Origin of the sequence: Arthrobacter oryzae (genome assembly GCF_037911235.1) — a bacterium.
Lineage (GTDB): Bacteria > Actinomycetota > Actinomycetes > Actinomycetales > Micrococcaceae > Arthrobacter > Arthrobacter oryzae_E.
Map to the genome: position 1 here is coordinate 1 of NZ_JBBLYW010000004.1, position 98,521 is coordinate 98,521.

Annotated in this window: 90 protein-coding genes, 1 tRNA gene and 1 other RNA gene; 57 read left to right on the plus strand and 35 right to left on the minus strand. The window is 66.4% G+C overall.

Translation table 11 applies throughout. The features are described from left to right. Positions 1-1,504, plus strand: a 1,504-nt coding sequence (locus WMN78_RS01240; protein ID WP_425341098.1) for an Lhr family ATP-dependent helicase, incomplete at its 5' end; no start/stop codon positions are given. After that, entirely contained in the window at positions 1,497-2,348 is an 852-nt protein-coding gene (locus tag WMN78_RS01245; RefSeq protein ID WP_340531559.1) for an Fpg/Nei family DNA glycosylase, read from the plus strand. The genes WMN78_RS01240 and WMN78_RS01245, both read left to right, overlap by 8 nt. Here WMN78_RS01245 and WMN78_RS01250 read toward each other — a convergent pair. Next, a complete protein-coding gene (locus tag WMN78_RS01250; protein ID WP_340531560.1) occupies positions 2,303-2,959 on the minus strand; it encodes a hypothetical protein in 657 nt (218 codons plus the stop codon). The two genes, WMN78_RS01245 and WMN78_RS01250, sit on opposite strands and share 46 nt — an antisense overlap. A gap of 61 nt (positions 2,960-3,020) precedes the next feature. On the opposite strand from WMN78_RS01250, the gene WMN78_RS01255 reads away from it, so the two are divergent. Next, on the plus strand, positions 3,021-4,511 hold the full coding sequence (locus WMN78_RS01255) for a PLP-dependent aminotransferase family protein (RefSeq protein ID WP_340531562.1): 1,491 nt from the start codon (positions 3,021-3,023) through the stop codon (positions 4,509-4,511). A 115-nt stretch (positions 4,512-4,626) separates the two neighbouring features. Here the strand turns inward: WMN78_RS01255 and WMN78_RS01260 are convergent, their stop codons facing one another. Beyond that, positions 4,627-5,319: an SRPBCC domain-containing protein gene (locus WMN78_RS01260; protein WP_340531563.1), complete on the minus strand. Its 693-nt coding sequence runs from the start codon at positions 5,317-5,319 to the stop codon at positions 4,627-4,629. Continuing rightward, positions 5,312-5,944, minus strand: coding sequence for a helix-turn-helix domain-containing protein (locus WMN78_RS01265; protein ID WP_340531564.1), 633 nt, complete (start codon positions 5,942-5,944; stop codon positions 5,312-5,314). The genes WMN78_RS01260 and WMN78_RS01265 overlap by 8 nt, the downstream gene beginning before the upstream one ends. Positions 5,945-6,031: 87 nt before the next feature. Here WMN78_RS01265 and WMN78_RS01270 point away from each other — a divergent pair, with 87 nt between their 5' ends. Together WMN78_RS01270 and WMN78_RS01275 are read left to right on the plus strand one after the other, a co-directional pair. Further along, the gene (locus WMN78_RS01270) at positions 6,032-6,976 is read left to right on the plus strand and encodes an RluA family pseudouridine synthase (protein WP_340531651.1); all 945 of its coding nucleotides are present in this window, start codon (positions 6,032-6,034) and stop codon (positions 6,974-6,976) included. Positions 6,977-7,029: 53 nt separating this feature from the next. Next, complete coding sequence (locus WMN78_RS01275) at positions 7,030-7,647, plus strand: DedA family protein (RefSeq protein ID WP_317780938.1); 618 nt, start codon at positions 7,030-7,032, stop codon at positions 7,645-7,647. Here WMN78_RS01275 and WMN78_RS01280 read toward each other — a convergent pair. The 4 genes from WMN78_RS01280 to WMN78_RS01295 form a co-directional block, all read right to left on the minus strand. Further along, positions 7,644-7,949 (minus strand): hypothetical protein, encoded by a 306-nt coding sequence (locus WMN78_RS01280; RefSeq protein ID WP_340531566.1) that lies wholly within the window; start codon positions 7,947-7,949, stop codon positions 7,644-7,646. The two genes, WMN78_RS01275 and WMN78_RS01280, sit on opposite strands and share 4 nt — an antisense overlap. A 144-nt stretch (positions 7,950-8,093) precedes the next feature. Further along, on the minus strand, positions 8,094-10,943 hold the full coding sequence (gene ppc, locus WMN78_RS01285; protein WP_340531568.1) for a phosphoenolpyruvate carboxylase: 2,850 nt from the start codon (positions 10,941-10,943) through the stop codon (positions 8,094-8,096). 115 nt (positions 10,944-11,058) lie between these two features. Next, positions 11,059-11,403: a hypothetical protein gene (locus WMN78_RS01290; protein ID WP_340531569.1), complete on the minus strand. Its 345-nt coding sequence runs from the start codon at positions 11,401-11,403 to the stop codon at positions 11,059-11,061. Between the two features lie 15 nt (positions 11,404-11,418). Next, entirely contained in the window at positions 11,419-12,099 is a 681-nt protein-coding gene (locus tag WMN78_RS01295; RefSeq protein WP_340531570.1) for an NADPH-dependent F420 reductase, read from the minus strand. A gap of 186 nt (positions 12,100-12,285) precedes the next feature. Here WMN78_RS01295 and WMN78_RS01300 point away from each other — a divergent pair, with 186 nt between their 5' ends. After that, positions 12,286-12,897 carry a TetR/AcrR family transcriptional regulator gene (locus WMN78_RS01300; RefSeq protein WP_340531571.1) on the plus strand — a complete coding sequence of 204 codons (612 nt, stop codon included), beginning with the start codon at positions 12,286-12,288 and terminating at the stop codon, positions 12,895-12,897. Positions 12,898-12,934: 37 nt separating this feature from the next. Further along, a complete protein-coding gene (locus tag WMN78_RS01305) occupies positions 12,935-13,759 on the plus strand; it encodes a DUF1684 domain-containing protein (protein WP_340531572.1) in 825 nt (274 codons plus the stop codon). A 125-nt stretch (positions 13,760-13,884) separates the two neighbouring features. Here the strand turns inward: WMN78_RS01305 and WMN78_RS01310 are convergent, their stop codons facing one another. Both WMN78_RS01310 and WMN78_RS01315 read right to left on the minus strand, forming a co-directional pair. After that, a complete protein-coding gene (locus tag WMN78_RS01310; RefSeq protein WP_340531573.1) occupies positions 13,885-15,108 on the minus strand; it encodes an acyl-CoA dehydrogenase family protein in 1,224 nt (407 codons plus the stop codon). Next, positions 15,108-15,974 (minus strand): SDR family NAD(P)-dependent oxidoreductase, encoded by an 867-nt coding sequence (locus tag WMN78_RS01315; protein WP_340531574.1) that lies wholly within the window; start codon positions 15,972-15,974, stop codon positions 15,108-15,110. Before WMN78_RS01315 ends, WMN78_RS01310 begins: the two co-directional genes overlap by 1 nt. 129 nt (positions 15,975-16,103) lie before the next feature. On the opposite strand from WMN78_RS01315, the gene WMN78_RS01320 reads away from it, so the two are divergent. From WMN78_RS01320 to WMN78_RS01335, 4 genes are all read left to right on the plus strand, one after another. Continuing rightward, on the plus strand, positions 16,104-17,282 hold the full coding sequence (locus WMN78_RS01320; protein WP_340531575.1) for a glycoside hydrolase family 76 protein: 1,179 nt from the start codon (positions 16,104-16,106) through the stop codon (positions 17,280-17,282). 164 nt (positions 17,283-17,446) lie between these two features. Further along, positions 17,447-18,502, plus strand: coding sequence for an iron ABC transporter substrate-binding protein (locus tag WMN78_RS01325; protein WP_340531576.1), 1,056 nt, complete (start codon positions 17,447-17,449; stop codon positions 18,500-18,502). Positions 18,503-18,542: 40 nt separating this feature from the next. Then, entirely contained in the window at positions 18,543-20,135 is a 1,593-nt protein-coding gene (locus WMN78_RS01330; protein ID WP_317780946.1) for an iron ABC transporter permease, read from the plus strand. Further along, positions 20,132-21,322: an ABC transporter ATP-binding protein gene (locus WMN78_RS01335; protein WP_340531577.1), complete on the plus strand. Its 1,191-nt coding sequence runs from the start codon at positions 20,132-20,134 to the stop codon at positions 21,320-21,322. Before WMN78_RS01330 ends, WMN78_RS01335 begins: the two co-directional genes overlap by 4 nt. Before the next feature lie 44 nt (positions 21,323-21,366). On the opposite strand, the gene WMN78_RS01340 is transcribed toward WMN78_RS01335, so the two are convergent. After that, positions 21,367-21,963, minus strand: coding sequence for a YdeI/OmpD-associated family protein (locus WMN78_RS01340; RefSeq protein ID WP_340531578.1), 597 nt, complete (start codon positions 21,961-21,963; stop codon positions 21,367-21,369). A gap of 94 nt (positions 21,964-22,057) precedes the next feature. Here WMN78_RS01340 and WMN78_RS01345 point away from each other — a divergent pair, with 94 nt between their 5' ends. The 6 genes from WMN78_RS01345 (at position 22,058) to WMN78_RS01370 (ending at position 27,508) form a co-directional block, all read left to right on the plus strand. Next, a complete protein-coding gene (locus WMN78_RS01345; protein ID WP_340531579.1) occupies positions 22,058-22,774 on the plus strand; it encodes a VOC family protein in 717 nt (238 codons plus the stop codon). A gap of 70 nt (positions 22,775-22,844) precedes the next feature. Next, complete coding sequence (locus tag WMN78_RS01350; RefSeq protein ID WP_340531580.1) at positions 22,845-23,384, plus strand: NUDIX hydrolase family protein; 540 nt, start codon at positions 22,845-22,847, stop codon at positions 23,382-23,384. Positions 23,385-23,494: 110 nt separating this feature from the next. Continuing rightward, positions 23,495-24,547 (plus strand): DUF6707 family protein, encoded by a 1,053-nt coding sequence (locus WMN78_RS01355; RefSeq protein WP_340531581.1) that lies wholly within the window; start codon positions 23,495-23,497, stop codon positions 24,545-24,547. 60 nt (positions 24,548-24,607) lie between these two features. Next, positions 24,608-25,333: an SRPBCC domain-containing protein gene (locus WMN78_RS01360; RefSeq protein ID WP_340531582.1), complete on the plus strand. Its 726-nt coding sequence runs from the start codon at positions 24,608-24,610 to the stop codon at positions 25,331-25,333. A gap of 43 nt (positions 25,334-25,376) precedes the next feature. Further along, a complete protein-coding gene (tgt, locus tag WMN78_RS01365; protein WP_340531584.1) occupies positions 25,377-26,693 on the plus strand; it encodes a tRNA guanosine(34) transglycosylase Tgt in 1,317 nt (438 codons plus the stop codon). Positions 26,694-26,758: 65 nt separating this feature from the next. Then, positions 26,759-27,508, plus strand: coding sequence for a dienelactone hydrolase family protein (locus WMN78_RS01370; protein ID WP_340531585.1), 750 nt, complete (start codon positions 26,759-26,761; stop codon positions 27,506-27,508). A 36-nt stretch (positions 27,509-27,544) separates the two neighbouring features. Here the strand turns inward: WMN78_RS01370 and WMN78_RS01375 are convergent, their stop codons facing one another. Further along, complete coding sequence (locus tag WMN78_RS01375) at positions 27,545-28,240, minus strand: queuosine precursor transporter (RefSeq protein ID WP_340531586.1); 696 nt, start codon at positions 28,238-28,240, stop codon at positions 27,545-27,547. A 251-nt stretch (positions 28,241-28,491) separates the two neighbouring features. Here WMN78_RS01375 and WMN78_RS01380 point away from each other — a divergent pair, with 251 nt between their 5' ends. Then, positions 28,492-29,334: a hydroxymethylpyrimidine/phosphomethylpyrimidine kinase gene (locus WMN78_RS01380; RefSeq protein ID WP_340531587.1), complete on the plus strand. Its 843-nt coding sequence runs from the start codon at positions 28,492-28,494 to the stop codon at positions 29,332-29,334. Positions 29,335-29,503: 169 nt separating this feature from the next. On the opposite strand, the gene WMN78_RS01385 is transcribed toward WMN78_RS01380, so the two are convergent. The 3 genes from WMN78_RS01385 to WMN78_RS01395 form a co-directional block, all read right to left on the minus strand. Beyond that, the gene (locus WMN78_RS01385) at positions 29,504-30,796 is read right to left on the minus strand and encodes a serpin family protein (protein ID WP_340531588.1); all 1,293 of its coding nucleotides are present in this window, start codon (positions 30,794-30,796) and stop codon (positions 29,504-29,506) included. Between the two features lie 365 nt (positions 30,797-31,161). Continuing rightward, a complete protein-coding gene (locus WMN78_RS01390; protein WP_340531589.1) occupies positions 31,162-32,910 on the minus strand; it encodes a pyruvate dehydrogenase in 1,749 nt (582 codons plus the stop codon). Between the two features lie 334 nt (positions 32,911-33,244). Continuing rightward, on the minus strand, positions 33,245-34,639 hold the full coding sequence (locus WMN78_RS01395) for an MFS transporter (protein ID WP_340531590.1): 1,395 nt from the start codon (positions 34,637-34,639) through the stop codon (positions 33,245-33,247). 254 nt (positions 34,640-34,893) lie between these two features. Between WMN78_RS01395 and WMN78_RS01400 the strand changes: the two genes are divergently transcribed. From WMN78_RS01400 to WMN78_RS01410, 3 genes are read left to right on the plus strand one after another with little or no spacing between them, the layout of a single operon-like run. After that, a complete protein-coding gene (locus WMN78_RS01400) occupies positions 34,894-35,562 on the plus strand; it encodes a response regulator transcription factor (protein WP_340531591.1) in 669 nt (222 codons plus the stop codon). Beyond that, positions 35,559-36,992 carry a HAMP domain-containing sensor histidine kinase gene (locus WMN78_RS01405; protein ID WP_340531592.1) on the plus strand — a complete coding sequence of 478 codons (1,434 nt, stop codon included), beginning with the start codon at positions 35,559-35,561 and terminating at the stop codon, positions 36,990-36,992. Before WMN78_RS01400 ends, WMN78_RS01405 begins: the two co-directional genes overlap by 4 nt. Next, positions 36,989-38,005: a TAXI family TRAP transporter solute-binding subunit gene (locus WMN78_RS01410; protein ID WP_340531594.1), complete on the plus strand. Its 1,017-nt coding sequence runs from the start codon at positions 36,989-36,991 to the stop codon at positions 38,003-38,005. The genes WMN78_RS01405 and WMN78_RS01410 overlap by 4 nt, the downstream gene beginning before the upstream one ends. A 106-nt stretch (positions 38,006-38,111) precedes the next feature. Here WMN78_RS01410 and WMN78_RS01415 read toward each other — a convergent pair whose 3' ends face one another. Next, positions 38,112-39,599: a helix-turn-helix domain-containing protein gene (locus WMN78_RS01415; RefSeq protein WP_340531595.1), complete on the minus strand. Its 1,488-nt coding sequence runs from the start codon at positions 39,597-39,599 to the stop codon at positions 38,112-38,114. A 181-nt stretch (positions 39,600-39,780) separates the two neighbouring features. Here WMN78_RS01415 and aceA point away from each other — a divergent pair, with 181 nt between their 5' ends. Together aceA and aceB are read left to right on the plus strand one after the other, a co-directional pair. After that, complete coding sequence (gene aceA / locus WMN78_RS01420; protein ID WP_340531596.1) at positions 39,781-41,124, plus strand: isocitrate lyase; 1,344 nt, start codon at positions 39,781-39,783, stop codon at positions 41,122-41,124. A 252-nt stretch (positions 41,125-41,376) separates the two neighbouring features. Further along, positions 41,377-43,041: a malate synthase A gene (gene aceB, locus WMN78_RS01425; protein WP_340531597.1), complete on the plus strand. Its 1,665-nt coding sequence runs from the start codon at positions 41,377-41,379 to the stop codon at positions 43,039-43,041. A gap of 233 nt (positions 43,042-43,274) precedes the next feature. Here the strand turns inward: aceB and WMN78_RS01430 are convergent, their stop codons facing one another. Together WMN78_RS01430 and WMN78_RS01435 are read right to left on the minus strand one after the other, a co-directional pair. Further along, positions 43,275-44,468, minus strand: a complete 1,194-nt coding sequence (locus WMN78_RS01430) for a CynX/NimT family MFS transporter (protein WP_340531598.1) — start codon at positions 44,466-44,468, stop codon at positions 43,275-43,277. Positions 44,469-44,551: 83 nt separating this feature from the next. Continuing rightward, a complete protein-coding gene (locus WMN78_RS01435; protein ID WP_340531599.1) occupies positions 44,552-45,784 on the minus strand; it encodes an ROK family transcriptional regulator in 1,233 nt (410 codons plus the stop codon). Positions 45,785-45,991: 207 nt separating this feature from the next. On the opposite strand from WMN78_RS01435, the gene WMN78_RS01440 reads away from it, so the two are divergent. The 14 genes from WMN78_RS01440 (at position 45,992) to WMN78_RS01505 (ending at position 59,579) form a co-directional block, all read left to right on the plus strand. Next, positions 45,992-47,140: a Gfo/Idh/MocA family oxidoreductase gene (locus WMN78_RS01440; RefSeq protein ID WP_340531600.1), complete on the plus strand. Its 1,149-nt coding sequence runs from the start codon at positions 45,992-45,994 to the stop codon at positions 47,138-47,140. Further along, complete coding sequence (locus WMN78_RS01445) at positions 47,137-47,961, plus strand: hypothetical protein (protein WP_340531601.1); 825 nt, start codon at positions 47,137-47,139, stop codon at positions 47,959-47,961. The genes WMN78_RS01440 and WMN78_RS01445 overlap by 4 nt, the downstream gene beginning before the upstream one ends. Positions 47,962-48,068: 107 nt before the next feature. Further along, positions 48,069-49,391, plus strand: a complete 1,323-nt coding sequence (locus tag WMN78_RS01450) for a carbohydrate ABC transporter substrate-binding protein (protein ID WP_340531602.1) — start codon at positions 48,069-48,071, stop codon at positions 49,389-49,391. A 13-nt stretch (positions 49,392-49,404) separates the two neighbouring features. Then, a complete protein-coding gene (locus tag WMN78_RS01455; RefSeq protein WP_340531603.1) occupies positions 49,405-50,382 on the plus strand; it encodes a sugar ABC transporter permease in 978 nt (325 codons plus the stop codon). Further along, positions 50,382-51,275, plus strand: coding sequence for a carbohydrate ABC transporter permease (locus tag WMN78_RS01460; protein WP_340531605.1), 894 nt, complete (start codon positions 50,382-50,384; stop codon positions 51,273-51,275). The genes WMN78_RS01455 and WMN78_RS01460 overlap by 1 nt, the downstream gene beginning before the upstream one ends. A gap of 47 nt (positions 51,276-51,322) precedes the next feature. Further along, positions 51,323-52,072, plus strand: coding sequence for a sugar phosphate isomerase/epimerase (locus tag WMN78_RS01465; RefSeq protein WP_340531606.1), 750 nt, complete (start codon positions 51,323-51,325; stop codon positions 52,070-52,072). Then, complete coding sequence (locus tag WMN78_RS01470; protein ID WP_340531607.1) at positions 52,069-53,187, plus strand: Gfo/Idh/MocA family oxidoreductase; 1,119 nt, start codon at positions 52,069-52,071, stop codon at positions 53,185-53,187. Before WMN78_RS01465 ends, WMN78_RS01470 begins: the two co-directional genes overlap by 4 nt. A gap of 10 nt (positions 53,188-53,197) precedes the next feature. Then, complete coding sequence (locus tag WMN78_RS01475) at positions 53,198-54,406, plus strand: Gfo/Idh/MocA family oxidoreductase (protein ID WP_340531608.1); 1,209 nt, start codon at positions 53,198-53,200, stop codon at positions 54,404-54,406. 1 nt (position 54,407) lies between these two features. Then, positions 54,408-55,409: a sugar phosphate isomerase/epimerase family protein gene (locus WMN78_RS01480; protein WP_340531609.1), complete on the plus strand. Its 1,002-nt coding sequence runs from the start codon at positions 54,408-54,410 to the stop codon at positions 55,407-55,409. Positions 55,410-55,470: 61 nt separating this feature from the next. After that, a complete protein-coding gene (locus tag WMN78_RS01485) occupies positions 55,471-56,373 on the plus strand; it encodes a biopolymer transporter Tol (protein ID WP_340531610.1) in 903 nt (300 codons plus the stop codon). Beyond that, positions 56,366-57,412, plus strand: a complete 1,047-nt coding sequence (locus WMN78_RS01490; protein ID WP_340531611.1) for a Gfo/Idh/MocA family oxidoreductase — start codon at positions 56,366-56,368, stop codon at positions 57,410-57,412. Before WMN78_RS01485 ends, WMN78_RS01490 begins: the two co-directional genes overlap by 8 nt. A gap of 44 nt (positions 57,413-57,456) precedes the next feature. Beyond that, positions 57,457-58,014, plus strand: coding sequence for a GNAT family N-acetyltransferase (locus tag WMN78_RS01495; protein WP_340531612.1), 558 nt, complete (start codon positions 57,457-57,459; stop codon positions 58,012-58,014). Between the two features lie 94 nt (positions 58,015-58,108). Further along, complete coding sequence (locus WMN78_RS01500; protein ID WP_340531613.1) at positions 58,109-58,840, plus strand: DsbA family oxidoreductase; 732 nt, start codon at positions 58,109-58,111, stop codon at positions 58,838-58,840. Positions 58,841-58,955: 115 nt separating this feature from the next. Continuing rightward, entirely contained in the window at positions 58,956-59,579 is a 624-nt protein-coding gene (locus WMN78_RS01505) for a TetR/AcrR family transcriptional regulator (RefSeq protein WP_340531614.1), read from the plus strand. Positions 59,580-59,631: 52 nt separating this feature from the next. Here the strand turns inward: WMN78_RS01505 and WMN78_RS01510 are convergent, their stop codons facing one another. Both WMN78_RS01510 and WMN78_RS01515 read right to left on the minus strand, forming a co-directional pair. Next, positions 59,632-60,297, minus strand: coding sequence for a LytR C-terminal domain-containing protein (locus WMN78_RS01510; protein ID WP_340531615.1), 666 nt, complete (start codon positions 60,295-60,297; stop codon positions 59,632-59,634). Continuing rightward, the gene (locus WMN78_RS01515) at positions 60,290-60,589 is read right to left on the minus strand and encodes a type II toxin-antitoxin system VapB family antitoxin (protein WP_028272925.1); all 300 of its coding nucleotides are present in this window, start codon (positions 60,587-60,589) and stop codon (positions 60,290-60,292) included. Before WMN78_RS01515 ends, WMN78_RS01510 begins: the two co-directional genes overlap by 8 nt. 143 nt (positions 60,590-60,732) lie before the next feature. Between WMN78_RS01515 and WMN78_RS01520 the strand changes: the two genes are divergently transcribed. Next, entirely contained in the window at positions 60,733-61,647 is a 915-nt protein-coding gene (locus WMN78_RS01520) for a hypothetical protein (RefSeq protein ID WP_340531616.1), read from the plus strand. A gap of 199 nt (positions 61,648-61,846) precedes the next feature. Then, on the plus strand, positions 61,847-63,322 hold the full coding sequence (locus WMN78_RS01525; RefSeq protein WP_340531617.1) for a stealth family protein: 1,476 nt from the start codon (positions 61,847-61,849) through the stop codon (positions 63,320-63,322). A gap of 4 nt (positions 63,323-63,326) precedes the next feature. Here the strand turns inward: WMN78_RS01525 and WMN78_RS01530 are convergent, their stop codons facing one another. The 4 genes from WMN78_RS01530 to WMN78_RS01545 form a co-directional block, all read right to left on the minus strand. Then, positions 63,327-64,274, minus strand: a complete 948-nt coding sequence (locus tag WMN78_RS01530; protein WP_340531618.1) for a phosphodiesterase — start codon at positions 64,272-64,274, stop codon at positions 63,327-63,329. A gap of 195 nt (positions 64,275-64,469) precedes the next feature. Further along, positions 64,470-65,687, minus strand: a complete 1,218-nt coding sequence (gene fdhA / locus WMN78_RS01535; RefSeq protein WP_317780992.1) for a formaldehyde dehydrogenase, glutathione-independent — start codon at positions 65,685-65,687, stop codon at positions 64,470-64,472. 238 nt (positions 65,688-65,925) lie between these two features. After that, on the minus strand, positions 65,926-66,411 hold the full coding sequence (locus WMN78_RS01540; protein WP_340531619.1) for a glutathione peroxidase: 486 nt from the start codon (positions 66,409-66,411) through the stop codon (positions 65,926-65,928). 141 nt (positions 66,412-66,552) lie between these two features. Then, positions 66,553-67,989: a peptidoglycan DD-metalloendopeptidase family protein gene (locus tag WMN78_RS01545; protein WP_340531620.1), complete on the minus strand. Its 1,437-nt coding sequence runs from the start codon at positions 67,987-67,989 to the stop codon at positions 66,553-66,555. Positions 67,990-68,372: 383 nt separating this feature from the next. On the opposite strand from WMN78_RS01545, the gene WMN78_RS01550 reads away from it, so the two are divergent. Then, complete coding sequence (locus WMN78_RS01550; protein ID WP_340531621.1) at positions 68,373-69,302, plus strand: oxygenase MpaB family protein; 930 nt, start codon at positions 68,373-68,375, stop codon at positions 69,300-69,302. 46 nt (positions 69,303-69,348) lie between these two features. On the opposite strand, the gene WMN78_RS01555 is transcribed toward WMN78_RS01550, so the two are convergent. Then, a tRNA-Ser gene (locus WMN78_RS01555) sits at positions 69,349-69,433 on the minus strand. Between the two features lie 383 nt (positions 69,434-69,816). Here WMN78_RS01555 and cutA point away from each other — a divergent pair. The 6 genes from cutA (at position 69,817) to WMN78_RS01585 (ending at position 76,268) form a co-directional block, all read left to right on the plus strand. Further along, positions 69,817-70,170 carry a divalent cation tolerance protein CutA gene (cutA, locus tag WMN78_RS01560; protein ID WP_340531623.1) on the plus strand — a complete coding sequence of 118 codons (354 nt, stop codon included), beginning with the start codon at positions 69,817-69,819 and terminating at the stop codon, positions 70,168-70,170. Positions 70,171-70,238: 68 nt separating this feature from the next. Next, an RNA gene (ffs, locus tag WMN78_RS01565) (signal recognition particle sRNA small type) lies at positions 70,239-70,335 on the plus strand. 66 nt (positions 70,336-70,401) lie between these two features. Continuing rightward, a complete protein-coding gene (locus WMN78_RS01570) occupies positions 70,402-73,506 on the plus strand; it encodes a DNA polymerase III subunit gamma and tau (RefSeq protein WP_340531624.1) in 3,105 nt (1,034 codons plus the stop codon). A gap of 61 nt (positions 73,507-73,567) precedes the next feature. Next, entirely contained in the window at positions 73,568-74,167 is a 600-nt protein-coding gene (recR, locus tag WMN78_RS01575; RefSeq protein WP_340531625.1) for a recombination mediator RecR, read from the plus strand. A gap of 21 nt (positions 74,168-74,188) precedes the next feature. Beyond that, positions 74,189-74,776, plus strand: a complete 588-nt coding sequence (locus WMN78_RS01580; RefSeq protein WP_340531626.1) for a GNAT family N-acetyltransferase — start codon at positions 74,189-74,191, stop codon at positions 74,774-74,776. A 133-nt stretch (positions 74,777-74,909) separates the two neighbouring features. Next, complete coding sequence (locus tag WMN78_RS01585) at positions 74,910-76,268, plus strand: aspartate kinase (protein WP_340531627.1); 1,359 nt, start codon at positions 74,910-74,912, stop codon at positions 76,266-76,268. Positions 76,269-76,361: 93 nt separating this feature from the next. Here the strand turns inward: WMN78_RS01585 and WMN78_RS01590 are convergent, their stop codons facing one another. Together WMN78_RS01590 and WMN78_RS01595 are read right to left on the minus strand one after the other, a co-directional pair. After that, on the minus strand, positions 76,362-76,544 hold the full coding sequence (locus tag WMN78_RS01590) for a hypothetical protein (protein ID WP_340531628.1): 183 nt from the start codon (positions 76,542-76,544) through the stop codon (positions 76,362-76,364). 144 nt (positions 76,545-76,688) lie between these two features. Further along, entirely contained in the window at positions 76,689-76,916 is a 228-nt protein-coding gene (locus WMN78_RS01595) for a hypothetical protein (protein ID WP_340531629.1), read from the minus strand. Between the two features lie 79 nt (positions 76,917-76,995). Between WMN78_RS01595 and WMN78_RS01600 the strand changes: the two genes are divergently transcribed. Beyond that, complete coding sequence (locus WMN78_RS01600) at positions 76,996-77,493, plus strand: MarR family transcriptional regulator (protein ID WP_340531630.1); 498 nt, start codon at positions 76,996-76,998, stop codon at positions 77,491-77,493. Here WMN78_RS01600 and WMN78_RS01605 read toward each other — a convergent pair. Next, positions 77,487-80,534 carry a S8 family serine peptidase gene (locus WMN78_RS01605; protein WP_340531632.1) on the minus strand — a complete coding sequence of 1,016 codons (3,048 nt, stop codon included), beginning with the start codon at positions 80,532-80,534 and terminating at the stop codon, positions 77,487-77,489. The genes WMN78_RS01600 and WMN78_RS01605 overlap by 7 nt on opposite strands. Positions 80,535-80,805: 271 nt before the next feature. On the opposite strand from WMN78_RS01605, the gene WMN78_RS01610 reads away from it, so the two are divergent. From WMN78_RS01610 to WMN78_RS01620, 3 genes are read left to right on the plus strand one after another with little or no spacing between them, the layout of a single operon-like run. Next, positions 80,806-81,357, plus strand: coding sequence for an SSI family serine proteinase inhibitor (locus WMN78_RS01610; protein WP_340531633.1), 552 nt, complete (start codon positions 80,806-80,808; stop codon positions 81,355-81,357). A 4-nt stretch (positions 81,358-81,361) separates the two neighbouring features. After that, complete coding sequence (locus tag WMN78_RS01615; RefSeq protein WP_340531634.1) at positions 81,362-82,306, plus strand: 3-methyladenine DNA glycosylase; 945 nt, start codon at positions 81,362-81,364, stop codon at positions 82,304-82,306. After that, a complete protein-coding gene (locus WMN78_RS01620) occupies positions 82,303-82,680 on the plus strand; it encodes a serine protease inhibitor (protein WP_340531635.1) in 378 nt (125 codons plus the stop codon). Before WMN78_RS01615 ends, WMN78_RS01620 begins: the two co-directional genes overlap by 4 nt. Positions 82,681-82,834: 154 nt before the next feature. On the opposite strand, the gene WMN78_RS01625 is transcribed toward WMN78_RS01620, so the two are convergent. Both WMN78_RS01625 and WMN78_RS01630 read right to left on the minus strand, forming a co-directional pair. Further along, positions 82,835-85,969: a S8 family serine peptidase gene (locus tag WMN78_RS01625; RefSeq protein WP_340531636.1), complete on the minus strand. Its 3,135-nt coding sequence runs from the start codon at positions 85,967-85,969 to the stop codon at positions 82,835-82,837. A gap of 297 nt (positions 85,970-86,266) precedes the next feature. After that, entirely contained in the window at positions 86,267-86,452 is a 186-nt protein-coding gene (locus tag WMN78_RS01630) for a hypothetical protein (protein ID WP_340531637.1), read from the minus strand. A gap of 276 nt (positions 86,453-86,728) precedes the next feature. Between WMN78_RS01630 and purS the strand changes: the two genes are divergently transcribed. Genes purS through purL form a run of 3 tightly spaced genes read left to right on the plus strand, consistent with a single transcriptional unit; the run spans position 86,729 to position 90,070 of the window. After that, positions 86,729-86,980 (plus strand): phosphoribosylformylglycinamidine synthase subunit PurS, encoded by a 252-nt coding sequence (purS, locus tag WMN78_RS01635; RefSeq protein ID WP_011690410.1) that lies wholly within the window; start codon positions 86,729-86,731, stop codon positions 86,978-86,980. Between the two features lies 1 nt (position 86,981). Then, positions 86,982-87,755, plus strand: a complete 774-nt coding sequence (purQ, locus tag WMN78_RS01640) for a phosphoribosylformylglycinamidine synthase subunit PurQ (RefSeq protein ID WP_340531638.1) — start codon at positions 86,982-86,984, stop codon at positions 87,753-87,755. Continuing rightward, a complete protein-coding gene (gene purL, locus WMN78_RS01645; RefSeq protein WP_340531639.1) occupies positions 87,752-90,070 on the plus strand; it encodes a phosphoribosylformylglycinamidine synthase subunit PurL in 2,319 nt (772 codons plus the stop codon). The genes purQ and purL overlap by 4 nt, the downstream gene beginning before the upstream one ends. Before the next feature lie 93 nt (positions 90,071-90,163). On the opposite strand, the gene WMN78_RS01650 is transcribed toward purL, so the two are convergent. The 6 genes from WMN78_RS01650 to WMN78_RS01675 are packed head-to-tail and all read right to left on the minus strand — an operon-like array spanning position 90,164 to position 92,906. Further along, positions 90,164-90,457, minus strand: coding sequence for a DUF503 domain-containing protein (locus tag WMN78_RS01650; RefSeq protein WP_340531640.1), 294 nt, complete (start codon positions 90,455-90,457; stop codon positions 90,164-90,166). A 36-nt stretch (positions 90,458-90,493) separates the two neighbouring features. Further along, positions 90,494-90,811, minus strand: a complete 318-nt coding sequence (locus WMN78_RS01655; protein ID WP_340531641.1) for a putative quinol monooxygenase — start codon at positions 90,809-90,811, stop codon at positions 90,494-90,496. A gap of 5 nt (positions 90,812-90,816) precedes the next feature. Further along, positions 90,817-91,467 carry a hypothetical protein gene (locus WMN78_RS01660; protein ID WP_340531642.1) on the minus strand — a complete coding sequence of 217 codons (651 nt, stop codon included), beginning with the start codon at positions 91,465-91,467 and terminating at the stop codon, positions 90,817-90,819. A 14-nt stretch (positions 91,468-91,481) separates the two neighbouring features. Continuing rightward, positions 91,482-92,033, minus strand: coding sequence for a DUF1990 domain-containing protein (locus tag WMN78_RS01665; protein ID WP_340531644.1), 552 nt, complete (start codon positions 92,031-92,033; stop codon positions 91,482-91,484). Then, on the minus strand, positions 92,030-92,440 hold the full coding sequence (locus WMN78_RS01670) for an MmcQ/YjbR family DNA-binding protein (RefSeq protein ID WP_340531645.1): 411 nt from the start codon (positions 92,438-92,440) through the stop codon (positions 92,030-92,032). Before WMN78_RS01670 ends, WMN78_RS01665 begins: the two co-directional genes overlap by 4 nt. A 40-nt stretch (positions 92,441-92,480) precedes the next feature. Continuing rightward, positions 92,481-92,906, minus strand: coding sequence for a CoA-binding protein (locus tag WMN78_RS01675; RefSeq protein ID WP_340531646.1), 426 nt, complete (start codon positions 92,904-92,906; stop codon positions 92,481-92,483). Between the two features lie 294 nt (positions 92,907-93,200). Here WMN78_RS01675 and acs point away from each other — a divergent pair, with 294 nt between their 5' ends. Genes acs through WMN78_RS01695 form a run of 4 tightly spaced genes read left to right on the plus strand, consistent with a single transcriptional unit; the run spans position 93,201 to position 98,434 of the window. Next, the gene (acs, locus tag WMN78_RS01680; RefSeq protein ID WP_340531647.1) at positions 93,201-95,381 is read left to right on the plus strand and encodes an acetate--CoA ligase; all 2,181 of its coding nucleotides are present in this window, start codon (positions 93,201-93,203) and stop codon (positions 95,379-95,381) included. A gap of 10 nt (positions 95,382-95,391) precedes the next feature. Further along, entirely contained in the window at positions 95,392-96,597 is a 1,206-nt protein-coding gene (sfnG, locus tag WMN78_RS01685) for a dimethylsulfone monooxygenase SfnG (protein WP_340531648.1), read from the plus strand. Next, a complete protein-coding gene (locus WMN78_RS01690; RefSeq protein WP_340531649.1) occupies positions 96,597-97,943 on the plus strand; it encodes an O-acetylhomoserine aminocarboxypropyltransferase/cysteine synthase family protein in 1,347 nt (448 codons plus the stop codon). The genes sfnG and WMN78_RS01690 overlap by 1 nt, the downstream gene beginning before the upstream one ends. Beyond that, entirely contained in the window at positions 97,940-98,434 is a 495-nt protein-coding gene (locus tag WMN78_RS01695; RefSeq protein ID WP_340531650.1) for a CoA-binding protein, read from the plus strand. The genes WMN78_RS01690 and WMN78_RS01695 overlap by 4 nt, the downstream gene beginning before the upstream one ends. Positions 98,435-98,521: the final 87 nt, after the last annotated feature.

A 98,521-nucleotide genomic window follows, 5' to 3' on the forward strand; every position in this document is an offset into this window, starting at 1 on the left:
ACCGGGCGCCGCAGAGCCCCACGCACTGCCTGCGGTTTCGGTCACGGCCCTCGCCGGCACCAGTGAATGGTGCGACGCCGAGGTCCTGCGGAAGCTCCGCCGCCGGTCGCTGGCGGCGCTGCGGGCCGAAGTGGAGCCGGTGGATGGGGCCGCCTACGGACGGTTCCTCCCGGCCTGGCAGAATGTCCGGCTGCCCGGACGCGGCCGGGGCCAGTCCGCCCTGCGCGGGCTGGACGGCATCATCACGGCCGTCGACCAGCTCTCCGGCGTGCCTGTTCCCGCGTCAGCGTGGGAGCCCCTCGTCCTCGCCAGCCGCGTCAGCGACTACCAGCCCGCCATGCTGGATGAGCTGATGGCTGCCGGCGAGGTTCTCTGGTCCGGCGCCGGCGCCCTCCCGGGCAATGACGGCTGGGTGAGCCTGCATCTCGCGGACTCGGCCGACCTCACGCTGAACCCTGCAGCGGACTACCAGCCGGGGGACGCGCAGCAACGGCTCCTGGAGCACCTGCAGAACAACGGCGGCGGCTACTTCTTCCGCCAGTTGACGGACATTGCGGGCGGCATGGACTCCGTCCTGAGCGACCAGGATGTGGTGTCGGCGCTCTGGGACCTGGCGTGGGCGGGCCGCATCACCGGAGATACTTTCGCTCCGGTCCGGGCCATGATCGCCGGCGGACACACAGCGCACCGGCAAGTTGCCCGGGCGCCGCGGGCACGCGCACCCCGCATGAGCAGACTGGGACGCGCCCACGGAACAGGCCTGCTGGGATCTGCCGGGCTGACCGGCGGACGCTACGGCTCGGCCACCGGCGCTGCTCCCACCCCGCCGCTGGCGGCCGGCCGGTGGTCTGCACTGCCGTCGCCGGAACTGGACCCGACCATCCACGCCCGCGCCACGGCAGAGCTGCTGCTGGACCGGTACGGGGTGGTCACCCGCGGCTCGGTCATGGCGGAGAACATCCTGGGCGGCTTCGGCCTGATGTACAAGGTCCTGGCCAGGCTGGAAGAGGCCGGGCGCTGCCGCCGGGGTTACTTCATTGAACATCTCGGTGCCGCCCAGTTTGCCGTTCCGGCCACGGTGGACCGGCTGCGGTCCTATTCGGAGGACTCCCAGCTGGCGAAGCCTGAGCCCTTGGCCCTGGCGCTTGCCGCCACCGACCCCGCCAACCCTTACGGCGCCGCGCTGCCCTGGCCCGCGCTCAGCGTCGAAGCCGGCAGCGGCCACCGGCCCGGCAGGAAGGCCGGAGCCCTGGTGGTGATGGTCGACGGCGCCTTGACCCTCTACGTCGAACGCGGCGGCAAGACACTGCTCGCCTTTGACGACGACCCGGAGGTGCTGGCCGCCGCCGCAGCAGCCCTGGTGGGGGTGGTCAAACGCGGCGCCGTGGACAAGCTCATCATGGAGAAGGTCAACGGCCACGGCATCCTGGACACTCCCGCAGCCGCCGCCCTGACCCACGCCGGCGCATACTCGACTCCGAAAGGACTGAGAATCCGTGCCTGAAGGCGATTCCGTCTGGCGGGCGGCCGCGCAACTGCACGCCGCCCTGGCCGGGCACCAGCTCACCGCCTCCGACTTCCGGGTGCCCCGGTTCGCCACCCTCAAGCTGGAGGGCTGGACCGTGGACGAAGTGGTCCCGCGCGGCAAGCACCTCCTCATGCGGCTCCGAGGCCCGGCGGACGAACAGCTGACCATCCACTCCCACCTGAAGATGGAAGGGACCTGGCAGGTCTACCCGCCCGGCGGCCGCTGGCGGAAACCGGGTTTCACTGCCCGGTGCGTCCTGCGCACGGCCACGGCCGACGCCGTCGGGTTCTCCCTCGGCATCCTCGAAGTGGTCCGCACCGCTAACGAGGATTCCATCGTCGGCCGTCTGGGGCCGGATCTCCTGGGGCCGGACTGGGACATGGCGGAGGCGGAGCGGCGGCTGCGTGCGGCGCCGGACGTCCCCATCGGCGTGGCCCTGCTGGACCAGCGCAACCTCGCCGGCATCGGCAACATCTACCGCTGCGAGGCCTGTTTCCTGTCCGGCATCCATCCCGCGGCGCCCGTCTCCGCCGTGACAGACCTGCCCGCCATGTTGGCCACTGCCAAGCAGTTGCTGGAGGCCAACCTGGGGCCGGGCCGGCGGACCACCGTGCTCAACCCCCGCGGAATGCCCGTCGGCCGGATGGCCGGCAGGCCTGGATACTGGGTATACAGGCGCGAGCACCAGCCATGCCTCAAATGCGGTACGCCCATCCGCCGGGGCGTCCTGGCCAAAGGCGCCCGGACAGGGACCGGCACAGAGGAACGGGACATCTACTTCTGCCCCACCTGCCAGCCACTGCCGGCCGGAACCGCCTGATCCGCCCCTGATGCGGGTGTCGGCGGGCGGCCGGACTCCGGCACGGTGAACCACGGCAACAGCAGCTGCACCAGCGGTCCGATGGCCAGGGCATAGACCACGGTGCCCACGCCCACCGATCCACCGAGCAGCCAGCCCGCGGCCAGGACCACGATCTCGATTCCGGTCCGGGACGTCCGCACCGACCACCCGGTCCGGCGAGCCAGCCCGGTCATCAGTCCGTCGCGGGCGCCAGGGCCGAACCTCGCGCCGATGTAGCAGGCCGACGCAATCCCGTTCAGCAGCACCGCCCCGGCCAGCATGCCGATCTGGCCCCCCAGATGGGAGAACTCCGGGATTAGCGCCAGCCCGACGTCGGCGAAAACACCTACCAGAACGGCGTTGCACAAGGTGCCGAACCCGGGCCACTGCCGCAGCGGAATCCACAGGAGCAGGACAAGGAAGCTAACGATGACGACCACTGCTCCGATGGAGAGTCCGGTCTTCCCCGCCACGCCCTGGTGGAAGACGTCCCAGGGGTCAAGGCCGAGGCCGGCACGGATGAACATGGCCAGCGAGATGCCGTACATGGCGAGGCCGGTGAACAGTTGAAGGAGTCTGCGGGTCATCATGGGAACCATCCTCCGTGACAACTGGCCTTGTAATCCATATCCAGTTTGAGATACTGGCTACATGTCCGGCTCCCTGAATCCCACTGCACTGGCACGCCTCCTCGGCGGGTGGAACGTCGGTGCGGCGCCTGCGTACCGCGAGCTGGCCGACGTCGTACGCCTCCTGGTCCTGGACGGGCGCGTCCCGCTGGACACGGCCCTGCCCAGCGAGCGGGCCCTGGCTGCCACGCTTGGCGTCAGCCGGACCACGGTGACGGCTGCCTATGCCGAGCTTCGGGAGCAGGGGTTCCTCAGCAGCCGCCAGGGCAGCCGCGGCCGGACCTGCATTCCCCGACGCATGCCCGCGGGCGCTGCCGGGCCGGGAGCCACCGAGCTGATCAGTCCGAACTCCCTGGCCGGCGCCCCGGGGCTAGCGGCGCCGCCGGGCCTGCTTGATCTGGCCTACGCGTCCCTGCCGGCCAGCGGCGAGGTGGTGCACCGCGCGTTCGCCGCAGCACTGACCGAGCTCCCGGCGCTGCTTCCGGGCTTTGGTTACGACGCCATCGGCATTGCGCCCCTCCGCGAGGCAATCGCTGCGCGGTACACGGCCGCCGGCGCCCCCACCACGGCGGACCAGATCCTGGTGACATCCGGCGCGCAGCACGCCCTGAACATCGTGCTCCGCACCCTGGCCGGCCGGCAGGACAAGGTGCTCGTGGACCACCCCACCTACCCGCACGCCCTGGACGCCATCCGGGCCAGCGGGTGCAGGCCCGTGCCTGTTGCACTCCCGCACGGACCAGGCTGGGACGTGCCCGGCATGGAAGCCGCCATGATCCAGCAGCGCCCCAAGATGGCTTACGTCGTGCCCGACTTCCACAACCCCACGGGCCGGCTGATGTCCGACCCCCAGCGCCGCCGGCTGGTCCAGGCCGCATCCGCCGCGGGGACGGTACTGGTGGTGGACGAAACCCTGCGCGAGTTGAACCTCGACGAATCGGAAACTGCCCCGCTGGCCGCCTTCAGTCCTGCGGTGGTCACCATCGGCTCACTGAGCAAGTCGCACTGGGCAGGCCTGCGCACGGGGTGGATCCGGGCAGGCAGCGCACTGATTCAGCGCTTCTCCGCAGCCCGCACCACCATGGACCTCGGCGGGGCCGTGGTGGAACAGCTGGCGGCGGCACACCTGGTCCGGTCGCTCGACGAGCCGCTTCCCGCCCGGCTGGCGGCCCTTCGCGAAAACCGGGCTGCGCTGCTTGACCTGATCGGCGGCGTCCTCCCGGGCTGGCAGCCGGAGCGGCCCGACGGCGGCCTGAGCGTGTGGTGCCGGCTCCCCGCACCGATCAGCACCGCACTGACGGTTATCGGACCCGACTTCGGAGTGAGGCTGGCGGCCGGCCCCCGGTTCGGCGTGGGCGGGGCCTTCGAACACTACCTGCGCATTCCCTTCACGCTTCCGCCCGGGCAACTGGAGACAGCGGTGCTCGCCCTTCGCTCGGCCCAGGAAAAGCTCGACGCCGCGCCCCAGCTCCGGCGCAGCCTCCGGCACACGCCCGCCGTCGCCATCGCCTGAACCGGCCCCTGACACGCGGGGACCTCCCATGACGCGCAAATTACCTGGCGCCCCTGGTATTCCAGGTGCGCCAGGTAATTTGCGCGTCGCCAGCCGCTTTGCGCGTCGCCGGGTCCTACGCGTAGACCTTCCCGAGGTACTCGCCCCAGGCCCTGGCCGTGGCTTCGGAATCCCCGTTGCCGCTGAAGTCGTGGACGGTCATGCCCACCGGGGCGCCAAAGACGTTGCGCCCGAAGAAGCGGTACATGGCGTCGGCGGTCCGCAGGCCCAGGAAGTTCTCGTTGGAGAAGTCCACCTGCCCGCTCAGCCGCCCCACGCCGTCGAGCTCCACATCAAAGGTGTCCCCCTGCGACGCGGCGTCCACGCCGAGTGCCTTCTTCAGCCGCACGAAGCCATCGGGCACCTGCGAAGCCGCGGGACCCTGGATGTCCGTAAACACCACGGGCCGGCCGTCGAAGTACTGCAGGTACTGGCCCAGGGTGTGGAGGTAGAACTCCGTGTGCTTGCTGGCGCCGTCATACTGCTCGTCCCAGTTGTCGGCGAAGATGCCGCTGTGCACGTAGTGCAGCCTGGCACGCCCGCCCTCGAGCGGCTCCAGGACATGCTCCAACTGGTTGAACCAGCCGTCCGGCCCCTCCATCAGCGACACGAGGTGCTGCGGGTACTCCTCGACGGTTTTCACATCCGGCCACTGGTCCGTGGGGAACATCCAGCCGGGCGTGCCCTTGGTGACGGCCTCCCAGACCCGCTCCGGAGTACCGGGCAGCTCGGTGTCGTAAACAATCTCGAATTTCCGGTTGTCAGTCATTGTCCTGTTCCTGTTCCTTGTCCCCGCGCGGGGTGGTTTCGTGTGGTTCCTTGAGTGCCGGGTGAAGCGCGACGACGAGCCGGTGCTTCCGCCCGGCCGTCCCGCCGCCGTCGTGGTACTTGTCCACGAGCCGGGTGACCGCAACGCCGAGCTCTTCGGCGAAGGCAGCGCGGTCCGCGGCCGTGCGGAAGGTGATTTCGCCGTCGATCGCGAAGGTGGCGAGTTTCTGCCGCGCGGCGGCCGCCCCGGCGATGAGCTTCCCCACTTCCTGGACCATGCGTCCGGCGAGCGCGAGCAGCCAGAAAGCCGAGAACCGGTCGGCAAACCGGTGCGGATCGGGTGCCACGGACGCCAGGGCAACGGGCGAAATGAGGTAGGACGCCGCGGTGGCCTGCAGCACGCGCTCCGTGACGTTTCCTTTGCGGCGCTCCTCGACTAGCTCCACCAGGCCGTGCCGCTCCAGCGCCTTGAGGTGGTAGTTCACCTTCTGCCGCGGCAGCCCCACTTTCGCGGCGAGCTGCGTGGCCGAGCCCGGCTCCGCCAGCTCCCGGAGGATGCGGGTCCGAATGGGATCCAGGGAAGCTTCCGCCGCCGCCGGGTCCTCGATCACTTCGATGTCCAACATGGTTTAAGTATCGCCACCGACAATTTTATTTGTCAAGAACTTTTTTACCGTCGGCTCGTAGTCCCGGCAAAGTAGAATGGACCGGTGATGCAATCCCCCCTCCCCGTGCGCGACGGCGTGAACGCGACCCGCCTGCGTCTCCCGGACGAGGGTCCGTGGGACACCGCCATGGACTACATGATGCACCGCTGGGGCCACATCGACCCGCAGGGCATCGAGGACCGGTTCGACGCCGGCGAGATCGTGGGCGAGGGCGGCGTCCCCCTGGACCGGCGCACCAGGCTCGAGGACCACACGTTCATCTGGTATTACCGCACGCTCCCGCCGGAGACGCGGCTGCCCGTTGAGCTCAGCATCCTGCACCAGGACCACCACATCCTGGTGGTGGACAAGCCCCACTTCCTCCCCACCACCCCGGGCGGCACCTACATCCAGGAGTCGGCCCTGGTCCGGCTCCGGAACCAGCTGAACCTCCCGGACCTGATCCCCATGCACCGGCTGGACCGGATGACGGCCGGCATCCTCCTGCTCTCCACCAATCCGGAGACCCGGGGGAAGTACCAGGTGCTGTTTGAGAAGCGCCAGGTCCAGAAGGAGTACGAGTGCGTGTCCGCCGCGGAACCGGCAGCGGGACATCCCGCCGTCGACTTCCCCGTGGTGGTCCGGAACCGGATGACCAAGTCCCGCAGCTACCTGCTGGCGGAGGTCGTCGACGGCGAACCCAATGCGGAAACCCGCATCGAACGGCTGAAAACGTTCGACGTCGGCACTTCAGCGGGTGCCCAGGAACGGCGCGCGCTGTACCGGCTTGAGCCGCACTCGGGAAAGACCCACCAGCTAAGGGTGCACATGGCGTCGCTGGGGCTGGGGATTGTGAACGATGCCTTCTACCCCGACCTGCTGGACAAGGCGCCGGACGATTACACCAGGCCGCTCCAGCTCCTGGCCCGCGGGATCCGATTTGTGGACCCCATCACCAAACAGCCGGTGGAGTACCGCAGCCGGCTCCAGCTCAGCGAGGCCCCGGCCTAGCCCTGCCTCACGGCCGGCAATCCGCGGGCACGAAAATGCGGTACCTTGTGCCCATGGACCTCGCCAATGCCGACACCTGGGGCGCCGCGATCTATTTCTGGATCATCCCCATCGTCCTTGGCGACGCCATTTTCCCGCCCGTCCCGTCCGAAATGGTGGTGATCACGGGCGGAGCACTCTCCGCGGAAGGCCGCGCGAACTACCTGCTGGTGGGGCTCCTGGCCGCGTTGGCTTCGTGGATCGGCGACGTTGTGGTGTTCCAGCTCTTCAAGCGCCGGCTTAGCCACGTCCTGGACCGCTGGAGGTGGGGCCGCAAATTCCACAGCGGCATCCATGCGGCTATCGCCAAGGCGGGCCGCTCCACCACCTACGGAGCCATCATCGGCGTGCGGTTTATCCCAGGCGGACGGCTGGCGACGTCGGCAGCCGCCGGCATCGCCGACGTCACCACCCGGGCGTTCAGCTTCTGCGCCGCACTCGGCGCCGTTCTCTGGGCCACCTATCTCACGGGGCTCGGCTATTTCACCGGTTCCGCGACCAAGCTGCCGTTCTGGGCCAGCTCGCTGATCGGTGTCGCCGTCGGGCTGGTGATCGGCGGGGTGATAGGCATGGTTGTCACCCGCCGCCGCGGCAGCCGGTCGCCCGTGGACGAGCCCGGCGACCCAGCCTAGACGGGAGCCCAGCGGCCGCGGCTGCGACGGAGCACCAAAAGTGCGCCGGTCACCGCAACGCGTTCGACGGCGTCGCGCATCATCGCGGCCGACTCCCGCGCCTGGCTGTTCTCCCCCGTGTACTCCGTTGGCTCCACCAGGAAACGGAGGTTCAGCTCGGGCACGCCGCCTGCAATCTGCAGCTGGTTCGATTCCACGTGGTGCCTTGTTCCGAGGGCTTCGACTGCAGCGGCCATCACGGCTTCGGGAGCATTGCCAGGCTTCAGCCCGGTGATCTTGAGTCTGGTCTGGAACGAGGGCATGGGATCAACCCTAACGTCCGCGCGAACAGTCAGCCCCAGCCCGAACCCGACGCTCTCTCACCTTTCGTCGGTTTTTCCCTGACGCTCTCTCACAGGTGAGAGAGCGTTAGGGATTTTCCCGCAGGAAGTGAGAGAGCGTTGGGCTTATCCGGTGTTGCGCAGGCCCGCCGCTACGCCGTTGACGGTGATGAGCATGGCCCGCTGGAGTCGCTCGTCAATCTCCGCCCCGGAGATGCCCTCACCCTCGGAACCCTCGGCCCGGATGCGGCGCATCAGTTCCACCTGCAGGTAGCTGATGGGGTCCAGGTACTGGTCGCGGATCTCCAGGGAGCGCTTGAGGGTGGGCTGCGCGTCGAGGAGCACGTGCTCGCCCGTGAGGTTCTGGACTTCCGTAACGGTGAGCTCGTATTCCTCCCGGATGGCCCGGAACAGGTGGTGCAGCTCTTCCGGGACCAGAGTGGAGACGTAGTAACCGGCAATATCCATGTCTGTCTTGGCCAGCGTCATTTCCACGTTGGATAGCACCGAGCGGAAGAAGTGCCACCGGTCCATCATTTCCGTGAGCTGTTCCGTGTTGCCGGCTTCGCGGGCCGCCTTGAGCCCGGAGCCGACGCCGAACCAGCCCGGCACGATCTGCCGCGACTGGGTCCAGCCGAACACCCACGGGATGGCGCGCAGCCCGCCCAGCCCGGCGCCGGAGTCCGGGCGCTTGGACGGACGCGAGCCGATGTTGAGGGAGCCGAGCTGTTCCACCGGGGTGGAGGCCATGAAGTACGCCGGCAGGTCCGGATCGTCAATGAGCGAGCGGTACCGTGCGAAGGCGGCATCGGAGATGGTCTCCATGACGTGGCCGTAGCGCTCGCGCTGGTCCTCGGACGTGCGGGGGGTGCGGTGCAGGGCGGAACCCTGCATCACGGCGGCGAGGGAAAGCTCCAGGTTCTCGCGTGCCAGTTCCGGCAGCGAGTACTTGTCCGAGATGACTTCACCCTGCTCGGTGAACTTGATTTCACCTTCGAGGACGCCGTTCGGCTGGGCCATGATCGCGTCATAGGTGGGTCCGCCGCCGCGGCCCACGGATCCGCCGCGGCCGTGGAAGAGGCGCACCCGGACGCCGTGCTTGGCCGCGACGTCGCGCAGCTTCCGCTGGGTCTTGTGAATTTCCCACTGGCTGGTCATTACGCCGGATTCCTTGTTCGAGTCCGAGTAGCCAAGCATGATTTCCTGCACGTCGCCGCGCAGCCGGACCAGTTCCCGGTAGGACGGATCGGACAGCAGCTGGTCCACGATCTCCGCCGAGGCCCGCAGCTCCTCCACCGTTTCCAGCAGGGGCGCAAAGCCGATCTTGGCGTACGGCGCATCGCCGAAGAGGCTGACGAGCCCTGCCTCGCGGGCCAGCACGGCCGCAGCCAGGACGTCGTCGGCGCCGCGCGTCATCGAAATGATGTACGTCTCGATGACGTCCGGGCCGTACGTCTTCAGGGCACGGCGGATCTCACGGAAGACGTCGTACGTTCCGTCAGCCACGCCGTCGAGCTTAATCGGATGGCCGGACAACGGGCGGCGGGACCCGAGTTCCGCCCCCAGCACTTCCAGGCGCTCGGCCCGGCTGAGTTCGGAGTACCGCAAGCCGGGGCCGCCCAGTCGGTCCATAAGCTGCCCGACGGCGTCATGGTGGTGGTCGGCGTGCTCACGGATGTCCAGCGTGGCGAGGTGCAGCCCGAAGGAGGCGATGGCGCGGCGTACCCGCGCGAGCGCACCGTCTGCGGCCAGGCCGGCGTGGTGGTGCCGCAGCGATTTCTCCAGCAGCCCGAGCTCGGCGAGGACATCTGCGGTGGATGTGTAGTCCCGGCCGGGCTCGTGGGAGGAGCCGGACGCCACGCGCTTGGCCGTGTTGAGGAGCTTCGCCTTGATGCAGGTGAGCTTGAGCCGGTAGGGCTCCTGGGCATTGAGTTCCAGGACCCGGCGGTCGAGTCCCGGCAGGTTCTTGAGGTCCGTGTCGATCGAGTCCAGCAGCTCCTGGTCCGCCCCGGCCAGCGCCGTGGAGTTGGACAGGATGGCGATGAGCTCATCGATCATGGCGATGCTGATGCGGACGGCGTGCTGGTTCTGGATCTGCAGGATTTCGCGGGTGACGGCGGCGGTGACGTTCGGGTTGCCGTCGCGGTCGCCGCCGATCCAGGAGCCGAAGCGGATGGGGGCCTTCTGTGACGGCAGCGTGACCTGGTGCTCCTCCAGCAGCTCGGACAGGTCCGAGAGCATTTCCGGCATGGCATCGGTGAGGATGCTGTTCAGGTAGTAGATGGCATTGCGGGCCTCATCCACCGGGGTGGGGCGGACCTGGCGGAGTTCGTCCGTCTGCCACATCTGGTCGATCACTTCGGCGAGCTGGCGGTCTTGGCGGCGGCGGGCGGAGGTGCCTTCCTCCGTGGAAACAGCGAGGACGTCCGAAAGCCGGCGGATCTTATCCAGGACGGAGCGGCGGGAGGCCTCCGTGGGGTGGGCCGTGAAGATGGGGCGGACATCCAGCTCGTTGACCACTTCCTGCAGCACGGAGGGACCCGCCTGGCTGGAAATCTCCGCCACGGCTTTGGCCAGCCAGCCGTCCTTTTCCTGGCGCGTCCGCAGTCCGCGGACCCGGTGGACCTGCTCGGCGGCGTTGGCCAGGTGGAAGTAGAACGCAAAGGCACGGACCAGGTCGGTGGCCTGGTCAATGGGCAGGGAACCGAGCAGTTCGCGGACCTGGGCAACGACGTCGTGCGAGCTCCAGGGGCCGGTGGCGTCGGCGCCGCCGCGGGCGGCTTCCTTGGATTCCTTGGTCAGGAGGCGGACCTGTTCCACGAGATCGAGGAGTTCGGGGCCGTGCTGGCGGACCAGCGATTCGCCCAGCAGCGTGGAGACGCGCCGGACATCCGCCCGGAGTTCGGATGCCAGATCGGCGCTGGCAAGGTCAGTGCCTGCGAGATGGGAGCCTGGATTTACAGCAGTGTCAGCCATGGAAACTATCTTTCGAGGGTTCGGACTTGGCTCGTACACTGCGCTGGATACTGTGAGCCGGGTTACGTGTTCCTATGGGATGTTACCCGGCCCGGTTCCGGCGTGGGAATTTGTCTCAGATAGTGTTCGGGCCCTTGACGTCCGCAGCGGCGCCTGTTTCAGTGTGCCCCGCCGGCGGGTGCGCAGCCCGGATAACGATCTTCCCGGCGTAGGCATCAGTGTGGTCCGCCCCTTTCCCGGACTGGGTCGATTCGTGCCGCTGTTGCTTCAGTTCTTCCCGGGCGGCGGCAGCTTCCTGCTTCGTGGGTGCACCGGTGGCGGGGTCGATCATGCTCAGCACACTGCCCAGCGTGCCGGTCGCTCCTTTCGGGTTGCCGCCCCGTTTCAGTGCCGCCATCCCCGCCAGGGTGAACCCGGTGATAATCGCCAGGCAGGCCAGCACCGTCAGCACTAACTCCACATCCGTCGCCCCTGCTTAGCGTGCAATCTTGAAGTTGAAGTTTGCCGTCCCCAGCGCGCCCCAGAGCCGGATCCAGACGGGAAGGAGCATCTCTGCGCCGCGTGCCGTGGTGATATCCCCCAGGTCAATCACGTCCTGGTGCCCAAGGCTCTTGAGCAACGTGGCCACCTCGCGCTTGGCCTCGGAATCGTTGCCCGAGACGAACACGGAGTGGTCGCCTCCGGCCGCACGTCCGGGGTCAACCATGAGGCTTGCGTTCATCGTATTAAGGGTCTTGACCACCTTGGCTTCGGGGAACGTCCGCTGGATCTGCTCACCCAGGCTGTCCGTGTTCACCGGGTTGAGAGTGGGCGGCATGCCGTGCGAGAAGTCCAGCGGATTCGCGATATCCACCAGGATCTTGCCCGCGAGATTTTCCGTACCGGCAGCGGAGAGCGCAGCGACGGAACCTGCACCCTCGGTGGCGTTGATTACCAACTCGGCGTCGGCCGCGACATCGGCATACGCAGCCAGATGGACATGCGGGTGGTCCTTGAGCCACTGACCGAAGGGAGGAGCTCCCATGGCATCCGGTTCCGTCCGGGCCAGCGTGGATTGTGGATCGCGGGTGCCGATGACGATTTCATGGCCGAGGCCTGCCAGCGCCCCGGCCATGGTCCGGCCAACGGTGCCGGTTCCCAGTACAGCAATTTTCATGGCGTCCTCGTTCTCAATGGCTTTGGTTAAGATCGCGGGGTAGACAGGTTCGTCTACTGGTGGGCTTGACGCTATCAGGCACCTCTGGCTACCGCAAGCAGTTCCTGGGAAAAAAGCATTACCGGTTGACCCGCACAAGCCGAAGCGGGCGGGACGCAGACAGACTTGTCTGTGTACCATGGACTCATGACGACGCCAGCCGCCTCCGCCGAGCGGGCTGTCCGAACTCCCGCCGGGCCCGCCAAGGAAAAGATCCTGGCGACGGCCTTCAGGCTGTTCTATGCGCAGGGACTCCGTGCCGCAGGCATTGACACCATCATCGCCGAATCCGGGATCTCCAAGGCCACGTTCTACAAGTACTTTCCTGCCAAGGACGAATTGATCCTCGCCTATTTGGACAGGGTCGACGCCATCTGGACCGGCCAGCTCCATGCTGCCGCGGAGGCGGCGGGTCCGGACCCCGCGGCGCAGCTCGTAGGGCTGTTCGATGCCCTCGCTTCCGCCTGCCGCCGTGACGGCTACCGGGGCTGCGCATTCATCAATGCGGCGGCAGAATCGGCATCGGGAACCCGGGTGCATGGGCGCACTGTTGCCCACAAGCGGGCAGTGCGCGCGTGGATGCAAGGGTTGGCTACCGAGGCCGGCGCCGCGCATCCGGACCGGCTCGCCCGTAGCCTCTCGCTGATCCTCGACGGCGGCCTGGCCAGCGGCGTGCTGGACGGTGACCCGGAAGCCGCAAAGACCGCCCGCGACGCTGCAGCCCAGCTTATTGCTGCAAGCGTAGGGACTCCGGAGTAGGGTTGCCGCGACGCCAGCTACTGCTTTGGAGGACCCCGTGAACACTGCCCCTGATGCCCAGCTGGAACGCTGGAACCGTTTCCGCGCCAACCGCAACAAGGCGCTGGCAGGCGAATACGGCTGGTTGACGCTCACGTCGTTCCAGTGGCTGGAAAGCCGGCCCGCCGCCGTCGACCTCATCCCTGGCCTTTGGTCCACGGACGGCACGACGGCGTTCCTCACCGCGTCGGCATCCGATGGACTGACGCTGGTGGAAACGGGCGAGGCCGTGGACGGCACCGTATCGGCCGTGCTGGCCGACGAGGAATCGCTGATGTGGGTGCAGTTTGGGGGCGACGACGGAAAGCAGGTGGTGGTGGAACTCGCCATGCGGGCGGACAGGTACGCCATCCGCACCCGCGATTCCCGGTCGCCGGTGTTTACGGAGTTCGACGGCGTGCCCACCTTTGACTACCGCCCGGACCTGGTGGTCGATGCCGAGTTCCGTCCCTATCCGGAGCCGGTGGACGTTCCGATCGGCACGGCCAACCCGCTGGTGGACGGCGTGCACCGGACCGTGGGCGAGCTGGTGTTCCGCCTGCCCGGCAAAGACCACGAGTTCCACCTGCAGGCCGAAGAGGAGAAGCTCGGCGCCCTGACTGTCACGTTCCACGACGAAACCAACGGCGACTCCACCGATGACTGGCGCAAGGTGTCAACAGCCCGGCCCAGGCCGGACGGCTCAGTTGTCCTGGACTTCAACCGCGCCATCAACTACCCGAGCGCGTTCACCCCGTACGGAACCTGCCCCATGCCGGTGAAGAACAACAGCCTGGATTACCGGATCGAGGCTGGCGAGAAGGACCCGATGATCGCCGATTGAGCGCGAACGGACAGTTAAGCCCCGCCACCATGCGCGAACGGACAGTTAAGCCCCGCGACCATGCGCGAACGGACAGTTAAGCCCCGCTGGCAGGGGCCGCAAGTGTCCGTTCGCGCCCGAGGGTCCTACACGATCGCGGATACCCCGGTGACGGCGCGGCCCACGATCAGCGTGTTGATCTCGAATGAACCCTCGTAGGTGTAAATGGCCTCCGCATCAGCGAAGATCTTGGCCATGCGGAAGTCGGACACGATCCCGTTCCCGCCCAGGATGGACCGCCCCATGGCCACGGTTTCGCGCATCCGGGCGCTGGTGTAAGACTTTGCCAGCGCCACCTGCGCCATGTCCGCACTGCCTTCCTGCTGCAGCTGGGCGATCCGGACCATCATGCCCATGCTGGCCACGGCGTTGCCCAGCATTGTGACCAGCTGCTGCTGGATGAGCTGGAATTTGGCCAGCGGACGGCCGAACTGCTGGCGTTCGACGGCGTGCTGCCGGGCGACGTCGAACGCCGCCAGCTGCTGGCCCACCGCCTGCCACGCCACCATGATCCGCGATCCCCGCAGCAGTTCGTTGGTGTCCTCGAAGCTTTCGATGCCGGCGAAGCGGTCCGCCTCCGCCACCCGCACGTCCCGGAAAACGATGTCCGCATTCTGCACCGTGCGCAGGGCGATCTTGTGTTCGATCCGGCTCCGGCTGACGCCCTGGAGGTTCGCGTCCACGATGAATCCCCGGATGGCACCGTCGGCCTCGTCCCGGGCCCACACGAGCATGTAGTCGCAGAACGTTCCGTTGCCGATCCAGCGTTTGGCTCCGTTAAGGATCCAGTAGTCGCCGCCGTCGTCCGCTCCCGCGGAAACGCGGCGCGCCCGCGTTTCCATGCCACCGGCCACGTCGGAGCCGTGCTCCGGTTCGGTCAGCGCGAAGGCGCCGGTGGTGCGGAGGCTGGCGGCGTCGTCGAGCAGGCGGCCCTTCTGCTCCTCGGAACCGAATCCGTAAAGGGACTCCACAAAGAGATCGTGGTGCACCAGGAAGAACGTCGCGATGGATGTGTCCACCCTGGTGATCTCGGCGATCACGAGGCCCGCGAACAGGTGGCTGTAGCCCCTCTGGGCAGGGGCGCTGAGTTCCAGGGCAGCCAGCTTGGGCAGAATGTGGGCCGGGAACTCGGCGTTGTTCCACCACTCGGTGGCGAACGGCGCAACCTCGGCCGCCAGGAATTCCCGCAACTCCGCCAGCTTCCGCTGTTCCCGTTCGCTGAGCAGCGCCTCAAACCCGAAGAAGTCGGCCGTGGGCAGGGAATCCACCGCGTTTGCGGCAGGGGCCCGCTCCGGGGTCGCCGCCGGCATCACTTCGGTCCCATTCGGATGGCGCCGTCGAGGCGGATGGTCTCACCGTTGAGCATGGCGTTGTCCACGATGTGCGCGGCCAGGCTGGCGTATTCGGCAGGCCTGCCCAGCCGGGAAGGATGCGGGACCTGCTTCCCCAGCGAATCCTGGGCGTCCTGCGGCAGTCCGGCCATCATGGGGGTTTCGAAGATGCCCGGCGCGATGGTGACCACGCGGATCAGGGATCGGGCCAGTTCACGCGCGATCGGCAAGGTCATAGCCGCCACCGCACCCTTGGATGCGGCGTAGGCGGGCTGGCCGATCTGGCCATCGAACGCGGCGACGGACGCGGTGTTGATGATGACGCCGCGCTCGGGCCCGCCGAGTTCGGTCACGGCGGGTTCGGTGGCGGCCATGGCGGCGGCGGCGAGGCGGATCACGTTGAAGGTGCCCACGAGATTGATCTGGATGACCCGGTTGAAGGTGTCCAACGGCAGCACGCCCTCGCGGCCCAGGACCTTCCCCGGGGTGGCGATGCCGGCGCAGTTCACCACAATACGCAGCGGCCCCAGGGCGACGGCGGCGTCGACGGCGGCCTGCACCTGGTCTTCGCTGGTCACGTCGGCAGGGACAAAAACGGCCGTTCGGCCGGCCCCGGCCCTTCCGCCGGACGCGCCGGCCTCGGCGGGGGCCCCCGGAGAACCGCCGGCCACCGCGCCCGCGGCCCCGGAGCCCGCATTCAGCTCCGCGGCGAAGGCCTCGCCCCGGGACGACGGCAGGTCCACCAGCACCACTGAACCCCCGGCGTCGAACAGGCGCCGTGCCGTGGCGGCGCCAAGCCCGGAGGCTCCGCCCGTAATGAGCGCGACAGTACCTTTGATGTCCATGCATCCTCCTTGATGTGGAACCGAACCCGGCATAACGCTAGTTAATGAATGTTAACTGGAATGGGCGCAAACCGCACACCGGGCAGACCCCTCGGGCGCAACCACAGGACAGCCCGCTAGGCTGGCAGCATGACCTCCCCCGACGCCGTCGCGCCCGCGGACTGGTCCGCCCGCGCCGACGAGGCCGCCCGCTCCGTGACCAGGATGTTCGGGCAGCGGCTGTTCTTCCTCCCCCGAACGCACATCGCGGCGATCGAACGCCCGTCCAGCCGGCTGAAAAACCTGATGCGCCCCTGGCACTACTGGTGGCAGGCCCACTACGTGGACTGCCTGGTGGACGCCGGACGACGGGAACTGGCGCGGGCTTCAAGGTTCGACGGCGGGGGCCGCCCCAGCGCCGGACGGCTGGCCTCGCAGCTGGTCACCGGCATCCGGCTGCGCAACTTCCTGACGGTGGTCAACAACTATTACGACGACATGGCCTGGCTCGCCCTGTCCACGCTCCGGCTGGAGAAACTGGCCGAACAGACGCGAAAACCGGGTGCCCGCCGCAACGCCAGGATCCGGCAAAGCCTGACACTGCAGTTCGATTCCGCCTCCACGGACGACCTGGGCGGCGGCACGTTCTGGAGCAAGAAGCGAGACTTCAAGAACACGCCCGCCACTGCGCCCGTAGCGCTCTACTATGCCCGCACCGGAAACACCGCCAGGGCACAGGCGCTGGTGGACTGGCTCCATGCCAAGCTGTTCGACCCCGTCCAGGGCATGTACCAGGACGGCCTGCGGATCGGCGCCGACGGCGAGGTGGTGCTGGAAGCCGCCATCTACACCTACAACCAGGGCCCGGTCCTCGGCGCGTTGCTGGAGCTGGGCGGCCCGGCCAACCTTGACCGGGCCGCCGCGCTGGTGGATGCCGTGGCCCGCAACCTGACGCGCCCCGCCACCCTGGCGTCGGGCAGGACCGCGGCCGTGCTCCGCTGCGATGGAACGGGCGACGGCGGCCTGTTCACCGGGATATTGGCGCGCTACCTGGCGCTGGCGGCCGTGGACCAACGCCTCCCGGACCGGACCAGGGCCACTGCGGCTGCCTTGGTGACGGAGACCGCGCAGGCACTCTGGGACGGCCGCCGCGCCGTGGATCAGGAGGAGCCGCTGGCACGGCACGGCGCGCACCTGGTGTTCCCGGTGTTCGCCGAGACACCGGCGAGCCGGTCGTATCCGGCGGGCGCCGCCGTCGAACTTTCCACCCAGCTTCAGGCCTGGATGGTGCTGGAGGCAGCCGCCGCGATCCGGCTGGCCGCCAATTAAGTCACGTAAAAGTTCCGTAATTGATGTGATCCTTATCACTTAAGCCTGCTTCGGCTTGGTTCCTTAGGTTTGGCTAACCTACAGTTTTTGGCAGTGAGCATGCCCTAACTTCCCCCTCACGCGGACTCCGGTCCACCAAGACTTTTTTCCAGAAAGAAGCCCCAATGAAGATCCGAACCAACGCGCTGGCAGGAATCGCACTCGCCGCCACCGCAGCTCTCGGCCTGACCGCCTGCGGCTCCGGAAGCTCCGCCCCCGCCACCAGCAGCGCCGCAGCGGGCGGCAGCAATGCCGGCGAAATCACCGTTTACAACGCACAGCACGAAAGCCTCACCAAGGAATGGATCGACGCTTTCACCGCGGAAACCGGCGTGAAGGTCACCTTGCGCCAGGGCTCGGACACCGAAATGTCGAACCAGATCATCCAGGAAGGCGCAGCCTCCCCGGCCGACGTGTTCCTGACGGAAAACTCCCCCGCAATGGCGCAGGTTGAGAACGCCGGCCTGTTCGCGGACGTGGACAAGGCCACCATCGACCAGGTGCCCGCAGAGTACCGTCCCTCCACGGGCAAGTGGACCGGCATCGCTGCCCGCTCCACCGTGCTGGTGTACGACAAGGCCAAGCTGAGCGAAGACCAGCTGCCCAAGTCCATGCTGGACCTGGCCAAGCCGGAGTGGAAGGGCAAGTGGGCCGCTTCACCGTCCGGTGCCGATTTCCAGGCGATCGTTTCCGCGCTCCTTGAGCTCAAGGGCGAAGCCGCAGCCGAGGAATGGCTCAAGGGCATGAAGGAAAACTTCAAGGCGTACAAGGGCAACAGCACGGCCATGAAGGCCGTCAACGCCGGCGAAGTGGACGCCGCCCTGATCTACCACTACTACTACTACGGCGACCAGGCCAAGACCGGCGAGAACTCCAAGAACGTCACCCCGTACTACTTCAAGAACCAGGACCCGGGCGCGTTCGTCTCCGTCTCCGGCGGCGGCGTGCTGAAGTCCTCCAAGAACGCGGCGGCAGCCCAGTCCTTCCTGAAGTTCATCACCGGCAAGAAGGGCCAGGAAGTCCTCCAGAAGGGCAACTCCTTCGAGTACGCAATTGCCTCCGACGTCCCGGCCAACGACAAGCTGGTTCCGCTGACGGAACTCCAGGCGCCTACCGTTGACCCGGCCAAGCTCAACTCCGAAAAGGTCACCGAGCTGATGACCAAGGCAGGACTGCTGTAACCCGTGCCAACCAAGCAACTCAGCGTCAAATGGAAATACTGTGCCAATTGACCTAGCGGCGCCGGAAACTTCCGGAAGCACGACGACGGCGGGTAGGGGCAAGCGCCCCCGCCCGCCTTTCGGCGTTTCCGCAGTATCCGTCATCGCCGTCCTGATTGCCCTGTTTTCGCTGATTCCGCTGGGGTACGTCATCGTGATGACGGCCGCCACGGGGTGGGACACCGCTGTCGGGCTGATCTTTCGCGAGCGCGTCGGCGAGCTACTGCTCAACACGCTGCTGCTGATGGCCATCACGGTGCCGCTCTGCGTGGCCCTGGGCGTGGGCGGAGCCTGGCTGGTGGAACGGACCACGCTCCGGGGGCACAAATGGTGGGCCGTGCTGCTGGCTGCGCCGCTGGCCATCCCCGCGTTCGTCAACAGCTACGCCTGGGTTTCGGCCATTCCGTCCCTTGGCGGGCTGTGGTCCGGCGTCCTGATCGCCACCCTGTCCTACTTCCCGCTGGTCTACATCCCGGCCGCCGCCACGCTCAGCCGGCTTGACCCGGCCATCGAGCAGTCCGCCGCATCGCTGGGTTTGGGCGCGTGGCGCACCTTCTTCCGCGTGGTGCTCCCCCAGCTCCGCATAGCCATGACCGGCGGGGCGCTCCTGGTCTCCCTGCACCTGCTGGCCGAATACGGCGCGTTCGCGATGATCCGCTTCGACACGTTCACCACCGCGATCATGGTGCAGTACCAGTCCACGTTCAACGGCACGGCCGGGAACATGCTGGCCAGCGTGCTGGTGTTTTTCTGCCTCATCCTGCTCCTGGTGGAAGTGCGAAGCCGCGGAACCGCGCGCTATGCCCGGGTGGGTTCGGGCGCGCAGGCCAGGGCGCTGCGGCTTCCGCTGCACGCGTACCAGGTCCCTTCCCAGCTCTTCCTGATGTGCCTCACGGCCCTGGCCTTCGGCCTGCCGCTGGTGTTCGTGCTGCGCTGGATTTTCGCCGGCGGAGCGCAGATCTGGGTGGCCGACGAGTTCCTTCCCGCACTGCTGCAGACCATGGGCTACGGCCTGGCCGGCGCATTGGCCACCACCGTAGTGGCCTTTCCGATGGCCTACCTGGCCGTACGGCACCCCGGCTGGTTCAGCAAGGCGCTGGAACTGTCCAACTACGTCACCAGCTCCATGCCGGGCATTGTGGTGGGCCTGGCTTTTGTGACCGTGAGCATCCGGGTTGCGCCGGGCTTCTACCAGACCACCGCGCTGCTCATCGCGGCCTATGTGCTGCTGTTTTTGCCGCGCGCGCTGGTGAACATCCGTGCCGGGCTGGCCCAGGCCCCCAAGGAACTCGACGAAGCCGCCCAGGCGCTGGGCAAGCCGCCGCTGGTGTCCTTCATCCGCGTCACCCTGCGGCTCACGGCGCCGGCCGCGGCAGGCGGGGCGGCCCTCGTGTTCCTGGCCATCGTCAACGAACTCACGGCCACCCTGCTGCTCTCCCCCAACGGCACGCGGACCCTTGCCACGGAATTCTGGAGCAAGAGCAGCGAGATCGACTACGCCGGCGCGGCACCGTACGCCCTCTTGATGATCCTCATCTCCGCTCCCATGACCTACCTTCTCTTCCAGCAGTCCAAGAAAGTGGCCGGACAGTGACCGACTTTTACACTTCGCGTGATGCCCCCTCCAGGCTTCCGGAGCCGCGGATCGCCCCGTCCGTGGCGCCGAGCACCAACAACCACCTGGAGATTGAGGCCGTCACCAAGAACTTCGGTTCACAGGCGGTCCTCAAGGGCGTCAACTTGTCCGTGGCAAAGGGCGGCACCACCGCGATCGTGGGCCCCTCGGGTTCCGGCAAGACCACGCTGCTGCGCCTCATCGCGGGCTTCGAGCATCCCGATACCGGCAGCATTTCCCTCAACGGCGCGAAGGTGGCCGGTGAGGGAAACTGGGTGCCGGCGCACAAACGCCATGTAGGCTACGTGGCCCAGGACGGAGCCCTGTTCCCGCACCTCACCGTGGGCCAGAACATCTCCTTCGGCCTCAGTGCCAGCCGACTTTCAGGCGGGCGGCGCGAGGTGGCGGCCCGCGTGGGCGAGCTCCTGGAAATGGTGTCCCTCGATGCCTCGATGGCCAAGCGCCGGCCGCACCAGCTCTCCGGCGGTCAGCAGCAGCGCGTGGCACTTGCCCGTGCCCTGGCCCGCGAACCGGAACTGATGCTGCTGGACGAGCCTTTCTCCGCACTGGACGCCGGCCTTCGCGTGGCCACGCGACGCGCCGTGGCCAAGGTGCTCAACGAAGCCGGGGTGACCACCATCCTGGTTACCCATGACCAAGCCGAGGCACTGTCCTTCGCGGACCAGGTGGCGGTGATGCGGGGCGGCAAGCTGGCGCAGATCGGCAATCCCTTTGTGGTCTACACCCGCCCCGCGGACCGCGCCACCGCCGAATTCCTGGGCGACGCCGTCATCCTGGACGCCTGGATGGAAGGCTCGCTGGCCACCTGTTCGCTCGGTGGCATTCCGGTGCGCAGGCCCCCCGCGCAGGGACGCGTGCAGCTCATGCTGCGGCCCGAGCAGATCCGCATTGCAGAGGACGGACCCATCCGCGGCGTTGTGGTTGACACAGACTACTTCGGGCCGGAAACCACGGTGCGCCTGAAGCTGGCCGTCCCGCCGGAACTGGCAGCCGGGGCTACCCCGGACTACCGCTTCCCGGGCGGCGGCGAAGTGATCACCATCCGGCACTGGAACGCCTCCATCGCGCGGCCGGGCATGGAGCTTTGCCTGCGCGTTGTGGGCGAAGCCGTGGCCTTCCCCGTGGACGAGGAAGCCAGCGCCTGACGCCTGCTGCCGCGGTTCACCGCTGCTGCCGCGCCTGACGCCTGCTACTCCGCCGGGCGCTTCTTCTGCGGGTAGGGCGTTTCGCCGCGCGCGAGCATCTCCACGAATCCTTGGATCTTCCGTTCCCGGGTGGCGGCCTGCTTGACCGCGTTGGTGCGGTAAATCAGGGCGTAGCGGTTGACCGACGTCAGCACATCGAACATGGCCTGCGCCCGCGGCTCAGCCGCGATGGCGGCGGCCAGGTCCGCCGGCACTTCCGCGGACGCCTGCCCGGAATACGCCGTTTCCCAGCGTCCGTCCGCTTTCGCTGCCTCGACGGCGGCCCGGCCGGCTTCGGTCATCCTGCCGGTTGCTTCGAGCTTTTCGATGCGGTCCACGTTCCGCGCCGACCACACGCTCTTTGGACCGCGGCGCGTCATCCGCTGGTAGGAGCTGTCGTCGTCGCGCCTTTTGCCCTGGCCGTCGATCCAGCCGAAGCACAGCGCTTCCTGCAGGGCCGCTTCGTAGTCCAGCTCCGTGGTGTTGCCGCCTTTTTTGTGCAGCACCAGCCAGACGCCCGGGCTGGTGGCGTGGTGCTGCTCCAGCCAGGCGCGCCATTCGGCGGCGTCCTTCACCAGCAGTTCCTCAAGTTCGATAGCCATGGCACCATTCTGCTACCGGGGATTCCTTAATCAAGGCGTGGCATTATGGCCTTGTCGCCGTCGTTGTCACCGCCCAATCAGCCCAGGAGATCCAATGTTGCGTGTCCGCCCCGTCCACTTCACGTCCCGCCTGGACCAGTGGGAGCAGCTCCTGACGGAGCTGGGAATGGTGAAGACGGTCGATGACGGCCCGTGGAAAGAGTACGACGCCGGGTCGGGCCGCCTGGCGCTGCACGCCGCCGAGGCCGGTTCCGCCGAAGACGGCACGACGTCGTTCGGCGTCGAAGTGGGCGACCTCGCCGAATTCGCCCGGCGCACCAACCTGGCCTCCGTCGAGGACGGGACCACCCCGGCCGAGCTGGTGGATGCCGACCACGGCGCCTCCTGCCGGATCACGGGAGAGGACGGCTTCAGCTTCTTCGCGGATAAAGCCGCCCACGGCGCCCAGTGCGCGGACGCCGATCCGGGACTCGCCGTCGTCGAAGTCTGGTTCACGCCGGACGCCGCTGCCGCGGCACAGACCCTGCGGAACATGGGCGCGCGGCTCCGGCCGGTGCCGGATGACGACGAAACCGCGGATTTCACCGCCAAGAACGGCGGTGTCCTGATGGTGCGCCCCGCCGGCGGTGATCCGCGGACCGGGCTGGGATTTGAGTACACGGGCGAGCTGTCCGCCCTGCGGGACAGGCTGGCCGCAGCGGGCATCACGGTGACTATGACAGAAGAAGCCTTCGGCCGGACCCTGCACGTGGCCAGCCCGGACGCGGCAGGCGGGGACGCCCCGGCGCTCTGGGTCGCTTCGCGCCACTGACGGGCGCCGGTCTTCGAGCCGTGTGACGGTCCGGCGCGGGGTTCGGGCAGGGATGGGGTAGAACTTAAGCATGAACGTGCGCACTCCTGACCCGAATCCCGGCTGGCTGTCCGACGAGGACCTCTTCGAAGCCCGGGGCCGGCTTCCCATGGTTTACGTGGAAGCCGTACCCGTCCGCCTTGATCCGCTGGGGTTCGTGAACGAAGTGGGCACGCTGCTCCAGGCCGACGAGGACGGCACCATGATCCGCTCCCTCGTGTCCGGCCGCGTCCTTTACCGCGAGACCATCCGCGCGGCTCTGCTCCGCCACATGGAGAAAGACCTCGGCCCGTTGGCGTTTCCGCAGCTGCCCATCAGCCCGGTGCCCTTCACCGTGGCCGAATATTTCCCGGCGCCGTCCCACACTGGGTTCACCGACGACCGCCAGCATGCTGTTTCGCTGGCCTACATCATCCCGGTCACGGGCGAATGCGAACCCCGCCAGGACGCCCTCGAGCTCACGTGGATGACCCCCGAAGAGGTCCTGAGCCCGGACGTGCAGCTGGAGTTCAGCGGCGGCCGCGGGGCACTCGTCCGGCAGGCGCTCGCGTTCGCGGGAGTAGGCAGCTAGGACGCGGCGGACGCTGCGGGGGACGCTCGAAGGAACCCGGGCGTCCCCGATTTCTGGCAGGGTCCTTTGTAGACTGTAGGGCGGACCGCAAGAGAACTTAAGGACTCCCGATGACCCACCGCCCAGCCGCCCAGCACTACAGCGAGCTCCAGGCTGGCTCTCTGCAGACCGGCCACCTGCTGCTTCTTCCCGACGGCGAACGGTCCGCCGAAATCCAGAGCGTCCTTGTTGAGGATGACGATTTCGGCACCCCCGCGGTGGTCCTCGCAACGCTCACGGGCGGCGGGATCCTGCGCATCGCGGCCGGTTCCAAGGTCTTAGTTGCCGGCCCCGGTACGGGCGTGGAGGCGGAAGCCGCCACTGGTACAGGGTCAGCAGATTCCGGAGCGCACGACGCCGCCACCCCGCTTCAGCTGGCGGAGCCCCCCGCCGCCCGGGCAGACGCCGCCGGTGAAGACGCCGCCGCGGCGGCTCCCGCCGTCGTCGTTCCTCCGCTACCGGCCACCACGCCGGCCGCAGCGGCTGCCGCAACCGGTCCGAGCGAGGATGAGCTGGCGCTGATCCCGGAGCCCTCGGGAACGCCCGAGTCGGTGGTGGAGGCGGTCGCCGCAGCCCATCCGGACGCGGTGGGAGTCATGCTCCTGAGCGACCGGCTGGCCAAAGGCATCAACACCAAATCCGGGAGCTGCCTCAAGGACCTCAGCGACCTCGCCCACGAATTGTTCGTCATCCTCAAGGATGCCGAGGGCGCCCTTGCGGTGGCGGACCTGCTCAACGTGCTGCCCTTCGACGGGAACCCGGGGCGATGGACATCCGTGGAGGCGGCCCTTGCCCTGTCGAGCTACATCTGCCGGCAGAACGGGCAGGAGGACCGCGCCGAAGTGTACGAAAAGCTCCTCCGCGCCCCCGACGCCATGGAAACGGATCCGTTCAAGGCGCGGATCAACGCCAAGGTCCGGCAGCGCTCGCTGAACGAACCCAACCTGTATGACAAGGAAATCTTCCGGGCCATCGACAACTCGAACCCGGACGCCGAACGCGAATGGCGGCTGCTGCGCCTTGAAGCCCTGATGTTCCTGCGGGCGCACGGCGGCTCGGAAACCATTGGCCTGAAGGAACTGGAGCGCCGCATCGGCAACGAGCTGGAATCCGTTCGCGCCTGAGCGGTAGGCCGTACCCGTTTGGCCCTACCCGGCGGGCGCCCGGAGTTGTAGATTCAGCCCATGACGAACAATCTGAGCGTTGTGATCAATTCCGATGCGCAGCAAGTTTGGACAATGCTGCGTGAACCGGCACGAGTTGCCCAGTGGCACGGCTGGGAGGCCGACGACCTTGCCGCCGAAATCAACGAGATCTATTTCAAGGACACCGTGGTCGAAGGCACGGACCACACCAGCCTGACCGTGGACGGCGGGGACGAGTTCTCCCTGAAACCCGTTCCGACCGGCACTGAAGTGAGCGTGACGCGGGCGGCCCTAGACCACAATTCCGAGTGGGCCGCCTGGGATGAGGACATCACCCAGAGCTGGTTGACGTTCCTCCAGCAGCTCCGCTTCGCACTGGAACACCACCCGCACGGCAAACGCCGCACAGCCTTCTTCTCCGTGCCGGGCGGCGACGGCTCGGCGATCGACAAGCTCGGCCTCCGGGACATCCCCAAGCCGGGCGAACCGTACTCGCTGACCCTCCCCACCGGCGAGGAGATCTCCGGCAAGGTCTGGTACCGCACCAACCACCAGGTGGGACTCACCGTGCACAGCTACGCCGAGCACGGCGACGGCCTCCTGGTCGTGGCCGACCAGCCGCCCATTGCCGAAGTAAGGCCCGACGGCGGATCCATGGTGATCATCTCCACCTACGACCTCGGCGCGCACCGGCTCGAGGAAATCCGCGCCAGCTGGGACAGCTGGCGGGCTGAGAACTATCCCACATCGGACCCCGTGCACTGAGCCCCGGCTAAGTTTCCCCGGGCCGAGCTGGCACACTTGAACCGTGCCAGCCAATACCGAACGCCCACGCCCGCCTCTCGAGCCGGGTGCCGCAGGCCTGCAGTCCGAGTTTTCATTCACCGTGGGCAAGCGGCTGAGCGAGACGTGCTCGCCGACGCCGGAGCAGGTGGCCGCCAACGGCGGGGAATTCCTGGGCCGGACCGGCACCATCAGCACCCCGCACGGGGAGATCCAGACGCCGGCGTTCATTGCCGTGGGCACCAAGGCCACCGTGAAGTCAGTACTGCCCGAATCAGTTGCCGAGCTCGGTGCGCAGGCCGTGCTGGCCAACGCCTACCACCTGTACCTCCAGCCGGGGGCGGACATCCTGGACGAAGCCGGCGGGCTGGGCGCCTTCATGAACTGGCGCGGGCCCACGTTCACGGACTCCGGCGGCTTCCAGATCATGAGCCTGGGCTCCGGTTTCAAGAAGGTCATCGACATGAAAACTGTGTCTGCCGCGGATGCGGCAGTCCCCGACGACGCCGTTGCCCCCGGCAAAGAGCGGCTGGCCCACGTGGACGAGGACGGCGTGTGGTTCAAGAGCCACCTCAACGGTGACCGGCACCGCTTCAGCCCCGAGATCTCCATGAACGTCCAGCACCAGATCGGCGCCGACATCATGTTCGCCTTCGACGAGCTCACCACGCTGCAGAACTCGCGCGGTTACCAGGAGGAGTCGCTCGAACGCACCCGACGCTGGGCCGAACGCTGCATTACCGAGCACTTCCGGCTGACGTCCGAGCGGGCGGGCAAGCCGTACCAGGCACTGTTCGGCGTGATCCAGGGCGCCCAGTACGAGGACCTGCGCCGCAAAGCCTGCCGCGACCTCGGCGCCATGAACTTCGACGGCTTCGGCATCGGCGGTGCACTGGAGAAGGAGAACCTGGGCACCATCGTGCGCTGGTGCAACGAGGAACTGCCGGAGAACAAGCCGCGGCACCTCCTGGGCATTTCCGAGCCGGACGACATTTTCACCGCGATCGAGAACGGCGCGGACACCTTCGACTGCGTCTCCCCCACCCGTGTGGCCCGCAATTCGGCGTTCTACCACCCTGACGGCCGGTTCAACCTCTCCGGGGCCAAATACAAGCGCGACTTCGGCCCGCTGCAGGAAGGCTGCGACTGCTACGCCTGCCTGAACTACTCCCGGGCCTACATCCACCACCTGTTCAAGGCCAAGGAAATGGTCTCGGCCACGCTGATCTCCATCCACAACGAGCGCTTCGTGGTGAAGATGGTGGACGACGCCCGGCTGGCCATCGAGGCCGGCAACTTCTTCGACTTCAAGGCCGAGACCCTGGGCCGCTACTACTCCTAGGCCGGGCGCACAGGCGGGGCACCCCCAAGGCCTCTCCCGCCGTCGTCCTCCGATATCCTGACCGGATGCTCACCGAGATCCCGGCCGCAGAAGGCGTCGCCGAAGCCATCGTCGCCCGCCCGTCCAACGGCGAGGGCCCGTTTCCTGGAGTCATCCTCTATATGGACGCCTTCGGCCTGCGTCCCCGCATCCAGGAGATGGCGCAGCGCATCGCGGACTGGGGCTACGTAGTCCTGGCCCCGAACGTCTTCTACCGCGAAGGGACAGCCGCGGAACTCGCTCCGGGCACGGACATGACCACCCCCGAGGGCCGGGCGGCCGCCGGCAAGGCAGCGTTCCCGCGGGTCGGGCGCCTCACTACGGACAAGGCGCAGCCGGATATTGACGCGTGGGTTGCTGCGCTGCGGACGCTCGACGGCGTCGCACCCGGCCCGATCGGAACGTTTGGCTACTGCATGGGCGCCCGGCTCGCGGTGCGCACGGCCACCGCCCACCCTGAAACGGTGGCAGCCTGCGGCGGCTTCCACGGCGGCGGCCTTGCCACTGACGCCCCGGACAGCCCCCATCTGGGGCTCGGCCACGCCTCGGCCCGCTTCGTGTTCGGCCACGCCGACCATGACCGGAGCATGGATCCCGACACCGTCGCGCGTCTGGGCGAGGCGCTCGACGCCGCGGGCCTCGAGGCCACGAATGAGATCTACGCCGGTGCGCCCCACGGCTATTCGATGGCCGACACCTCCGCCTTTCACGCCGAGGCCACGGACCGGCACTTCCGCGAACTCCGGGCCCTCCTCGACGGGACACTCAAGGGCTGAGCCCGGCTCTCGACGTCGAGCCGGCCCTACCAGGCCCTACGCGCCGTAGCTGGGTTCGCGCCTCTTCACCCAGCCGATGGCAAGCGAGGTCAGCGGCACAAACGCGAACTCCACCAGGGTCTTGTACAGGAAGCCCACCAGCACGTAGTTCACGAACATCCCCACGTCCGTGATGCCGATGACGGACGCCGCAATGCTGCAGAAGATGAGCGTGTCCACGAATTCGCCGGCCACCGACGAGCTCATGATCCGCGCCCACAGGGATTTCTCGCCCGTGCGGGCCTTCATTTTCACCAGGATCCAGGAGTTGATGGTCTGGCCGGCCAGGAACGCCAGCAGCGAAGCCAGCACAATCTGCGGAACGGGCCCCAGCGCGCCTTCGAGTGCGGCCTGCTTCGAGGCACCGAATTCGTCGTCAAAGCCAGGCAGCGCGATGATCACCCAGTAGCAGACGGAGGCGAACACCGAGAGCGCAAACGTGGTGATGATGGCTTTCCGCGCCACCTTGAATCCGTAGACTTCGCTGATGACGTCGCCCAGGATGTAGGCCAGCGGGAACAGGAAGAAGCCGCCGTCCGTGATGATCGGACCGATCGCCACGCCCTTGGATGCCCCGATATTGGACAGGATCAGCACCACTGCCATGAAGGCCAGCATGATGCCGAAGTAGGGGGAACCGATTGACGCGAATTTCGGCGCCGCGGGGGCAGGGAAGGTCTTGGCGGAAGTCATGGGTGATCCATTCGGAGTGGTTCGCTCGGCCGCACGGTAAGTCGCGGGGATGATCCGCTGCTGGCGGCCGGCTGTATTAGCACTGTGGGGTGTTCCCGCGGAGTCCGCCGGAACCGTGTTCCATTCTCGCACCATTACGACCCGGCGGGCCGAACAACGACGGCGGGCGGCCTGGTCCCGGCCTTAAGTACGCGTTCATATTGGTCATACGCACAATGCGGCCGCTGTGGCCCCGGTGGCAGTATGGGTGGATGACTTCCGCTGCTGTTGACACGTTCCCTGCCGTCGCCCTGACCATTGCCGGCTCCGAAGCGACCGGCGGTGCCGGCGCGCAGGCCGACCTGAAGACCTTCCAGGAACTGGGCGTGTTCGGCATTGCCAACCTGACCTGCATCGTCTCCTTCAATCCGAACGACAACTGGAACCACCGCTTTGTCCCGGTGGACCAGCAGGTCATTGCTGACCAGTTGGAGGCGACGACGGCGGCCTACGGCGCCGCGTCCGGCGCACCGTCTGTACTGGACACCGTGAAGCTCGGCATGCTGGGCAGCCCGGCCACCATTTCGACGGTTGCCTCCGCACTGACGGCCGGCGGGTTCGCCAACGTGGTCCTGGACCCGGTGCTGATCTGCAAGGGCCAGGAGCCCGGCCGCGCGCTGGACACGGACCAGGCACTCAAGTCGCAGATCCTGCCGCTGGCCACGTTCGTCACGCCCAACCATTTTGAGGCGGAGTCGCTTTCCGGGCTGGCGATCACCGACGTCGAGTCCCTCAAGGCCGCAGCCGTCCGCATCCACGAGCTCAGCGGAGCGGCCGTGCTGGCCAAGGGCGGCGTACGCCTGGCGGGGCCCGACGCCGTCGACGTCTATTACGACGGCGACACGCTGGAAGTCCTCTCCGCGCCGAAAGTGGGCGAAGTGGCCGTCTCCGGCGCCGGCTGTTCCCTGGCCGCCGCCGTGACGGCCGAGCTGGCCAAGGGCGCGACCCCGCTCGAGGCTGCCCACACCGCGAAGGAGTTTGTGACCGCCGGGATCCGCAACCGCGTGGCATCCGGCGCGCCGTTCGACGCCCTCTGGCAGGGCGGCCCGCGCTAACCCCGGCCCCGCTAACCCTTCCCACCCTTAGGACGCTCTCTCACTTTTCGCGCCAAAAATCACGGCGCTCTCTCACTTTCCTCAAAAAGTGAGAGAGCGTTCCGTTCTAAGCCGGCAGGATCTGAGAGAGCGTCCGGGTTTTCGCGGCAGGATCTGAGAGAGCGTCCGATCAGGAACGGGGGTCGGACACTACTCCCATGAAGAGCGGCAGGCCTGTTTCGACGTGCACGATCTGGTAGTGGAACGGACGGTCGAAGACAATGGTCCGCTCGGGCTGCGGCGGAGCACTGGTGACGGCCCCGTTGATCTGGGTAACGGCAGCGGCCACGGTACCCTTTTCCGCGACCGTGATGTTCGCAGCCTGGGCGGCCTGGGTGATGGCCATTTTGCGCTGGATATTGTTGAAGTCCTCCGTGGTGTTGAGGGTCTTCTCGAGTCCCAGTGATTCGAAGACCTTGCGCAGGTCGAAGCTGCACTTGTGGTCCCAGCGGGGCAGCTGGATCTGAACTGTCTCAAGCGCTGCCGTGTCGAAGGTGTCCGCGACTTCGGTGAGCTTTTCCGCGCTGAAAGCCGGGGCGCCCGTCCGGGTCGCGGCGTCGGCTCCCGCCTCCGGAAGGACCAGCCGCATGACAAACCCGTCCGCATAGGGAAGGTCCACGCCCTTCCAGCCAGGTCCTTCCGCGTACTTCATCTCCACCTCGTTGTGCATTGCGGCGGCTTGGACGCGTTCGCCTGCGGCCGTGGTGAAGGGCAGGTCCGAGGTGTCATTCGGGTCAAACGGGGCGCGCCAGGCGGAGGCGAAGTACAGGGCATTGAGCAGGCTGAACGTGTTGTCCCGATCGTACTTTGCGGGGGCTTCCTTGATCCGGCCGCCCGTGTTTTTGTTCACCCAGGCATCGATGGCCGGCTTCGTTGCACCCTCGTTGCTGAAGTCCACGGGAAACACACCGGTCCCATAATGCCGGGCCAACGTGTCCAGGAACTGCTCTCCGGTGGGCACGTCCTTGTCCACGAACAGGCCGTTGGCCGCATGCATGACCGGTTTCCGCGGCGGGTTGTCCTCATCCACGGAGCCGGGGTCGCCGTCGAACTTCTCCAGGGAGGCGAGCAGCGCGTTCATGGCTTCGTCGCGATTCTCCGCCGGGAGTCCCAGGACGCTGTCCATCTCCGCCGCCGTCTCGCCGGAAGCCCCGGCGCGAAGCATGGCAAGGGCGATGAGCAGGCCCCCGGGCGAGGACACCACGTTCCCGTCGGAGGCGTCGCCGCCGTCGGCCAGGAGGGCCTCGCCGAGCCCGAAAGCGGAAGCCCGGTAGGAGCGCAGTTCAGCGGCATACGCCGCGCCGTCCACCGAAACCCGCTCCACGCCGTCGGCCTTCAGGAGACCAGGCGACGACGCCGAACATGCGGTGAGCGCCACCAGGGCACCGGCCGTCGCGATCCTGGCCACGCGGAACGTTTTCATTTTTCCCCCTGGGACCTGCTCTTGGAACCTGCTCTTGGATCCTGCCGTGTGGCACTGGGCGCGACTCTGCCTGTCTCCTCAGTCAACCAGCCTGCCCGCTGCAGAACGATGCCCGTAGGGTCACGGTTTGCCGTCGTTTTGGTCTCGCCCTCCAACGCTCTCTCACTTTTCGCAACGATTTCGGCAACGCTCTCTCACTTTTCGCGCGGACTTAGCCTCGAGACAGGTCGGATCCGTGACTTGCCGGACCCGTGCCGTACGAGCTCATCCAAAAGACCGCGGCACTGCTCGCGGCGGAGCGCGGTTAGCCTACCGCCGCCGTTAGCAGACGACGGCGGGGCGGTGGCGTCGTCGTCCTCGGGCACCTACCGCCGCGGGATGTTGCGCAGATTGCTCCGGGCCATGCTCACGGCCTCGCCGGCGCCGCGGTTCAGGACCACCTTCGACATGGCTGTCGCGAAGCCCAGCACCTGCGAACCCGTGATTTTCGGCGGAATGGAGAGCGCCTTCGGATCCGTGATGAGCTCCACGAGCGACGGCCCGGGGTGCGCGAACGCCTCCCGGTAGGCGTCCTCAATCCGGGCAGGGTCGGTGACGCGGACAGCGTGGAAGCCGAGTGCGCGGGCAACCGCCGCGTAGTCGGCGTCGGGAACATCCACGCCGAAGTCAGGGAGACCGTCCACCAGCATCTCCAGCTTGACCATGCCCAGGGTGGAGTTGTTGAAGACCACCACGTTCACGGGCAGACGATGGGCAGCAACGGTGACGAGCTCCCCGAGCAGCATGGACAGCCCGCCGTCGCCCGAGACCGAGATGACCTGGCGGCCGGGGTAGGCCAGCTGGGCGCCGATTGCGTGCGGCAGGGCATTGGCCATGGAGCCGTGCAGGTAGGAGCCTATGAGCCGGCGGGTGCCCAGCGGGTTGATGTAGCGGGCCGTCCAGACGTTGCACATGCCGGTGTCCGCGGTGAAAACGGCGTCTCGTGCCGCCACCTGGTCCAGCAGGGATGCCGCGTACTCAGGGTGGATCGGCTGCTTCTTTTCCACCTTGCGCGTGTAGGCGCCCACGGCCTTGTTCATGAGCCGGTCGTGCTTCTTGAGCATCTGGTTGAGGAAGCGCCGGCTCTTCTTCGGGGTGAGCAGGGGCTTCAGCGCGGCGAGCGTGGGCAGCACGTCGCCGTGGACGGCGATGTCGACGTCGGTCCGCCTCCCCAGTTTGTGCGCCGCGCGGTCCACCTGGGCGGTGCGGGTGCCGGGGAGGAACTGGTCGTAGGGAAAATCGGTGCCAAGCAGGATCAGCAGGTCCGCATCCTCGATCCCCTCGGCTGCGGCGCCGTAGCCCAGCAGCCCGGTCATGCCGATGTCGTACGGATTGTCGTATTGCATAAAGTCCTTGCCCCGCAGCGAGTGGCCGATCGGGGCGCCGATGACTTCCGCGAGGGCTACCACTTCGTCATGGGCGCCCTGCGTTCCCGCGCCGGCGAAAATGGCGACTTTGTCCGCTGCGTTGATGGCGTCAGCGAGCTCCCTGACGCTCGCGGCGTCGGGAATCAGGCTGGCGCGCCGGAACGTCGCGGGCAATGGCGTCTCGCCGGTAGCCTCCAGTCCCGCGATATCGCCGGGAAGCGTGACGACGGCGACTCCCCCGAGCCCGACGGCGTGCTGGATGGCGCTGTGCATGACCCGAGGGGCCTGCTCTGCCGTGCTGACAAGCTCCGAGTACACCGAGCATTCGTTGAAGATTCGGTCCGGGTGAGTTTCCTGGAAGAAGCCGCTGCCGATCTGCTTGCTCGGAATGTGCGAGGCGATAGCCAGAACGGGCGCGCCCGAGCGGTTGGCGTCGTACAGGCCGTTGATCAGGTGCAGGTTTCCGGGGCCGCAGGAGCCAGCGCAGACGGCTAGGTTGCCGGTCAACTGTGCTTCGGCCGCTGCGGCGAAGGCGGCGGCCTCTTCATGCCGGACGTGGATCCAGTCGATGCCGCCCTGCTGGGAGCCGCCGGTCTTGCGGACGGCGTCGACTATCGGGTTAAGGCTGTCGCCCACGATCCCGTAAATCCGCTGCACGCCGGCAGCCTGGAGTTGTTCAATGAGCTGGGTGGCGAGTTCCTTGGCCATGAGTGCACACTCCCGCGATCAGGTTAATGGGCTGTCAGGGCCCAATATAGTCCGCCCGCCTCCGGGCGGCTCCCAGGGTGTCAGTCGCCACGTTCGGACGACGACGGCGGCCCGCCGCCCCGGGCGCTCTCCCGGCTGAACGCTCACTCACTTAATGCAAGAAAACCCGGAACGCTCTCTCACTTTCCAGAAGAAAGTGAGAGAGCGTCCCGGGATATGCCGCAGGATCTGAGAGAGCGTCCGGGGCGGGAACCGCTTGTGCCGGGCACCCGCCGTCGTACTTTCACTTCCCCGTACACACCACGGGGGGATCAGACGTTCTTACGGGGGGGGATCAGACGTTGAGGAGTTCCTTGTCCTTGTCGTCATCTTTGTGGGCCTGGGACCAGGCGTGGCCCTGTTCGCGGTCCAGGTGTGTGGCCTTCTTGTTCCTCAGTGCGAAGACGTAGACCACCAGCGAGATGGCGATGGCCACGGTGACGTAGGTGAAGAACAGGTCCACCCGCTCTGCCTTCTGGAACGCGGCGCCGATCAGGGGGACGGTGCCGCCGAAGAGCGAGTTGGCGATCGCGTAGCCCAGCCCGACTCCGAGCGCGCGGATGGACGCGGGGAACAGCTCCGCCTTCACCAGCGCGTTGATGGACGTGTATCCGCCGACGATGAGGAGGCCGCCCATCATCAGCAGGAACGCCGTGAACGGGTCCTTGGTGTTGGACAGCGTTGACAGCAGCGGCCAGGTGAAGAGGACACCGGTGATGCCGAACCACAGGAGCAGCGGCTTGCGGCCCACCTTGTCCGAGATCAGGCCGTAGACGGGCTGGAGCAGCATGAAGATGAACAGTGCCCAGAAGTTGATCACCGAGGTGTCGGTCTTGGCGATGCCGGACGTATCGTTCATGAACTTCAGGATGAAGTTGGTGTACGTGTAGAACGCCACCGTGCCGCCGAGGGTGACGCCGATGCAGACCAGCAACGGCTTCCAGTACTGCGTGAAGAGCAGCTTCATGGTGCCCGGCTGTGCCACGCCCGCAACGGCCGGGATCTTGGCGGCCTCGACCTGCTCCGCCGAGACGGTTTCTTCCATCGAGCGCCGCAGCCACAGGACCACCAGTGCAGCTACGCCGCCGATGGCAAACGGAATACGCCAGCCCCACTCGGTCAGGTCGCCCTTCGGCATGACGTTCTGCAGGATGACCAGGACCAGCAGGGCCATCATCTGGCCGCCGATCAGGGTGACGTACTGGAAGCTGGAGAAGAAGCCGCGGCGCTTGGACGTGGCGGCCTCGGACATGTACGTGGCGCTGGTGCCGTACTCGCCGCCCACGGAGAACCCCTGGACCAGGCGGATGAGGATCAGCAGCACCAGGGCCCAGACACCGACCTGCTGTGTGGTGGGCAGGAGTGCGATGGCGAAGGAACCCGCGGACATCAGCGTCACGCTGAGCGTCAGCGCAGCCTTGCGGCCCTTGCGGTCCGCGTAGCGGCCGAAGAACCAGGCCCCGATGGGGCGCATCAGGAACGAGGTCGAGAAGACGGCCATCGCCTCCAGGCCCGCCTGCAGCTCGTCCTTGGAATTGAAGAAGTGGGACTGGAAATAGGCGGCAAAGACTGTGTAGACGTAAAGGTCGTACCACTCCACCAGGTTGCCGGCCGAGCCCTTGAGGATGTTGCTTACGGCGCGGCGGGTCTGGGCTGACTCACTCTGGATTTCGGCTTGCTGGGTGCTCATCGCTGAACCTTCCTGGCCGGGGTCGCCACGGGGCCCTGGCGTACTTCTGTGCTGTCCATGGCAACATTGCTCATGGTTCCTCCTCGACATTGACGGTCCTCCGAAAGCCGAGGACCCATCCACGCTATGGGTGATCCACCGCACAGCCAACGTGGAAGGGCAATTCCTAACACTTCCTTAGGTTTCGCCCGTACAAGGGATAATCTCCAAAGCGGGCAGATCGAGGACGCCCCGTCAACGAACAGGACCAGCCAATGGATGTGCTCATCGTCGAGGACGACGACGCCATGGCGTCCGCCCTCGACGCAGCAGTGGTCTCCGCCGGACACACGGCCTCCCGGGTAGCCCGCGGGGCTGACGCGCTCCTTGAGCACCGCCGGTTCGAAGTCATCCTGCTGGACCTGGGACTCCCGGACATGGACGGCCTCGACGTGCTGCGAAAGCTCCGCCAGGTCACGCCGGTCCCGATCCTGATCCTCACCGCCCGTGACGACGAGCGCAGCGTGGTCCTTGGCCTCCGGTCGGGAGCCGACGATTACCTCGTCAAGCCGGTGAAACTGGTGGAACTGCTGGCCCGCATCGAAGCCGTGACAAGGCGTGCAGGCCGCGCGAAGGACAGCAGGCAGCGGATCATCGTGCTGGGGGAACTCGAGGTGGACCTCGAACGGCGTGTGGCCGCCGTCGGCCCCAAAGTCCTGCCCTTGACCGCCACCGAGTTCGACCTGCTGGCGCTCCTGGCAAGCCACGCGGGTTCGGTGGTCACCCGGGAGCAGATCCTGGATGCGCTGTGGGGCGACGCCTTCGTGGCGTCGTCACGGTCCCTTGACGTGCACCTGACGGGCCTGCGGGCGAAACTCCAGATGCCGGGCTTCATCATCAACGTCCGCGGCGTGGGCTACCGGGTCGAGGCGGATCCTGCGTGAAGCTGCGTGTCCTTGGAATCCTGAGTGTGCTGTCCGTCCTCATCGTCATCCTCGCCTCCACCGCCATCCTCACCTCGGCCAGCCGGGAGCTTACCCAGGAACTCCAGATCAACCGGGCGGCTTCCCTCAACAGGCTCGCGCAGGTGGCGTTCGACGCCGCAACCGACGGAGAATCCACCCAGCTGCAGTCAGAGATGGACAGGTACTCGGAACTGTACGGTGAGGGGGTGCTGATCAGCCTCCAGCAGGGCACCCTTCGCTCAGGCGGCCTGAGCGAGGACAGGGCGGATGTAAGGGATGCTGTGGCGCGGGCAAAGCTGAACCTCAGCGACACCACCCTCAGTCCGCTTCAGCCGTTCGGGACCGGTTCCGAGGTGATCTCACGCTCCTTCGGCAGCGCAAGTCAGGTTCTGGGCGAAGCGGTCCTGGAGGTCAATCCGGATGCGGCTCGGCAGAAACTGCGGGAACGCTGGCTCCTCGTCGGGGTGGCGGCGGCCGCTCTCGCCGCAGTGCTCCTCCTCGGCGCGGCCCGGGTGACACGCTGGGTACTGCGTCCTGTGCACCGCCTGAATTCAGCGGTAACGGAGCTTGAGGCAACAGGCCGGAGCAGCCGGCTTCCGGAGGACGGGCCACCGGAACTGCGGGAACTGAGCCGTTCATTCACCAGGATGGCCCGGACGGTCAGTGAAAGCATCGACTCGCAGCGCCAGCTCATTGCCGACACGTCCCATCAGTTGCGCAATCCGGTCGGTGCCCTGCGTCTGAGGATCGACCTGCTGCAGCTTGAACTCCAGACAGCACGGGAGCACAATGCCGCGGCCGGGGTCCTGGCGGAACTGGAACGCGTGGAAGAAATCCTGGACGGGGTGCTGCGGCTGGCGACGGCCGAGCACCGGGCCTTCGCAGACTCTGCCGGAGGCCCGGAGGGGACCGCTTCCCACGGGATGCCGGCCCTCATTGACCCCTACCCCGTCCTGCAGGAAGAAGCCGAACGGGCAGGACCCGCGGCACGGCGCAGCGGCACTTCCATCGTGCTGGAGGATCCGCCGAAGCCAGCGGTGTCTATCGCCTGCCAGGCCACCGAACTGGCCCAGATGGTGGGCGAACTGATCAACAACGCGATCAAATACGCTTCGGGTGGCCGGATAACCGTGGCGGTCCGCGTACGCACGGACGCGATCGCCGTCGAAGTCTCCGACGACGGCCCGGGGCTGTCCGCTGAGGAGCGGGCTGCTGCCACCAGCCGGTTTTGGCGCTCGCCGCAGCACCGGGATATCCGGGGCAACGGCCTGGGCATGACCATTGTGGACAAGCTGGCGGGGGCCAACGGGGGCCGCCTGCTATTGGCCGAAGCCTCACCGCACGGCCTGATCGCGCGCCTCGAGTTTCCGCGCGCCGCAGACTCCCACGGGCCGGAGGCCCTTTCATGACCGGCATGACCGGCGCCCTTCCGCCGCGGAGGGCTGCCCTCAAGGCCGGCCTGGCCGCCGGGGTGGCCGGCCTGTTGCTCCCGGCTCTCAACGCCTGCACGGCTGAGGACAATCCCGGCACCGTGACTGTTGCCGGGGGTGAGCCGGGGGGCTTCTATCTTGAATTCGCCACGCTGCTGGCGGAGTCCATCCGGCGCCATGGCGTGGCCGGCAACGCCACAGCGCTGACAACCGGTGGCAGCCTGGATAACTTGGAGCAGCTTTTGACCGGACGGGCCACGTTCGCCGTCGCGCTGGCAGATGCCGCGGCCCAAACCATCGACGCGCACAGTGCATCGAACGTTGGCATCACGGCCCTCGGAAGGGTCTACGAAAACTACGTCCACTGTGTCGTCCGGCAGGCCGGCGGCATCCGCGGCCTCACGGAACTGGCCGGCAGGACGGTGGCTGTCGGTGAGCCCGGTTCCGGGACGTCACTGACTACTCCGCGCCTGCTGGAGGCCGCCGGGCTGGCTTCCGTTCCGGCGGGCGCGGCCCCCGCCGCAGGCGTCGACAACACGGTTACTGTACTGAACCTCGGACTCAACGCGGGGCTTGCTGCGCTGCAGAACGGGTCCGTGGATGCGCTGTTCTGGTCCGGCGGCGTCCCGACAGCCGCCATTGCCGCCACCCACCATGAAGTGGGGCTCGGATTCCTGGACCTCTCCCCCCTGCTTCCGGAACTGCGGAGCAAGTACGGCGCGTTCTACGACCGCGTGCTCATCCCGGAAGGAGGCTATGAGGGCATTCCGGCTGTCTGGACGGTGGGTGTGGCGAATCTGCTGCTGTGCCGCAGTGACCTGGACGAGCGGACAGTCAAGCGGACGGTCGAACTGCTGGTGGACCATGCCCAGGAACTGATCCCCCGTTCAAGCCTGGGAGTCCAGTTCCTGAGCCCGGAATCACTGATCAACACGGCCGGCCTGCCGTTGCACCCCGCAGCCGCTGCCGCCTACCGGGAACTGCACGGGTAACCCAAACGCTCTCTCACTTTTCGCACCGAAAACCGTAACGCTCTCTCACTATCGCCACGAAAGGGAGAGAGCGTTACGGAAAAGCCCGCAGGAAGTGAGAGAGCGTCTAGCTCCCCGAGTGTGCCTGCAGGAAGGAATAGACCTCGGTCTCGTCCACGCCGGGGAAGGCTCCCGGAGGCATGGCGGCAAGCAGGTGCGAGTGCGCACGCGCCGAGGGCCAGGCGTTGCCCGCCCACTCGGAGGTCAGCGAGGCCGGTGGGCGGCGGCAGCAGTTCTCGTCCGGGCACGTGGACTTGGACCGCTCCGTGGTTTCCCGGCCGCGGAACCACTTCACCTGCGCGTACGGAACGCCGACGGACAGCGAAAACTCGCCGGTGGCGGAGCGTTCCGTCCTGGCCGTGCACCAGTAAGTCCCGGACGGGGTGTCCGTGTACTGGCTGTAGGCACTGAACTTGTCCGGGACGTCGAACACCACCCGCGACGTCCAGTTCTTGCACGACGGCTGGCCCTCAATGGCGCCGGTGTGATCCTGCGGGAACGTCACGCCGTCGTTCTCGTAGGCCTTGTAGATGATGCCGCTCTTGTGGGTCTTCTGGAAGTGCGTGCGGATGTCCAGGTGCTGGGTGGCCAGGTTTGTGAACCGGTGCGCCGCTGTCTCGTAGGACACGGCGAAGGCGTCCCGGATGTCCTCCACGGCGATTTCCTTGGCCTGCTTGGCCTTCTGCAGGAACTCGACGGTGGCCTGCTCCGGCAGCATTAGTGCCGCCGCGAAGTAATTCGTGGCCACGCGCTGCATGAGGAAGTCCCCGTAGTTCGACGGCGTCTGGTGGCCCAAAACGTAGTGTCCCAGTGCCTGCAGCAGCACCGAACGGGGGTCGTGATCGGTGCGCTGGTTCTGCGTGAGATAAATTCGGCGGTTCTTAAGATCCGTCACGGAACGGGTCGAATGCGGCAGATCGCCCACGTGGTGGAGGCTGAAACCGAGGTGCCCGGCGATGTCCGCGATGACGTGGTGGGAGAGCGGGCCGCTGGCGTGACCCACCGAAGCCAGGACCTTCTGCGCCTCCGCCTCGTACTCCGGGAAATAGTTGTTCCGCTCGCGCATCATGGCACGCAGCGCACCGTTGGCGCGGCGGGCCTCTTCCGGCGTGGCCGCCTGCTCATTGAGCCGGCGCTCCAGCTCGTGTTGCAGGCCCACCATGGACTCCAGCACATCCATCGGAAGCCGCGAGCTGATGCGGATTTTCGGCAGGTTCAGGGACCCGTAGAGGGGGCTGCGCTGGTACCGTTCCAGCTCGATCTCCAGCGCCGCCCGCCGGTTGGGCGGCTCTGCCCCGAGCAACTGGTCGATGCTGACACCTAGGGCGGCCGCCAACTGCTGCAGCAGCCCCAGTTTGGGCTCGCGCTTGCCGTTCTCGATCAGGCTCAGCTGGCTCGGCGCGGTCCCGACGGCGGCACTCAGGTCATCGAGGGTCATGGCTGCCGCTTTGCGCAGGTGGCGGACGCGGCGGCCCAGGCTGATGACGTCCAGTTCTGCGGCGGCAGGGGACGTCGGCGGGGTGGCGGCTTTGCGGTTCCAGCTCGTAGGGGACATTTATTGAGCATACGCGAAGAAACGCATTTCTTTCCATGGTTTTCATCTAGTAACCCTCTTGAAAGTGCAGAAAAGTAGATCTCACGGAAAGAAACACCGCACCGGTCCAGCCGGCCCCCCACTGCAAAGGCGCAGGACGGGGGCCGGCCCGGACACCCGGAGCACAAACAAGGAGACAAAGATGACTGCAGCATTTGAGCCCACCCAGGAGCCGTCCGGCCAGGACACAGCAGAGCAGGCCGCCGCACTGGAGCTCGAGTGGGCCGCCAACCCGCGCTGGGAAGGTGTGACCCGGGACTACAAGGCTTCCGACGTCATCCGCCTCCGCGGCCGCGTCTCCGAAGAACACACCCTGGCCCGCCGCGGCTCCGAGAAACTGTGGAAGCAGCTGACCGAAGAGCACAAGACCGGCGGCTACACCAACGCCCTCGGTGCCCTCACCGGCAACCAGGCCGTGCAGCAGGTCAAGGCCGGCCTCCGAGCCATCTACCTCTCCGGCTGGCAGGTTGCCGCCGACGCCAACAACTCCGGCCACACCTACCCCGACCAGTCGCTCTACCCGGCCAACTCGGTCCCGACGGTGGTCCGCCGCATCAACAACGCCCTCCTCCGCGCCGACCAGATCGAATTCTCCGAGGGTATCCAGACCGTCGAGGACTGGATGGTGCCGATCGTCGCCGACGCCGAGGCCGGTTTCGGCGGCCCGCTCAATGCCTACGAGCTGATGAAGTCCATGATCCAGGCCGGCGCCTCAGGCGTTCACTGGGAGGACCAGCTCGCTTCGGAGAAGAAGTGCGGCCACCTCGGCGGCAAGGTCCTGATCCCCACCCAGCAGCACGTCCGCACCCTGAACGCGGCCCGCCTGGCCGCCGACGTCGCCGGCACCCCGTCGGTGGTCATCGCCCGCACCGACGCCGAGGCAGCAACCCTGATCACCTCCGACGTCGACGAGCGCGACCAGGAATTCATCCTCCGCGAAGGCGGACAGCCGGTCCGCACCGCGGAAGGCTTCTACAAGGTCCGCAACGGCATCGAACCCTGCATCGCCCGCGCCAAGGCCTACGCCCCGTACTCCGACCTCATCTGGATGGAGACGGGCACCCCGGACCTCGAGCTTGCCAAGAAGTTCGCCGAGGCCGTCAAGGCCGAGTTCCCGGACCAGATGCTCTCCTACAACTGCTCGCCGTCGTTCAACTGGCGCAAGCACCTGGACGACGCCACCATCGCCAAGTTCCAGCGTGAACTCGGTGCCATGGGCTTCACGTTCCAGTTCATCACCCTGGCCGGCTTCCACGCCCTGAACTACTCGATGTTCGACCTCGCCCACGGCTACGCCCGTGAAGGCATGAGCGCCTACGTCGAGCTCCAGGAAAAGGAATTCGCCTCCGAGTCCCGCGGCTACACCGCGACCAAGCACCAGCGCGAAGTCGGCACCGGCTACTTTGACGACATCGCAACTGCGCTCAACCCGAACGCATCCACCCTCGCATTGGTCGGATCGACCGAAGAGGGCCAGTTCCACTAACCTTCGCCGCCCAAGGTGAGCTGATCTTCACGCTCACCGGAAGGCACGACGGCGGGCGGCACCAATGGTGCCTATGCCATCGGGGGTCGGAAAAGGTGATCCGGAAGCGTGCGTAAAAGGGGCCCTGTCCCCGCCCGGCCGAGCTCTGCGAGGCCAAGGCGGGGACAGGGAATAGCACGCGGAGGATTGCCTTTTTCGGCCCCAACCCGCACCCCGCCGTCGAACTCCCTTTTCGTCTTTAAGGAGACAGAAATGAACAGCTTCACTGACAACTTCACCATCAACGGGATCACGTTGACCGCGCAGCCGATTTGCCGGCAGGGCGAGGTTCTTACTCCGGATGCTTTGGCATTTGTGGCCAAGCTGCACCGTGCCACGTCGGCTCGTCGGCAGGAGCTGCTGCAGGCCCGGCGGACGCGGCGGGCGGACATCGCCAAGGGCCAGGACCCTCGGTTCCTCCGCGAGACCGAGTCCGTCCGCAACGATCCCAACTGGCGCGTCGCTCCCCCGGCGCCCGGCCTGGAGGACCGCCGCGTCGAAATCACCGGCCCGGTGGACAAGAAGATGACCATCAACGCCCTGAACTCCGGCGCGAAGGTGTGGCTGGCCGACATGGAGGACTCCTCCACACCGTCGTGGCGCAACGTGATCCAGGGTCAACTCAACCTGACGGACGCGCTGGAACGCCGGATCGACTTCACCTCCCCCGAGGGCAAGGACTACAAGCTGCGCCCGGCCGGCGAACTGCCCACCATCGTGGTCCGTCCCCGCGGCTGGCACCTGCCGGAAAAGCACATGCTCATCGACGGCGAACCCATCGCCGGCGGCATCGTGGACTTCGGCCTGTACTTCTTCCACAACGCCCGCCGCCTGCTGGCCCAGGGCAAGGGCCCGTACTTCTACCTGCCGAAGATCGAGAACCACCTCGAAGCACGCCTGTGGAACGACATCTTCATCCTGGCCCAGGACCTGCTGGGCATCCCGCAGGGCACCATCCGCGCCACCGTGCTGATCGAGACCATCACGGCCTCCTTCGAGATGGAAGAGATCCTCTACGAGCTCCGCGACCACGCGGCGGGCCTGAACGCCGGTCGCTGGGACTACATCTTCTCCATGATCAAGAACTTCCGCACCCGCGGGCCCCGCTTCGTCCTCCCGGACCGTGTCCAGGTGACCATGACGGCCCCCTTCATGCGCGCCTACACGGAGCAGCTGGTCAGGGCCTGCCACAAGCGCGGCGCCATGGCTATCGGCGGAATGGCCGCCGCTGTCCCCAACCGCAAGGACGAGGCAGCCAACGCCATCGCTTTCGAGAAGGTCCGCGCGGACAAGACCCGGGAGGCCGGCGACGGCTTTGACGGTTCCTGGGTGGCCCACCCGGACCTGGTGCCGGTGTGCCGCGAAGTGTTCGACGGCGTCCTCGGCGACCGCCCGAACCAGCTGGAGCGCCTCCGCGAGGATGTCACCCCGGACGACCGCGCGCTGCTGGACATTGCTTCCACCACGGGCACCATCACCGAGCAGGGCATCCGGAACAACATCGAGGTAGGCATCCGCTACATCGAGTCCTGGCTGCGCGGCAACGGAGCAGTGGCCATCCACAACCTCATGGAGGACGCCGCCACCGCGGAGATCTCCCGCTCGCAGCTGTGGCAGTGGATCTACTCCCACGCCATCACCGACCACGGCGAAATCATCACGCGCGAGTGGGTGGAGGACCTGCTGGACGAGGAATTCTCACGGCTGGAACGCTTCGAGGGCGACCGCTTCGCCGACGCACGGGACATCTTCGAAGAAGTCACCCTGGCCGACGCATTCCCCACGTTCCTCACGCTGCCGGCCTACGCCCGCTTCCTGCACGAGGCCCGGGACCGTTCCGAAGAACCGGTCGAGGACGCGGAACTCGTCGCCGCCTGACCCGCGGCAATCGAGCCGATCGAGATTTCCGTTTGCCGGGCTGCCACGCCCTTCGCAACAGGCACCCCGAAATCCGGGGCGGTGGCCCGGCAACGGAAGAACCACTAAGCGCGAACGGACAGTTGAGGCCCTTGAGTAAGGGCCTCAACTGTCCGTTCGCGCTTTTGGCATGGGATTCAAGTGTCCGTTCGCGCTTCGGCGTGGGGTGGGGATTACGACGACGGCGGGACTCGTCAGCGGGTCTTCGGCACCTTCCGTACGGAGAGCGTCGTGCCAAGTAAGAATGCCGCCACCGAAGCAAGGATCAGCAGCAGCGGGTTGGTCCAGGATCCGGACAGGCCGTGGACGTAGCCCAGGAGCGTGGGGGCCGCAGCGCCCACCGAGTAGCCCACGCCTTGGACCACGGCCGACATCCTGCCGGCGGACACCTGGTCTCGGGCCAGTTTGATGATGGCAATGAAGATGACCGTGATGCCGCCGCCCTGCGCCGCACCGCCCACGGAGGACCAGAGCCACCACAGTTCCGGTGCCAGCAGCAGGCCAAGGGGAACGGTCAGCCACATCAGGCCCAAGGTGACCGCCACCGTCGTCGTACTGGCAAACCTGGCCACCATCGGCACGCCGAGGCCGCCCACAATGGCGAGGATCTGGAAGAGCGAGGACCCGGCGCCGGCGGCGGAGGGCGCCATGCCCAATTCGTCGGTGAGGAAAGTGGGCAGCCAGGCAGTGACGCCGTAATAGGAGAACGCCTGTCCCGCGAAGCCCGCCGTCAGGCCCACCGTGATCCAGCGGGACGCCGGTTTGCCGCCGGCAGGACGCGGATCGGAATCCTCGGCAGCGGCCGGAACGAAGGCCTGCCGGCCTGCCGCCATCACCCAGAACACGATGGCCGCCAGGGCGAAGAGCCCGCTTGCTGCCAGCGACAGACGCCACCCGGCCAGCTCGGCCAGCGGCGCGGTGACCACGGAGGTGAGGAAGGATCCGATGTTCAGGGCCGCGGTGTAGATGCCCATGGCCGTGCCCTGGCGCTGAGGCGAAAAGTCACGCCGGATGATCAGCGGCACGGCGATGTTGCCGATAGTGATGGCCACGCCGATGATCGCGGTTCCGAACAGCACCAGGCCGCCGTTGCCGGCGGAGCGGACTAAGACGCCGGCCAGCACGCCCAGGAGCGTGAGCATGATGGCGAATTCCGCCCCGAATTTCCGGCCCGCAAACGAGGCAAGCGGTGCTGCCAGCGAAAAGCACAGCACCGGGATGCCGGTCAGCAGCCCCAGTTCCACCGGGGAAAATCCGAGGTCCTGCTGCATCGGGCCGACCACCGGCGCGACAGCCACGAACGGGCCGCGCATGTTTAGCGCAATGAGTCCGATGCTCGCCAGCAGGATCCAGCCCCGCGGAATCCTGGCAAGGATGTTCGCCGTCATGAGGCGGGCTGCGGCGTCGTGCGGGAGCTGGAAATCGGTTTCATCGTTTCATTGCTATCATGCCCGCCGCCATATGACGGGCGTTAGCCCGTTGCCTGCAGGGTGGCCTCGATCACTGCCGGCGACAACACATGTTGGGTGACCATCTGGCTGGCGCCAAGGATCGCGGCCTGGTCGCCGGCCATCGAGAGCGCAATCCGCAGGTGTGATGTGGCCAGCGGCAGGGACCGCCGGTAAACCACCTCGCGCACCCCGGCCATCAGGTGGTCGCCCGCCTGGCCGAGGCTGCCGCCGATCACAATCACCGACGGATTCAGCAGGTTGACCACCATGGCCAGCACATCCCCCACATCCCGGCCGGCCTGGCGGAGCGCCTGGATCGCCTGGAGGTTGCCCTCGCCGACGAGACGCAGGACATCGCCGCCTTTCTCGGCCGGAAGGCCTTGCCGTGCCAGTTCCCGAGCAACGGCCGGGCCCGATGCCAACGCTTCGAGGCAGCCGTAGTTGCCGCAGCGGCACAGGACCTCGTCGCCGCGCGGAACCCGCACATGGCCCAGGTCTCCTGCGGTTCCGTTGGCGCCGCGCTGGAGTTCCCCGCTGCTGATGATGCCGGCACCGATGCCGGTGGCCACTTTGATGAAGAGGAAGTTCTCGTGTTCGGGCCAGTACGCGGTGCGTTCGCCGAGGGCCATGATGTTGACGTCGTTGTCCACCAGCACGGGGACCGGGAGTGAGCGCTGGACGTAGCGGACCACGTCGAACCCGTCCCAGCCGGGCATGATGGGCGGCTTCACCGGCATGCCGGTGGCGTGCTCCACCGGGCCCGGCAGCCCGATCCCGATGCCGGCGAGGTCCGCAACGGTCCTGCCGGCTTCGCTGAGGAGTGTTTTGCCTTCCTCCACCACACGGCCCAGCACCGCTTCGGGCCCGTCGGCAACGTCCTGGGCCAGGCGCCGCTCGGACAGGACGTTCCCGCCGAGGTCGGTGACGGCAACGATCACGTGCGTGGCGCCGACGTCGACCGCCAGGACTGAGCGGGCGGCGGGGTTGAAGGCAAAGCGCGACGGCGGCCTGCCGCCGCTGGAGCTTGCCTCACCGGCAGGCCCCACGAGCCCTGAGGAAATCAGGGCATCGATGCGGGCCGCCACAGTGGACCGCGCCAGGCCTGTGGTCAGGGCCAGTTCGGCCCGGGTGCGGGCCTTGCCGTCGCGGAGCAGCTGGAAGAGATCGCCGGCCCGGGAAAGGCTCCCGGCACCCTCGGGGGCGGTATCGGTTCCGGCGTCTGTGCCGGTTTCTTTTCCAGACGTTGGACTCATGAGTCAGTGATAGCACGAAGCGCTTATGCATGTCACTCCACCGAAAGATTGGCGATAGCTTTTCATCTTTTGCTTGACGATCGACAAAAGTAGCTCTAGCTTGATGTGTGAGCGGTGTCACTGATCCAGACTTTGATCCGGACCGGCCCCGCCGAAAAGCTCCAGCTATTACAAAAACGCTCCAGCTATTACAAAGAGGTAAGCAACTTGTCGAGCCAAGCACAGGCATCACCGGCCCTCCTGGGGGTCGGCATTCTCGGCGCAGGGCCCGTTACCCAGGCAATCCACCTGCCCTCCCTGGCCCGGCTGGGCAACATCCTCGAAGTCCGGCACATCATGGACGTGGACCCCGCCGTGGCGGAGGCCGTGGCCGGCCGGGTCGGAGCGAACTTCAGCACCAGCATGGAAGAGCTCCTCGCGGACCCGGCAGTGGACATCGTGGCCATCTGCAGCCCGCACCAGTTCCACGCAGCCCAGGTCATCGCCAGCTGCCGGGCCGGCAAGAAAGCCGTGCTGTGCGAAAAGCCGTTCGCCATGAGCGGTGAAGAGGCCGCCGGGATTTCCGCCGTGTCAGCCGAAACGGGTGTCCCGATCATCGTAGGCGCCATGCACACCTTCGATCCGGGCTGGCTTGCGGCGGAAGACGCGTGGGGCGACCTGCCGGAGCAGGTGCACACCGTCCGATCGTCCATCGTCCTTCCGCCGAACCCCCGTTTCGAGGACTTCGCCACCGAGATCGTGGGCCGCGTCCCCGGGCCGTCCAGTGACTCAACGGACCCGGAGGTCATCAAGGCCATGCTCACCGGCGGCGTAATGGGCCTGGCCATCCACGACCTTCCCCTGGTCCGCCGCTTCACCCCTGACTTTGAGGCGGTGGAGGTCCTCCACGCTGAAATCGTGCGCCCCTTCGGCTACGTCATCTCCCTGCGGGCAGGAAGCGTCACCATCGAGCTCCGCGCCGCGATGAATGCCACCTGGGAACCGTCCTGGGAGTTTGAGGCAATCGGCGACAACGCCGCCCTGAGAATCGACTTCACCCCGTCCTACGTCCACGCCGGCTCGGCAACCGCCCGGATCCTCACGGAAGGTCGCACCACTGTCCTTGGACCCTTCGGCCACAACGGCTACGAGGGCGAGTGGCGCAAATTGGCCGAACTGGCCGGCGGCACCGGCGAACCGCCGTCGGCCGAAACGCTGATCCATGACCTTGAGTTCGCACTGGCGATCGCCGATGCGGCCGCAGGCCGCATCGGCGATCGCATCGACACAGGCCGGTTTGGAACAGCGGCCGATGCAAACCCGGTTGATGCTGGCAGCGCCGCCAGCTCCCCCGCAGACCAGGAGGTCAACGCATGACCACGCAGCTGTCCGTGTACGCGGATCCGCAGGCTGAAGCAGCAGGTGCGGTGTCCGCCGTCGTCGCTTCCCTTCCCCTGTCCTTTGGTCCGGCTCCTGATGGGCCGGCTGTGTCCGCGCCGGATGTCACCGCCGTCGCCGGCCATGCGGGCTGGACCGGCCGCTCGGCCGACGCCATCCGCAATGGAGCCAAAGGGGTGGTGGTGTCCGGGCCGGTGGCGGAAGATCCCGCCGAACTCATCGCCGTGGCCGATGCGGCCGGCTCGGTGGTGGTGCTGGACCAGCAATGGGCAGGCAACACCGCGCTGGCCCCGACCGCCGACAACGTGCAGGGCGTCATCGCCACGGCGCTCAAGGACGCCGTCCTGCTCGACTCTGTTGCCGTCGCCGTGCCCGGCACGGATCCGGTGCACCTGCTAACGGATCAGCTCGCCGTCCTGGTGCAGTGCGGGATCAAAGTCCTGAACGTGCGGATGGTCCAGCGCAACGGGAACGGCTACACCGTGGCAGGCATCCTTGCCGGCGGGGTGCCCGTGGCGCTGCAGGGCATCCTCACCTCCGCGCTGCCGGCCACGGCAAGCCTCACGATCCTGACCTCTGCCGGCCGCGCCGACGTCGTTCTGCCGGACCCCTCAGCGGCGTGGCCGGCCGAAGTCCGCGCAGTAACCACAGAAGGAGCGACGACGCTTCCCACACTGTACGAATCGTCCCACCGGACCAGCTGGTCGAGGGTTCACGCACATATTTCTTCCGGGATCCCGGCCAACGACCTGACGCAGTTCACCACCGTTATGTCACTCCTTAGCCAACTCACCAGCTAGACAGCCCTACCGATCCACCAGCAGTTCCAGTTCCTCAAGTCACTATCCACTCATTGTCGAGAAGGGCCCGGGCATTCAGTCACTCCGGGCCTTGAAAGGAAACCATCGTGTCTACCAAACCTTCCATCGCTTCCTCCGCCTTCTCCCGGCGGGGGTTCCTGGGCTTCGCTGCCGCCGCGGCCTCCGCGCCCCTCCTGGCCGCGTGCGGCGGCGGCTCCGCTTCGCAGGGCGGTGGCAGCGCGGGTGGAACGATCAAGTTCTGGGACATGCCGTGGGCGACTCCCGCCTACAACGACGCTGCCAAGAAGATCGCGGAAGGCTTCTCCGGAGCCAACAGCAAGGCCAGCTACCAGATCATCCAGTGGAACAACTTCTACCAGACCTTCTCCTCCGCCATCGCGTCCAAGACCGGGCCGGCAGTGTCCACCGGCGGCGGCTTCCAGGCCTTCCAGTTCGAGCAGCAGGGCCAGATCGCGTACGCCGACAAGGTCATTGACAAGCTGAAGGAGAACGGCCAGTTCGACGACTTCCTGCCGGGCGTCCTGGACCCGTTCAAGTCGGACAAGGGCTACGTGGCGGTTCCGTGGCAGCTGGACATGCGCGTGTTCTGGTACCGGAAGTCGCTGTTCGAGAAGGCCAACGTGGCACTTCCCACCGACTGGCCGTCCCTCCTGGAAGCCGGAAAAGCACTCAAGAAGGTCGGTGCATTTGGCTTCACCACCGGCGCAGGCTCAGGCAACAACTACGGCAACCACTCCATGATCATGATGATGGTCAACAACGGCGGCGGCGTCTTCAATAAGGACGGCGAGCTGGACCTGATGAACGACCGCAACGTGGAAGCGATGGAATTTGTCCTTGAACTCGTCTCCAACGGAATTGTCGATCCTGCGGCCGTCAGCTACACCACAGACAACATGTCCGCACAATGGAAGGACGGCAAGGCCGGATACGGCCTGTTCCAGGTCAACGTTCCCCAGCGCGTCGGCGACACGTCCGGAGACCTGCTGGTGGCTGACCCCATCACCGGCCCGCACGGGGACAAGGCCACCATCGTGTTCCCGAACAACATCATGATGTACACGAACACCCCCTCGCAGGAAGCATCCGAGGCGTTCCTGGTGTACTACCTGGGCCAGCTCAAGGAACTGTGGAAGCAGAAGCTGATGTCCGCCCTGCCGGTCTTCAAGTCGATCACCGAACTTCCCGAATTCGCCGACGATCCCAACAACGTCAAGATCGTCAAGGACTGGCAGCCCATCGCCAAGACCTTCGCCTCCCAGGGCAACACCCTCAACGCCAACCTCGCGGCGCTGGACGGCGGCCAGGCATTGAACCAGTTCAGCCAGACCATCCTGACCGGCAAAGCCGACGCCAAGACCGCGCTGCAGACCTTCCAGTCCGGCCTGGAATCGGTCCTGAAGAAGTAGAACGGTACCTGCCATGTCATCCACCACAGCACCGTCCGGCCTTGCCCGGGCCCGCCGCGGGCTTGCCCCCGGCGGGCCCGGGGCCGGGTCCCCGAACCCCGGACACGTGAACCGCAAGAGCAAACTCTCGGCCCAGGCCACCAGGACGTTCTTCTGGCTCCTGCTCCCCTCCGTGGTCCTGCTGGTCCTGATCCACGGCTACCCGCTGATCCACGCCGGCGTGCAGGCCACCCACGACGGCGACCTGCTCCAGACCGGAAACTTCGTCGGCGGCGAGAACTTCGCCACCGTCCTGTCCTCGCCGGCCTTCTGGAAAGCGGCACAGTTCACCCTGATGTTCACCATCGTGGGCGTGTTCGGATCGTGGCTTGTTGGCCTGGGCCTGGCCCTGCTGCTCCGCACGAAGATCCCGGCGGGCGGCACCTTCAAGGTCCTGCTGCTCCTGCCGTGGGTGGTGCCGATCGTGGTGTCCTCCACCGCGTGGAACTGGCTGGTCGCCACCCCGGACAGCCTGATCCCGTCCCTGTTCCGGAACCTCGGCATGGGCACGCCGCTGTTCCTGGCCGATCCCAACCTCGCCGCCATCACCGTGATGGTCTTCAAGGTCTGGGTCAGCTTCCCGTTCATGATGATGATGATTTCAGCCGCCCTGGCCTCCGTGGACACCACCGTCTACGAAGCCGCCAGCATGGACGGTGCCACCCGGTTCCAGCAGTTCACCCAGATCACGTTGCCGCTGATTGCCCGCTCCACTTACATCTCGTGGATCCTCATGACCATCTTCTGCGTCAATGACTTTCCCACCATCTACCTGCTCACCGGCGGCGGCCCGGTCAGTGCCACAACCTCCCTGGTGGTCCTGGCCTACCGCACCGTCTTCCAGGACTTCGCCACGGGCCCCGGCGTGGCCATTGCCTTCCTCATGACCATGACCCTGGTGGTCATTTCCGTTCTCCTGTACCGCCAGATCCGAAAGTCGAGCGTCGAATAATGAGCGCAGCAGTCCACGCCCATCCCGAGTCCGGCCCCGTCCTCGGCGTCGCCGGCCCCGCCAAAGCCCGCCGCACACTCTCCGAAGCCGGCGACCGCGGCCAGTGGTGGCGGTTCGTTGCCATCCTGGTCATCACCGCCATCGTCCTCGTCCCGATCATGGTCACCGTAGTCCTGGCCTTCACGCCGGGTCCGACCAGCACCACCACCGGCCTGACCTTCGAGAACCTCGCCAGTGTCTTCTCCGGAACGTTCGCCGCCACCTGGCTGCAGAACAGCCTGATCACCACGCTCTCCACGGTGGTGGTCTCCGTAGCCGTCGCCGCGCCTGCCGGCTACGTCCTCTCCCGCGGACGCAGCAAGGCCGTCTCCGGCTACTCCCTGCTGCTGTTCGTCATGCAGTCCCTGCCCATCATCACCTCGGTGGTCCCGCTGTTCATCCTCTTCGCCGGCATGGGACTGGTGGACAACCTGCTGGGCATCACCATCATCTATGTGGGCTCCACGATGACCGTTGCCACCTGGATGATGGCCGCCTACTTCGACTCCATCCCGATCAGCCTCGAAGAAGCCTCCTGGATCGACGGCTGCTCCGTGTTCGGATCGTTCACCAAAGTGGTCCTCCGGAACAGCCTGCCCGGCATCCTCTCCACCGCGATCTTCGCCTTCCTGCTGGCCTGGAACGACTACCTCGTGGCCATCGTCTTCCTCCGCTCCAACGAGATCTTCACCCTCCCCATGGGTGTCCAGTCCTTCTTCCAGCAGAACGCCACCGACTGGACCTCCGTCATGGCCCTCGCCGTGGTCATGATGCTCCCGCCGGTCATCGTCTTCGCCACCCTGAACAAGTACTTCAGCGTCGGCGGCATCGGCGGATCCCTCGCCGGCCGCTAGCCCTGAACCATATATTCGAAACAAATCTCCCCGCAAAGGAACGCGACATGTCTTACTCACTTCAGCTGTACACACTGCGCAACGCCATCCAAGAGGACCTGCCCGGCACCATCAGGAAGGTGGCCGCGATCGGCTTCACCCAGGTTGAGCCCTACAACTTCGTGGCCACGGCGGCCGAACTCGGTGCCGCCCTGAAGGAGAACGGCCTCACCGCCCCGTCCGGCCACGCTCCCCTGCTGAGCCAGGACCAGGACGAAATCTTCGCCGCCGCCAAGGAACTGGGAATCAGCACCGTCATCGACCCGTACCTGCCGGCCGAGCACTGGCAGAAGGCCGAGGACATCCAGGCCACCGCCGCCAAGCTCAACGCTGCAGCGAAGAAGGGCGCCGAGTACGGCATCCGCGTCGGGTACCACAACCACGCCTGGGAGCTGGAGTCCACCATCGAGGGCCGAACGGCACTGGAATACTTCACCGACCTGCTGGACCCTGAACTGGTCCTCGAAGTGGACACGTACTGGGTTGCCGTCGGGGGCCAGGACCCTGTGAACATCCTGACCAAACTTGGCGACCGGGTGAAGTTCATCCACATCAAGGACGGCCCCCTTAACACCGACACCAAGGCGCAGCAGCCGGCCGGCCAGGGCAAGATCGCCGTGTGGGACGTCATCGGCGCCGCCAAGGCCCTCGAAGTGGGCGTCGTGGAGTTTGACGACTACTCCGGCGACATCTTCGACGGCATCGCCCAGAGCCTGGCGTTCCTGAACGCCGAGGCCAGCGAAGGAGCCCGGGCATGAGCACCGCAGCTACCCGCCGGGGGCCGGTGGGCGTCGCCGTCATCGGCGCCGGCAACATCAGCAAGCAGTACCTGGACAACCTGACCGTCTTCCCGGACCTCAAGGTCCATGTCATCGCCGACCTGTTCGAAGATTCCGCGGCCGCACGGGCGAAGGAATACGGCATCGCCGAATCCGGCGGGGTGGACGCCGCACTGAACCATCCCGACGTCGAAATCATCGTCAACCTCACTATCCCGGCGGCACACGTGGAGGTGGCAACGGCCGCCGTCAACGCCGGCAAGCACGTCTGGACGGAAAAGCCGTTTTCGCTGGACCGGGAATCCGGGCTGGGGCTGCTGAAGGCCGCCGACGCCGCGGGGCTGCGGCTCGGCTGCGCGCCGGATACTTTCCTCGGCGCCGGGCTTCAGACGGCCCGGCGGCTGATCGAGCGCGGCGACATCGGCACGCCGCTGACGGCCATGACCACGTTCCAGACCCCGGGGCCGGAATCCTGGCACCCGAATCCGGCGTTCCTCTTCCAGTACGGAGCCGGTCCCCTGTTCGACATGGGCCCGTACTACCTCACCGCGCTGGTCCAGACGTTCGGGTCCGTGCGCAAGGTGGCGGCCATCGGTTCCAAAGCGAAGGAAGTCCGGGTCATCGGCTCCGGGCCCAAGCTGGGCGAGGAGTTCACTGTCGAGGTGCCCACCCACGTCAGTGCCATGGCCCAGTTCGAGGGAGGCCAGTCCTCGCACAGCGTCTTCTCCTTCGAGTCGCCGCGGCTGCGGATGGGCTTCGTGGAGATCACCGGCACCGAAGCCACGCTCTCGCTGCCGGACCCGAACTACTTCGACGGCGACATCAGGCTTTGGCGTGCGGGCGACGAAGACTGGACCGTCATCCCCGCCACCGGCGCCTCCAACGGCCGCGGCATGGGTGTGCTGGACATGGCCCGCTCCATCCGGGCGGGGGTTCCGCACCGCGCGACGGGCAACCTCGCCTACCACGTGCTGGACACCATGGTCTCGATTTCCGAGTCCGTTGAATCCGGCACCTTTGTCAACGTCGAAAGCTCCGCCCCCGCGTCCCCGGCCCTCCCCGAGGACTGGGACCCCACCGCTTCCACCCTCTAGGAACCAGGCAATGAAATCCCCCGAAAGCACGGACGGCACCAACCCGGACAACCCACCGCTGGGTGTGGCGATGATCGGTTACGCGTTCATGGGCAAGGCCCACTCGAACGCCTGGCGGAACGTTGCGTCCCACTTCGACGTCCCGGCCTTCGAGCAGAAAGTGCTCGTGGGCCGGGACGCCGGGCGGGTGGCGGCGGCCGCCGAGAGGTACGGCTGGGCGGAAACCGCGACGGACTGGCGTTCGGTCCTGGACCGGGACGACATTCACATCGTGGACATCTGCGCCCCGGGGTGGATGCACGCCGAGATCGCCATCGCGGCGCTCGAGGCCGGCAAGCACGTCCTGGTCGAAAAGCCGCTGGCCAACACCCTGGCCGAAGCCGAAGCCATGGCGGACGCTGCCCGCTCCGCCCGGGAACGCGGCGTGCAGTCCATGATCGGTTTCAACTACCGCCGCGTCCCGGCGTTGGCACTTGCCAGGGAGCTCATCGCTGAGGGCCGGCTGGGAACGGTCCGGCACGTCCGCGCCGCGTACCTGCAGGACTGGCTGGTGGATGCCGACTCCCCCATGACCTGGCGACTGAACAAGGAAACTGCCGGGTCCGGCGCGCTGGGCGACATCGCGTCCCACGCGATCGACCAGGTCATGTTCCTGCTCGGCGGCACGGTCACCGAGGTCTCCGGGCGGCTGCACACCTTCGTGTCCAGCCGCCCCGGGGCAAGTGGTCCCGCAGGCGGACTGGAAGAGGTAACGGTCGACGACGCCGCTTGGGCCACGCTGACCCTGGACTCCGGGACCATCGCCTCGGTGGAGGTCTCACGCATGGCCACCGGACAGAAGAACTCCCTCAAACTCGAGATCTACGGCGACAAGGGCTCCCTGCTGTTCGACCTGGAGGCCATCAACGAACTCGGCTTCCTGGACGCCACCGTTCCCGTCCGGGAACAGGGCTTCCGGCGCGTCCTGGTCAACGAGCCCGAGCACCCGTACATGGCTGCCTGGTGGCCGCAGGGCCACGTGATCGGCTGGGAACACACCTTCACCCACGAAATCCGGGACTTCCTTGCCGCGATCGGCGGCGGCACCGCGCCGTCGCCGTCGTTCGAGGAGGGCCTGGCCGTGCAGCGGGTGCTGGCCGCCATCGAAGAATCCGCGAACGCCAAGTCCTCCATCATCCAGCTCACCACCTCCCCCGTCCCTGTTACCGAAGGAGCCTGACATGCCCCGCCCGTACACCCTGTTCACCGGCCAGTGGGCCGACCTCCCCTTCGAGGAAGTCGCCAAGCTCGCCTCCGGCTGGGGCTACGACGGCCTAGAAATCGCCGTCTCCGGGGACCACCTGGACGCCTGGCGCTGGGACGAACCCGGCTACGTCGAGTCCAAGCTCGCGGTCCTGAAGAAGTACAACCTCAAGGTCTGGGCCATCTCCAACCATCTCAAGGGCCAGGCCGTGTGCGATGACCCCATCGACTTCCGCCACGAGGCCATCGTCGGGTCCAAGGTCTGGGGCGACGGCGACCCCGAAGGCGTCCGCCAGCGCGCCGCCGAGGAAATGAAACACACCGCCCGGCTCGCCAAGGCCCTCGGCGTGGACACCGTGGTCGGGTTCACGGGTTCCTCCATCTGGCAGTACGTCGCCATGTTCCCGCCGGTCCCGGAGAAGGTCATCGAGGCCGGCTACCAGGACTTCGCGGACCGCTGGAACCCCATCCTGGACGTCTTCGACGAATGCGGGGTCCGCTTCGCCCACGAAGTGCACCCGTCCGAGATCGCCTACGACTACTGGACCACTGTCCGCACCCTCGAAGCGATCGGGCACCGTCCGGCGTTCGGCCTGAACTGGGACCCGTCCCACTTCATGTGGCAGGGCATCGACCCCGTCTCGTTCATCTGGGACTTCAAGGACCGGATCTACCACGTGGACTGCAAGGACACCAAGCTCCGCCCCACCGGCCGGAACACCGTCATGGGCTCCCACCTGCCCTGGGGCGACCCCCGCCGCGGCTGGGACTTCGTCTCCGCAGGCCGAGGCGACGTACCCTGGGAATCGTCCTTCCGCGCACTCACCGCGATCGGCTACAACGGCCCGATCTCCGTCGAGTGGGAAGACGCCGGCATGGACCGCCTCCACGGCGCCCCCGAAGCCCTCGCCGCACTCAAGAAGTTCGACTTCCCCGCCTCCCAGACCAGCTTCGACGCCGCCTTCAGCAGCAAGGACTAGCCGGAGCCGCGCAATTCGCCCCCCGCCCCAGGAGTTGCACAAGTGAGGAGAAGCTCTAGCCATGCAGCGCACCCTTCAGCCCGGCCAGCGCTGCGAAGTCTGGATTGCGGGCGTCACCGGCGAGAGCGAACTGGTATTCACGTCCGACGAGCTCCTCCTCGAAGCGCCCAACTGGACCCTCGATGGATCCGCCCTCATCCTCAACGGGGACGGAAAGCTCTGGAATTTTGATGTTGCCGGCCGCACTCTCAGCCAGGTGCCCCTCGCCGGCATCCCCGATCTCAACAACGACCACGTCCTCGCCCCCGACGGGAAGCAGATCTTCCTCTCGGCGAACGACGGCCACATCTACCGCGCGCCGCTTGGCGGCGGCGCGGCAGAAAGAGTCACGGCCGTCGACGGTTCCTTCCATTTCCTCCACGGTGTGAGTCCCGACGGCGGCGAACTCGCCTACGTGGGGATCGACGCCGGCGACTTCAGCCAGCCGGGGCGTCTCCTGACGATTCCGGCCGGCGGCGGCCACTCCACCCTCGTCGACGTCGGCGCCGGCCACTGCGACGGGCCCGAATATTCGCCCGACGGAAAGTGGCTCTACCTCAACACGGAATCCTTCACCTCACTGCCCGGCCATGCGCAGCTCGCCCGTCTGCGGGTTGACGGGACCGGGTTCGAACGGCTCCTCGACTCCGAAACAGTCGACTGGTTCCCCCATCTCTCCCCCGACGGGGACCTGGCCAGCTACATCCGCTTCCCGCACGGAACAGAAGGCCACCCCGCCGACCTGCTGGTCGACGTCGTGCTTGTCTCCACCGGCGACTGGGCCGCGCCCCTGCACACCTGGCCCCTCTTCGGAGGCCAGGGAACGCTGAACGTCAACAGCTGGTCACCGGACTCCGCCCGCTTCGCGTTCGTCGCCTACCCGCTGGCCAACACCGACTCATCAAAGGACCACGTTCGTGACTAATCAACCCACCGGCACCTCCGACGGAACAATCCGCTGGGGCATCCTCGGCACCGGCTTCATCGCCGGGCTGCAAGCGCAGGACCTGAACGAGAACGGCTTCACGGTGCAGGCCGTCGGGTCACGCTCGCTGGACTCGAGCAAGGCGTTTGCTGAGCAGTACGGCGTGGCAACCGCGCACGGCAGCTATGAGGACTTGGTGGCAGACCCCTTGGTTGACGTGGTCTACATCGCCACGCCGCACCCGTTCCACCACGCCAATGCCTTGTTGGCGTTGAATGTCGGCAAGCATGTGCTGGTGGAGAAGTCGTTCACCATGAACGCGCTCGAAGCCCAGGACATTGTTGACCTCGCGGAATCCAAGGGGCTCGTGGCGCTGGAAGCAATGTGGACCCGGTTCCTTCCGCACATGATCCGCCTCCGCGCAATCATCCAGGAAGGCACGATCGGCGAGGTCAGGAAGGTGGTCGCCAGCCACAACCAGAGCCTGCCCAAGGACCCTGCCCACAGACTGAACGATCCTGCACTGGGCGGCGGAGCGCTGCTGGACCTCGGCATCTACCCGATCTCCTTTGCGTTCGACATCCTGGGCACCCCGGAGACCATTCGCGCCAGCGCCTCCATGACGGCCACGGGCGTTGACCGCCAGACGGCGGCGATTTTTGAGTATGCCGACGGCCAGCAGGCCATTGTGGACTGCGAACTGGACGCCGCCAGCGCCAACCGGGCCATGGTCATCGGGACCGACGGCTGGATCGACATCGAACCCACCTGGTACAACCCGACCCCGTTTACCGTCCATGCGGTTGACGGGACCATTGTGGAGCGGTTTGATCAGCCGGTCACCAGCCGCGGTATGCAGTACCAGGCCGCCGAACTGGAACGCCTGATCACGGAAGGCACCACCGCCGGCACCATCCTGACGCCGGGCGAGAGCGTGGCGGTGATGGCCGCCATGGACGAGATCCGCCGCCAGATCGGCCTCAGTTACGCCGCCGACAGCCAGCCTGAACGGACGGTTCCGAATGTGACTGCGGACTAGGGGGTTGTGACCGCGGCGCCGCTCCGCAAACTAGAGTTTTGACCATGACGCACACCATCCGGAAAGCAACCGCGGACGACGCCGGCAGGCTGGCCGGGCTGGCGGCCGTCACCTTTCCGCTCGCCTGCCCGCCGCAGTCCTCCCCCGCCGATATCGCGGCGCACCTTGCCAACACGCTCAGCGAAAAAAACTTCCGCAGTTATCTGGCGGACCCGTCAATCACCGTCCTGGTGATCGATTCCGACGGCGACCTCCGCGGCTACAGCATGCTCGTGGACCGTCCGGCCGCTGACCCGGACGTTGCTGCCGCCCTGACGATCCTTCCTGCCACGGAGCTCAGCAAGTGCTACGTGCACCCGGACCACCATGGCCTGGGCGCAGCCGCCGAGCTGATCCACGCCAGCCTGGGCGAGGCCGCGGCCTCCGGAGCCGCCGGAATCTGGCTGGGCGTCAACAGCCAGAACGCCAGGGCCGTACGTTTTTACGAGAAATCCGGCTTCCGGAAGGTGGGTACCAAGTCGTTCACCCTGGGAACCACCATGGAGCACGACTTCGTGATGGAGCGCGCCCTGCCCCACCCTGAAGCGCGAAGGGACACTTAAGCCCCCAGCGCGAAGGGACACTTAAGCCCCCAGCAGTGAGCAATGCGACATGCCGCCGGGGAATGGATGCGCCAGGGCCAGGGTTGTTGCCAGCATGAAGATTGAGATCTGGTCCGACGTCGCCTGCCCCTGGTGCTACATCGGCAAGCGCCGTTTCGAAGCAGCACTGGCCGAATTCCCGCACCGCGATTCCGTGGAGGTGCAGTGGCGCAGCTACCAGCTCGACCCCGGCCTGCCTGAGCACTACGACGGCACCGAACTGGAGTACCTCAGCACCCGCAAGGGTCTGGCCCCGGCCCAGGTCTCGCAGATGTTCGAACATGTGGCTGAGCAGGCCAAAGGTGAGGGCCTCAACTACCGCTTTGACGACGTCGTGGTTGCCAACAGCTTCACCGCACACCGGCTGATCCATTTGGCGGCCGCGCACGGCCGGCAGGACGCCGCCAAAGAGCGCCTGCTCAGCGATCACTTTGAGCACGGCAAGGACATCGGCAGCCGGGAGTACCTCACCTCGCTGGGCCAGGATCTGGGGATCGACGCCGGGGAGCTGGATGAGCTGTTCACCACGGACAAGTACGCCGAGGACGTCCGGCTCGACTTCGAAGAAGGACGGGCCCTGGGCATCAGCGGCGTGCCGTTCTTCGTGATCGACCGCAAGTACGGCCTGTCCGGCGCGCAGCCCCCAGCGATGTTCAGCCAGGCGCTCACTCAGGCGTGGCACGAGAAGCAGCCCCTCGTCATGGCCGGCGCGGGCACCGGCGCCCCCGGCAGCAAAAGCAGCGACGGCGGCGCAGAAGCGTGCGGTCCCGACGGCTGCACTGTCTGACGCACCCCCGCACATGAGTTTTTGTCCAGATAACGGGGCCAAAACGACGCGCATGTCGCGTTATCTGGACAAAAACTCGAATAGGTTTGCTGACAGATCGCTGTAAAGTGTCTGTATGCCTAGGATTTCGGCCGCCACGAATGCTGCCCAACGAGCCGAGACCCAACGCCGCATCCTGACCGGCTTCGGCGAACTCCTCTTCACCCACGGCCTGCCCGGCCTCACCATGACGGACGTGGCCCGCCATGCCGGCATCGGGCGCACCGCCGTGTACAACTACTACGCGGACATCGAAGAACTGCTGATCGCCTACGCCCTGGATGAAACCGAGCGCTTCCTCGACGGCCTCCGGGAATCCCTGCAGTCCCTGGAGAACCCGGTGGAACGCCTGGCGCTGTACGTCCGCACCCAGGTGGAGGACCTGAGCCGCCGCCACCTGCCGCCCGGCCCGGCCATGGCGGCAGTGCTCTCGCCGGCGTCCTTCTCCAAGCTCGCGGACCACGTGGGCGAACTCAGCCTGCTCCTCCAGGACATCCTGCGCGACGCGATGGCGCAGGGCTACCTCCCCGAAGCGGACATCACGCAACTAGCCCAGCTCATCCACGGCACCCTGTCCTCCAGCGCCGCACGGGGCGACGGCACCCCTGAAGCGGTGCTGCGTACCGTTCGGTTCATCCAGCTCGGAGCGGGGGCACGGTTCGACGACGACGGGCGTCCAGTCGCGCTTCCCCGGCCCTAGCCAGTTCCAGCTACAGCCGTTCCGGCCGCAGCCAGCCTCAGCCCCCGCCGGGTCAGCCGGCTTTGGGGATTACCGGCCACTTGGCGTTGTCGACGATCCGGCGGCTGTCGCGCGGGCAGCTGAGCTGGCCGGGCGTCTGGTCCACGAGTTCAGGCGCGTTCAGTTCCTTGAAGTCACCGGTGAGAATCACGTCCACGCTGCCGTCCGACCGGCCGTCCTGGAAGTAATCCGAGGCGGGAAGGTTCCGCTGGACGCTGAAGGCCGCCGACTGACCGGCAGCCCCGGAAACCACCGCGGCCACGCCCCGGTAGCCGGACTGGGTGTTGCCCACCTCCGCCACCGCGAACTTCCTCGCCAGGAACTCGTCCGCCACCAAACGCGCCAGCCCTGGCCGGTTGGTGGCGTTGAAGACGTTGAGCGTGACTTTGTCGTTCGGGGTGTAGTCAAAAGCCGTTGCGGGACACGCCGAGACGGCAGCCCCGGTTCGCTCCGACGTCGGGATCTTGATCTGGCCGTTCATGATGGCAAGCGCAACGATGATCGCGGAGATGATCAGACCGACCAGCAGGACCAGCACCACACCGTGCAGGATCCGGCGGCGCAGCCGGACGGGGTTTTCCGCCGTGTCGTCCTGCTCAACAAACGTGGCCCGGAGTTCCTGCCCGGAAACTACGCGGTGCCCGTGCAGGACGGTGGGGTCTTTGGGTTTCCTAGCCATCTATCACCAGCACACGGGCGTGGATGGCGGTGCGCTGGTGCAGTGCGGTCCGGACGGCACGGTGCAGCCCGTCCTCGAGGTAGAGAGTTCCCCGATACTGCACAACGTGGGGAAAGAGGTCACCGAAGAAGGTGGAGTCTTCGGCCAGGAGGGCCTCGAGGTCGAGGGTGCGCTTGGTGGTCACCAGCTCATCGAGCCGGACGGGCCGCGGCGGAAGGGCAGCCCATTCCTTGGGGGTGTTGTAACCATGGTCGGGGTAAGGGCGGCCCTCGCCCACAGCTTTGAATATCACCCTGCAAGCCTATGGAAGTTGCCCGGCCAAGGGAACGAATGACCCCGCACAGTTCCAAGGTTGTAGCCAAACAGTGACCATTGGCTGCGACGCAGCAAGGCAACATTCTGCGCCGGGCAGGCCCCCCCTGAGAGAATGGAGGCATGACTGCACCCGAGAACAAGGCCGCCGCACCGGCGTCGGCTCCTCCCCTTGCCCTGCTGCTCGACGTCGATGGCCCGGTGGCCAGCCCGGTCACCCGCGATGTCAAGCCGGAGATTATTGCGGACATGGTGGCCCTGGCCACCGCGGGCATTCCGGTCATCTTCAACACGGGCCGCTCGGATGCGTTCATCCGCACGCAGGTCATGGAGCCCATGATCGCGGCCGGCATGCCCACCGGAACGGTCATCCACGCCATCTGCGAAAAAGGTGCCGTCTGGTTCAGCTACACGGCTGCCGGGCCCGGCCCCATGCACGTGGACCACGAACTTGCCGTCCCCCGGGCCTACGGCGATGACGTCCGCCGTCTGGTCGCCGAGGACTACACGAACCATATGTTCTTCGACGAAACCAAGCGTGCCATGGTGTCCGTGGAGCAGCACATCGAAGTTCCCAGCCAGGACTACCTCGAGGAACAGAAACTGTTCGACGCCGACGCCATGGAACTGATGGCCCGTCACGGCCTGGGCGTGGTCCGGCTGGACCACCATGCTCCCGATTCGGACGACCAGGTGGACTACCGCGTGGACCCCACCATCATTTCCACCGACATCGAGTCCGTGCGCCTCGGGAAGGACCTGGGTGCCAGCCGAGCGGTGGAACTGCTTGCGGCGCAGGGAATCCGGCCGCTGGCCTGGCGGACGGTGGGCGATTCGCGCACCGACTACGCCATGGCCGACTGGCTGCACCACAACGACCACGACGTGAAGCACGTGGATGTCCGCCCCGCCGACGGTGTTCCCGTCAAGCCATATGCGGTCCTGACGGCGGCCGATTTGGGGCTCGCTGAAAACGTGATCCACGACGACGCCGGTGCGGCGTTCCTGCGCAGCTGGCGGGACGCCCTGGCCGGCTGAGTCCGGGGATTAGTCCGGTTTTTTGGTGCGGGTTATTATGCAGGTAGGACCTCTATAGACAAAAGCTCGGAGAAACACCATTACAGACGCACTCGTTCAGGATGAGATCTACTACGGCGGTCAGGCCTCCGACGACGGCAGGAGCCACGCCGAGGTAACGTCGCCGGCTGCTGTCGCGCGGCTGAAAAACCGCCCCGATGTGGTCCGCCACCGGGGGCGTTATGCGCTGATCAACGACACCCGGACGCCTTATCAGGCCATGGTGGAGGACCTGCTGTTCATCCGCAACGTCCTCGCGAACGCGGGCTTGGACTACCTGCTGGTCCGCGGCAACAACCACCGGCCGGTCATCGCGCTGGACTGGGAGAACCGGAAGAAGCTCCGGACCGCGTTGGTGGAAGCGTGCCGTAACGAGCCCGTTTACTCCATGACGGTGGATGCGAAGAAAAAGTCTTCTGTCCTGGTGGCCGACGGCGAGCTCTCCCCCAACCGCCAGGCCCGGATCTTCCGGCTCTACCGTCCGCGGGTGGAGCCCAACGGAGGCTTCGACTTCGGCTCCTCCGCCGGCGTGCAGATCGAGCTGTGGAGCTTCGAAGGTAACCAGCTGATCCTGCCGATTGAAAACTCCCTCACCCGCCGGACCATGCTCACCACCGACGCAGTGCGCGGCACCGTGGAGCGTTACGGCCACACCTGGCCCACCATCGAGAACATGTTCGCGGACCACGCCAGCGACATCAGCTTCGACATCGACATGGTGTTTTCCTGGGTGGACGGCAGCTCGCCGGAGTACATCGCCGCGAGGCGCGCCAGGATGGCAGGCGTCGTCGTGGGCGAAGGCGACGACCACGAGGCCCGTTACCGCCAGATCGACGAACTGAAGTACGCCCTGCGCTCGGTCTACATGTTCGCTCCGTGGGTGCGCCGCATCTTTATCGCCACGGACTCGCCGGCACCCGCCTGGCTGGCCGATCACCCTTCGGTGACCATTGTGCGCAGTGAGGAGTTCTTCGCGGACCCGTCCGTGCTGCCCACGCACAATTCACAAGCCGTCGAATGCCAGCTGCACCACATCGAAGGGCTCTCGGAGCACTTCCTGTACTCCAACGACGACATGTTCTTCGGCCGTGCGGTGGGACCGGACATGTTCTTCACCCCGGGCGGCGTCACCAAGTTCATTGAGGCGGAAACCCGCATCGGGCTGGGCGACAACGACGCGGAACGCAGCGGTTTCGAGAACGCTGCCAGGGTGAACCGGAAACTCCTGTGGGACCGGTTCGGCCGGATCACCACCCGCCACCTGGAGCACACCGCGGCCCCGCTGCGGCGGAGCGTGGTAGCCACCATGGAGCAGGAGTTCCCCCAGGAATTCGCCAAGACCGCAGCCAGCAGGTTCCGTGCCGCAGACAATATCTCCGTGACGAATTCCTTTTACCACTACTACGCGCTGCTGACCGGGCGGGCGGTCACCCAGACCGCAGCGAAAGTCAGGTACGTGGACACCACAGTCCGGGCCGGGCTTAATTACCTGCCCAAGCTGCTGTCGAAGCGCAACATGGACTTCTTCTGCCTGAACGACGGCAGCTTCCCCGAAGTGGAAGCGGATGAACGCGCCGAGCTGGTGACGGACTTCCTGGAGAAGTACTACCCCATCAAGGCGCCCTGGGAAAAGTAGAAACTCAGCGTCCGGAGCCCAGGCTAATCATGGGGATGCTCTGGGTGGGCGGGTGTCCCTGCGTCTTTGCCTGACGGGGAATGCGGACCCCCGCGGCCGCCAGTCGCCGCTGTGTTTCGGCCGCACTCACAACCTCGCCCACCGCTGCTGCGCTGCCGACAGGCACCACGGAATGCACAATCGTGTGTTCATACACGTGCACCAGGTTGAAGGCCTGGCCGCCGTCGTGCGGGCGCGTGCCGCCCACGGCTACGTTCAGGTCCTGCGTGTAACAGGTGGCGGAGGCCACCGACACCGGGATGCCTGCGAACGTGGCGGTGGTGGAGTAATGCAGGTGGCCGGCCAGGATCGTGCGGACATCCGAGTTGCGCAGGACCGCTGCCAGGGCCGGCTGGCCGCGGAGCTCCACCAGCACTGCCAAGTCCAGGATGGAAGGAACCGGCGGATGGTGCAGCGCCAGAATGGTGCCGTCCGGCGCAGGAGTGGCGAGTTCCGCGGCGAGCCATTCCAACTGCGACTCGCTGAGTTCACCATGGTGGAACCCCGGCACCGAGGTGTCCAGGGTGATCACCCGCAGTCCGTTGACGAAATAACTGTGATCCAACGGCGAATCGTTCCCGGGCTGGTCGAGCAGGCCGGCGCGGAAGTTCCCGCGGTCATCGTGGTTTCCCATGGCCCAGATGACCTGCGCGTTCATCGCCTTGCAGGCGGGTTCAACGATGGCCCTCAACTTTACATACGCCTCGGGTTCGCCCTGGTCAGCCAGGTCGCCAGTGAAAATAACGGCTTCCGGACGGGCCCCAGAGGCTTTGACTTCCTCAAACAGTTGTTTCAGGCGGGCTTCGCTGTCCACTGCGCCATACAGATGATCCGGACCCCCCAATAGGTGGGGGTCGCTCAGGTGGAGTAGAAAATGACGCGGCCGGGGGTGTTCGGCCTCGATGAGCTCCATTACTGCCTTCGTGGTTGGTTGGAAGCGGCGCCTCCAGTGTCCCTCTCAGTAATGTCTATCCAATCAGACATTCGGCCAACAATGTGCAAACTCCAGTAGGCATGTTTGAAAATATGGAAATAACGAGTAGTTCGGCGGACACACACCCCACTCGGTGTGTGTCCGCCGGCACGTGGTTACTCAGTACTTGGCGGCTTAGCTCAGGTAGCCGTTCGGGTTGAGGACGTACTTCGTGGCGGCGCCGGCGTCGAACTCGGCGTAGCCCTGGGGCGCCTCCTCAAGCGTGATGGCCTTGGCGTTCACGTTCTTGGCGATGTTCACCTTGTCGTTCAGGATTGCCATCATCAGCTGCCGGTTGTACTTCATCACGGGACACTGGCCCGTGGTGAAGCTCAGCGACTTGGCCCAGCCGGTACCCAGGCTCAGGCTCAGGGCACCCTTCTTGGCTGCCTCGTCAATGCCGCCCGGATCGCCCGTCACGTACAGCCCCGGAATGCCCAGCGCACCGCCGGCGGCGGTGATGTCCATCAGCGAGTTCAGCACCGTGGCCGGCGCCTCTTCGGCGTCCTTGCCATGTCCGTGGCCGCGCGCCTCGAAGCCGACTGCGTCCACGCCGCAGTCCACTTCCGGGAGGCCAAGGATCTGCTCGATCTGCTCCGCCGGGCCGCCCTTGGTGAGGTCCACCGTTTCGCAGCCGAAGCTGCGCGCCCGCGCCAGCCTGTCCTCGTTCAGGTCGCCGACGATCACGACGGCGGCGCCCAGCAGGTGGGCGCTTGTTGCCGCAGCCAGGCCGACCGGACCCGCACCGGCAATGTAGACGGTGGAGCCGACACCGACTCCGGCACTGACAGCGCCATGGAATCCCGTGGGGAAGATGTCCGAAAGCATGGCCAGGTCGAGGATCTTCTCCATGGCCCGGTCCTTGTCCGGGAACTTCAGCAGGTTCCAGTCCGCGTAGGGCACCAGGACGTAGTTGGCCTGGCCCCCTACCCAGCCGCCCATGTCGACGTACCCGTAGGCGCTTCCCGGCCGGTCCGGATTGACGTTGAGGCAGATGCCGGTCTTGCGCTCCTTGCAGTTGCGGCAGCGGCCGCAGGCGATGTTGAACGGAACGGAACAGATGTCCCCAACCTTGATGAACTCGACGTCGGGCCCTACTTCCACCACTTCCCCGGTGATTTCGTGGCCCAGGACGAGGTCCGGCGGCGCAGTGGTGCGGCCACGGACCATGTGCTGGTCGGAGCCGCAGATGTTGGTGGCGACAGTCTTGAGGATCACGCCATGGCGCACGGAACGGCCCACATTGGCGGGGTTGACGCCCGGCCCGTCCTTGAGTTCGAAGCTGGGGTAGTCAATGTCGATCAGTTCGACTTTGCCCGGTCCCTTGTAGGCAACGGCTTTGTTCCCTGTCATCTCTTTCCTCCTGGTTTCACGGGCACCCGCCAGGATGTCCCGTGTGATTCACGAAGTTCTGATGCGCCCTCCGAGGCAGGCATGGGCCGGCCGCGCCGTCCCGCGGTGCTGCAGCCGGCGAAGCCGCAGCCGTGCTGAACAGACGGGAGGGTCCGGCCAGTCTAGGCCGGTAAGCATACTTAGGGATATGGGCCGTTGGGCCCTAGTGACCGCCATGGAGGTGCCGTCCCGCGCGCCGTCAGGCGAGGGCGTCCTCGACGGCGGCGAGGACCTCTGGCGCGTCCGGCTCCACCGTGGGAGCAAAGCGGGCCACCACGACGCCGTCGCGGCTGACCAGGAACTTTTCGAAGTTCCACTTCACAATTCCGGGGAGGAGCCCGTTCTTGAACTTGGTGAGCTCGGCGTAGAGCGGGTGCTGGTTCCTGCCGCGCACATCAGCCTTGGCGGCCAGCGGGAATGTCACGCCGAAATTACGCTCGCAGAATTCGGCGATTTCGTCGTCGCTACCCGGCTCCTGTCCGGCGAACTGGTTGCACGGGACGCCCAGGACCTCGAACCCCCGGTCCTGGAACTTGCCGTAAAGCAGTTCAAGGCCGGCGTACTGCGGCGTGAAGCCACATTGGGAGGCCACGTTGACCACCATCACCACGTTTCCCTTGAAACGGCCAAAATCGGTTTCCGTGCCGTCATTGAGGGTCAGCGGAATGGAGTGGATCGACTTCACGGAGGGCTTTCTTAGGAAACTGGTCATGGCTGCTATTCGTTGACAGCGGCCAAGTGTATGGGTCGGTGCCGGTGCGGGTTCCGGCGCGGTCCTCCGCATCATCCTCCGTGAAGGAGGACCGCGATGCTGAACAGGATGCCGTTATGGCGCTGGGATGGCGGTTGGCACCGGCTCAGCTGACTCTGTTGATTCGGGCTCCGCCGCCGCCTTCAGCGTCGGCTCGGCGGCAGGTTCCGCCGTGGGTTCGGCCGCCGCCGTAAGCGTCGGCTCGGCGGCAGGTTCCGCCGTGGGTTCGGCCGTCGCCGTGAGCGTCGATTCGGCCACGGGTTCAGTCGCCGGCTCCGCCGTCGCCGTAAGCGTCGGCTCGGCCACGGGTTCAGTCGCCGGCTCCGCCGTCGCCGTAAGCGTCGGCTCGGCCACGGGTTCAGTCGCCGGCTCCGCCGTCGCCGTGACCGTCGGCTCGGCGGCAGGTTCAGTCGCCGGCTCCGCTGTCGCCGTGACCGTCGGCTCGGCGGCAGGTTCAGTCGCAGGCTCCGCTGTCGGCTCCGCGGTGACGCTCTCTGTTGGCGACGCCGCCTCAGTGGACTGCCCGGTCTCCGTTGGCGCCGGCGTCGGAGTCTGGGTCGGCGGAGGGGTCGGCGTGGCCGTTGCGGTGCCGGTCGGCGGCGGGGTTGCGGTGCCGGTCGGCGGCGGGGTTGCGGTGCCGGCGGGCGGTGGGGTTGCAGTCGCCGTCGAGCTTTCCGTCGCGGACGGCGTCGCAGAAGCCGACGGCGTGCCGGTCGCCGTAGCGGAAGGCGTTTCCGGCCTGGGGACTTCCGCCTCGCCGCCCGCCACCACGTGCGAGTTGTCCGCGGAGACGGGGATGGCCCAGGTGGGATCGCCCGCGGGGGCGTCGCCGCCCGGGAGGTAGCTGATCATGTCAATGTTCCCCAGCTCATCCAGCTGTCTGGTGGGCAGGAACTTGAAGTCCAGGGGGTTGGCATGCACGCCGTTGAGGATTGTTTCAAAATGCAGGTGGCACCCCGTGGACGAACCCGTGGTGCCAACTTTCGCAATGACCTCGCCCACCTGGACGGAGTCCCCCTTCTTGACGGCGATCCCTTCCAAGTGGTTGTAGGTGGTGATCAGCCCGTTGCCGTGGTCGATCTCCACACGGTTGCCGCCGCCCCAAGGGTGCCAGCCCACGGCCCTCACCACACCGGCGTCGGCCGCATACACCCGGGTGCCGCACGCAGCCGCGAAGTCCTGGCCCCAGTGGAACTCCCCCGCAACCCCGCTCAAGGGGCTGACCCGGAGGCCGAAGCCGGAGGTTTCCGTCAGCATTTCGAGGGGCGCCATGAGCGAACCGGCAGGCGGGCGCCTCAGTTCCTCTGAGGCAGCGTTCAGTTCGCGCTTGCCGCTTTTGGAGATGGTCCGGATATCGCTGCGGCTGTAGGAGATCAGGGCGTTGGTATTGGCCGAAACGGTGTCGGGGGCAATGCCCAGCGGTTTCGTGAAGGCGTCCGGCCACCACGGCGCAATGCCCGGACCGCCCATCGGTGCCTGTTTCGAGCTGGTAGCGACCACAGCCGATGGCATGGGCGCGGGTCCGTAGAGGCTAAGCCCGATCACGCCAAACGTTGAAACGGCGCATACTCCCAGAATCCGTGCTGCGACGAGGCAGGGCCTGGCTGTTTGCTCGTCGTGTCCATATCCCCAGTGATTTCCCACGTGTTGACTCCTGCGATAGGCCCGCCAGACCCCAATCTCGACGGACTTACGACTCCTATGGGACCACAGCCCCTCGGCTCTGTGAACCCCCCAACATCGGGCCGTCCACGCACTCCCGCGGAATTCCGCGCCTTCGGGCCGGAATTCCCAGCTGGCTCACAGCTATTGGCCAACCCTAAGACGTCTCCGGCCCGAACTTTTAGCCGTATCGTTCCTTCAGCGCGATCCAACCGGATGCGCAAGAATGGACCATGCGCAATGTCCTCAGGGAGTGGCAGGCCGAGCTCAGGCAGACCTTCACCGGCACGCGGGGTGCAGTGCCGCCTTGGGTCCCCCTGCTCGAGGATGGTGACGACGCCGGTTATCACTTGCCGGGGTCCGCGGTCTGGGCGGTCCACGGTTCAATGACCACCATTGTGGCGGGCATCCGTGCGCTCCTGATGCAGGCCCTCCATCCAGGCGCCCTCGCCGGCGTACACGACCATTCACGCTTCCGCGAAGATCCCCTGGGACGGCTGGCCGGAACCATCCGCTGGATCTTCACCGTGTCCTATGGCTCCACGTCCGCGGCGCATGAAGCATCCGGTTGGGTGCTGCGGCTGCATGAATCGGTCCGGGGTCACTACGTGGACGCCCACGGAATCACCAGAAGCTACGCGGCCAACGACCCCGAGCTGCTTCGGTGGGTCCATATCGCATTCACTGACGCATTCCTCTCCGCCCACAAGATCTGGGGGCGGCCCATCCCCGGCGGGCCGGATGCCTACGTCCGGGAGTGGGCGCACGCTGGAACGCTGATGGGCGTTGATTCGCCCCCGCTGAGCGAGGCGGAAATGAGGCAGCAGCTGGACAGCTGGTACGACGACGGCGACCTCCGCTCCGACGAGCGGGTGACCGAGATGGTGGCCTTCATCCGCAACCCGCCGCTGCATCCTTCGCTGCGCCCTGGATACCGGATGCTGTTTGCCGCCGCTGTTGCCAGCCTCGACCCGAGGTACCGCAAAATGCTGGGGCTCCGGACGGCACGGCTGGGTCCCCTGCCGCTGCCGGTGACGCTCGGCACCAAAGTGACTCTCGCCGTCGTCCAACTGGCCCTTGGCGGGGCAAAACGCGGAGGCAGGATCGGGCCGAGCGAGCAGGCAGCACGACGGCGACTGCGCCGCCTGGGATTTGCCCCTTAGCGCCGGAATGCAAAAAGGCCCCGGTCCGAGGACCGGGGCCAAACCGCGGAGAATGGGGGATTTGAACCCCCGAGGGCGTTAACCCAACACGCGTTCCAGGCGTGCGCCATAGGCCGCTAGGCGAATTCTCCAGTAGCTTCTGAATCAAAAGCAGATACTAGACTACCTGAACTTTCCGGCATCACCCAATTGGGCGCACGGGACGTTACGACGGGCGCGCTGCGGGCTCCTACGCGGGCCCTGCGGAATGGCCCCTTAACGTCAAAATGGACGCCCCCAATGCGCCCACTCCGCCGGAACACCGTTGAGCTGCCGGGTCCGGCCCTCGCGCCAGGCCCTGCAGCTCACAACCTTGAGCTCAACTTGAGATTGCCCCAATCGGTGTACATATCCATCGTCCGCTTTGCAGCAATGATAAGCAAGGGTTCGTCCCCTAATATCGGCTGACCGTTACCGACTTGTGCCGCTAACGGCTGCTGCCGGTTCGCGTGCGAGTTGCTGAGAAGATGGGCGCATGACGCAACTGCACACCCTGGTCACCTACGTACCCGCAGACCACGCGGAGGCTGTCCTCGCGGCGGTGGGCGATGCGGGCGCCGGCCGGATCGGCAATTATTCACACTGCGCATTCACCACCCCCGGCACCGGACGGTTCACACCACTCGACGGATCCCAGCCGTTTATCGGTACACAGGGCCGGAACGAACAGGTGCAGGAGGTGCGGATCGAGTGCGTCGTAACGGAAGACGTGCTCGACGCCGTCGTAGCCGCCCTTCGTGCCGCCCACCCCTACGAGGAGCCCGCACTTATGAGCTGGGCCGTCAACGGACACCGCCCGGCAACGGCGCAGGTGGGCCGCGGAACCTAGCCGAGGCACCCTGGAACGAGCCACGTTCCGCCGATTCGGGGCACACGAAATCATCGGGTAAACTCATTGACGGCCCCTCATGTGGCGTCATCCTGTTGAACTCCCCCAGGACCGGAAGGTAGCAAGGGTAGACGGGCTCTGGCGGGTGCATGGGGGGTCTTTACTATTCCCGAACAGGGCGGCCGCCCGTGAGGGATCTGATTGTCGGCCCGGATTGGTAGGGTTTTCTCTGTGAGTGTTACAACCGCCCTTTACCGCAGATACCGTCCAGACTCCTTTGCTGACGTTATCGGGCAGGAACACGTCACCGATCCGCTGATGATGGCGTTGCGAAAGAACCGCGTCAATCACGCCTACCTTTTTTCCGGTCCGCGCGGCTGCGGAAAGACCACGTCCGCCCGCATCCTGGCCCGCTGCCTCAACTGCGCCGAGGGTCCCACCGATACTCCGTGCGGGAAGTGCCCCAGCTGCGTTGAGTTGGCACGCGGAGGCTCCGGTTCACTCGACGTGATCGAGATCGACGCCGCGAGCCACGGCGGCGTTGACGATGCCCGCGACCTCCGCGAACGCGCCACCTACGCTCCCGTCCGGGACCGGTACAAGATCTTCATCATCGACGAAGCCCACATGGTCACTTCCGCCGGCTTCAACGCCCTGCTCAAGATCGTGGAAGAGCCGCCGGAACACATCAAGTTCATCTTTGCCACCACGGAGCCGGACAAGGTGATCGGCACCATCCGTTCGCGGACCCACCACTACCCGTTCCGGCTGGTACCGCCCGAGCCCCTCATGGCCTACCTTGAGTTGCTCTGCAACCAGGAAAACGTTCCCGTGGCGCCCGGAGTGCTGTCCCTGGTCATCCGGGCCGGCGGCGGTTCGGTCCGGGACTCGCTCTCAGTCCTGGACCAGCTGATGGCAGGCGCCGGACCCACCGGGTTGGACTACGAGCTCGCCGTCGCACTCCTGGGCTACACGCACGCGTCCCTTCTGGACGACGTCGTTGAAGCCGTGGCCGCCGCGGACGCGGCCACAGTGTTCCGGGCAGTGGACCGCGTGATCCAGACCGGCCACGATCCGCGACGCTTCGTGGAGGACCTCCTGGAGCGCTTCCGCGACCTCATCATTGTCCAGGCCATGCCGGAGAGCGCCCAGTCGATCCTCCGCGGCATGCCGGCCGACCAGATAGCCCGGCTCCAGAACCAGGCCCACAACCTTGGCGCCGCAGAGCTGTCCCGGGCTGCAGACGTGACCAACACCGCCCTCACTGAGATGACAGGGGCAACGTCGCCACGGCTGCACCTTGAGCTGCTGTGTGCCCGCATCCTGCTCCCCACTTCCGAACAGACCGAGCGCGGCATCGCTGCCCGGATCGACCGCGTGGAGCGCCGCCTGAACTACGGCGGGAACGACGTCGGAGCTCCCGCCGCCGCTTCAGCGGCCCCTTCCGCGCCGGCAGCGGCGCCCGCGGCAACGCCGGAGTCCGCTCCCCCGGCCGCTTCAGCGACACCTTCCGCACCGGTTCAGGCCGTACCGGTTCAGGCACAGTCACCGGAACCGGCTTCCATTCCCGCGCTTTCGGCTGAACCGGCCGCAGCACGCAGTGCAGCGCCCGCACGCGAATCCCTGACTCCGCCGCGCGTTTCCACCGCCGATTGGCCCATCGATGAGCAACCAGCGGCGAATCGGGGCCCGTCCGGACAGGCTGCTTCCCGTCCTGCCGCTCCGCCGGCCCCTGCCGCCGCTGCGGCGCCGGCACCGGCCGCGCCCGCCGCGGCTGAACCCGTGGCTGCCGAGCGGACACCGATGGAGTCCGAAGCCAGGCAACCCGCGGCGGAAAGCCACGTTCCTGCCCACGGTCCCGGGGGCGACGTGGAGGTCCTGCGGCGCGCCTGGGCTGACATTCTGCAGACCCTGAGCAAGATCAAGCGCAGCACCTGGGCGCTTGTCGAACCGAACGCCCAGGTGGGCCAGTTCGACGGCCAAGTGCTCACACTGGTCTTCACCACCTCCGGACTGGCCGGCGCCTTCGGCCGGGCAGACCACTCCGAAAACCTCCGCCAGGCAATCCACAAGACTGTTGGCATCGACTGCCAGATCAATGCGGTGTCCGGTGGCGTCCATGCAGTGCCCAGCAGCGCCGGCAGCTCAGCGAGCTCTGAGCCAAACCCAAAAGCACCCGCTAAGCAGGAAGCTCCGGCGACGTCCGCCGACGTTGCCTGGGGTCTTGCGCCTGCCCCGGCTGCGCCGGCCACAGAACCCGAAGCCAGCCCTGCAGCTGCCGGCCCGGCCAGCGCGCCAGCCAGCCTCCCGGCGACCAACCCAGCTCCTGCCCGTGCCGCCGGCTCTGCCAGCGCGGACGTGCAGCGCGGGCCCGCAGCGCCAGCTGCCCCGGCGCCGCAGCCGCAAGAGGCGGATTCCGGTTCGTACAGCTACCCCGACGACGACTGGGGCCCGCCCCTGGACGAAGATGCTCCCCCGCTGGACGAAGAGCCGCCGATGGACTGGGCGCCGTCCGCTCCGGCGCAGGAACGTCAGGTACAGGAACGTCCTGCACAGTCACGACCGGCTCCGGAAAACCAGGGCACAGGCGGGCAGCCGGGCAAACCACTCACTCCGGCCGGCTCTTCACGCGCGGCGGGCGACACATCCAGCGACGATCCATGGTCCCGCGCCAAGGAAGAGGCCCCGGGCGTCTGGACGGTCAGTTCCGAGTCGAACGTTGGCAAGTCCGTGGAAGACCCGGACCGCGCCGCCCTGCCTGTTGTTCCGGAGCCTCCGGCGCGCCACTACGAGCCGGCGGCAGCCCAGCTCCCGCGGCCTGTCGAGGCCCCGGAAGAAACGTCCACCCTTGGATCCGGTGAATCCCCGCGCCCGGCAGAAGTCCGGCAGCCCGTGGGCGCACTGGTCGGTGCGGGCAGCTCCTCCGGCGCCGGCTGGACTGCCTCCGCGCAGTATGGTCCTGCCACGGCAGCCGACCCGTCACCGGCCATGCCGGGCCCGGACGTCAGGAGCATCGCGTCGGCATCGGCACCAGCGGCTTACGCATCCGCCCCGGCCCAGTCCGCCCCGGCCCCGGCAGCGACTCCAGGCGCAGCCGTAAAGCAAAGCCTGTACCAGCGTCTGTCCAACAGCCCCGAGGCTGAAGCCGGCCGGGCCAAGGCTCCTGCGCGGCAGGCGGAGTCCGTCAAGACCTATGTCCAGGACACACCCAGCCCGGACGACGAAACGATCGAAGAATCAGGCGTGTTTGGACGCGCCGCCGTCGAGCGTATTCTGGGCGGAAAGCTGGTGGAAGAGCGGTCCCTGGACGGCAGCCCGATCCCACCGCGCTTCTAGTCCGCCCCGCGGGATGTTAAGGGCATCCTTCAAACAAACGAGTCAAACGAACGAGGACATTGTGTACGAAGGTGCAGTTCAAGAGCTGATCGACGAACTGGGCCGCCTTCCCGGGGTGGGGCCCAAGTCCGCCCAGCGGTTGGCTTTCCATATCCTCGAAGCGGACCCGCAGGACATGAAGCGGCTCGTCGAAGCCATCACCACGGTGAAGGAACGGGTGAAATTCTGCACGGTGTGCGGCAACGTCACGGAGCAGGAGCTGTGCAACATCTGCCGCGACACGCGCCGGGATCCCTCGGTCATTTGCGTTGTGGAGGAGTCCAAGGACGTCCTGGCTGTTGAGCGCACCCGTTCCTTCCGGGGCCGGTACCACGTCTTGGGCGGCGCGATAAACCCCATCGCCGGAGTCGGTCCGGATCAGCTGCGCATCAGGGAACTCCTCACCCGGCTGAACGACGGCGCCATCCAGGAAATCATCATCGCCACCGACCCCAACCTTGAGGGTGAGGCCACGGCCACGTACCTGGCTCGGATGCTGAAATCGATCGGCATCACCGTCACCAGGCTCGCTTCCGGCCTGCCAGTGGGCGGAGATTTGGAGTACGCGGATGAAGTCACCCTGGGGCGCGCGTTCGAGGGCCGCCGCAACGCCCTGAGTTGATCCTGACAGCGACGGCACGCCATGGAACCGTTTCCCTCCATCGTCACTGAACGCCTGGAATTGCGCCTCGTGGCGCAAGCCGACGCCACCGCGCTCCGAGGATTCCGGGGCCATCCCGACGCGGTCCGCTATTTGTCGCACCAACCCCTGACGGCGAGGCAAACGGACCGGCTACTCGCTCAACTGCTGGTCCGCGCTGAACGCTCCACGGCCGATTGGTTCCACTACGCCTGGGCGGTAGTGCTCCGCTCCACCGGCACCGTGATCGGCGACGCCCGCACATGGAACTCGGCCGAGCCGCCGCTGCCGGGCGGGATTCCGGCGGACTTCGCCAGCCTCGGCTACCTCCTCCACCCGGACCACCACGGCAGGGGGTACGGCAGCGAAGCCGCCGGGGCACTGGTCCGCTGGCTCTTCACTGAGCGCGGGACGAACGCCATCTACGCTGGCGTCTACGAACCGAACACCGCTTCGCGGCGCCTCCTGGAAGGTCTCGGCTTCGTCCAGGATCACTACTTCACCGCCGCCCAGGACACCCATGGCAAGGGGCTGGCCTCGTGGCGCTACCGTCTGGACCGCGCGGCGTGGCCCCTCGTCGAAGATGACTAGCGGGAGGCCACCATGCGGTCACAATTCAGCGCCGCGCCGTTCCCGGCGATAAACTTGGCACATCAGTTACGCCGTCGCGCCTTTTTGGTTGCTTGGCCCCGGAACCCCGATTTGATGCAGTGAGGGTGCGCGCATGAGTATGCCCACTACCGAAGTGAAAACCGAGAACCAGTCGCATGTGCTGCCCGCGGCCGCTGCCCGGACCAAGCAGCTCATTGTGCAGAAGTTCGGCGGCTCCTCGGTTTCCGACGCGGACGGCATCAAACGGGTGGCAAAGCGCGTCGTGGACGCCCAACGGGCCGGCAACGAAGTAGTTGTAGTGGTGTCCGCGATGGGTGACACCACCGACGAACTGCTGGACCTTGCCGCGCAGGTCACCGATTCGGCCCCCGCGCGTGAAATGGACATGCTCCTCTCCGCCGGTGAGCGAATCTCCATGGCCCTGGTAGCCATGGCCATCAACAAGCTGGGTGCCTCGGCCCAGTCCTTCACGGGCTCGCAGGCCGGCATGATCACCGACGGCATCCACGGCAAGGCGCGCATCATCGACGTCGATCCCCACCGGATCCGCACCGCCTTGGACAAGGGACACATCGCCATCGTGGCCGGATTCCAAGGCATGAGCCGCACCACCAACGAGATCACCACCCTGGGACGCGGCGGATCCGACACCACCGCCGTGGCCCTGGCCGCAGCGCTGGACGCCGACGTCTGCGAAATCTACACGGATGTGGACGGCATTTACACGGCGGATCCCCGCGTGGTGCCCTCCGCCCAGAAGATCGACCGCATCTCCAGCGAAGAAATGCTGGAACTGGCCGCCTCCGGCGCCAAGATCCTGCACCTGCGCTGCGTGGAATACGCGCGGCGCTTCGGCGTGCCGCTGCATGTGCGCTCGTCATTCAGTCAGAACGAAGGTACCTGGGTCATGCCAGGAACCGACGACAAGATCAAGACTCAAGAGGGAGTTGCCTTGGAGCAGCCAATCATCTCCGGCGTTGCACACGACCGTTCCGAAGCCAAGGTCACCGTGGTGGGAGTCCCCGACATCCCTGGCAAGGCCGCCGCGATCTTCCAGGTCATCGCCGACGCGCACTCCAACATCGACATGATCGTCCAGAACGTCTCCACGCACGGGACGGGCCGGACGGATATTTCCTTCACCCTCCCCATCGTGGAAGGCGCCGACGCCCTCGCTGCCCTGCGTGCGGCGCAGCCGGAAATCGGCTTCGAGAGCATCGAATACAACGAACAGATCGGCAAGCTTTCGCTGATCGGCGCCGGCATGCGTTCCCACCCTGGTGTCTCGGCCACCTTCTTCAAGGCCCTGTCCGACGCCGGTATCAACATCAACATGATCTCGACGTCGGAAATCCGCATCTCTGTGGTGACGCACGCCGACCTGCTCGACGATGCAGTCCGGGCCATCCACAAGGCGTTCGACCTGGATAGCGAAGACGAAGCAACGGTCTACGGCGGTACCGGCCGCTAAGGCGGGCCCCGCCCAGCCACTACAGACAGCAAAAGGAACGGCACAGCGGCAAAACCGCTGTGCCGTTCCTTTTGTGCGTCTCACGAGAGTGGGCTACGTGATGTCTTCCTTGCGGACCGCGTAGTGATGCCCCTCGGAGTCTGTCTCTACTTCGAAGTGGGCCAAGTCCTCTTCGGAAGCCGACTCAAAGTCGTCATGCGTGTGAACAACGGGCAGGGTCGGATCACCCCGCGTGGCGGGTCCGAAGAAGAACCGCAACTTGTCAGTCTGGCTCATGAAGCGCTGTATCGCCTTTGCCACAATTCCCACCCCCTTTCCCTCAGTCGGGTCAAGCAGTGCTGCATTGGCCGGTTGGTACCTGTGCCCATATTTTACGCCCGGGGACACGAAAAGGCCCCGGGCTGCCCGCCGGTAAGCGAGCTAGCGAAGGGACTTATCCTCCGGGTTCCTGGGCACCACGTAGGTGCTGCCGTCCGGCCTGCGAACCGTTTCCCACTGCTGGGTCTCCGCTTCGCGGCGGATAAGGAGGGCCTTGTTCTCGTCGGTCATCTCGTGGCTCAAGGCACTGCGGTTGGCCGGCCCGAAGATGGCCCGGAGCTTGCCGGTGGCACGCATGAACTTTTGGGCGGCGTTTTCCTTGCTGGCCATTGCGGATTCCCTTTCAGAACGATCACGTCCAATCCAGTGTACGCTAATCATTAGCCCACTAACGATCAAGGAGCGAGCAGTGACGAATCAGCGCCCGGCCTATGCCCTCGAAGCGTCTGACGAAGACCTCCTGCTGGAACACCAGCTTTGCTTTGCCCTAACCGTAGCGTCGCGGAGCGTCGTCGGTGCCTACAAACCGGTGCTGGACAGGCTGGGGCTGACCCACCCGCAGTACCTCGTGATGCTGTGTCTGTGGGAGTCCAGCCCGCGCTCGGTCCGGGACATAAGTGACGCACTGGCCCAGGAGCCGGCAACCATCTCGCCGCTGCTGCGCCGTCTCGAATCAGCCGGCTACATCACCCGCGGCCGTGCTGCCGGCAACGAGCGCGCCCTGGCCGTTGGCCTAACCCCCAGCGGCGCAGCCCTCAGGCAGCAGGCCACGGCAGTCCCGGGAACCATGATGGAGCGCTTGGGCCTGACCCGAGATCAGGTGGCCACCCTCCACCAGGCCATGACCGAACTAATCTCCGCCACCAAAGCCGCCGCCGTAGGTGACGCCGCTGCGGGCGCTCATTGAGCTGTCACGGCGACGTTCAGCTGCGTTGAGGGCCCCGTTCCGAAAGTCATCAGGCCCGTCCAGTTTCCTGCCTCAAGTCCGGTCCAGCTGGCAGTGAGCTCGCCGCTGGCGCCGTTTTCAATGGTGAGGGGGTTGGGGCTGAGGGTCAGGTTTCCGGCGTCACCGGCAAGGATCATCACGTCAACCGACGCCGCGGTTGCCGCGTTGCCGGGGCTGGCAAACAGGTTGGCGGTCACCTTCCAGTCGCCTGCCACCGGATCCTTGATGGAGACTGCCTCGTTCGCCGCAGGCGTAGCCCCCGGGTACAGCAGACCGGCCGGCGAAACCACGTACAGGTCGAAGTCCGCTGCCGGGTTGGCGGAGTTGACCGCAAACCTCGCAAGGGAAGAACCGGCTGGGACATTCACCACCTGAACGTCGTTCGCGGCGTCCTTGATCCCGGTGTAGGGCCCCGGAACCAGGCTGATCGCCGTCGAGTTCGCTTTGGCAAGCCCCTTCACGGTCACGTCGATTGGCTCGGGACTCCCGGACGTTACCGGAATGACGACGCTGCCGCTGCCGCCCGCCGAGGAGGCGTTGACCACGGCCGGCGCAACCGCGGTCACGGAACGGATCGCCACCGGCGAGCGGACAGCCGTCTCATCCGAACTCCACGTCAGCGACCCGCCAACAAAGGCATCCAAGGTGGCGCCGGAGTTCGTGAACTGCACCGTGAACGTGGCCTTCTCACCTTCTTTCAGGGTCAGCACATCCGGGGTCACCTCCGCCGTGATCCCCGGAATATCGACGTCGGCGCTGTAGCTTCCGGCTGTCAAGGCAGTCACTGTGCGGGTCACGGTCTGCGTCCCTGTGAGGCCGCCGATGGCGATGGACGGCAGGTTCACGTCCTTGGCGGCCACCGGGGCAACGCCCAGCTGATGGCCCTGGCCCTGCAGGAAACCGAGCCAGTCGCTGGGGCCGGCGTCGTACACCAGCCCGGGCGTCGCGATCCGGGCCGGGTCGATTTGTCCGGCGCCCTGGGCAAAGACGTCGTGGACAGGGTTTCCTTCAGCGTCCACCAGGTCGTAGGCGGTGGTCATCATCGCTGACTTCACGGCGGCCGGGGACCAGAGGGCGTTCTTGCCCAGCAGCAGCGCCCCAAACCCTGCAATGTGCGGGGCTGCCATCGACGTTCCCGAGAGAAACCCGAAGTTCTGGCCGTTGGATCCGACCGGTGAGACAGCTGCCAGGACACCCACGCCGGGAGCCGCAATGTCAGGTTTCAAGAGGTCGCTGTTGGCTGCCAGGGTTGGCCCGCGCGAGGAGAACCCCGCAATTTGGGGAACCGGCGGCGGATCCTGCCCGGTAGTGTCAGTGGATACCAGGCTCGCCGTCAACCCCGCCTCGGCCGCAACCGCCTCTTTGATGGCAGGGTCCTCGACGTGGACCGTAGGAATGCTGTGCAGATCCACATCCAGCGAGTTGGGTGTCAGGTTGACCAGAACCATGCCGACGCCGCCTGCCTGGGACACGGTCAGGCTCTTGGCGGTTCGGTCCACTACCCCCCTGTCACAGACCACGATCCGGCCTGCGGTCTTGGCCGGGTCCAGGGTGCCGGGCGCACACAGCGCAGCGTTGGCCTCGAGGGCCTCTGCTGTTTTCAACGTCGCGGCGAGCGCGATGGGCGCATCCGCAACTTCAGTGGCCATGATGCTCGCACCCGCAAACTTCTCGCCGCTGGACAGCTCCACCGTGCCCCGAAGGCTGCTGCTGTGGGTGGAGGCTGCCACGCTGGTCATCCACGGAGCGGCATGGTTGACGGTGCTGGCCGCCGGACCGGAGTTGCCGGCTGACGCGGCCACGAAGATGCCGGCCGCGGCCGCATTCAGGAAGGCGATGGACACCGGATCCACGGTGGAGTTGTTGGTGCCCGAGATGGAGTAGCTCAGGACGTCGACGCCGTCCCTGATGGCGTCCTCGATGGCCTCCACGCCGCTGGAGGCGAAGCAGCCGGTGGTTGCCGGGCTGGCGCCCTCCCAGCAGACCTTGTAGATGGCGAGCTTCGCGGCGGGGGCCACCCCGGAGCCCTTGCCGAAGTCGCGGCCGCCCACAGCCTGGCTGACATCGCTGTTGCCCGCGGCTGTGCTGGCGGTATGCGAGCCGTGGTTGTTGATGTCCAGTGGAGAGAACGTTTCCTTGGACGAGCGCAGGGTCGGCGGCACGATTGCCTTGAATGCTTCGTCGTAGTACCGGGCGCCGATGACCTTGCCGTTGCACTCAGTGCCGGCGAATTGGTCTCCGGCCTCACAGACGCCCGCGAAGGTGCTTCCGTCCGCTTTCAGCATGGTGATCTGGTTTGCCGGCGACAGGTAGGGCTCGCCCACAACGGGTGCTCCGGACAGCGGCTTCACCTGTTGGCCCGCTAAGAAGGGATTGCCGGGTGTGTAGCCCGTATCCAGCACACCCACTACCGTTCCCTTGCCGGCATTGGCTTCACCGCCGAAGTGTTCCGCCCAGACGCCCCCGGAACCGGGCAGGCCCAGAAATTCGGTGCTTGAGTAGTCGATTTTGTGCAGGCTGTCTTTAACGACAGCAAGGACGCTTCCGTCCTTGGCTAACGAGTTTGCCTGTTCCGCGGACAGTTCCGCGCTGAAGCCGTTCACCGCCAGGGTGTAACTGTCCCTGATGGCCACGCCTTCCGCCGCCGCAAGTCTGGTCTGCTGTGATTCCAGATGTGCCGAGTAGCGTTGGGATTCAGCACTGCCGGCGTCGAGCTTTCCATTGGCGACCGCGGTCCCCGGAATGCCCTCGACGCCGCCCGTGTAGGCGGCGACGGGTCTGTCCTTCAGCATCACAATGTAGCGGCCTGCATCCAGTGAAGGCGCGTCTTCCGCCGGGGGGTCGGCGGCTGCCCACGCCGGTGCTGCCAGCCCCTGGCCGATCAACAGGGAAGTTGCCAGAGCAACTGCGGCGGCGAGGCGTGACGCCGGGCTTCTGCCCCGAACGCCTCTGCCGTGGACACTTGTGTCCTGGACTCTGGAGCCCTCTTGCGGATAGGTCATGACGCTGCCTCCTAGGTTGCCGGACCGGTGGCGTAGCCGGTCCCACCCCTTGGACGCATCCGTCCACGTCGGCGCAACGTGGGCGTGAGGCCATACATCCAGTGATGGGAGAAACATACCGGAGTGGGGCCGCGGAATCGAGATGTTCCGGACAGATTTAAACGCCGGGCCCTGGATGCCGCAGCTGCGCGCGTTCCGGAGGCCGGGCCGAACGGCAGGGTTCATCGTGGGGCGGCGGCGATAGAATGGATCAAAATGAGGAGGACCGGTAATGCGTAAGGCATGGATTCACGCACTCGTTCTGGTATCCGTTGCCGGCCTCGCAGCCTGCTCGCCGGGCGGTGGCAGCCCAACGCCTTCTCCCTCGGCCACCTCCGCCAGCGCCAGCCCCACGGCGACGCCGTCGCCGGACACCGAAACGACCGTACCGGCTCCCGCTCCGCCGCCGTCCTCCGCGCCCGCCACATCCAGCCCGGGCAAGGGAAACGCCGAGCTCGCCATCATGATCAAGCCGTCGGAATCGGAACCAGCCCTGAACTACACCCTGGTGTGCAAGGACGGAGTTCCGGCGAAGGAAAGCAGCCACCCCTCGGCCGCCGCGGCGTGCACCGCACTGAAGGACAACCCTGCCGTGCTGAGCCCGGCTCCCCGCAGAACGGACCAGGCCTGCACCCAGCAGTACGGCGGCCCGCAAGAGGCCACTGTCACCGGGATCGTGGATGATTCACCGGTGGATACGTCATTCGCGCGCAGGGATGGCTGCGAAATCGGACTGTGGAATGCGGCCAAGGACATCCTCGGTTCCGCGGGCGGAGTGTCCTAGGCTGATGCAGATCCTGAAGCACGGCCCGCATACGGTGCTGCCGGCGGACGCCTGGAAGAATCTGGAAGCGGCCCACCAGGCCCGGGTCAGGCGCTACGCCGACCCCTACCTTTCCCGCCGCTCCGCCGGCAGGAAACACCCGGTGGAGGATTTCCTCTTCACGTACTACACCCAGAAGCCCGGCCAGCTCCTGCGCTGGCACCCTGGCGCCGGCGTCATCCTTACCGGGCCCGAGGCGGCCGCCCGCTCGGGCTGGAAGTACTACCGAATGCTCGACGACGGCGACCTCGCCGCCGCCGGGCTGCCGCCTGGGACCACCGCCGCAGCGGTTGACCGCAACGCTTTCCTGGCCGAACGCACGGAGGCACTGCAGTTCGCGGGGATCATTCTGCGCGGCACCGCGCTGCGGCCCGCGCAGTTCGGCTGTTTCGGGCTCCACGAGTGGGCCATGGTGTACCGCCAGGACAAGTTTGAGCTGCGCCACGAATACCTGCAGCTGCGCCTCGGGGCGGCGGGCACCGACCAGGTGGTGGAGGACAACAGGATCCGGTGCTCGCACTTTGACGCTTTCCGCTTCTACACCCCGGATGCCTTACCCCTGAACGAACTCACTCCGAGCAGGGACAACCAGCGGTCCATGGAACAGCCAGGGTGCCTGCACGCCAACATGGACCTCTACAAGTGGGCCTACAAGCTGGCACCCGCCCTGCCCAGTGACCTCGTTATGGACTGCTTCGAACTGTCCTGGCGGGTCCGCGCCATGGATATGCAGGCGTCCCCGTACGACCTCGAGGAGTGGGGCTACCCGCCCATCCCGATCGAAACTGCCGCCGGCAAAGCAACGTATGTCGAATATCAGCGCGCCTTCTCCGCCGAGGCGCAGGTGCTGCGGGGGCGGCTCCTTGAAGCCTTGACACCCCTGGTGGACGAGGTTCGGAACAGCGGATGAGCGGCGAAGTGGACGTAGACCTGACCGTCCGGCTGACCGAGGCGCCGGGCGCGCCGGAGCACGAGTTCCGCCTCGTGGTGCGCCACGGAATAGCGCCACAGCCTGCCGCCCTGAAGGGATCAACACTGCCGGATCCGGCGGCGGCGCTCGCCGCCGTCGAACGCTTCGGCGATGAAGTCTTCTTCGCGCCCCGGCGGGCGGACATGATGTGCACCCAGCAGTACGGCGGACCCCAGGTGGCCGTGGTCACCGGGACGTTCCACGGCCGTCCCGTCCACAGCCGTTTCAGTCTGACCGACGGCTGCGAAATTGCGCGGTGGCGTTCCCTGGCCCCGCTGTTGGGCGGCACGGCCGGCTCCACCGGCCAGACCTGAAGGGCCGCACCTGAGCTGCACACCCTGTACGGCGCGGGCGCCGCACGCAGGAACGTCCCGGGAGCCTCGCGGCTGCCGGGACGTTCCTTGTTTCGGTATTTGTTTATCGGTATCTGTTTAGTGAGGGCGTTCCCTGAGTGGAGGCGCCCCTACCTTAGGTTCCCGGGACTGCGTCCACGGACGTGACCGCCGGAGCACCGGCCGGGGCGGGTGCCGTTTCGGTACCCACCTTGACGTTGATCCACGTCCTGATCCCGTTGTCGCCCAGGCTCAGGCGGCCCAGGTAGGAGCCCGCCGCGAGGCCGGTCCAGTCGGCCGTAGCCGTGGTGGCCGTGCCGTTGGGGGCAACGATCGGATTCGGGTTGACGGTCAGGTTCCCGGAATTGCCCTGGAATGAAGCGGCCTGGATCCGTGCGGACGCGGGTCCGTTGTCCGGCGTGGAGTAAAGGTTCGCCACGATGTAGTACGTCCCTGCCCGGGGCGATTCCACGTTGAGGAATTCACTTGCCGCTGCCGTTGCCACCTGGGTGGCCACCAGGCCCCCGCTTCCGTTGGGTGCGTAGACCACCATGTCCCAGTCGACGTCCTCCGTTTCGGCCTGGATGCCCAGCCGGGCAAACGTCGCGCCGGCGGGCACGTCGACTTTGACGACTGCGTTGTGCTCGTCATTCTTTGCCGCGTAGGCGCCGGGTGTCTTGGTGATGGCCGTCTCGGACAGGGGCGCAAGCCCTTCCACACCCACCGCGATGGGTGAGTCCGAGCCGGAGACCAGGTCCAGGATTCCGCTGCCGGTGCCGGTGGCCGAACTGAAGGCAAACGACGGTGCAATCTGGGCGTCCACCGGACGGATGGCAATAGGCGAGCTGACCGTGCGCGGCCCCTTCCACGTCAGGGTGCCCGTGGTGAACTTGCCCACCGGCGCACTGACGTTCTTGATGGTGAGGGTGACCTCGCGGGTCTGCCCTGCCTTGGCGAAGTTCAGCATCTGCGGCTCCACGTGGACGCTGACGCCGGGCATGTCCACCACGGGCCGGTAAGTTCCCGGGACCAGCGCTGTGATCTGGCGCTTGACCTGGATCTCGCCCACGAGGCTGCCCAGTGCAATGGAGGGCAGGTTGAGGTCGCGCGCCGCAATGGTGCCGGCCTGGGGTGCACCGGTCGCCACGCCCTGGCCGTTCAGGAAGGCCAGCCACTGCGCAATGTCCGAGTTGTACACGAGTCCCGGGTCCAGCACGCGGGTGGCGTCAATATGCCCGGCACCGCCTTCGAACGGGTTCCGATTGGGGGTGCCGTCGGCGGTGACCAGCGGGTACGCGGTGGTCATCATCGCGGACTTGACCATGGCTGGGGACCATTTGGGCTGCTTGCTGAGCACCAAGGCTCCAAAGCCGGCGATGTGCGGGGCAGCCATGGAGGTGCCGGACATAAAGCCGAACTGAGCGCCGTTGTTGCCGATGGTGGAAACGCCGGCCAGGACGTTCACGCCGGGCGCCGAAATGTCCGGCTTCAGGAGGTCGCCGCCGGAGGCCAGGCTGGGGCCCCGGGAGGAGAACCCTGCCACCTGGGGGGCCGGGGATAGCGGCTGGCCGGTGAGGTCACCTTTGAGGAGGCTCACCGTGACCGCCGGGTTGGCAGCAAGCTTGGATTTGAGTTCCAGGCTCTTGGGGGCATTGACGTGGACGGTGGGCAGCACGTGGTTGTCTGCATCTTCGGAGCTGGAGGACAGGTTGACCAGGATCATGCCCACGCCGCCCTTTGCCTGGATCTCGAGGCTCTTGGCCGTGCGGTCCACGACGCCGCGGTCACAGACGACGACCTTGCCGCTGACCTTCGCGGCGTCCAGCGTTCCAGGGCCGCACAGGTTCGCGGCCGTTGGCGCATCCGGGGCCGCAGCGTCGGCGGCAACCACCACGCCGGCGTCCTTGACTTCAGACTTCATGATGGAGGCGCCACGGAACATGCTGCCATCGGATACCTTGACCGTGCCCAGCAGGTCGCTGGGGAAGGTGGAGGCTGCGACGGTGGTCAGCCACGGCGACGCGTGGTTCACGGTGGAAACGGTGGGGCCGGAGTTGCCGGCCGAGGCCGAAACGAACACGCCGGCGGCGGCTGCATTCAGGAAGGCCAGTGCAACAGGATCCGAAGTGCTGTTGGTGTTGCCGGAGATGGAGTAGTTGAGGACATCCACCCCGTCCTTGATGGCCGCGTCAACAGCTTCCACCGAGGCGGACGAGTAGCAGCCGCCGGTGTTGGGGTTGTCGTCCTCCCAGCAGACCTTGTACACGGCGACCTTGGCGGCAGGGGCAACGCCGGAGCTCTTGCCGAAGCTGGCGCCGTCGATGACCTGTTCCACGTTGGCGTTGCCGGCGGCGGTGGTGGCCGTGTGCGTGCCGTGGCTGCCGACGTCCACCGGGGAGATCAGTTCCTCCGGGGCGCGGTGTTCGGGCGTCACGTACTGGCGGAAGGAGTCAGCAAAGTGGCGGGCGCTGACCACCTTGGAATTGCAGAGGGTTCCATCGAAGGACGCCCCCGATTCGATGCCCTTCTGGCATTCGCCCTCAAAGGTAGTGCCGTCCGCCTTCAGCATGGCGATCCTGCCGGCCTCCGTGAGATACGGGACGCCAACCTCAGCTTTGCCCTTGAGCGGCTGGACCGCATCCCCCTGCAGGAAAGGATTGTCCGGGGCGTAGCCGGAGTCGATCACGCCGACCACCACGCCCTTGCCGGCACCGGCTTCGCCGCCGAACTGCTTTGCCCAGGCGCCCTCGCTGCCCGTGAGTTTCAGGAAGTCGGTGGTGGTGTAGTCCGGGGCGTTCTCAACGTCCGGTGCCACCAGGAGCACGTTGCTGTCCTTAGCCAGCTCGGTTGCCTGCAGAGCGGTGAGCTCGGCAACGAAGCCGTTGAGCGCGCCGGTGAACTGCTTCGACGGGGTGACGCCCTGCTTGGACGCGACGTCACGCTGGGCTTTGCGGAGGTGCGCGTCATACGCTTTGTAGTTCTGGCTCCCGGCGTCGAGCTTGCGGCCCTGCTGTGGTTTGGTTGCCCCTATGCCGGCCGTCCCGCCTTCGTACGCCGCGGCGGCCTTTTCAGCGAGGACCACGATATAGCGGCCGTCTTTGTAGTCTGTCGGGTTGACGTTTGTGGCCTGCTCCACGCCACTGGGCTCAGCAGGCGCCGCGGTAGCGGGACCCACTGCAACGGAGGAGAGTAGCAGCGGCAGGCCAACAGCCAGCGCTGCTGCCTTCCGGAGTCCCCCGACCCGGGGAAGGCTTGTTCCTTTTGATTTCACGAGCGACTGAAACCTTTCATGAGGTACGGGTCCGGCGGTGTGGCCGGTCTCGGTCAGCTGGCGCGGGCAGCCGGACTGACAGTTCCTGTCACTCGGCGAGACCAGCCGTGTCAAACAGTACAGAGTGAGAGCCGAATATGACATAGGGCACAGTGGTTTACTTTTGTCACTCGAGGCGCGGGTGGGGAACAGCAAAAGGCGGCTTCCGCAGGGGAAGCCGCCTTCTGTTCAAGTCACGTATTCGGGCGCCCTGCCGGCGCCGGTTGTTCGTGGAGCGTTACTGGTCCTCGTGGAGCGTTACTGGCGCGGAGTGCGTACTACCTCGCTGATCCAGGCGCGCGTCTTGTCGTCAATGGGACCGGCCACGTTGGTTTCCTTGGCTGCGCGATCGGCTTTGATCTTCTGCAGCACCATTCGGCCCAGGCCCGCAAAAACCGCGACAGCCATAACCGGAAGAAGTACGGATTTGGGTTTCTGAGCCATGCCGCAATCCTACTGAGCCCGGCAGCGCACCACCAGTGCCGGCGTCGTGCTTTCCCTTGTTCCTTACCTCGCGGGGAGTGCCCCATTTCACAGTGCACCCGCGAATGCGGGTTGAGGCACTGGGCCCGGTAGAATGGGCAAGCAAGCTCGCGGAGCGCTCGTTCCCGCTGTCTTATGTTTGGAGTCCGCCGTGGCTGTGAATACAGCAGCAGACCAGCGTGAGACGGCATCACTCCGCTGCGCCCTTACCCAACGCTCACGCACAGGAGTTACCGGATGCCCCGGATCGTTGTCGACGTCATGCCCAAGCCCGAGATTCTGGACCCGCAGGGGAAGGCCATCGTGGGTGCACTCCCCCGGCTGGGCTTCACTGCCTTTAGCTCTGTCCGCCAGGGCAAGCGCTTTGAACTCACTGTCGACGGCGAGGTGACCGAGGAAATCCTGGCCCAGGCCCGGAACGCCGCAGAAACCCTGCTGTCCAACCCCGTCATCGAGGATGTCGTCAACGTCGAGGTCGTCGAGGCCTGAGATGACTGAACTTCCTTTGATCGGCGAGGCAATCGCCGTCGCCGCAGAGCCGCGCCTGGCCGGCGCCCGGATCGGCGTTGTCACCTTTCCCGGCACCCTGGACGACCGCGACGCCGCCCGTGCAGTCCGGCTGGCCGGCGGCACCGCAGTGCCGCTCTGGCACGCGGACACCGCCCTGGGTGACGTGGACGCCGTCGTGATTCCCGGCGGGTTCTCCTACGGTGACTACCTCCGCGCCGGCGCCATCGCGCGCTTCGCGCCGCTGATGTCCAAGCTCATCGACGCAGCCAACTCCGACGCCAAGCTTCCCGTGCTGGGCATCTGCAACGGTTTCCAGATCCTGACCGAGTCGCACCTGCTGCCCGGCTCCATGATCAAGAACGACCACCTGAAGTTCATGTGCCGCGACCAGGTCCTGCGGGTGGAAAACAGCAACACCGCCTGGACCCTGGACTACGAGGCCGGCCAGGAAATCACCGTTCCGCTGAAGAACCAGGACGGCCAGTACATCGCTGACGAGAAGGTCCTGGACGCCCTCGAGGCCGAAGGCCGCGTGGTGTTCCGTTACGTGGGCTTCAACCCGAACGGCTCACGCCGCGACATCGCCGGCATCTCCAACGCTGCCGGCAACGTGGTGGGCCTCATGCCGCACCCCGAGCACGCCGTTGAGGCAGGCTTCGGCCCGGCATCCCTGGACGGAGTCGGCGGATCCGACACCGACGGCCTGGGTTTCTTCACCTCCGTATTGAACAAGATTGTGGGAGGCGCAAAGTGAGTACCTCAGCTGAAACCGTCAACAAGAAGTTCAACATCGACACTGTTGAGAACGCGGCCAAGACGCCGGACACCGAACTCCCCTGGGCCGAACTGGGCCTGAAGCAGAACGAGTTCGACGAGGTAGTCAAGGTCCTGGGCCGCCGCCCCACCGGCGCCGAGCTCGCCATGTACTCCGTGATGTGGAGTGAGCACTGCTCCTACAAGTCCTCCAAGAACCACCTGCGCCAGTTCGGCGAAAAGGTGACGGATGAGATGAAGAAGGACATGCTGGTGGGCATCGGCGAGAACGCCGGCGTCACCAACCTGGGTGACGGCTGGGCCGTGACGTTCAAGATCGAGTCGCACAACTCGCCGTCGTTCGTGGAGCCCTACCAGGGTGCCGCAACCGGCATCGGCGGCATTGTCCGCGACATCATCTCCATGGGCGCCCGCCCGGTGGCCGTGATGGATCCGCTGCGCTTCGGCGCCATCGACCACCCGGACACGGCACGCGTCATGCACGGCGCTGTTGCAGGTATCGGCGGCTACGGAAACTCCCTGGGCCTGCCGAACATCGGCGGCGAAATGGTGTTCGACTCCGTGTACCAGGGCAACCCGCTGGTCAACGCGCTGGCAGTCGGCGTCATGCGCCACGAGGACATCCGCCTCGCCAACGCCTCCGGCAAGGGCAACAAGGTGGTGCTGTTCGGTGCCCGCACCGGCGGCGACGGCATCGGCGGAGCCTCGGTGCTGGCCTCCGAGTCCTTCGACGACACGAAGCCCTCCAAGCGTCCCGCTGTGCAGGTGGGAGACCCCTTCGCCGAGAAGGTCCTCATCGAGTGCTGCCTGGAATTGTTCAAGGGTTCCCTCGTTGAAGGCATCCAGGACCTGGGCGCCGCAGGCATTTCCTGCGCCACCTCGGAGCTGGCCTCCAACGGCGACGGCGGCATGGAAGTTGAACTGACCTCCGTCTTGCTGCGTGACCCCACCCTGACCCCGGGCGAAATCCTGATGTCGGAGTCGCAGGAACGCATGATGGCCGTGGTCACGCCCGAGAACATCGCCGCCTTCGAAGCCGTGATGGACAAGTGGGCCGTGGAGTACTCCTGGCTGGGCGAGGTGACGGACACCGGCCGCCTGATCATCACGTGGGACGGCGAGGTCATCGTCGACGTCGACCCGCGCACCGTGGCCCACGACGGTCCGGTTTACGACCGCCCGTATGCCCGCCCTGAATGGCAGGACGCCCTCCAGGCCGACACCTTCACAGGATCCGTGCAGGACGCCGGCCGCCCGTCAGCCCCCGCTGAACTGGCCGCCGCCGTCACCGAGCTCGTGGCCTCACCGAACATGTGCAGCAAGGACTGGATCACCAACCAGTACGACCGGTACGTCGGCGGCAACACCGCCATGGCGTTCCCGGACGACGCCGGAGTGGTCCGGGTTGACGAGGAAACCGGCCTGGGCGTGGCCCTGGCCACGGACGCCAACGGCCGCTACACCTTCCTCGACCCGTACCACGGCGCGCAGCTGGCCCTGGCCGAGGCGTACCGCAATGTGGCCACCTCCGGCGCCGTGCCGATGGCCGTCAGCGACTGCCTGAACTTCGGTTCCCCCGAGGACCCTGACGTGATGTGGCAGCTCGCCGAAGCCATCCGCGGCCTGTCGGACGCCTGCATGGTGCTGGGCATCCCGGTCACCGGCGGCAACGTCTCGCTGTACAACCAGACCGGGACCACCCCCATCCACCCCTCCCCCGTGGTGGCAGTGCTGGGCAAGCTCGACGACGTCGCCCGCCGCACGCCGTCGGGCTGGCGCGAGGACGGCCAGGCCATCTACCTGCTGGGTACGACGGCGGCAGAACTGGACGGCTCCGAATGGGCCAACATGCGCGGCCACCTCGGCGGACAGCCGCCCAAGGTTGACCTCGCCGCGGAACGCGCGCTGGGCGAAATCCTGATCAACGCCTCCCGTGACGGCATGGTTGACTCCGCGCACGACCTCTCCGAGGGCGGCCTCGCGGCAGCGCTCGTCGAGTCATCCCTGCGTTACGGCGTAGGCGCCCGGATCGCCCTGCAGGATGTCATGGACCGCGACGGCGTGGACCTGTTCACGGCGCTGTTCTCCGAGACCCAGGGCCGTGCAGTTGTCGGCGTGCCGCGCTCCGAGGAAGTCCGCTTCACGGACATGTGCACCGCCCGTGGCTTCGCCCACACCCGCATCGGTGTGGTGGACGCAGCGAGCGGCCAGCTGGAGATCAACGGAGTGGACACGTTGTCCCTCGACGCGCTCCGCGAAGCCCACGAGGCCACCCTGCCGAAGTACTTCGGCTAGGCCCTCGCCCTTCTTAGCGCGAGTTTAGCGCGAACGGACACTTGAGGCCCCCGTCCTGGGGGCCGCAAGTGTCCGTTCGCGCTTAAGGTGTGGTCAATCGTCGCTGCGGAGCTCGCGCTGGCGGGCGCTGAGGAGCTCGAGTTCGGGTCGGAAAGCCACAAAGCGTTCGACGGCGGTGAGCACCTCCACGAGGTGCGCCCGGTCGGCTGCCACCAGGCCTACGCCAAGCTGCGTCCGCCGGTATTGGTCGTGGTCCCCGACTTCGGCCACGGAGACCTCAAAGCGCCGCTTCAACTCCGCGAGCAGCGGCCGCACCACGGAACGCTTCTCTTTGAGGCTGTGTACGTCGCCCAGAAGGATGTCGAATTCAATCCATCCGATCCACATGGATTAATCGTAGTGACCGTTCCCGCGCGGCAGGAGCTAGACGGTGAGCTCGCCCATCCGATCCCAGCCGTCGCCGTCGAGCTGGCGGCTGATGATGCGGGGCGTCTCGGCGAGGGCCTGCGGCATGTCCGCCATGGCCTTCTGGAAGTGCGCGCTGTTGACGTGGTCGCCCGCGGCGTCATCCTTGAAGGCTTCCACCAGGACGAACTCGTTGGGGTCATCCACGCTGCGGGACCAGTCGAACCACAGGTTGCCGGGCTCCTGGCGCGTCGCCCGGGTGAAGTCCTCCACCAGGCCCAGCCATTTATCCGACCAGTCCGGCTTGACCTTGAACTTGACGACAATGAAGATCACGGGGGTTATGCCTTTCGTTGTGTTTCTGCGGACAGCCCGGCGGCGAGGGAGTGCTCGCACTCCTCGATCGCCTCCCGGGCCCATTGCTGCTGCTGGGGCGTACCGACGCGTTCCGCCCACTGCTCGGCCAGCTGGAACTCCACCAATGCTTCGGTGAAGCGCCCTGCCTGGTGCAGCGCCCAGCCCAGGTTGTTGTGCAACGAGACCATCCAGCGCTTCGTCAGGGGGTCGTGCACCGTGGAAGCATACTCGAGGGCGCTGCGGGTCCAGGACTCGGCGTGCGCGGGATCGGCGATGGCCAGCATGTGCAGCGCATCGACGGCGAGGTACTCCTCGCTGAGGTGGTCGGCCAGTTCGGCGGCCTGCTCAAACAGCGGCACGGCCATCGCGGCATGGCCGCTGGAGTTCAGCAGCCGCCCGCGTTCCAGCAGCACCCGGACGGCAACGGTGGGCTCGTCGGCGTCGATCGCGTCCAGGAACGCGTCGGCTGCCTCGTAGCGGCCCTGCAGCCCGATGGCCCGCCCCGCCTGGGTGGCGAGCTCCGCCTGTTCGTCGGCGTCGTACTTTTCGTCTGCAGCCGCCGCGCGGAAGCGGGCTTCCGAGCCCGCGGCGTCGTCGAAGTTCCACAGTTGGTCAAGGGTTTTCTGTTCCAGCATCCACCTGCTCCTGATCAGCTTTCACCTGCGGCCAGTTCGTGTGCACTCCCAATGTATCGGTTCGTGACATGTCTCTGCGCACGGCCCGCGACGGCACTGCCGGCAGCGTAAAACCAGTTGGACGGCCGGCTGAACGCAGTGATCTTCAGGAACACCCGGCCTTCGCCATCCAGTTCCACTTCGAAGGCTTCCTCGCCCCGCACGGGGTGGCCGGGAAGGGTTCCGTAACCAAAACCTGCACTTTGCGGACCGTCGCCGGGCACCGGCCGGCGGACCCACACCACCTCGCAGGGCGCATTGATCCGGAAAGGCCCGACGCCGAATCCGCTCACCACGCGCGCGCCGGGCACCACGACGTCGGAGTCGGTGCGGACCCGCAGCCCGGACCGCTTCTGCAACTGCCAGGCCAGGATTCCGTGGGCGACCCTCCGGTAGAGCGCCGGGCCGTCGCCGAGATAGGCCTGGGTCACCACCCAAGGGATGCCATCCGGCGCCCGTCCGTGTTCGGTGGAACCGATGCCCGGGTAGTCCAGGCGGCCCCGGGCCAGACGGCGGTTACGCGTCATGCTCCATCACCCCTGGCGAGCCCGGCCCAGCCCAGCTGCTCACGCTGCTTGCGGCTCAGCGTGGCCACCACCAGGTCGTAGGAGTCCTCCACCATGTCCCGGATCATGTCGTCCGGCAGCGATCCGTCCAGCCGGACCCCGTTCCAGTGCGTCTTGTTCATGTGCCAGGCGCCGGAGATTTCCGGGTGGACCGACCGCAACTGCTCCGCCAGGGCGGGCTCGCACTTGAGGCTCACGGACCAGTCCGCCGGGTCCGTGGCGGACGCCGCGAACATCTTCGCTTCGTGCCGCGAACCGCCCGCCACGGCCGCGCGCACTTTGAAGACGGAGGTTTCCGGCCCGAACGGAAAGTCCTCGTAGGTGCCGGGGAAGCTCAGGCAGATCTCGCGGAGGGTGTCAGCGTCCATGAAGCGAGCCTATCCGGCGCCCGGTATTTCCGGCAGGGCGCTAGATGCCCACGCGCCACCCTTCGCGGGCAGGGCACTCGTTAACCACCACGTCCAGTCCCGCCGCCTTGGCACGCTCCACTGCGGCGTCGTCGAACACCCCGAGCTGCAGCCACACCGCCTTGGCGCCCACTGCAATGGCCTGGTCGATGACCGCCCCCACCTTGTGCGAATTAACAAAGCAGTCCACGACGTCGATCGGGTGCTTTTCCGCGGGAATGTCCGCCAGGGAGCGGTATCCCTTCTCGCCGTGCACGTCGTGGCCCGGGAGGTTGACCGGGATGATTTCCATGCCCATCCGGTCTCGGATGTACAGGGAGACGTCATACGCCGAGCGCCATTCGTTGGTGGTCAGCCCCACCACGGCCCATGTGCCTTTGGTTCGCATGAGTCGCTCAATGACTGCCGGATCGTTAACGTGGGCCATGCATCAACCTTACTCCTGCGGCCATTCCGCACTATCCCCGAATATATGAATGAACCTGCGGCAAAACTTCCCGCCGTGAACGAATATTACAGCGCGGAACACGCGGATTTTGTGAAATCGTGCATCTCGGTTCTAGTAGGTAGTGACCATCCCGAGCGGCCGAGAGACCTGGATCGATGAAGCCGCAGCAACCCCGGTGACGTGAGACGACCATTCCCACGGAACTGTTCCTCCTCTTTCGAGGAAACCAAAGGAACTAAAGGGTGCTACTGCCAGGACCGATGGAGTGCTGTAATGACCCCTGAGATTTCTTCTGCCCTGCCCACCCTTGCCCGGATTCCGTCCGAGGCAACCCCACAAACCACTTCGGACGCGACGGCGAACGAAGCAGGGCTGCGTGACGCGCCCGGCTCCTCTCGCGGCTCTTCGGGATGGTCCCTGACCGAGCCCACGGACGACGCAGTGCACGGCGTCCCCACTGACGGACCGGCGCGTCACCGCAGTACCACCAACGTAGCCTTCTGGGAAGAACAGGCCCTCCGCCTCGACTGGGCGGAGCCCACCGACGGAGCCCTCAGCGGAAACCACAACGGCAAGCCCTGGCACACCGCGCACCGGAGCGTTCCGGCAGACCTGGAAACGGGCACCGGACCGGAGATCACCTGGTTTGAGGGCGGCAAGCTCAACGTCGCCTACAACTGCGTGGACCGTCACGTTGCCGCCGGGCGCGGCGATAAAGTGGCGCTCCACTTCGAGGGCGAGCCCGGTGACCGGCGCGCCATCACGTACGCCGAACTCCAGCGCGAAGTGTCCAGGGCCGCCAACGCGCTCCTCGATCTGGGCATCACCAAGGGCGACCGCGTGGTCATCTACCTCCCGGTCATCCCCGAAACAGTCATCATCACGCTCGCCGTGGCGCGCATCGGCGCCATCCACTCCCTGGTCTTCGGCGGCTTCTCCGCCGAAGCCCTGAAGTTCCGTGTGGAGGACACGGGGGCCAAGCTCCTGGTCACCACGGACGGCCAGTTCCGCCGGGGCGTGGCAGTGCCGGTCAAGGACAACGCGGACGCCGCCGTCGCCGGTGAGAACTCCATCGAGCACGTGCTGGTGGTCAACCGCACCACCCCCGCGGACCAGCTGGCGACGGTCCCCATGACCGCCGGCCGCGACGTCTGGTGGCATGACGCCGTCGGAAGCGCTGCCGAGGTGCACGAAGCGGAAGCGTTCGACGCCGAGACCCCCCTCTTCATCATGTACACCTCCGGGACCACCGGTAAGCCCAAGGGGCTGGTGCACACCTCGGGCGGCTACCTGACGCAGGCATCCTGGAGCTTCGAGCACCTGTTCAGCAACCCGGACCCGGCGCTCCGGGACCAGGACGTGCACTGGTGCACCGCTGACCTGGCGTGGGTCACGGCCCACACGTACGAGATCTACGGTCCGCTGTCCAACGGCGTCACCCAGGTGATTTTCGAAGGGACGCCCAACACGCCGCACCCGGGCCGGCACTTCGAGATCATCGAACGCTACGGCGTGACGCAGTACTACACCGCGCCCACCCTGGTCCGTTCGCTCATGGGCTGGTTCCCGGATGGCGTTCCGGACACCTACGACCTCTCCTCCATCCGGATGCTCGGCACCGTGGGCGAAGCCGTGAATCCCGAGGCCTGGCGCTGGCTCCGCCGGAACGTCGGCGCCGGCACGGCACCCGTGGTGGACACCTGGTGGCAATCCGAAACCGGCGCCACCATCCTCTCCCCCGCGCCCACGGACACCGAGTTCAAGCCGGGCTGCGCGGCCCGTCCGCTTCCCGGCGTCAGCACGCGGATCGTGGACGACGCCGGCAACACCGTGCCGCCGGGCGTCCAGGGATTCATTGTGGTGGACTCGCCCGGACCCGCCATCGCCCGCACCGTCTGGGGCAACCCGCAGCGATACTTCGATTCGTACTGGCGCAAGTACGCCAAGCAGGGCTGGTTCCTGGCCGGCGACGGCGCCAAGTACGACGACGACGGCGACATCTGGATCCTGGGCCGCGTGGATGACACCCTCAACGTCTCCGGCCACCTCCTGTCCACTATCGAAATCGAGTCGGCCCTCGTCTCCCACCCTTCCGTGGTGGAGGCGGGCGTCTGCCCGGTGGCTGACCCCAAGACCGGCCATGCCGTCGTCGCGTTTGTCGTCCTGAAAGGCGGCGCCTCGACGGAGGTTGCCACCGAACTCCGCAACCACGTCGCGAAGGAGATCGGACCGATCGCCAAGCCGCGCGACGTCGTCGTGGTTCCCGACGTGCCCAAGACCCGCAGCGGCAAGATCATGCGCCGGCTGCTCACCCAGCTTTTCGAGGGCACCGCCCTCGGCGACACCACATCCCTCCAGAACGAACCGGCGATCGCCGGTATCCAGCATGCCCTGGACGGCTACGCTGCTTCCCTTAATGGACAGAAGCCGTCTTCCCTCAACGGACAGAAGTAAAGGAACAATCATGAACGACATCAGCAGCGTTGCCCGTCTTTCCGAGCCGCTCAAGTTCGCCTACTGGGTGCCGAACGTTTCCGGCGGCCTGGTGGTCTCCACGATCGAACAGCGCACCGGCTGGGACTTCGACTACAACAAGAAGCTTGCACGGATCGCCGAGAACTCCGGCTTCGAGTACGCCCTGACGCAGACCCGCTACGCCGCCTCCTACGGTGCTGACAAGCAGCACGAGGCCACGTCCTTCAGCCTGGCGCTGCTGGCGGCCACCGAGCGGCTGAAGGTCATTTCGGCGGTCCACCCGGGCATGTGGCACCCCGGCGTGCTGGCCAAATACATCATCACCGCGGACCACATCTCCAACGGCCGCGCCGCCGTCAACATCGTCTCCGGCTGGCTCAAGAACGAGTTCACCAACTTTGGCCTCGAGTGGCTGGAACACGACGAGCGCTACGTCCGCACCGAGGAGTTCATCAAGGTCCTCCGCGGGCTCTGGACCGAGCAGGAGTACAGCCAGTCCGGCAAGTACTACAACATCACCGACTTCACCCTGAACCCGGCCCCGGTGGACGTTCCGGGCCGCGCACACCCGGAGATCTTCTTCGGCGGCAACTCCACTGCTGCGCAGGCCACGGCCGGCCGGGTGGCGGACTGGTACTTCTCCAACGGCAAGGACCTGGAAGGCTTCAAGGAGAACATCGCCGGTGTGGTGGCTGCGGCCGGCGAGACGAAGCGCGGCGCTGACGGCGCCTTGGCCTTCCCGAAATTCGGCCTGAACGGCTTCGTCATCGCCCGCGAGTCCGAGAAGGAAGCCCGCGACACCCTCCGCGAAATCGTCGAGAAGGCGCACAAGCCTGCAGTCCAGGGCTTCCGCGACGCCGTGCAGGAAGCCGGCGCCTCCACGAAGGACGGCAAGGGCATGTGGGCCGACTCGAGCTTCGAGGACCTGGTCCAGTACAACGACGGCTTCAAGACCCAGCTGATCGGCACCCCGGAACAGATCGCGGAGCGGATCGTGGAGTACAAGAAGATCGGCGTGAACCTGTTCCTGACCGGCTACCTGCACTTCCAGGAAGAAGTCGCCGCGTTCGGCCAGGACATCCTGCCGATCGTCCGCGAACTCGAGGCGGACCTCGCCCGCAAGAACGGTACGGAGCTGGACCTGTCCGGCACGCCGGCAGTTTCGGCAGGCTCCGCCGGGCTGGTGACCGTCTAATGGCCGACCGCAAGTTCGGTTTCCGCACCCGCGCGCTGCACGCCGGCGGAACGCCCGACGCGGAGCACGGCGCCCGGGCAGTCCCGATCTACCAGACCACGTCCTTCGTGTTCAAGGACACCCAGGACGCCGCCAACCTCTTCGCCCTGCAGAAGTACGGCAACATCTACTCGCGCATCGGCAACCCCACGGTGGCGGCGTTCGAGGAGCGCATCGCCTCCCTGGAAGGCGGCATCGGCGCTGTTGCGACGTCGTCGGGCATGGCTGCGGAGTTCATCACGTTCGCTGCCCTGACCCAGGCCGGAGACCATATCGTGGCTGCTTCCCAGCTGTACGGCGGCACCGTGACCCAGCTTGATGTCACCCTGCGCCGCTTCGGCGTGGACACCACGTTCGTTCCCGGCACGGATCCGGCGGACTACGCCGCTGCGGTCCGGGAGAACACCAAGGCCATCTTCGTTGAGGTGGTGGCCAACCCGTCGTCGGAGGTCCAGGACCTTGACGGGCTGGCAAAGGTGGCGCACGACGCCGGCATCCCCCTCGTGGTTGACGCCACCTTGAGCACGCCGTACCTCGTGCGGCCAATCGAACACGGGGCGGACATCGTGATTCACTCCGCCACCAAGTTCCTGGGCGGACACGGCACCACCCTGGGCGGGGTGATCGTGGAAAGCGGCCGCTTCAACTGGGGCAACGGCAAGTTCCCCACCATGACCGAGCCCGTTGCCTCCTACGGCAACGTCTCCTGGTGGGGAAACTTCGGCGAGTACGGTTTCCTGACCAAGCTCCGCTGCGAGCAGTTGCGGGACATCGGCCCCGCCCTCTCCCCGCAGTCCGCGTTCCAGCTGCTGCAGGGCGTGGAAACCCTCCCCCAGCGCTTGGACGAACACCTGAAGAACGCCCAGGCCGTGGCGGAATGGCTCGAGGCGGACGAACGCGTGGCCTACGTAAACTTCTCCGGGCTGCCGTCGCACCCGCACTTTGAGCGGGCGCGGAAGTACCTGCCCCTGGGTCCGGGTTCCGTGTTCTCCTTCGGTGTGAAGGGGGGCCGCGCCGCCGGCCAGAAGTTCATCGAGGCACTCCAGCTGGCCTCGCACCTGGCCAACGTGGGTGATTCACGGACGCTCGTGATCCACCCCGGCTCCACCACCCACCAGCAGCTGAGCCCGGCCCAGCTCGAGTCCGCCGGAGTTCCGGAAGACCTGGTCCGCATCTCCGTGGGCCTGGAGGACATCGACGACATTCTCTGGGACCTGGACCAAGCCCTGGACGCTGTCTCAGCCCCGGAGGCCGGACTTGTCGAAACCGACGTTTCAGACGCCTGCACGATCGGAGCACGGGCATGAGCGCCGCAGACCGCACATGGGACGGCCCCTCAGCACCGGAACGGCTGAACCTGCTCCGGCAGGCGAAGTCGATTGCCATTGTGGGCGCCTCGGACAAACCGTCGCGGGCCAGCTACTTCGTGGCCACGTACCTGCAGTCCTCCACCCGGTACAAGGTCTATTTCGTGAACCCCGTCGTTAAGGAGATCCTTGGCCAGCCTACCTACGCCTCCCTTGCCGACCTTCCCGAGAGCCCGGACATCGTGGATGTGTTCCGCAAGCACGACGACCTCCCGGGCGTCCTGGACGAGGCCATCGCAGCCGGCGCCAAGACCCTCTGGCTGCAGCTGGGCTCGTGGCATGAGGACGTGGCCAAAGAAGCCGAAGCCGCCGGGCTCGACGTCGTGATGGACCGCTGCGTCAAGATCGAGCACGCGCGCTTCCACGGCGGACTGCACCTTGCCGGCTTCGACACCGGAGTGATCTCCTCAAAGCGGCAGGTCCTGGCCTAACCCAAGCCCGGTCTTAGCGCGAACGGACACTTGAAGCCCCGCCAAGCGGGGCCTCAAGTGTCTGTGAGGGTTGTGGTGGCTGGTCTG

Coding starts and splice junctions, on each gene's coding strand:
- fdhA (WP_317780992.1), bottom strand. CDS start 65,687: ATGACAGGGAACAAAGCCGTTGCCTACAAGGGACCGGGCAAAGTCGAA.
- WMN78_RS01455 (WP_340531603.1), top strand. CDS start 49,405: ATGTCATCCACCACAGCACCGTCCGGCCTTGCCCGGGCCCGCCGCGGG.
- WMN78_RS01480 (WP_340531609.1), top strand. CDS start 54,408: ATGCCCCGCCCGTACACCCTGTTCACCGGCCAGTGGGCCGACCTCCCC.
- WMN78_RS01435 (WP_340531599.1), bottom strand. CDS start 45,784: ATGAGTCCAACGTCTGGAAAAGAAACCGGCACAGACGCCGGAACCGAT.
- WMN78_RS01300 (WP_340531571.1), top strand. CDS start 12,286: ATGACGACGCCAGCCGCCTCCGCCGAGCGGGCTGTCCGAACTCCCGCC.
- WMN78_RS01605 (WP_340531632.1), bottom strand. CDS start 80,534: ATGACCTATCCGCAAGAGGGCTCCAGAGTCCAGGACACAAGTGTCCAC.
- WMN78_RS01430 (WP_340531598.1), bottom strand. CDS start 44,468: ATGACGGCGAACATCCTTGCCAGGATTCCGCGGGGCTGGATCCTGCTG.
- WMN78_RS01510 (WP_340531615.1), bottom strand. CDS start 60,297: ATGGCTAGGAAACCCAAAGACCCCACCGTCCTGCACGGGCACCGCGTA.
- WMN78_RS01395 (WP_340531590.1), bottom strand. CDS start 34,639: ATGAGCACCCAGCAAGCCGAAATCCAGAGTGAGTCAGCCCAGACCCGC.
- WMN78_RS01360 (WP_340531582.1), top strand. CDS start 24,608: ATGACGAACAATCTGAGCGTTGTGATCAATTCCGATGCGCAGCAAGTT.
- WMN78_RS01415 (WP_340531595.1), bottom strand. CDS start 39,599: ATGTCCCCTACGAGCTGGAACCGCAAAGCCGCCACCCCGCCGACGTCC.
- WMN78_RS01375 (WP_340531586.1), bottom strand. CDS start 28,240: ATGACTTCCGCCAAGACCTTCCCTGCCCCCGCGGCGCCGAAATTCGCG.
- WMN78_RS01315 (WP_340531574.1), bottom strand. CDS start 15,974: ATGGACATCAAAGGTACTGTCGCGCTCATTACGGGCGGAGCCTCCGGG.
- WMN78_RS01340 (WP_340531578.1), bottom strand. CDS start 21,963: ATGGCTATCGAACTTGAGGAACTGCTGGTGAAGGACGCCGCCGAATGG.
- WMN78_RS01460 (WP_340531605.1), top strand. CDS start 50,382: ATGAGCGCAGCAGTCCACGCCCATCCCGAGTCCGGCCCCGTCCTCGGC.
- WMN78_RS01345 (WP_340531579.1), top strand. CDS start 22,058: ATGTTGCGTGTCCGCCCCGTCCACTTCACGTCCCGCCTGGACCAGTGG.
- purQ (WP_340531638.1), top strand. CDS start 86,982: ATGACTGAACTTCCTTTGATCGGCGAGGCAATCGCCGTCGCCGCAGAG.
- WMN78_RS01255 (WP_340531562.1), top strand. CDS start 3,021: ATGTCCGGCTCCCTGAATCCCACTGCACTGGCACGCCTCCTCGGCGGG.
- WMN78_RS01370 (WP_340531585.1), top strand. CDS start 26,759: ATGCTCACCGAGATCCCGGCCGCAGAAGGCGTCGCCGAAGCCATCGTC.
- WMN78_RS01505 (WP_340531614.1), top strand. CDS start 58,956: ATGCCTAGGATTTCGGCCGCCACGAATGCTGCCCAACGAGCCGAGACC.
- cutA (WP_340531623.1), top strand. CDS start 69,817: ATGACGCAACTGCACACCCTGGTCACCTACGTACCCGCAGACCACGCG.
- WMN78_RS01695 (WP_340531650.1), top strand. CDS start 97,940: ATGAGCGCCGCAGACCGCACATGGGACGGCCCCTCAGCACCGGAACGG.
- WMN78_RS01325 (WP_340531576.1), top strand. CDS start 17,447: ATGAAGATCCGAACCAACGCGCTGGCAGGAATCGCACTCGCCGCCACC.
- WMN78_RS01670 (WP_340531645.1), bottom strand. CDS start 92,440: ATGGACGCTGACACCCTCCGCGAGATCTGCCTGAGCTTCCCCGGCACC.
- WMN78_RS01485 (WP_340531610.1), top strand. CDS start 55,471: ATGCAGCGCACCCTTCAGCCCGGCCAGCGCTGCGAAGTCTGGATTGCG.
- WMN78_RS01650 (WP_340531640.1), bottom strand. CDS start 90,457: ATGTGGATCGGATGGATTGAATTCGACATCCTTCTGGGCGACGTACAC.
- WMN78_RS01520 (WP_340531616.1), top strand. CDS start 60,733: ATGACTGCACCCGAGAACAAGGCCGCCGCACCGGCGTCGGCTCCTCCC.
- WMN78_RS01385 (WP_340531588.1), bottom strand. CDS start 30,796: ATGAAAACGTTCCGCGTGGCCAGGATCGCGACGGCCGGTGCCCTGGTG.
- aceA (WP_340531596.1), top strand. CDS start 39,781: ATGACTGCAGCATTTGAGCCCACCCAGGAGCCGTCCGGCCAGGACACA.
- WMN78_RS01500 (WP_340531613.1), top strand. CDS start 58,109: ATGAAGATTGAGATCTGGTCCGACGTCGCCTGCCCCTGGTGCTACATC.
- sfnG (WP_340531648.1), top strand. CDS start 95,392: ATGAACGACATCAGCAGCGTTGCCCGTCTTTCCGAGCCGCTCAAGTTC.
- WMN78_RS01320 (WP_340531575.1), top strand. CDS start 16,104: ATGACCTCCCCCGACGCCGTCGCGCCCGCGGACTGGTCCGCCCGCGCC.
- WMN78_RS01610 (WP_340531633.1), top strand. CDS start 80,806: ATGCGTAAGGCATGGATTCACGCACTCGTTCTGGTATCCGTTGCCGGC.
- WMN78_RS01275 (WP_317780938.1), top strand. CDS start 7,030: ATGGACCTCGCCAATGCCGACACCTGGGGCGCCGCGATCTATTTCTGG.
- WMN78_RS01400 (WP_340531591.1), top strand. CDS start 34,894: ATGGATGTGCTCATCGTCGAGGACGACGACGCCATGGCGTCCGCCCTC.
- WMN78_RS01380 (WP_340531587.1), top strand. CDS start 28,492: ATGACTTCCGCTGCTGTTGACACGTTCCCTGCCGTCGCCCTGACCATT.
- WMN78_RS01585 (WP_340531627.1), top strand. CDS start 74,910: ATGAGTATGCCCACTACCGAAGTGAAAACCGAGAACCAGTCGCATGTG.
- WMN78_RS01620 (WP_340531635.1), top strand. CDS start 82,303: ATGAGCGGCGAAGTGGACGTAGACCTGACCGTCCGGCTGACCGAGGCG.
- WMN78_RS01445 (WP_340531601.1), top strand. CDS start 47,137: ATGACCACGCAGCTGTCCGTGTACGCGGATCCGCAGGCTGAAGCAGCA.
- WMN78_RS01545 (WP_340531620.1), bottom strand. CDS start 67,989: ATGCCATCGGCTGTGGTCGCTACCAGCTCGAAACAGGCACCGATGGGC.
- WMN78_RS01550 (WP_340531621.1), top strand. CDS start 68,373: ATGCGCAATGTCCTCAGGGAGTGGCAGGCCGAGCTCAGGCAGACCTTC.
- purS (WP_011690410.1), top strand. CDS start 86,729: ATGCCCCGGATCGTTGTCGACGTCATGCCCAAGCCCGAGATTCTGGAC.
- WMN78_RS01660 (WP_340531642.1), bottom strand. CDS start 91,467: ATGCTGGAACAGAAAACCCTTGACCAACTGTGGAACTTCGACGACGCC.
- WMN78_RS01350 (WP_340531580.1), top strand. CDS start 22,845: ATGAACGTGCGCACTCCTGACCCGAATCCCGGCTGGCTGTCCGACGAG.
- WMN78_RS01495 (WP_340531612.1), top strand. CDS start 57,457: ATGACGCACACCATCCGGAAAGCAACCGCGGACGACGCCGGCAGGCTG.
- WMN78_RS01665 (WP_340531644.1), bottom strand. CDS start 92,033: ATGACGCGTAACCGCCGTCTGGCCCGGGGCCGCCTGGACTACCCGGGC.
- WMN78_RS01310 (WP_340531573.1), bottom strand. CDS start 15,108: ATGCCGGCGGCGACCCCGGAGCGGGCCCCTGCCGCAAACGCGGTGGAT.
- WMN78_RS01630 (WP_340531637.1), bottom strand. CDS start 86,452: ATGGCTCAGAAACCCAAATCCGTACTTCTTCCGGTTATGGCTGTCGCG.
- WMN78_RS01675 (WP_340531646.1), bottom strand. CDS start 92,906: ATGGCCCACGTTAACGATCCGGCAGTCATTGAGCGACTCATGCGAACC.
- acs (WP_340531647.1), top strand. CDS start 93,201: ATGACCCCTGAGATTTCTTCTGCCCTGCCCACCCTTGCCCGGATTCCG.
- WMN78_RS01265 (WP_340531564.1), bottom strand. CDS start 5,944: ATGTTGGACATCGAAGTGATCGAGGACCCGGCGGCGGCGGAAGCTTCC.
- WMN78_RS01590 (WP_340531628.1), bottom strand. CDS start 76,544: ATGAGCCAGACTGACAAGTTGCGGTTCTTCTTCGGACCCGCCACGCGG.
- WMN78_RS01580 (WP_340531626.1), top strand. CDS start 74,189: ATGGAACCGTTTCCCTCCATCGTCACTGAACGCCTGGAATTGCGCCTC.
- ppc (WP_340531568.1), bottom strand. CDS start 10,943: ATGGCTGACACTGCTGTAAATCCAGGCTCCCATCTCGCAGGCACTGAC.
- aceB (WP_340531597.1), top strand. CDS start 41,377: ATGAACAGCTTCACTGACAACTTCACCATCAACGGGATCACGTTGACC.
- WMN78_RS01530 (WP_340531618.1), bottom strand. CDS start 64,274: ATGGAGCTCATCGAGGCCGAACACCCCCGGCCGCGTCATTTTCTACTC.
- WMN78_RS01465 (WP_340531606.1), top strand. CDS start 51,323: ATGTCTTACTCACTTCAGCTGTACACACTGCGCAACGCCATCCAAGAG.
- WMN78_RS01280 (WP_340531566.1), bottom strand. CDS start 7,949: ATGCCCTCGTTCCAGACCAGACTCAAGATCACCGGGCTGAAGCCTGGC.
- WMN78_RS01295 (WP_340531570.1), bottom strand. CDS start 12,099: ATGAAAATTGCTGTACTGGGAACCGGCACCGTTGGCCGGACCATGGCC.
- WMN78_RS01260 (WP_340531563.1), bottom strand. CDS start 5,319: ATGACTGACAACCGGAAATTCGAGATTGTTTACGACACCGAGCTGCCC.
- WMN78_RS01270 (WP_340531651.1), top strand. CDS start 6,032: ATGCAATCCCCCCTCCCCGTGCGCGACGGCGTGAACGCGACCCGCCTG.
- WMN78_RS01595 (WP_340531629.1), bottom strand. CDS start 76,916: ATGGCCAGCAAGGAAAACGCCGCCCAAAAGTTCATGCGTGCCACCGGC.
- WMN78_RS01615 (WP_340531634.1), top strand. CDS start 81,362: ATGCAGATCCTGAAGCACGGCCCGCATACGGTGCTGCCGGCGGACGCC.
- WMN78_RS01390 (WP_340531589.1), bottom strand. CDS start 32,910: ATGGCCAAGGAACTCGCCACCCAGCTCATTGAACAACTCCAGGCTGCC.
- WMN78_RS01470 (WP_340531607.1), top strand. CDS start 52,069: ATGAGCACCGCAGCTACCCGCCGGGGGCCGGTGGGCGTCGCCGTCATC.
- WMN78_RS01355 (WP_340531581.1), top strand. CDS start 23,495: ATGACCCACCGCCCAGCCGCCCAGCACTACAGCGAGCTCCAGGCTGGC.
- WMN78_RS01250 (WP_340531560.1), bottom strand. CDS start 2,959: ATGATGACCCGCAGACTCCTTCAACTGTTCACCGGCCTCGCCATGTAC.
- WMN78_RS01475 (WP_340531608.1), top strand. CDS start 53,198: ATGAAATCCCCCGAAAGCACGGACGGCACCAACCCGGACAACCCACCG.
- WMN78_RS01410 (WP_340531594.1), top strand. CDS start 36,989: ATGACCGGCATGACCGGCGCCCTTCCGCCGCGGAGGGCTGCCCTCAAG.
- WMN78_RS01690 (WP_340531649.1), top strand. CDS start 96,597: ATGGCCGACCGCAAGTTCGGTTTCCGCACCCGCGCGCTGCACGCCGGC.